92 protein-coding genes and 1 pseudogene (1 of these 93 running past the window's edge) are annotated in these 115,343 nt (G+C 55.8%); 61 read left to right on the top strand and 32 right to left on the bottom strand.

The window, feature by feature from the left end:
- Both etfA and etfB read left to right on the top strand, forming a co-directional pair.
- On the top strand, positions 1-198 hold the final stretch of the coding sequence (gene etfA / locus K7H09_RS08700) for an electron transfer flavoprotein subunit alpha (RefSeq protein WP_027958326.1). It extends 1,110 nt beyond the left edge of the window; 198 of the gene's 1,308 nt are visible here — the last part of the coding sequence; its start codon lies off the left edge, out of view; the stop codon is at positions 196-198.
- Positions 188-1,012 carry an electron transfer flavoprotein subunit beta gene (gene etfB / locus K7H09_RS08695; protein ID WP_027958325.1) on the top strand — a complete coding sequence of 275 codons (825 nt, stop codon included), beginning with the start codon at positions 188-190 and terminating at the stop codon, positions 1,010-1,012. Before etfA ends, etfB begins: the two co-directional genes overlap by 11 nt.
- A 61-nt stretch (positions 1,013-1,073) precedes the next feature.
- Here etfB and K7H09_RS08690 read toward each other — a convergent pair whose 3' ends face one another.
- The 3 genes from K7H09_RS08690 to K7H09_RS08680 all read right to left on the bottom strand — a co-directional run bounded on the left by K7H09_RS08690 (position 1,074) and on the right by K7H09_RS08680 (position 5,569).
- Positions 1,074-1,961 carry a DMT family transporter gene (locus K7H09_RS08690; RefSeq protein ID WP_141440489.1) on the bottom strand — a complete coding sequence of 296 codons (888 nt, stop codon included), beginning with the start codon at positions 1,959-1,961 and terminating at the stop codon, positions 1,074-1,076.
- A 111-nt stretch (positions 1,962-2,072) separates the two neighbouring features.
- Positions 2,073-3,821, bottom strand: coding sequence for a sodium:solute symporter family protein (locus K7H09_RS08685; protein ID WP_141440490.1), 1,749 nt, complete (start codon positions 3,819-3,821; stop codon positions 2,073-2,075).
- A gap of 167 nt (positions 3,822-3,988) precedes the next feature.
- Positions 3,989-5,569 (bottom strand): BCCT family transporter, encoded by a 1,581-nt coding sequence (locus tag K7H09_RS08680; protein ID WP_141440491.1) that lies wholly within the window; start codon positions 5,567-5,569, stop codon positions 3,989-3,991.
- Between the two features lie 386 nt (positions 5,570-5,955).
- On the opposite strand from K7H09_RS08680, the gene fdhA reads away from it, so the two are divergent.
- The 3 genes from fdhA to fdhF all read left to right on the top strand — a co-directional run bounded on the left by fdhA (position 5,956) and on the right by fdhF (position 11,875).
- Positions 5,956-7,146 (top strand): formaldehyde dehydrogenase, glutathione-independent, encoded by a 1,191-nt coding sequence (gene fdhA, locus K7H09_RS08675; protein ID WP_039857462.1) that lies wholly within the window; start codon positions 5,956-5,958, stop codon positions 7,144-7,146.
- Between the two features lie 138 nt (positions 7,147-7,284).
- A complete protein-coding gene (locus tag K7H09_RS08670) occupies positions 7,285-9,003 on the top strand; it encodes an NAD(P)H-dependent oxidoreductase subunit E (RefSeq protein ID WP_230804425.1) in 1,719 nt (572 codons plus the stop codon).
- 16 nt (positions 9,004-9,019) lie between these two features.
- Positions 9,020-11,875 carry a formate dehydrogenase subunit alpha gene (fdhF, locus tag K7H09_RS08665; RefSeq protein WP_230804423.1) on the top strand — a complete coding sequence of 952 codons (2,856 nt, stop codon included), beginning with the start codon at positions 9,020-9,022 and terminating at the stop codon, positions 11,873-11,875.
- A gap of 20 nt (positions 11,876-11,895) precedes the next feature.
- Here fdhF and K7H09_RS08660 read toward each other — a convergent pair whose 3' ends face one another.
- The 3 genes from K7H09_RS08660 to K7H09_RS08650 all read right to left on the bottom strand — a co-directional run bounded on the left by K7H09_RS08660 (position 11,896) and on the right by K7H09_RS08650 (position 16,163).
- Complete coding sequence (locus K7H09_RS08660; RefSeq protein ID WP_230804421.1) at positions 11,896-13,947, bottom strand: NADH:flavin oxidoreductase; 2,052 nt, start codon at positions 13,945-13,947, stop codon at positions 11,896-11,898.
- Between the two features lie 157 nt (positions 13,948-14,104).
- Positions 14,105-14,743 carry a TetR/AcrR family transcriptional regulator gene (locus K7H09_RS08655; RefSeq protein WP_027958318.1) on the bottom strand — a complete coding sequence of 213 codons (639 nt, stop codon included), beginning with the start codon at positions 14,741-14,743 and terminating at the stop codon, positions 14,105-14,107.
- Between the two features lie 133 nt (positions 14,744-14,876).
- Complete coding sequence (locus K7H09_RS08650; RefSeq protein ID WP_141440495.1) at positions 14,877-16,163, bottom strand: aromatic ring-hydroxylating oxygenase subunit alpha; 1,287 nt, start codon at positions 16,161-16,163, stop codon at positions 14,877-14,879.
- Positions 16,164-16,526: 363 nt separating this feature from the next.
- Here K7H09_RS08650 and K7H09_RS08645 point away from each other — a divergent pair, with 363 nt between their 5' ends.
- The 8 genes from K7H09_RS08645 to K7H09_RS08610 all read left to right on the top strand — a co-directional run bounded on the left by K7H09_RS08645 (position 16,527) and on the right by K7H09_RS08610 (position 27,174).
- On the top strand, positions 16,527-17,633 hold the full coding sequence (locus tag K7H09_RS08645; protein ID WP_027958316.1) for a hybrid-cluster NAD(P)-dependent oxidoreductase: 1,107 nt from the start codon (positions 16,527-16,529) through the stop codon (positions 17,631-17,633).
- 282 nt (positions 17,634-17,915) lie between these two features.
- Entirely contained in the window at positions 17,916-19,229 is a 1,314-nt protein-coding gene (gene glyA, locus K7H09_RS08640) for a serine hydroxymethyltransferase (protein WP_230804419.1), read from the top strand.
- Between the two features lie 47 nt (positions 19,230-19,276).
- Positions 19,277-20,527 carry a sarcosine oxidase subunit beta family protein gene (locus K7H09_RS08635; protein ID WP_009286043.1) on the top strand — a complete coding sequence of 417 codons (1,251 nt, stop codon included), beginning with the start codon at positions 19,277-19,279 and terminating at the stop codon, positions 20,525-20,527.
- Positions 20,528-20,551: 24 nt separating this feature from the next.
- Positions 20,552-20,893: a sarcosine oxidase subunit delta gene (locus tag K7H09_RS08630; RefSeq protein WP_022521483.1), complete on the top strand. Its 342-nt coding sequence runs from the start codon at positions 20,552-20,554 to the stop codon at positions 20,891-20,893.
- Positions 20,890-23,940 carry a sarcosine oxidase subunit alpha family protein gene (locus K7H09_RS08625; protein WP_230804417.1) on the top strand — a complete coding sequence of 1,017 codons (3,051 nt, stop codon included), beginning with the start codon at positions 20,890-20,892 and terminating at the stop codon, positions 23,938-23,940. The genes K7H09_RS08630 and K7H09_RS08625 overlap by 4 nt, the downstream gene beginning before the upstream one ends.
- Positions 23,933-24,568: a sarcosine oxidase subunit gamma gene (locus K7H09_RS08620; protein ID WP_230804415.1), complete on the top strand. Its 636-nt coding sequence runs from the start codon at positions 23,933-23,935 to the stop codon at positions 24,566-24,568. The genes K7H09_RS08625 and K7H09_RS08620 overlap by 8 nt, the downstream gene beginning before the upstream one ends.
- Positions 24,569-24,643: 75 nt before the next feature.
- On the top strand, positions 24,644-25,510 hold the full coding sequence (gene purU, locus K7H09_RS08615) for a formyltetrahydrofolate deformylase (protein WP_022521486.1): 867 nt from the start codon (positions 24,644-24,646) through the stop codon (positions 25,508-25,510).
- A 281-nt stretch (positions 25,511-25,791) separates the two neighbouring features.
- Complete coding sequence (locus K7H09_RS08610) at positions 25,792-27,174, top strand: L-serine ammonia-lyase (protein WP_230804413.1); 1,383 nt, start codon at positions 25,792-25,794, stop codon at positions 27,172-27,174.
- A gap of 91 nt (positions 27,175-27,265) precedes the next feature.
- On the opposite strand, the gene K7H09_RS08605 is transcribed toward K7H09_RS08610, so the two are convergent.
- The 4 genes from K7H09_RS08605 to mapR all read right to left on the bottom strand — a co-directional run bounded on the left by K7H09_RS08605 (position 27,266) and on the right by mapR (position 31,434).
- Positions 27,266-27,388: a DUF2474 family protein gene (locus K7H09_RS08605; protein WP_082116842.1), complete on the bottom strand. Its 123-nt coding sequence runs from the start codon at positions 27,386-27,388 to the stop codon at positions 27,266-27,268.
- A 33-nt stretch (positions 27,389-27,421) separates the two neighbouring features.
- Positions 27,422-28,429 (bottom strand): cytochrome d ubiquinol oxidase subunit II, encoded by a 1,008-nt coding sequence (cydB, locus tag K7H09_RS08600; protein WP_141440500.1) that lies wholly within the window; start codon positions 28,427-28,429, stop codon positions 27,422-27,424.
- A gap of 19 nt (positions 28,430-28,448) precedes the next feature.
- Positions 28,449-29,855 (bottom strand): cytochrome ubiquinol oxidase subunit I, encoded by a 1,407-nt coding sequence (locus K7H09_RS08595; RefSeq protein ID WP_141440501.1) that lies wholly within the window; start codon positions 29,853-29,855, stop codon positions 28,449-28,451.
- A gap of 169 nt (positions 29,856-30,024) precedes the next feature.
- Complete coding sequence (mapR, locus tag K7H09_RS08590; RefSeq protein WP_141440502.1) at positions 30,025-31,434, bottom strand: GntR family transcriptional regulator MpaR; 1,410 nt, start codon at positions 31,432-31,434, stop codon at positions 30,025-30,027.
- Between the two features lie 345 nt (positions 31,435-31,779).
- Here mapR and ccoG point away from each other — a divergent pair, with 345 nt between their 5' ends.
- Positions 31,780-33,228 carry a cytochrome c oxidase accessory protein CcoG gene (gene ccoG / locus K7H09_RS08585; protein WP_141440503.1) on the top strand — a complete coding sequence of 483 codons (1,449 nt, stop codon included), beginning with the start codon at positions 31,780-31,782 and terminating at the stop codon, positions 33,226-33,228.
- Positions 33,229-33,399: 171 nt separating this feature from the next.
- On the top strand, positions 33,400-34,044 hold the full coding sequence (locus tag K7H09_RS08580; RefSeq protein ID WP_167522525.1) for a hypothetical protein: 645 nt from the start codon (positions 33,400-33,402) through the stop codon (positions 34,042-34,044).
- Here K7H09_RS08580 and K7H09_RS08575 read toward each other — a convergent pair.
- Positions 34,041-35,087 (bottom strand): zinc ABC transporter substrate-binding protein, encoded by a 1,047-nt coding sequence (locus K7H09_RS08575; protein WP_230804411.1) that lies wholly within the window; start codon positions 35,085-35,087, stop codon positions 34,041-34,043. The two genes, K7H09_RS08580 and K7H09_RS08575, sit on opposite strands and share 4 nt — an antisense overlap.
- A 118-nt stretch (positions 35,088-35,205) precedes the next feature.
- On the opposite strand from K7H09_RS08575, the gene K7H09_RS08570 reads away from it, so the two are divergent.
- From K7H09_RS08570 to folE2, 6 genes are all read left to right on the top strand, one after another.
- Entirely contained in the window at positions 35,206-35,949 is a 744-nt protein-coding gene (locus K7H09_RS08570; protein WP_230804404.1) for a metal ABC transporter ATP-binding protein, read from the top strand.
- Entirely contained in the window at positions 35,939-36,772 is an 834-nt protein-coding gene (locus K7H09_RS08565) for a metal ABC transporter permease (RefSeq protein WP_141440507.1), read from the top strand. The genes K7H09_RS08570 and K7H09_RS08565 overlap by 11 nt, the downstream gene beginning before the upstream one ends.
- A gap of 73 nt (positions 36,773-36,845) precedes the next feature.
- Entirely contained in the window at positions 36,846-37,508 is a 663-nt protein-coding gene (locus K7H09_RS08560; RefSeq protein ID WP_230804401.1) for a DUF1826 domain-containing protein, read from the top strand.
- Between the two features lie 123 nt (positions 37,509-37,631).
- Positions 37,632-38,111, top strand: coding sequence for an RNA polymerase-binding protein DksA (dksA, locus tag K7H09_RS08555; protein WP_141440508.1), 480 nt, complete (start codon positions 37,632-37,634; stop codon positions 38,109-38,111).
- Between the two features lie 6 nt (positions 38,112-38,117).
- Positions 38,118-39,233: a CobW family GTP-binding protein gene (locus K7H09_RS08550; RefSeq protein WP_141440509.1), complete on the top strand. Its 1,116-nt coding sequence runs from the start codon at positions 38,118-38,120 to the stop codon at positions 39,231-39,233.
- Positions 39,230-40,132 (top strand): GTP cyclohydrolase FolE2, encoded by a 903-nt coding sequence (gene folE2, locus K7H09_RS08545; RefSeq protein WP_141440510.1) that lies wholly within the window; start codon positions 39,230-39,232, stop codon positions 40,130-40,132. The genes K7H09_RS08550 and folE2 overlap by 4 nt, the downstream gene beginning before the upstream one ends.
- 26 nt (positions 40,133-40,158) lie before the next feature.
- Here folE2 and K7H09_RS08540 read toward each other — a convergent pair whose 3' ends face one another.
- Positions 40,159-41,046: a LysR substrate-binding domain-containing protein gene (locus K7H09_RS08540; protein ID WP_141440511.1), complete on the bottom strand. Its 888-nt coding sequence runs from the start codon at positions 41,044-41,046 to the stop codon at positions 40,159-40,161.
- A 176-nt stretch (positions 41,047-41,222) separates the two neighbouring features.
- On the opposite strand from K7H09_RS08540, the gene K7H09_RS08535 reads away from it, so the two are divergent.
- From K7H09_RS08535 to K7H09_RS08500, 8 genes are all read left to right on the top strand, one after another.
- Positions 41,223-42,023, top strand: a complete 801-nt coding sequence (locus K7H09_RS08535; RefSeq protein WP_141440512.1) for a citryl-CoA lyase — start codon at positions 41,223-41,225, stop codon at positions 42,021-42,023.
- Between the two features lie 23 nt (positions 42,024-42,046).
- Positions 42,047-43,189, top strand: a complete 1,143-nt coding sequence (locus tag K7H09_RS08530) for a CaiB/BaiF CoA transferase family protein (RefSeq protein ID WP_141440513.1) — start codon at positions 42,047-42,049, stop codon at positions 43,187-43,189.
- A 93-nt stretch (positions 43,190-43,282) separates the two neighbouring features.
- Positions 43,283-44,224 (top strand): dioxygenase family protein, encoded by a 942-nt coding sequence (locus tag K7H09_RS08525; RefSeq protein WP_141440514.1) that lies wholly within the window; start codon positions 43,283-43,285, stop codon positions 44,222-44,224.
- An 80-nt stretch (positions 44,225-44,304) separates the two neighbouring features.
- The gene (locus K7H09_RS08520) at positions 44,305-45,414 is read left to right on the top strand and encodes a C4-dicarboxylate TRAP transporter substrate-binding protein (RefSeq protein WP_141440515.1); all 1,110 of its coding nucleotides are present in this window, start codon (positions 44,305-44,307) and stop codon (positions 45,412-45,414) included.
- 97 nt (positions 45,415-45,511) lie between these two features.
- Complete coding sequence (locus K7H09_RS08515; protein WP_141440516.1) at positions 45,512-46,093, top strand: TRAP transporter small permease subunit; 582 nt, start codon at positions 45,512-45,514, stop codon at positions 46,091-46,093.
- A complete protein-coding gene (locus K7H09_RS08510; RefSeq protein WP_141440517.1) occupies positions 46,090-47,418 on the top strand; it encodes a TRAP transporter large permease in 1,329 nt (442 codons plus the stop codon). The genes K7H09_RS08515 and K7H09_RS08510 overlap by 4 nt, the downstream gene beginning before the upstream one ends.
- Positions 47,419-47,436: 18 nt before the next feature.
- Positions 47,437-48,048: a malonic semialdehyde reductase gene (locus K7H09_RS08505; protein WP_141440518.1), complete on the top strand. Its 612-nt coding sequence runs from the start codon at positions 47,437-47,439 to the stop codon at positions 48,046-48,048.
- A 251-nt stretch (positions 48,049-48,299) separates the two neighbouring features.
- Positions 48,300-49,574 carry an O-acetylhomoserine aminocarboxypropyltransferase/cysteine synthase family protein gene (locus K7H09_RS08500; protein ID WP_141440519.1) on the top strand — a complete coding sequence of 425 codons (1,275 nt, stop codon included), beginning with the start codon at positions 48,300-48,302 and terminating at the stop codon, positions 49,572-49,574.
- A 57-nt stretch (positions 49,575-49,631) separates the two neighbouring features.
- Here the strand turns inward: K7H09_RS08500 and speB are convergent, their stop codons facing one another.
- Positions 49,632-50,549, bottom strand: coding sequence for an agmatinase (speB, locus tag K7H09_RS08495; RefSeq protein WP_269063972.1), 918 nt, complete (start codon positions 50,547-50,549; stop codon positions 49,632-49,634).
- A 173-nt stretch (positions 50,550-50,722) separates the two neighbouring features.
- Here speB and K7H09_RS08490 point away from each other — a divergent pair, with 173 nt between their 5' ends.
- The 3 genes from K7H09_RS08490 (at position 50,723) to K7H09_RS08480 (ending at position 54,867) form a co-directional block, all read left to right on the top strand.
- Positions 50,723-51,646 carry a LysR family transcriptional regulator gene (locus tag K7H09_RS08490; RefSeq protein WP_022521512.1) on the top strand — a complete coding sequence of 308 codons (924 nt, stop codon included), beginning with the start codon at positions 50,723-50,725 and terminating at the stop codon, positions 51,644-51,646.
- A 190-nt stretch (positions 51,647-51,836) separates the two neighbouring features.
- Positions 51,837-53,408, top strand: coding sequence for a Re/Si-specific NAD(P)(+) transhydrogenase subunit alpha (locus K7H09_RS08485; protein ID WP_022521513.1), 1,572 nt, complete (start codon positions 51,837-51,839; stop codon positions 53,406-53,408).
- Positions 53,409-53,424: 16 nt separating this feature from the next.
- Positions 53,425-54,867, top strand: a complete 1,443-nt coding sequence (locus K7H09_RS08480; RefSeq protein WP_009286032.1) for an NAD(P)(+) transhydrogenase (Re/Si-specific) subunit beta — start codon at positions 53,425-53,427, stop codon at positions 54,865-54,867.
- A 213-nt stretch (positions 54,868-55,080) separates the two neighbouring features.
- Here K7H09_RS08480 and K7H09_RS08475 read toward each other — a convergent pair whose 3' ends face one another.
- Positions 55,081-56,583: a sensor histidine kinase gene (locus K7H09_RS08475; protein WP_161575219.1), complete on the bottom strand. Its 1,503-nt coding sequence runs from the start codon at positions 56,581-56,583 to the stop codon at positions 55,081-55,083.
- Positions 56,580-57,296: a response regulator transcription factor gene (locus K7H09_RS08470; protein ID WP_141440521.1), complete on the bottom strand. Its 717-nt coding sequence runs from the start codon at positions 57,294-57,296 to the stop codon at positions 56,580-56,582. The genes K7H09_RS08475 and K7H09_RS08470 overlap by 4 nt, the downstream gene beginning before the upstream one ends.
- A gap of 175 nt (positions 57,297-57,471) precedes the next feature.
- Between K7H09_RS08470 and K7H09_RS08465 the strand changes: the two genes are divergently transcribed.
- The 6 genes from K7H09_RS08465 (at position 57,472) to katG (ending at position 64,981) form a co-directional block, all read left to right on the top strand.
- Positions 57,472-57,846, top strand: a complete 375-nt coding sequence (locus K7H09_RS08465) for a pentapeptide MXKDX repeat protein (RefSeq protein WP_230804400.1) — start codon at positions 57,472-57,474, stop codon at positions 57,844-57,846.
- A gap of 65 nt (positions 57,847-57,911) precedes the next feature.
- On the top strand, positions 57,912-58,793 hold the full coding sequence (locus K7H09_RS08460) for a cytochrome b/b6 domain-containing protein (RefSeq protein ID WP_141440523.1): 882 nt from the start codon (positions 57,912-57,914) through the stop codon (positions 58,791-58,793).
- A 127-nt stretch (positions 58,794-58,920) separates the two neighbouring features.
- Positions 58,921-59,586, top strand: a complete 666-nt coding sequence (locus K7H09_RS08455; protein ID WP_230804398.1) for a molybdopterin-binding protein — start codon at positions 58,921-58,923, stop codon at positions 59,584-59,586.
- Positions 59,587-59,766: 180 nt separating this feature from the next.
- Positions 59,767-61,533 (top strand): ABC transporter transmembrane domain-containing protein, encoded by a 1,767-nt coding sequence (locus tag K7H09_RS08450; RefSeq protein ID WP_230804396.1) that lies wholly within the window; start codon positions 59,767-59,769, stop codon positions 61,531-61,533.
- A gap of 28 nt (positions 61,534-61,561) precedes the next feature.
- Positions 61,562-62,560 carry an aldo/keto reductase gene (locus K7H09_RS08445; RefSeq protein ID WP_230804459.1) on the top strand — a complete coding sequence of 333 codons (999 nt, stop codon included), beginning with the start codon at positions 61,562-61,564 and terminating at the stop codon, positions 62,558-62,560.
- A gap of 267 nt (positions 62,561-62,827) precedes the next feature.
- Positions 62,828-64,981 (top strand): catalase/peroxidase HPI, encoded by a 2,154-nt coding sequence (katG, locus tag K7H09_RS08440; protein ID WP_009286028.1) that lies wholly within the window; start codon positions 62,828-62,830, stop codon positions 64,979-64,981.
- Positions 64,982-65,407: 426 nt separating this feature from the next.
- Here the strand turns inward: katG and K7H09_RS08435 are convergent, their stop codons facing one another.
- Positions 65,408-67,858 carry a DUF3604 domain-containing protein gene (locus K7H09_RS08435; RefSeq protein ID WP_141440526.1) on the bottom strand — a complete coding sequence of 817 codons (2,451 nt, stop codon included), beginning with the start codon at positions 67,856-67,858 and terminating at the stop codon, positions 65,408-65,410.
- A gap of 119 nt (positions 67,859-67,977) precedes the next feature.
- Here K7H09_RS08435 and K7H09_RS08430 point away from each other — a divergent pair, with 119 nt between their 5' ends.
- Genes K7H09_RS08430 through K7H09_RS08415 form a run of 4 tightly spaced genes read left to right on the top strand, consistent with a single transcriptional unit; the run spans position 67,978 to position 71,655 of the window.
- Positions 67,978-68,904, top strand: coding sequence for a tripartite tricarboxylate transporter substrate binding protein (locus K7H09_RS08430; RefSeq protein ID WP_161575218.1), 927 nt, complete (start codon positions 67,978-67,980; stop codon positions 68,902-68,904).
- Positions 68,901-69,377 carry a tripartite tricarboxylate transporter TctB family protein gene (locus tag K7H09_RS08425; RefSeq protein WP_039857435.1) on the top strand — a complete coding sequence of 159 codons (477 nt, stop codon included), beginning with the start codon at positions 68,901-68,903 and terminating at the stop codon, positions 69,375-69,377. The genes K7H09_RS08430 and K7H09_RS08425 overlap by 4 nt, the downstream gene beginning before the upstream one ends.
- 8 nt (positions 69,378-69,385) lie before the next feature.
- The gene (locus K7H09_RS08420; RefSeq protein WP_230804393.1) at positions 69,386-70,891 is read left to right on the top strand and encodes a tripartite tricarboxylate transporter permease; all 1,506 of its coding nucleotides are present in this window, start codon (positions 69,386-69,388) and stop codon (positions 70,889-70,891) included.
- A complete protein-coding gene (locus K7H09_RS08415; protein ID WP_009286024.1) occupies positions 70,888-71,655 on the top strand; it encodes a GntR family transcriptional regulator in 768 nt (255 codons plus the stop codon). Before K7H09_RS08420 ends, K7H09_RS08415 begins: the two co-directional genes overlap by 4 nt.
- A gap of 318 nt (positions 71,656-71,973) precedes the next feature.
- Here the strand turns inward: K7H09_RS08415 and htc1 are convergent, their stop codons facing one another.
- The 4 genes from htc1 to K7H09_RS08395 all read right to left on the bottom strand — a co-directional run bounded on the left by htc1 (position 71,974) and on the right by K7H09_RS08395 (position 78,044).
- Positions 71,974-73,959 (bottom strand): methyl-accepting chemotaxis protein Htc1, encoded by a 1,986-nt coding sequence (gene htc1, locus K7H09_RS08410; protein ID WP_039857430.1) that lies wholly within the window; start codon positions 73,957-73,959, stop codon positions 71,974-71,976.
- 194 nt (positions 73,960-74,153) lie between these two features.
- Entirely contained in the window at positions 74,154-74,816 is a 663-nt protein-coding gene (locus tag K7H09_RS08405) for a nucleotidyltransferase family protein (protein WP_141440528.1), read from the bottom strand.
- Positions 74,806-75,774 (bottom strand): XdhC family protein, encoded by a 969-nt coding sequence (locus K7H09_RS08400; RefSeq protein ID WP_230804391.1) that lies wholly within the window; start codon positions 75,772-75,774, stop codon positions 74,806-74,808. Before K7H09_RS08400 ends, K7H09_RS08405 begins: the two co-directional genes overlap by 11 nt.
- Positions 75,774-78,044 carry a xanthine dehydrogenase family protein molybdopterin-binding subunit gene (locus K7H09_RS08395; protein ID WP_230804389.1) on the bottom strand — a complete coding sequence of 757 codons (2,271 nt, stop codon included), beginning with the start codon at positions 78,042-78,044 and terminating at the stop codon, positions 75,774-75,776. The genes K7H09_RS08400 and K7H09_RS08395 overlap by 1 nt, the downstream gene beginning before the upstream one ends.
- Before the next feature lie 209 nt (positions 78,045-78,253).
- On the opposite strand from K7H09_RS08395, the gene K7H09_RS08390 reads away from it, so the two are divergent.
- Positions 78,254-78,733 carry a MarR family winged helix-turn-helix transcriptional regulator gene (locus tag K7H09_RS08390; RefSeq protein WP_230804387.1) on the top strand — a complete coding sequence of 160 codons (480 nt, stop codon included), beginning with the start codon at positions 78,254-78,256 and terminating at the stop codon, positions 78,731-78,733.
- 44 nt (positions 78,734-78,777) lie between these two features.
- On the opposite strand, the gene K7H09_RS08385 is transcribed toward K7H09_RS08390, so the two are convergent.
- The 4 genes from K7H09_RS08385 to K7H09_RS08370 are packed head-to-tail and all read right to left on the bottom strand — an operon-like array spanning position 78,778 to position 82,261.
- Entirely contained in the window at positions 78,778-79,443 is a 666-nt protein-coding gene (locus K7H09_RS08385; RefSeq protein ID WP_190374453.1) for an N-carbamoylsarcosine amidohydrolase, read from the bottom strand.
- A gap of 50 nt (positions 79,444-79,493) precedes the next feature.
- The gene (locus K7H09_RS08380) at positions 79,494-80,270 is read right to left on the bottom strand and encodes a maleate cis-trans isomerase family protein (protein WP_009286021.1); all 777 of its coding nucleotides are present in this window, start codon (positions 80,268-80,270) and stop codon (positions 79,494-79,496) included.
- A gap of 15 nt (positions 80,271-80,285) precedes the next feature.
- Complete coding sequence (locus tag K7H09_RS08375; RefSeq protein WP_230804385.1) at positions 80,286-81,104, bottom strand: alpha/beta fold hydrolase; 819 nt, start codon at positions 81,102-81,104, stop codon at positions 80,286-80,288.
- Positions 81,101-82,261 carry an FAD-dependent monooxygenase gene (locus K7H09_RS08370; protein ID WP_230804384.1) on the bottom strand — a complete coding sequence of 387 codons (1,161 nt, stop codon included), beginning with the start codon at positions 82,259-82,261 and terminating at the stop codon, positions 81,101-81,103. Before K7H09_RS08370 ends, K7H09_RS08375 begins: the two co-directional genes overlap by 4 nt.
- 463 nt (positions 82,262-82,724) lie before the next feature.
- Between K7H09_RS08370 and K7H09_RS08365 the strand changes: the two genes are divergently transcribed.
- The 5 genes from K7H09_RS08365 to K7H09_RS08345 all read left to right on the top strand — a co-directional run bounded on the left by K7H09_RS08365 (position 82,725) and on the right by K7H09_RS08345 (position 89,089).
- Positions 82,725-83,213: a (2Fe-2S)-binding protein gene (locus K7H09_RS08365; RefSeq protein ID WP_022521538.1), complete on the top strand. Its 489-nt coding sequence runs from the start codon at positions 82,725-82,727 to the stop codon at positions 83,211-83,213.
- Positions 83,206-86,217 carry a c-type cytochrome gene (locus tag K7H09_RS08360; RefSeq protein WP_230804382.1) on the top strand — a complete coding sequence of 1,004 codons (3,012 nt, stop codon included), beginning with the start codon at positions 83,206-83,208 and terminating at the stop codon, positions 86,215-86,217. Before K7H09_RS08365 ends, K7H09_RS08360 begins: the two co-directional genes overlap by 8 nt.
- 21 nt (positions 86,218-86,238) lie before the next feature.
- Positions 86,239-86,427, top strand: a complete 189-nt coding sequence (locus K7H09_RS08355) for a hypothetical protein (protein ID WP_035581314.1) — start codon at positions 86,239-86,241, stop codon at positions 86,425-86,427.
- Positions 86,420-87,928 carry a sodium:solute symporter family protein gene (locus tag K7H09_RS08350; protein WP_052475660.1) on the top strand — a complete coding sequence of 503 codons (1,509 nt, stop codon included), beginning with the start codon at positions 86,420-86,422 and terminating at the stop codon, positions 87,926-87,928. The genes K7H09_RS08355 and K7H09_RS08350 overlap by 8 nt, the downstream gene beginning before the upstream one ends.
- 129 nt (positions 87,929-88,057) lie before the next feature.
- Complete coding sequence (locus K7H09_RS08345) at positions 88,058-89,089, top strand: leucyl aminopeptidase (RefSeq protein WP_039857426.1); 1,032 nt, start codon at positions 88,058-88,060, stop codon at positions 89,087-89,089.
- A gap of 53 nt (positions 89,090-89,142) precedes the next feature.
- Here K7H09_RS08345 and K7H09_RS08340 read toward each other — a convergent pair whose 3' ends face one another.
- Genes K7H09_RS08340 through K7H09_RS08330 form a run of 3 tightly spaced genes read right to left on the bottom strand, consistent with a single transcriptional unit; the run spans position 89,143 to position 91,591 of the window.
- Positions 89,143-90,093 carry a biotin-dependent carboxyltransferase family protein gene (locus K7H09_RS08340; protein WP_230804380.1) on the bottom strand — a complete coding sequence of 317 codons (951 nt, stop codon included), beginning with the start codon at positions 90,091-90,093 and terminating at the stop codon, positions 89,143-89,145.
- Entirely contained in the window at positions 90,090-90,794 is a 705-nt protein-coding gene (gene pxpB / locus K7H09_RS08335) for a 5-oxoprolinase subunit PxpB (protein WP_230804457.1), read from the bottom strand. The genes K7H09_RS08340 and pxpB overlap by 4 nt, the downstream gene beginning before the upstream one ends.
- Before the next feature lie 44 nt (positions 90,795-90,838).
- Positions 90,839-91,591: a 5-oxoprolinase subunit PxpA gene (locus tag K7H09_RS08330; protein WP_230804378.1), complete on the bottom strand. Its 753-nt coding sequence runs from the start codon at positions 91,589-91,591 to the stop codon at positions 90,839-90,841.
- 392 nt (positions 91,592-91,983) lie between these two features.
- Here K7H09_RS08330 and K7H09_RS08325 point away from each other — a divergent pair, with 392 nt between their 5' ends.
- The 4 genes from K7H09_RS08325 to K7H09_RS08310 all read left to right on the top strand — a co-directional run bounded on the left by K7H09_RS08325 (position 91,984) and on the right by K7H09_RS08310 (position 96,134).
- A complete protein-coding gene (locus tag K7H09_RS08325) occupies positions 91,984-92,967 on the top strand; it encodes a LysR family transcriptional regulator (protein WP_009286012.1) in 984 nt (327 codons plus the stop codon).
- 36 nt (positions 92,968-93,003) lie between these two features.
- A complete protein-coding gene (locus K7H09_RS08320; RefSeq protein ID WP_027957166.1) occupies positions 93,004-93,987 on the top strand; it encodes a TRAP transporter substrate-binding protein in 984 nt (327 codons plus the stop codon).
- Positions 93,988-94,155: 168 nt separating this feature from the next.
- Positions 94,156-94,719 carry a TRAP transporter small permease gene (locus tag K7H09_RS08315; protein WP_041158785.1) on the top strand — a complete coding sequence of 188 codons (564 nt, stop codon included), beginning with the start codon at positions 94,156-94,158 and terminating at the stop codon, positions 94,717-94,719.
- A gap of 110 nt (positions 94,720-94,829) precedes the next feature.
- Entirely contained in the window at positions 94,830-96,134 is a 1,305-nt protein-coding gene (locus tag K7H09_RS08310) for a TRAP transporter large permease (RefSeq protein WP_009286009.1), read from the top strand.
- 89 nt (positions 96,135-96,223) lie between these two features.
- Here K7H09_RS08310 and K7H09_RS08305 read toward each other — a convergent pair whose 3' ends face one another.
- Positions 96,224-97,306: an HDOD domain-containing protein gene (locus K7H09_RS08305; RefSeq protein ID WP_230804376.1), complete on the bottom strand. Its 1,083-nt coding sequence runs from the start codon at positions 97,304-97,306 to the stop codon at positions 96,224-96,226.
- 196 nt (positions 97,307-97,502) lie between these two features.
- Between K7H09_RS08305 and K7H09_RS08300 the strand changes: the two genes are divergently transcribed.
- The 9 genes from K7H09_RS08300 to K7H09_RS08260 all read left to right on the top strand — a co-directional run bounded on the left by K7H09_RS08300 (position 97,503) and on the right by K7H09_RS08260 (position 108,657).
- Positions 97,503-100,178, top strand: a complete 2,676-nt coding sequence (locus K7H09_RS08300; protein ID WP_039857934.1) for a bifunctional diguanylate cyclase/phosphodiesterase — start codon at positions 97,503-97,505, stop codon at positions 100,176-100,178.
- Between the two features lie 102 nt (positions 100,179-100,280).
- The gene (locus K7H09_RS08295) at positions 100,281-101,006 is read left to right on the top strand and encodes an HAD family hydrolase (RefSeq protein ID WP_022521550.1); all 726 of its coding nucleotides are present in this window, start codon (positions 100,281-100,283) and stop codon (positions 101,004-101,006) included.
- Complete coding sequence (locus K7H09_RS08290; protein ID WP_022521551.1) at positions 100,999-101,709, top strand: UTRA domain-containing protein; 711 nt, start codon at positions 100,999-101,001, stop codon at positions 101,707-101,709. The genes K7H09_RS08295 and K7H09_RS08290 overlap by 8 nt, the downstream gene beginning before the upstream one ends.
- Before the next feature lie 119 nt (positions 101,710-101,828).
- A complete protein-coding gene (locus tag K7H09_RS08285) occupies positions 101,829-102,863 on the top strand; it encodes a putative 2-aminoethylphosphonate ABC transporter substrate-binding protein (RefSeq protein WP_230804374.1) in 1,035 nt (344 codons plus the stop codon).
- A gap of 46 nt (positions 102,864-102,909) precedes the next feature.
- Positions 102,910-104,034 carry a putative 2-aminoethylphosphonate ABC transporter ATP-binding protein gene (locus tag K7H09_RS08280; protein WP_161462876.1) on the top strand — a complete coding sequence of 375 codons (1,125 nt, stop codon included), beginning with the start codon at positions 102,910-102,912 and terminating at the stop codon, positions 104,032-104,034.
- The gene (locus K7H09_RS08275) at positions 104,031-105,725 is read left to right on the top strand and encodes a putative 2-aminoethylphosphonate ABC transporter permease subunit (RefSeq protein WP_161462875.1); all 1,695 of its coding nucleotides are present in this window, start codon (positions 104,031-104,033) and stop codon (positions 105,723-105,725) included. Before K7H09_RS08280 ends, K7H09_RS08275 begins: the two co-directional genes overlap by 4 nt.
- Positions 105,726-105,788: 63 nt before the next feature.
- On the top strand, positions 105,789-106,949 hold the full coding sequence (locus tag K7H09_RS08270) for a 2-aminoethylphosphonate--pyruvate transaminase (protein ID WP_161462874.1): 1,161 nt from the start codon (positions 105,789-105,791) through the stop codon (positions 106,947-106,949).
- Positions 106,949-107,767: a phosphonoacetaldehyde hydrolase gene (gene phnX / locus K7H09_RS08265; RefSeq protein WP_027957158.1), complete on the top strand. Its 819-nt coding sequence runs from the start codon at positions 106,949-106,951 to the stop codon at positions 107,765-107,767. Before K7H09_RS08270 ends, phnX begins: the two co-directional genes overlap by 1 nt.
- Positions 107,764-108,657, top strand: a complete 894-nt coding sequence (locus K7H09_RS08260; protein ID WP_230804372.1) for an EamA family transporter — start codon at positions 107,764-107,766, stop codon at positions 108,655-108,657. Before phnX ends, K7H09_RS08260 begins: the two co-directional genes overlap by 4 nt.
- A gap of 100 nt (positions 108,658-108,757) precedes the next feature.
- Here the strand turns inward: K7H09_RS08260 and K7H09_RS08255 are convergent, their stop codons facing one another.
- The 4 genes and pseudogenes from K7H09_RS08255 to K7H09_RS08240 form a co-directional block, all read right to left on the bottom strand.
- Positions 108,758-109,519 carry a hypothetical protein gene (locus K7H09_RS08255; RefSeq protein WP_141440539.1) on the bottom strand — a complete coding sequence of 254 codons (762 nt, stop codon included), beginning with the start codon at positions 109,517-109,519 and terminating at the stop codon, positions 108,758-108,760.
- An 869-nt stretch (positions 109,520-110,388) separates the two neighbouring features.
- A complete protein-coding gene (locus tag K7H09_RS08250) occupies positions 110,389-110,655 on the bottom strand; it encodes a hypothetical protein (protein ID WP_141440540.1) in 267 nt (88 codons plus the stop codon).
- A gap of 9 nt (positions 110,656-110,664) precedes the next feature.
- A complete protein-coding gene (locus K7H09_RS08245) occupies positions 110,665-114,243 on the bottom strand; it encodes an RHS repeat-associated core domain-containing protein (protein WP_230804455.1) in 3,579 nt (1,192 codons plus the stop codon).
- Between the two features lie 75 nt (positions 114,244-114,318).
- Positions 114,319-115,343, bottom strand: a pseudogene (locus tag K7H09_RS08240) (type VI secretion system Vgr family protein); the annotation flags it as partial.

The following is a 115,343-nucleotide window of genomic DNA, read 5'->3' as shown; positions in this document are numbered from 1 at the left end:
GCGGTGGGTATTTCAGGCGCTATCCAGCACCTGCAGGGCATTCAGCGCTGCGACAAGGTGGTGGCGATCAATCTCGATCCGGGGTGCGACATCATCAAGCGCGCCGACCTGGCGGTGATTGGCGACAGCACGCAAATTCTGGCCGCGCTAGTGGCCATGGTGGAACAGCAGCGGGGAGGGCAGCGCGATGCAGCCTGATCTACACCAGAAGCAACAACAACAGGGAATCGACGTGGCGGTGCTGGTCTCCATCGGCCGTCACCCTACCACCGGCCGTGCGAGGCGCGCAGAGCAGGATGCCCGGGGCCTGGAGCTTGCGCTGGCCATAGAGGCCGAGCTGCCGGGCACCCGGATCAGCATGCTCCACGCGGGTTCCCAGGACGATGGCAGCGAAGCAGCTCTGCGCGGCTACCTGGGCATGGGGCTCGAGTCCATGACATTGCTAGAGCAGCCCGAGGGCAGCGACGCCATTCCTGCCTTGGCGGAACACCTGGCCGCTACCTCGCCTCAGCTAGTGATTACCGGTGCCCGGGCCGAGCGCGGTGAAGGCTCTGGGCTTTTGCCCTATGCGTTGGCAGAACATCTCGGCTGGCCATTGGTTAATAGTTTGGCGTCGGTAGAAAAGGTGGAAAATGGCGTGGTAACGCTGCTTCAGGCGTTGCCAAGGGGCCAGCGTCGCCGTCTCAAGGTGCGCTTACCCGCCATCATCAGCGTGGATGAAGCAGCGCCGGCGGCGCGTCAAAGCGCCTTCGGCCCGGCGCGTCGCGCCACCTTTGCGATCACGCCGACTACCCCTGAAGCCGACAGCGAGTTAGCTCAGTGGCATCTGGCCCCAGCGCGTAAACGGCCTAAGCGTCTGAAAATCGTTAAAGCTGCGTCGGCCAGGGATCGTTTCAAGGCGGCAGCTTCCAAGTCGGAGGGCAAAGGCGGGCAGGTGCTCACCGATGTGTCCCCCGAACAGGGCGCCGAGGCGATCTACAAGCTGCTCAAGGAGGAGGATGTGCTGCGCTGAACTAGCCTGCGCATCACGCCGCTAATCATCACTCAAGCCCACCTTTGTCAGGTGGGTTTTTCTATTGACCGGTAAAGCCCGGATAAAGCCGCAGGCGCTGTCTTTCCAGACGCAAGCCTATCCAGGCATGCACTACCAACACCAAAATAACCACGCCACCGCCGACCAGCGTCGAGGTCGTAGGGGTTTCTCCCAATAACCACCACACCCACAGCGTGCCCAATGCCGTTTCAACCAGATAAAACAGCGCCACTTCCGTTGACGACAGATAGCGGGTGGCGCTGTTGATCAGCACCGTGGCCAAGGGCATCTGTACCAGCCCCATCAGTGCCAGTACGCCATAGCGTTGGGCATCCAGATCCAGCGGTGAGGCCATGGGCAGGGCAACCGACGCAGAGAGCAGCCCACCACCGGCAACCACCGTCATAGGGTCAATCGCTGGGTAGCGTCGCAGCAGAGTCAGGTTACCGCCGATAGCTGCCGCGGCCGCCAAGGCATAAAGATTACCTACCAGCATTCCCATGGCCCCTTCGCCCATGAACACCAGGCCCATGCCCAGCATGCAGATGGCAATGGCCACCAGCGTTCGCAGCGCGACTTTTTCACCCAGGAAAATCCTTGAAAACAGCGCAGCAAACAGCGGCGCGGTGCTCAGGATTACCACCACGTTGGCCACGTTAGCGTTCATGACCGCCAGCACAAAAAGGCTGGAGATCAGACCCAGCAGTATGGCGGAGGCTAGCGAGGAAAAGGGGTTGCTCCTCAGCGTCGCCAATCGCTTGCCAACACTACACAGCACCCCGAGCACGCAGAACATTAATATTCCGCGCCAGAATACGATGGTCCAGCCATCCGTATCGGACAAGCGTATCAACAGACCGTCGAAGCTGAGGCATACCACACCGAGTATCACGATAAGCAGGCCGCGCTGGTACGAACTTAGCTGCATGATCCTGTCTCCTGGTCAGCAAAAAAACTAACCGCCCGCCGGGTAGGCGAGCGGTTGAGTGGTTAGTAGCAGGCCAATGATCGTTGGCCCACTCGGGTTGGGTCTCGGCGCTTAACGATTGTCCGCCATGACCGTGCTCGCCGTGGCGGCTTGCTGATGAGGACGAACCAGCCAGTAGCCTACGGCCCCGGCGATAAACAGCATGCTGCCGCAACCTATCGCCAGCAGGTAAGCTCCTTGAACCGCACCGGATGAGAGCGCGAAGCGCTCGGCAAATCCGGCTAACGTCGCCGCGTACTGTTGCCACAAAAACAGCCCGATGGCGGCCCCAGAGAGCATGGTGCATATCGCGATCCAACGGGTGCCAGATACCCAACCGCTTACCGCGCTGGTATCAAACTCATGCAGGAAAGCTCGGTACGCTGTCTCGGCCTGACTCACGAGTGTCATTTTTGATGCCAAGACGATCGCCGCCAGCGCCATCAGCGTACTCAGCAGCACCGGGTGCAGATAAACGGGCAGACTGAGCCACTCGGCCTGCACCATCAACGAGAGAGCGACATTGCCGACAAAGCCTACGGCCAAGCCCCAGCTAGCGCCCGCGGCGGTGATCCGCCGACTCCAGATGCTCATTAATGCAACCGGACCCCAGGAGGAGGCAAACAGGGTGGCAGCAAACCACACCACCGACATCACCGCCGGTGGTTGGAATAGCGCGAGCAGCAGTGCTATCAGGCCCGCGCCGAGCACCGCCATACGGCTTTTGCGCATGGCTGATTTCTCGTCGGTTGAGGCGGGCAGGATATCGTTGGAGAGGCTAAAGCCAATGATCGACAGAAACGTCGAGCAGGACGAGAGCCCAGCGGCGAACACGCCAGTGAGAATGACCACCCCAAGCCAGGTAGGCAGCACGTTGAGGGCCACCCATATCATGGAGCGTTCAGGGTCGAGCTGCGGGTCATAAAGGTTGATCGCCGCGCCAGTCATCATCATTAGAGCGTAGAAAACGGCAAGTGCCACGGCGGTCAGCATGGCCGAGCGCATCACGACATGCTCGTTGCGGGCCATCAGGTAGCGGCTGGATTGCCAGGGGCTCGCCGCCAGCACCGCCGCCCAGACTAGGCCCAGCGTCAGGCCCCAGATCAGCGCCTCGCCGGGGGAGGAGAAGCTGGCCTCCGGCCCTTCGATCACCCCATGCCACAGCGCGATGCCGGGCTTGTCGGTCTGGCTTAACAGGCCTTCAACGACCCCGCTCCAGCCGCCCAAATCCTGGATCACGTAGAGCGACCCACCTACCGCCGCCAGCGAGAAGATCACAAACATGATGGTGTCGGTCAGCATGACCCCCGGTGAGCCGGAGTAGAGGATGAAACCGGTATAGGTCGCCCACACCAGCACGAGGCCCACCCAGTAGGGCATGCCGGTCAATTCCGAAAACATGATGCCCGCGCCCTGCATTACGCCCAGCAGGTAAGCGCCCAGACCGATGATCGTGGTGAGTCCGGCAATGGCCTGCACCCGACGCGAGGCAAAGCGTTTGCCGAAAAACTCCGGCACGGTACGCGCCCCGCTGCGGCGCAGGTAGCGGCCGAACACCAGCGCGCCCAGCAGGCAGCCTGAGGTGCTCACCGCCGCAAAGATCAACATGACAAACGGATAGCCCTGATAGGCAAAACCCGTCTCGCCGAGAAAGGCGCTGGTGCTTAAGTAGCTGGCCACCAGCGTGCCCAGGATAAAGAAGGTGGGCGCATTGCGACCGGCGACCAGATAGTCATCCAGGCCCTTGACGCGCCGCCCAGCCAGATGCCCGATAACAAAATAGCCGACCAGACTCAGCAGTATTGCGATGGTGTAGATCATTGAAATAGCCGTGGAGTTGTTGATGTTGTTTAGCTATGGTGCAGCGCTTAGCCTGCTTGCTCATTGCCATTAGCGGCATCCAGTGCCGGAATCACGACACAATATCCGCAAACCAAAAGGGGCGCCATGGCAATGGCGCCCCCGAAAGCAACAGATGCTTGATTTGGTTAACTGGCGATTTTTGGCACCGCGTTGATCTGCTGCCACTCCTTGTGAAGCCCTTTGTAGAGGCTGAAACACATCAGCAAGAGAACCAACGTAAAGGGCAGCCCCGTAGCCACTGCGCCCGCCTGCAGTGCGCTAAGTGCGGTGCTTCCGCCGCCATACAGCAGCACGCCGGCAATCACGCCTTCAAGCGTTGCCCAGAATACCCGCTGACCCTTGGGGGCATCGGTCTTGCCACCTGCGGTGATATTGTCGATGACTAGCGAGCCGGAGTCTGACGAGGTAATAAAGAACACCAGCACCAGAATAATCGCCAGCGTTGACGTGATGCTGGTCAGGGGGAGCTGTTCCAGCATATGGAACATGGCAAGCGAAACGTCGCCAATGCCGTTAGCCAGTTCTCCTACGCCGTTTGCAGCCTGGAAAAGTGCCGTGCCGCCAAAGGCGCTCATCCAGACCAGTGTGACCAGCGTGGGTATCAGCAGTACGGCGATCAGGAACTCACGAACCGTGCGACCCCGCGATACACGAGCGATGAACATGCCGACGAACGGAGACCAGGAGATCCACCAAGCCCAATAGAAGACGGTCCAGCCGTGGTACCAAGTGTCATCATCGCGGCCAATCCAGTTCGACAACGGCAGTAGGTGGCTCACGTAGTCCAGCGCCGTGGTGCCAATCCCCGTCAGAATCATCAGTGTCGGCCCCGCCACAATCACAAACAGCAGCAGCACCGCCGCGATGACCATGTTGATATTCGAGAACAGCTTAACGCCACCGTCGATACCCCGCCATACCGAGATCAGCGCAATTACCGTGACTACCACGATAATTGCCAGCTGGGTACCGATGGTATTAGGAACATCGAACAGATAGGCGAGGCCGCCAGCTGCCTGGGTAGCGCCAAACCCAAGTGAGGTAGCCAAGCCAAAGATGGTGGCCAGCACGGCAAGAATATCGATGATATGACCTGCCCAGCCACGCGTTCGCTCGCCTAAGATGGGGTAGAAAGCGGAGCGCAGCGTCAGCGGCAAGCCCTTGTTATAGGAAAAGAATGCCAGCGAGAGTGCCACCACGCCATAAATGGCCCAGGGGTGCAGTCCCCAGTGGAACATCGTCGCCCCCATGGCGGCGCTGGCGCCCTCCGGCGTCCCCGCCGGTGCATTCAAGGGCGTCCCATACCAGTCGGTGTAGTAGGCTACGGGCTCAGCAACGCTCCAGAACATCAGACCGATGCCCATGCCCGCCGCAAACAGCATGGCGAACCAGGAGGTGCGCGAGTATTCCGGTTTTGCATCCTTGCCGCCTAGCCGAATCCGCCCGAGTGGCAGGCAGATCAGTACAAGGCAAAACACCACAAAAATATTGCCAGCAATCATAAACAGCCAGTCGAAGTGTTCGATCGACCAGTTTTTGGCAAGCCCTAAGTGAGTATTAGCAGCATCTGGATAGACCAGCGCGTAGATAATAAACAGTAGGATGGCTAGAGCAGAAAGCGGAAAAACGGGGTTATGAAAGTCCAACCCCAATATCTGGGTATTGTCCTGTCCAGGCGACAGAACCGGGTCGTCGTTGTTTTTCATTGGGTTTCCTTGGTGGCTCTTATTAGACGTCGGGTATGCATCACATCGCCGACTCTAGGCTTTGTACGAAAACTGCTTGCGCTCGCCCATACGTTGTTAAAAGTCGGCTCAAAATACTCATTTACACTCCGTAAACTCCGTTTTTTCGCCGATTTTTGCCTAGTCTGGCCTTCGCTCAGCGACTTTTCGTGCAAACCCTAGGAATTGTTGAGCCTGTTGCAAAGGAGGAGTGTCGTGAAAGCGACCTCTATCTATCCATCTTGGTTAGGATGTCTTGAATAGATACGTGAGTGCCTTTTTGGGGTAAGTCTCCAGGCGCGGAGGGGATAGGGTGGGATAGCGCAATCAACCATCATGAACAGAACAATAAGCCACAGGAGCCAGCCATGAATGCAGCCAACCGCGGAGTGGTCTACAAGGGGCCGGGAGAGGTCGCCGTTGAGTCCATTGCCTATCCTGAACTCGCCATCGGCAATCGCAAGTGCGATCACGGCGTGATTCTCAAGGTAGTTACTACCAACATCTGTGGCAGCGACCAGCATATGGTACGCGGCCGCACCACCGCACCATCGGGCCTGGTGCTTGGTCACGAAATCACCGGCCTGGTCGTCGAGTGCGGTCGCGACGTCGAATTTATTCAGCCCGGCGACCTGGTTTCTGTGCCGTTCAACATTGCCTGTGGTCGCTGCCGCAACTGTAAAGAAGGCCGCACCGGTATCTGCCTCAACGTCAATCCAGCCCGTCCTGGCGCCGCTTACGGCTACGTGGATATGGGCGGCTGGGTCGGCGGCCAGACAGAATATGTCATGGTTCCCTATGCCGACTTTAACCTGCTGAAGTTCCCGGATGCCGATCAGGCCATGGAGAAGATCAAGGATCTGACCCTGCTCTCCGATATCTTCCCCACTGGGTTCCACGGCTGCGTTACTGCCGGTGTCGGCCCTGGCAGCACTGTCTATATTGCCGGTGCTGGGCCCGTAGGTCTGGCGGCCGCGGTTTCCGCTCAGTTGCTGGGGGCGGCCTGCGTGATCGTTGGCGATATGGTCGAAGAGCGTCTTGCCCAGGCACGCAGCTTTGGTTGCGAGACCATCGACCTGACCCAGGACGGCGACATGGCCGACAAGATCGAGGTGATCCTCGGCGAGCGTGAGGTCGATGCCTTTGTCGACTGTGTCGGCTTCGAAGCTCACGCCTGTGGCTGCAATCACGGCAAAGAAGCGCCCGCGACCGTGCTGAATTCGGCGATGTCGTTGACCCGTGCAGGTGGTCAGATCGGTATTCCGGGCCTCTATGTGACCGAAGACCCGGGTGCGGAGGACGAGGCCGCCAAGCAGGGGGCTCTGAGCATGCGCTTTGGTCTTGGTTGGGCCAAGTCTCACAGTTTCCATACTGGACAGTGCCCGGTGATGAAGTACCATCGACCACTGATGCAGGCTATTCTGTTTGGCAAGGTCAATATTGCCGATGCGGTGAATGTCCAGATGATCACTCTGGATCAGGCACCCCAGGGCTACGCCGACTTCGATGGCGGCGCTGCTAAGAAATTCGTTATTGACCCCCATGGCAGCGTAGCTTAATAGCTTATTTAAGAAGTACTGAGCAACAAGACCTGATCCCTGCCTGAAGGCAGGTTAGTGCGACCCTAGACGGCGCCCCGCGGGGTGCCGTTTTTGTTCATCCGGTATAAAACCGATCAAGATAATAATGAGTACCCCATGACCGTCCAGACCGTGACCCCCAAGCGCCGCTTCCGCGGCAAGCCCCGCGGCCGTGATCTCGATCCCAGTCTTCTTGAGGGGTTGCGTGAACTGCTGGGTGACGAACGCCAGAACGCCACGCTGCGCCGCCGCGACCTACTCATTGAACATTTACACAACATTCAGGACACCCGGGGCCATCTACTGCTGGCGGATTTGCGTGCCCTGGCTGCTTACATGAACCTGCCCATGGCGGCCGTTTACGAAACGGCCACTTTCTATGCCCACTTTGACGTCATCCACGACGATCAACTGCCGCCGCCAGCAGTCACCATTCGCGTTTGCGATTCCCTCACCTGCCAGTTGGCCGGTGCTGAGGCGCTTAAGGCACAGCTTGAAGCGAACGTGGATATTGAGCAGGTACGGGTGCTGCGGGCGCCCTGCATGGGACGCTGCGACACGGCGCCGGTAGTCGAAGTAGGCCACCACCATGTGCCGTTCGCCACCCAGGCGCGGATCGCGTCGGTGATCGAAAAGGGCCACTTTCACCCCGATCCCGTCGACTGGCAGCGATTGGACAACTATCGCCGCGAGGGCGGTATGGCGTTGCTCCAGGCCTGTCACGACGGCAGCGTTACAGTAGAAGCGCTCATGGAGGCGATGCAGCAGGCCAATCTGCGTGGCTTGGGTGGCGCGGGTTTCCCTACCTTCAAAAAATGGACTTTCGTGCGCCAGGAGGCCGGCCCCCGGTACTGCGCTATCAACGCCGACGAAGGCGAGCCCGGTACCTTCAAGGATCGCTACTACCTGGAGCGCTCGCCCCACCAGTTTCTTGAAGGGGCCTTGGTCAGTGCCTGGGCGGTAGACGCCGAGGCGCTGTATATCTATCTTCGCGATGAGTACCCAGCGTTACATAGCGTGGTGCGCGAGGCGATTGGCGAGCTTGAGGCTGCTGGCCTGGTGGCACCGGGTTACATTGTGCTGCGCCGCGGCGCGGGCGCCTATATCTGCGGCGAAGAGTCGGCGATGATCGAATCTTTGGAAGGCAAACCGGGCAAACCCAGGCACCGCCCACCGTTTGTGGCTCAGAAGGGGCTCTTTGATCGGCCGACGCTGGTCAATAACGTCGAGACCGTCTACTGGATCCCCATGATCTGGCAGCGAGGCGCTGAGGCTTTCTCCAGCCAGGGTCGCCATGGCCGCGTAGGGTTACGCAGTTTCTCTGTCTCGGGTCGGGTCAAGCAGCCCGGTGTGTATTTGGCGCCCGCGGGGATAACCCTTCAGGAATTAATTGACGAGTATTGCGACGGCATGGCCGACGGCCACCGCTTGGCGGCCTACCTGCCTGGCGGCGCCTCCGGCGGCATTCTGCCCGCTGCCAAGGCCGATATTCCCCTCGATTTCGACACCCTTCAGGAGCACGGCTGTTTTATCGGTTCCGCAGCGGTGATCGTACTTTCCGATCAGGACGATCTGCGCGGGGTGGCTACCAACCTATTGGCCTTCTTTGCCGATGAGTCCTGTGGCCAATGCACGCCCTGCCGGGTGGGCACGGAAAAAATGCTCACGCTGCTCGAGCGCAACGAATGGGATGCCGGGCTGATGACGCAGCTCTCCCAGGTGATGATAGATGCCTCCATTTGTGGGCTTGGTCAGGCGGCACCTAACCCGGTGCTGGGGCTGCTCAAGGATTTTCGCGGCGAGCTGGCCGCCCAGAACGTAATCGTCAAGGGGTAGGGGGATGAACATGAGCATGAGCGAACAAAACCCAGTCACAAGCTTTACCCTGACGCTGGATGGTGTTGAGGTGAGTGCCCAGCCAGGTGAAAGCCTCTGGCAGGTGGCCAAACGCGCCGGCGAGACCATTCCCCACCTGTGTTTCAAGGACGCCAGCGGCTACCGCGCCGACGGCAACTGCCGCGCCTGTATGGTGGAAATCGAGGGCGAGCGGACGCTGGCCGCCAGCTGTCTGCGCGAAGCAGCCCCCGGTATGGTGGTCAAGAGCGCCAACTCTGAACGCGCGCACACGGCCCGCAAGATGGTCATGGAAATGCTGCTGGTCGACCAGCCTGAGCGGGAAGAGAGCCCCGACAGCTCAAGCCATTTCTGGGCCATGGCTGACCAGCTGGCCATTGATGCCACGGCGGTGCGCCGTAAGCTGCCCAGGCGCGAAGAGCGCGAGATGCCCACCGTGCATCATGTGGCTTCCCGGACGGATAGTTTGGCGCAGGACAGCAGCCACTCCGCCATGCGCGTCAATCTTGACGCCTGCATCGAGTGCAACCTGTGTGTGCGTGCCTGTCGCGAAGTACAGGTCAACGACGTTATCGGTCTGGCTCATCGTGGGGCGGCATCCAAGATCGTGTTTGATTTCGACGACCCCATGGGCGATAGCACCTGCGTGGCCTGCGGCGAGTGCGTTCAAGCCTGCCCCACCGGCGCCCTGATGCCCGCTACCCTGGTCGATCAGGCGGGCCACGGCGATTCTGCCGTCACCGACCGTAAGGTCGACTCGGTGTGCCCCTACTGCGGGGTGGGTTGCCAGCTCACCTACCATATCAAGGACGATGAGATCCTTTATGTGGAGGGGCGCGACGGCCCCTCTAACGAGAACCGGCTATGTGTTAAAGGGCGCTTCGGCTATGACTATCCGCGCCATCCATCCCGGCTTGTTACCCCGCTGATTCGTCGCGAGGGTGTCGCAAAGGGAATCGACCCGGACTTCGACCCCGCCAAACCTCTGACGCATTTCCGCGAGGCGAGCTGGGATGAAGCCCTGGAGGCTGCCGCCGGCGGGCTTGTGAACCTTAAAGCGGCCCATGGCCCTGATGCCCTGGCGGGGTTCGGCAGCGCCAAGTGTTCCAACGAAGAGGCGTGGCTGTTCCAGAAGTTGGTGCGTACCGGCTTTGGCTCCAACCATGTGGATCACTGTACCCGCTTGTGCCACGCAAGCTCAGTGGCGGCACTCATGGAGTGTATTGGTTCAGGCTCGGTAACCGCCTCCTTTATGCAGGCCAGCCAGGCCGACGTGGTGATTCTTACCGGCTGTAATCCCGCGGTAAACCATCCGGTGGCGGCCACCTTCTTTAAACAGGCCGCCAAGCGCGGTACCAAGATAGTGATAATCGACCCCCGTGGTCAGTCGCTGGATGCCTACGCCCACCTGAGCGTGCGCTTTTCACCGGGCGCCGACGTGGCCCTCTTTAATGCCATGCTGAATGTGGTCATCAGTGAAGAACTTTATGATACGGCTTATATCGCCGAGCATACCGAGGGCTTCGAGGCCCTGAAAATTCATACCGTCGACATGACCCCCGAAGCGATGAGCGGCCTGTGCGGCGTTGAGCCCGAGACCATTCGCGAGGTGGCTAGGCTCTATGCCAACGCCGAGCGGGCAATGATTTTCTGGGGCATGGGCATTTCCCAGCACACCCACGGTACCGATAACGCCCGGTGCCTGATTTCGCTGGCGTTGGCCTGCGGCCAGACCGGTCGCCCTGGCACCGGCCTGCATCCTTTGCGGGGGCAGAACAACGTTCAGGGGGCTTCTGATGCCGGGCTGATTCCCATGGTCATGCCCGACTACCAGCCGGTCAATGATGATCAGGTTCGTGCGGCGTTCGAAGAACTGTGGAATACCAAACTGGATCCCACGCCGGGTCTCACCGTGGTGGAAATTATGGACGCTATCACCGCGGGCACCATTCGCGGCATGTATATCCAGGGCGAAAACCCGGCGATGTCCGACCCGGATCTGGCCCATGCCCGGGCCGCACTGGCCAAGCTGGAACATCTGGTGGTACAGGATCTGTTTGTCACTGAGACTGCCCAGTTTGCCGATGTCATCCTGCCTGCCTCCGCCTGGCCTGAGAAAAACGGCACCGTCACCAACACCAATCGGCAGGTGCAGATGGGGCGTGCGGCGTTGCCGCTACCGGGCCAGGCCAAGCCGGACTGGTGGATTATCCAGGAAATCGCCAAACGCTTTGGCCTGGACTGGGATTACCAGCATCCGCGGGACGTCTTCGCCGAGATGAAGCAAGGCATGCCCTCACTCGACCATATCTCCTGGGAGCGTCTGGAGCGCGAGCAGTCGGTGACCTATCCCTGCCCAGCAGAGGACGCGCCGGGGCAAGACGTAGTCTTCAGTGATGCCTTCCCCACTGTCAGCGGCCGGGCGAAGTTCGCGCCAACGCGCCCGCTACCACCTGATGAGCCGGTAGATAACGACTACCCAACGGTACTGACTACCGGGCGCCAATTAGAGCACTGGCATACGGGTTCCATGACCCGCCGTGCCAAAGTGCTCGATGATCTGGAGCCGGAAGCCGTGGCGAGCTTGGCGCCCGCTGAGCTTATCCGGCTTGGGATGGTGCCAGGCGATGACCTGACGATCACCACCCGGCGAGGAGCCATCACCCTCAAAGTGAGGACGGATCCGGGCATGCCAGAGGGTATGGTCTTCGTACCCTTCTGCTACGGAGAAGCGGCGGCCAACCTGTTGACCAACCCGGCGTTGGATCCTTATGGCAAGATTCCGGAGTTCAAATATGCGGCCTGCAGCCTTGCCTCTGCCGGAAAGTTGCCCGCTGATGGTGGAACTATATAGATAGTGGATCGGCGCTTGTATTAAAGGTCTTTAACCAACCTGAGCGCGTCGTAGATGGCCGCGTGGGTGTTCCGAGACTCGACGGCATCGCCGATCCGAAAGAGCTGGAAGCGGCCATCCGGGTTGCTAGTCACGCTCTGGGGGGCGCCCACGATCAGGTCATCGTAATTCACCTCGCCGCGGTTGCTGGCGTGCGGTTTTAGCTCGAAATAGACATCGGCCATCGGTGTGATGCCGTAGTTGACGACCACTTGGTCGATACGCCGCTCATGATCCATATCCTGCTGGCCATGAATGGCATAATCGCTGGTGATTTCGGCGAGCAGTTCACTGCCGTCGCGCTGCACGGACTTCAGCCGGTAAGTCGGCGTGAAGGTGACGTTGGCACGCTGCAGGGAACGCATGTAGGGCACCAGGTTCATGGCCATAATCTCTGCGGAGAAGGTGCGATCCGGCGTCATAATCTCGAGCTCGGCCCCCGCGGCGGCAATGATCTCAGCCGCCTGCAGGGCTGCATGGTCGCCTGCATCGTCGAACAGCAATACCCGTTTGCCCGGCGGCACGTGCCCAGACAGAATGTCCCAGGTGTTGACGACTAAGTCGCTACCCATCGCGGGCTGATCTTCCAAGGGATAGCCGCCGGTGGCTACGATCACCACATCGGGTTTTTCGGTGAGCACGTCCTCGGCTTCGGCCCAGACGTTGTAGCGGATCTCGACGCCGAGTGCTTCGCAGCGCGCCAGGCGCCAATCGATGATGCCCAGCATCTCGCGACGTCGCTCACTCTGCGCCGTGAGACGTATCTGCCCTCCAGCATCGCTGGCGGCTTCGAACACCACCACCGAATGGCCACGCTCACCGGCAACACGAGCGGCTTCCAACCCTGCTGGCCCTGCGCCGATAATCACGACTCGCCGTTGCTGTGCCGCCTTGGGAATGGTGTGGGGCATGGTGGTTTCGCGCCCGGTGGCGGCGTTATGGATGCAGTAGGCGGCACCGCCTTGATAGATGCGATCAAGGCAGTAGTTGGCGCCAACGCAGGGGCGGATCTCTTCCTCCCGCCCTTCGGCGATCTTGCGCACGATGTGCGGGTCGGCCATGTGGGCACGGGTCATGCCGATCATGTCGACCTTGCCTGAGGCGATGGCATAACGGGCAGTGGCGACATCCTGGATTTTGGCGCCATGGAAGGTGGGGAAGTCGATCTCGCGACGTATTTCGCCGGCAAAATCCAGGTGCGGGGCGCTGGGCATGCCCTGGATGGGAATCACGTCGGTGAGCCCTGCATCGGTGTCGATGTGGCCGCGAACCACGTTGAGGAAGTCGACCAAGCCGCTACTCTTCAAGCGTCGCGATATCTCCATCCCATCGCCGGAGGTCAGCCCGCCCGGCAGCATCTCGTCGCCGGTGTAGCGCACGCCTACGATAAACGCTTCACCCACCCGCTGGCGAATAGCGCGCAGCACGTCGAAGGTGAAACGTAGTCGGTTATCGAGATCGCCGCCATAAGGTTCCTCAAGGGTATTGGTCAGCGGCGACCAGAACTGATCCATCAGGTGACCATAGGCCTGTAGCTCGATGCCATCGAGACCGGCGGCGTGCATACGCTCGGCGGCATCGGCGTAGTCACGGATCAGGCGCTCAATATCCCAATCCTCTACCTGCTTGGGAAAAGCGCGGTGGGACGCCTCACGACGATGCGAAGGCGACACCGCTGGCAGCCAGTCGCCCTTATCCCAACGGGTGCGCCGGCCCAGGTGGGTGAGCTGGATCATCACTGCGGTGCCGTGCTCGTGACAGGCGTCGGTCAGCTCACGCATCCAGGGCACTACTTCATCCTTATAGGCGAGAATGTTGTTGAACACGGGTGGGCTGTCCTTGGCTACCGCCGCGGATCCGGCAGTCATGGTCAGACCAAGGCCTGCCTTGGCGCGCTCGACGTGATAGGCCCGGTAGAGTGCCTTGGGCATCCCATCCTCAGGGTAAGCGGGCTCATGGGCTGTCATCATAAGCCTGTTTTTCAGGGTGAGATGCTTGAGCTGGAAGGGCTGCAGCAGCGGATCGTTAACCATGGGTAGCGCTCTATTTTATTGTGTATTTAATAAATCTAGGCGCTAATGTTCATTGTTGTCAATTAAATGTTCAATGATGTACATTTCGAGGCGAACATGTTTAACCGCTGGCACGGCTGGGAGGTAGGTGGTGTTAGCCGATCAGGCTTGCTGTGGGCTAGTAAGTACCGGTTGGAGAATAATAACCATGGCGGGCATGGAAGCGTTGCAATTCCCTGGACCCAGGCGGCTGGCCGGTGAAGATTTCGACATAGGCGGGGATGCGCTGCATGCGCACCTCGAGCGGTTCCTGGGTCTTCATCGAGATATAGCCGATCTGGGTTAGATATATGGTGCGGCCACGAACGTTGGCCGCCAGCGGATCATAGCCGTAGCGCTGGAACATTCGCGCCAGTGCTTCGATACGGGTGGCATCAGCTGCATCGATTTCACTCACTACTGACGCTGACTGTAGCGCCCAACTGCGCATGGCGAACTCTAGTGGGGAGTCGAACAGTTTAGGATCCAGCCAGCAGTCGAAGACATTGAGCATCGCCTCGACGATATTCTCGGCATAGGCTTCGGTTTGATGTACTAGTCCTTGGGTATTCTTTTCACGCCAGCGTGCGATCAGTGCCTCCAGCAGTGCCTCGCGATCCTTGAAGAACCAGTAGAAACTGGTTCGAGAAAGCTTTAGTCGCTTGGCCAGGGAAAGAATGCGCACGCTATCGACGCCTGATTCCAGTAGTAGCTCAAACGCCGCATCAAGCCAGACGTCTTGAGAACCCTTGGCAGCGGGAATATCGGTGGATGGCATTGAGCAGGTCTCTAAGAATAGTCTAGGAGTAGTGTGGCAAAGTGTACACAGGTGTCTCTTATGTGTACACGTTGTCAGCTACTCTGGCTAAGTCCTAGTGACGGTAAACGTCGCTGCCTTGATCCTTCAAGTTTTAACCTTGGGCTAAGTGTAACGTCGGCGCATCATATCCTAGGTTCTCGAGCATGCGGGCGGCGTACCAGTCGATAAAGTCGATAACGCCGAACTCATAGGTCTCGGAGTAAGGGCCGGGTTGGTAAGCCTTGGAGTTAATGCCACGCTGGTTCTCTTCGGCGAGTTGGCGATCCTGGTCGTTGGTCGCATCCCATACTCGGCGGAGCTGCTCGGGGTCGTAGTCAACGCCTTCCACGGCATCTTTATGAACCAGCCACTTAGTGGTCACCACGGTTTGCTGCGGGCCAAGCGGTAGCACGCGAAATACCACCGCGTGATCGCCCATGAAGTGATTCCATGAATTGGGCAGATGCAGAATGCGCAGTGAGCCCATATCAGGGCTTGTTAATCGGCCCATTAGTTTCTTACAGCCGGGTTTACCGTCCATTGTCATGGAGACAATGCCATCCAGCAGCGGCGTGCGGGTCAGTCGATTGCGTTTGCCAAGGCGCTTCAACTGATAGGGAACTTGTTCCTCATCCCAATCTGCTTGTTTGCATGCCACCAGTTCCTTATAGGCAGGCGTTGCACGCGGATCCTCGGTGTCATCAAACTCTTGCAATGAGTTCAGCAGCTCAGGATGAGCGCCGTTGCAGTGATAGCACTCGCGGTTGTTTTCGATGACGAGCTTCCAGTTGGCTTGCTCGACGATACTGGACTCGACGGCAACCTTGACGTTGTCCATTTGGTACGGCTCAAGGTAATGCTCAAGCGTTTGCAGAAAATCATCAATCGCAGGCGGTTCATCGCTCAGGTTGATAAAGATGAAGCCTCCGGCTGTATGCACGTTGACCGGTTTGAGGCCAAATTGATCGAGATTGAAGTTAGTGCCCATATCGCTACCGGCAAACAACAAGCGGCCATCAAGTTCATAGGTCCACTGGTGATACGGACAGACGAGCTTTGCAACTTTACCCTTATCCTTTACACAAAGGCGCGAACCGCGGTGGCGGCAAACATTGTGAAACGCATGAATAGCGCCTTCACTGCCGCGCACGATGACGATGGGATTATTACCAATATCCAATGTCATGAAGTTGCCCTTGGTAGGGATCTCGCATGTCATGCCGGCAAACAGCCATTCCTTTTCGAAGACCTCCTGCATATCAAGCGCGAACAGGCGGGCATCGTTGTAAAACGGCTGTGGAAGCGAAAAGGTACGTCCTCTTTCTTGCAGCATCTGAACCGTTGAGTCACGAGCTGCAGCGAGTGGATCATCCATCCGATTAGAAACATTTTTTTCCATTACCAGTATCCTCGTAAACCTCCGCTCCCCCCTCAAGGGCTGCGAATCGGCCGATAGTCAATATTGCGTATCTTGTTGTTCTGTTGCGTAACCTGGCGTTTGATTCAAATGTGGCCTGACGTCAGGCTCCGATTGTGTTGCAGGCGCTGGCCTGCCAATTGTCTGCCCGCGACATTAGATGGCGTAGTGGCGACGAAAAAAGAGGTTTCTAAGCGATAAAGAGTGGCACGAGGTAAGTGCGAGTCGCTGTCAGGTAAGTCGGTCGGCAGGCGCGTCCCCAAAATGCAGCTCAAAGGTGCTGACCGTATCGCAAATACGGTTCGGCGATGCATGGTGATGAAGGCTGGTCAGGCAGAGGCGACAATGACAACTAATTTTTTCAATCCGGTCACGACCCAAACCTGGACCAACGGCCGCCACCAGGTGCGTTGCGTCAAGGTGATTCAAGAAACCCAGGATGTGCGCACGTTCTGCTTCATGGCCGAGCAGCCTGTACTGTTCTTCTTCAAGCCCGGTCAGTTCGTGACCCTCGAGCTTGAAATTGATAATCAGCCGATCATGCGCTCCTATACCATTTCCAGCTCTCCCTCCATCCCTTACAGCTTTTCCATCACCGTTAAACAAGTGCCGGGCGGTAAAGTATCTAATTGGCTACACGCCAATCTGAAGGTGGGCGACGAGCTGGTGGTGCACGGGCCGGTAGGTAATTTTAACTCTATCGATTTCCCTGCCGAAAAAGTGCTGTTTCTCTCGGGCGGTGTGGGCATTACCCCTTTGATGTCCATGACACGCTGGCTTTTTGATACCAACGCCGCTGTTGACGTTGAGTTCATACACAGCGCTAGAGCCCCCCGTGATGTGATTTATCACCGCGAGCTGGTGCATATGTTTTCGCGTATTCCCGAGTTCAAGCTGCATATTATTTGCGAGAACAAAGAGGATATCGGCGAGGCCTGGGCCGGCTACCGTGGCTACCTTACCCAGCCGCTGTTCGAACTCATTGTGCCGGACTTTATGGAGCGGGAGATATTCTGCTGCGGCCCGACCCCTTACATGAACGCCATCAAAAATATTCTTCGTGCCAACAACTTCAACATGGATCACTACCATGAGGAGTCGTTTGGCGCTACGCCGGTTGAGGTACGTGAAGATGTCCTTGAGCTGGCCGAACAGGCAGAGGTCGATGCCGAAAATGTCGACACCAGCGACTTGTTTAGTATCGAGTTTGCCTCTTCAGGGAAAAGTGTGCGTATTCAGCCGGGGGAGACGGTTCATGCGGCGGCGGCCAAGCTGGGTCTGCATATCCCCAAAGCTTGTGGCATGGGGATTTGCGGTACTTGCCGAGTGGAGCTCAAGTCGGGAGAAGTGGAAATGGAGCATAACGGCGGCATTACCGATGAGGATGTCGAAGAAGGCTATATCCTGTCGTGCTGCAGTCGGCCGAAGGGGGATTTAATCGTCGATTTTTAGCCCCGGCAAGCACCTTGCTGCCTAGTTTTAAGCGCCCTAAACGGTTACTTCCCGTCTAGGGCGCTTTGCTTTTTGGGCGGCGTCAGCCGTGTTATTGGCTAAATCTTGCCGATGTCGCAAATACATCGCGTGGTGACGTCGGCAAGCATCTTGGGCCCGGACTCCAACGATAGTATCGCGGTAAGAACGCGTTGATAGGGACTTTGGTTAGCGGCCGGGGTTTATCAGCATTAAAGAGTATATCCAGCACTTAATAAAAAAGTGACTAATGAGGAGGCGGTAATGCTTCAGAATAATTTTTCCCCCAATGCACGTTTGGCCAGTTACGACACGTTGCTTGCTGAAGCAATTGCTGAAGAAACGGTTCGCCAAGAAGCGCATATTGAATTAATCGCCTCCGAAAATTATACCAGCAAACTTGTCATGGAAGCGCAAGGTACACAGCTGACCAACAAGTATGCAGAAGGCTATCCAGGTCGCCGTTACTACGGTGGCTGTGAGTTCGTTGACAAGGTTGAAGCCTTGGCCATTGAGCGGGCTTGCCACCTTTTTAGTGCCAATTATGCCAATGTGCAGCCGCACTCCGGGGCCCAGGCCAATGCCGCTGTGTTTATGGCACTGGTATCGCCGGGCGATACGGTATTGGGTATGAGTCTGGCCCACGGCGGCCACTTAACCCATGGTGCTGCACCCAACTTTTCGGGTAAGCATTACAACGCCGTGCAGTATGGCCTCAAGCCGGAAACCGGCGAGATCGATTACGAAGAAGTCGAGCGCTTAGCTCGCGAGCACCAACCGAAGATGATCATCGCGGGCTTCTCCGCTTACTCTCGTGTGGTGGACTGGCGACGTTTTCGCGCTATTGCCGATGAGGTAGGCGCCTGGTTGATGGTCGATATGGCCCACGTCGCTGGCTTAGTGGCCGCTGGCCTCTATCCAAGCCCGCTTCCCTTCGCTCATGTGGTCACCACCACCACCCATAAAACGCTGCGTGGCCCGCGGGGTGGTTTGATTCTCTCCGCCCATGGCGACGAGGCTCTGTACAAGAAGCTCAATGGGGCGGTATTTCCGGGGCAGCAGGGCGGCCCGCTGATGCATGTTATTGCTGCCAAAGCGGTAGCGTTCAAGGAGGCCATGAACCAGGAGTTTGTGCGCTACCAGCAGCAGGTGATCGATAACGCCCAGGCCATGGCCAAAGTGTTTATGGAGCGCGGCTACGATGTGGTGTCCGGCGGTACCGACGACCACCTCTTTTTGGTTTCGCTTATCCGCCAGGGCATTACCGGTAAAGATGCGGATGCTGCACTTGGCCGCGCGCATATTACGGTGAATAAAAACACGGTGCCCAACGACCCACAAAGCCCCTTTGTGACGTCTGGCCTGCGTATTGGCACCCCAGCGGTCACCACGCGCGGCTTCGATGCTGAGGAGTGTAGCGAGCTGGCTGGCTGGATCTGCGACATCTTGGACGAATTGGCTGCAGGCAAAGACACGGCTTCCATTGAAGCCGAGGTGCAGGCCAAAGTGACCGACGTGTGTGCCCAGCACCCTGTCTACGCTGAGTCCGCCGCTGAAGCCGTCGAATCCATTGCTTGAATCGGCTTGCCGGCAGGGCCCGGCGCGGCTGAACTGAGGAGACCACTATGCAACGCTATTCCGGCTTCGGCCTGGTCAAGCACGCGCTGAGCCACCACGAGAACTGGGAGCGCCAGTGGCGCAACCCCACACCCAAGAAGCAGTACGATGTAATCATCGTCGGTGGTGGCGGTCACGGCTTGGCCACGGCCTACTACTTGGCGAAAGAGTTCGGCGTCAAGAACGTGGCGGTGATTGAGAAAGGCTGGCTGGGCGGTGGTAATACCGCCCGTAATACCACCATTGTGCGTTCCAACTACTTATGGGACGAATCCGCTGCGCTTTACGAACACGCCATGAAACTGTGGGAAGGGCTTTCCCAAGACCTTAACTACAACGTCATGTTCTCCCAACGGGGGGTGCTCAACCTGGGGCATACCCTGCAGGACATGCGCGATATCCAGCGTCGGGTGAATGCCAATCGGCTGAACGGTATCGACGGTGAAGTTTTAGACGCCAAAGGAGTGCAGGAGCTAGTGCCGATTATGGACTGCTCCAAAAACGCGCGTTACCCGGTAATGGGTGCCTCCTGGCAGCCGCGCGCGGGGGTGGCCCGCCACGATGCCGTGGCCTGGGGCTATGCCCGCGGTGCCGATGCCCACGGCGTGGATATTCTCCAGCAGACCGAAGTCACCGGCTTCAAGATTCGTGATGGCCAGATCTACGGTGTACACACCAACCGTGGCGATATTGAAGCCAAAACCGTCGGCTGTGTGACTGCCGGTAACTCCTCCGTGCTGGCCAAGATGGGCGGCTTTAACTTGCCGTTGGAGTCCCATCCGCTGCAAGCCTTAGTCTCTGAGCCGATCAAGCCTATTCTCGATACGGTGGTGATGTCGAACCAGGTGCATGGCTACATCAGCCAGTCCGACAAGGGCGACCTGGTGATCGGCGCGGGCATCGACGGCTATAACGGCTATGGTCAACGCGGCAGTTATCCCACCGTGGAGCACACGCTCCAGGCGATCGTTGAAATGTTCCCGATCTTCTCTCGGGTACGCATGAACCGTCAGTGGGGCGGTATCGTCGATACCTGCCCGGATGCCTGTCCGATTATCTCGAAAACGCCGGTGAAGGGTCTGTACTTCAACTGCGGTTGGGGTACCGGCGGCTTCAAAGCCACACCAGGGTCGGGGCATGTATTCGCTGCCAGCCTGGCCAAGGGGGAAATGCACCCCATCGCCGAGCCGTTCTCCATGTTCCGCTTCCATAGCGGCGCACTGATCGACGAACACGGCGCTGCCGGTGTTGCCCACTAGGGTTCATACGAGAGGAGTATTCGCATGTTCTATATCTACTGCCCCTACTGCGGCGAACACCGTGAGGAAGAGGAATTCCACCCCAAGGGCCAGGCGCATATCGAGCGCCCCAAGGAGCCCGAGGCGTGTAGTGACGAAGAGTGGGGGGATTACCTGTTCTTCCGTGACAACCCCCGTGGCGTTCACCATGAAATGTGGGTGCATGCGGTGGGTTGCCGCAAGTTTTTCAACGTGACGCGCCACACCGTGAGCTACGAGATTCTCGAAACTTACAAAATGGGCGAGCAGCCGTCGATTACTGCCGACAGCCAAAGCCAGGCTCGCGAGGGCGCTGCGGTAAGCCAACAAGAAGGAGTGCGGGCATGAGCCAGTCCAAGCAACAAGTGTACCGCCTTAACACGGGCGGCCGTATCGATCGCTCCCGCACGTTGAGCTTTACCTTTAACGGCCAGCGTTATCAAGGGCACCCCGGGGATACCCTGGCTTCGGCGCTGCTAGCTAACGGTGTGGATATCGTTAACCGCAGCTTCAAATACTCTCGGCCCCGCGGCATTGTCGCTGCGGGCGCCGAGGAGCCCAATGCCATTGTGCAGCTAGGCAGCAGTGAAGCGGCCCAGGTGCCCAATGTACGCGCCACCCAGCAGGCGCTATATGAAGGCTTGGCCGCCAGCAGCACCAATGGCTGGCCGAACGTACAGCGCGACCTGATGGGCCTGTTCGGCAAGCTGGGCGGGCAGTTTATGCCACCGGGGTTCTACTACAAGACCTTCATGGCGCCGGCCTCGATGTGGCTGACCTACGAGAAGTACATCCGCAAGGCGGCGGGGCTGGGTCGCAGCCCCATGGAAGCCGATCCGGATAACTATGATCACTTCAATCAGCACTGCGATGTGCTGGTCGTCGGCGCAGGCGCCGCGGGTCTGGCGGCAGCGCTGGCCGCCGCGCGCAGCGGCGCTCGGGTGATGGTGGCCGATGAGCAGGAAGAGATGGGCGGCTCGCTGCTGGCCAGCCGCGAAACCCTAGAAGGCAAGCCGGCGGATCAGTGGGTGGCCCGGGTGCTGGACGAGTTGGCGAGCTGCGAGAACGTCACGCTGCTGCCGCGTACTACGGCCAACGGCTATCACGATCACAATTTCGTTACCCTACATGAGCGGCGCACTGAACACCTGGGCGATACGGCACCGGTGGAAAATGGCCACCGTCAGGTACGCGCACGCCTGCACCGGGTACGCGCTGGTCAGGTGATCCTGTCCACGGGCGCCCACGAGCGTCCGCTGGTCTACGCGGGCAATGACGTGCCGGGCAACCTGCTGGCTGGCGCTGTGTCGACCTACATCCGCCGCTATGGCGTGGCACCGGGCCGCAAGCTGGTGCTCTCCACCAGCAACGACTACGGCTACCGCGCTGCCCTGGACTGGAAAGAGGCTGGCTGTGAGGTCGTCGCTATCGTGGACGCCCGCGAGGCGCCGGCGGGCGATTGGGTCGATGCCGCTCGCGGCCAGGGCATCAAGATTATTACGGGCAGCGCCGTTATCGAGGCGAAGGGCAGCAATAGGGTTACTGCAGCGCGGGTCGCCAAGATTGATATTGGCGCTTTCAAAGTCAGCGGCCCGGTTCAGGAGTTGGCCTGCGACACCATCGCCAGCTCCGGCGGCTACAGCCCGGTGATTCACTTGGCGTCTCACACCGGCGCGCGGCCTACCTGGCGCGACGATATTCTCGGCTTCGTGCCGGGGCTGGTGAAGGGCGTTCAGGCGTGTGGCGGTGCCAACGGCTGCTATGCCCTGGGTGACGTGCTGGCGGAAGGTGTCGAGGCGGGCATCAAGGCAGCGGCCGCCATGGGCCATGCCGTTCAGACGGTCACTCTGCCGAGCGCTGAACGTCTGCAGCAAGGGCCTGCGGTGGCGCTCTTCCAGGTGCCTCACGAGAAGCCCACGCTGCGCGGCCCCAAGCAGTTCGTCGACCTGCAGAACGACGTCACTGCGGCGGGCATCGAGCTTGCGACCCGGGAAGGCTTCGAGTCCATCGAGCACATCAAGCGCTATACCGCGATGGGCTTCGGTACGGATCAGGGCAAGCTGGGCAACATCAACGGCATGGCGATTGCCGCCCGTTGCTTGAATCGCTCCATTCCCGAGGTGGGCACCACGGTGTTTCGCCCCAACTATACCCCGGTGACCTTCGGCGCCATCGTCGGTCGCCACTGCCGTGATTTGTTCGATCCCGAACGCTACACCGCGCTTCACCAGTGGCACGTGGAGCGCGGCGCTGAGTTCGAGGACGTCGGTCAGTGGAAGCGTCCCTGGTACTACCCACAGAAGGTGAATGGCAAGACCGAGACGATGCACGAGGCAGTGGCTCGTGAGTGTCTGGCAGTGCGCGAGAAGGTCGGTATCCTCGATGCCTCGACGCTTGGCAAGATCGATATTCAAGGGCCAGATGCGCGTGAGTTTCTGGCGCGGATTTATACCAACAAGTGGGAGAAACTGGCAGTCGGCAAGTGCCGCTACGGCCTGATGTGCAAAGACGATGGCATGGTCACCGATGACGGCGTGACCAGCTGTCTGGCTGAAAATCACTTTTTGATGACCACCACCACCGGTGGCGCGGCGGCCATCCTCGAGTGGCTGGAGTTGTGGCATCAGACCGAATGGCCGGAACTGGATGTCTACTTCTCTTCAGTGACTGACCACTGGGCCACCATGACGATCACCGGCCCGGAAGCGCGCAAGCTGCTCGCTGAGATCAGTGATCTCGATCTTGACCGCGATAGCTTTAAGTTTATGGATTGGCGATCCGGGAAAGTGGCGGGGGTGCCTGCACGGGTCTTTCGCATCTCCTTTACCGGCGAGCTGACCTTCGAGATCAACGTTCAGGCAAACTACGCCATGCATGTGTGGCAGACCCTGTTCAAGCATGGCGAGAAGTACGGCTTGACGCCCTATGGCACCGAAACCATGCACGTTCTGCGCGCTGAAAAGGGCTTCATCATCGTGGGTCAGGAAACCGACGGCTCGGTCACGCCGGAAGACCTGGGCATGCAGTGGTGCGTTGGCTACGACAAGCCCTACTCATGGATTGGTAAGCGGGCCCTTACGCGCAGTGATACCAAACGTGAGAACCGCAAGCAGCTGGTGGGGCTCCGGCCCAAGGATCCGAAGGTGATCCTCGAAGAGGGCGCTCAGATCGTGCTTGATCCCAAGCATGCGATTCCTATGCCCATGGTGGGGCATGTTACCTCCAGCTACTACAGCCCGATTCTGGATTCAGGGTTTGCGCTAGCGGTGGTTAAGGGTGGCCATCAGAAGTTGGGTGAAACGGTTTACCTGCCCATGGCGGATGGGCAAACCCATGAGGCTGAAATCGTCAGCACCATTTTCTACGACCCCAAGGGAGAGCGCCAGCATGTCTAACGCGGCCACTTTCGACACCCGTACTGATACCGCTATCCCGGTAGAATCCCCGTTAGCCTATAGCTATCGTCGCAGCGGTGCGCCCCAGGCCGGCGGCCCAAGCCGGCTTCAGCTACGCGAGCGGGCAATGCTTGGGCATTTGATCCTACGGGGTGGTGCCATCGTGCTCGACGAGGCGGTGCGCGACGTGCTGGGAATCAGCTTGCCTGGACAACCCCAGTCGTTGGTACAAGATGCCAGCGGTGAACGTTCTGTCCAGTGGCTCTCCCCGGACGAGTGGCTGGTCATCGTGCCAGGTGGCGAAGAGTTTCCACTGGAGACCAAGCTGCGCGAGCAATTGGGCAGTGCCCACTTCGCGATTAGCGACGTCAGCGGCGGCCAGACTCTATTAGAGCTTTCCGGCGAAGCAGCCCGAGAGCTGTTGATGAAAACGGTGATCTACGATGTTCATCCCAGCAATTTCCCGGTGGGGAAAGGTGTCACTACCGTCTTCGCTAAGGCGACCACTATTCTTCGTCGTCCCAGTGAAGAGCGCTGGGAGTTAGTGGTGCGGCGCAGCTTTGCCGACTACTGCTACCGCTGGTTGCTGGATGCCGGGGCAGAATTCGGCATTAACGTACAACAATAAGCGGGCAGGCCGGAGCGCTGTTCCGGCCGCTATGATCTTCCGCAACGGTCTGCCGCTAACTGAGAAGCATGCACTATGAGCCGAATGAGCGATACCTGGATACTGGCCGCCCAATGCCCTAGTCGCTTGGGAACGGTGGACGTCGTCACCCGCTTTCTAAAAGAGCAGCAGTGCTACATCACTGAACTCAACTCTTTCGATGATCGGCTCGGCGGGCGCTTTTTCATTCGCGCCGAGTTTCGCCCAGAGCAAGATGAGTTTCATGAAGAGCGCTTTCACACCGATTTTTCAGCGCGGGCAAGCGAATTCGATATGCAGTTCGAGTTGACGGCGCCGGGCAAACGCACCGGCACCGTGATTATGGTCTCCAAGGCCGATCACTGCTTGAATGATCTGCTCTACCGTTATCGGACAGGGCAGCTTCCGCTGGATATCAAAGCGGTGATTTCCAATCATCCTGATCTGGAGCCATTGGCAGCATGGCACGATTTGCCCTACCACTACCTGCCGATCACGCCCGAGACGAAATTGCAGCAGGAGGCCCAGGTACGCGAAATCATCGCGGATACCGACGCTGAATTGGTGGTGCTAGCAAGGTATATGCAAGTGCTTTCCCCCTCTATGTGTGAACTATTAGCCGGACGGGCGATCAATATTCACCACTCGCTCCTGCCCGGTTTTAAAGGCGCCAAGCCTTATCATCAGGCATATGAGAAAGGGGTTAAGCTGGTCGGCGCAACGGCGCACTACATTAATAATGACCTTGATGAAGGGCCGATTATTGCCCAAGGTGTCGAGCCTGTGGATCACACCCACTACCCGGAGGATCTGGTTGCCAAGGGGCGTGATATCGAGTGCCTCACCCTGGCTAGAGCGATTAGCTATCACTTAGAACGCCGCGTGTTCTTTTATTCAGGGCGCACAGTCGTTTTTGGCAACTAGTTTTTTGGTAACCAATGCTTTTGCCTAATGCTGTTGTTAATAAACGAAAACAGTTTGAGCGTGCTTTTATAACTGGGTTGCTGTCGTTGCTAAGCTTTTGCCAGAGCGATACGTAACCCTTTGTTATTTTTGATAAAACGTGCCTAAAGGTATCATTTTATAAATATAAAAATATCATCAATAAAAGATAGATTAGTTTTATTTATCATCACGTCAATAACTTATTGAAATTGTCAGGCACCGCCTGATTTTCCCCTGTTTATACGTCAAGAGGTGCTCCAATGCCTATCAGTGTTTTCGACCTTTTTAAGATTGGAGTAGGCCCCTCCAGTTCCCATACCGTCGGGCCCATGCAGGCGGCTTTTAAGTATGTCACAACCCTGCGCGAAAACAGCCAGCTCGATGAGGTAGGGCATCTTGAAGTCCATCTTTATGGCTCGTTATCTGCCACGGGTATCGGACATGCCACCGATAACGCAATTATTATGGGATTGATGGGTGAACGCCCTAGCACAATAGATCCCTCGATTATTGAGCCAGCCATTCAGGCGCTTAAAGAGAGTCAGTCATTACAGCTTGGTCGACAAAAAGAAGTGAAGTTTGTTTGGGAGAGTGACCTCTATTTTCATGAAGAGAGCTTGCCTCATCACCCTAATGCCATGAAGCTGGCGGCTTTTACGCATCAGGGCGACTTGGTGTATGAAAATACCTATTACTCAGTGGGCGGCGGCTTCGTGGTTGAACAGGCCCAGGTGGATATGCCGCTGGACGATTTGGGTGGCGTTACCATTCCTTACAACTTCGATACGGCAGATGAGCTCTTGGCGCTATGTAAAAAAGAGCAGCTAAGTGTCAGCCGGCTGATGCTGGAAAATGAGAAAGTATGGCGGACGGAGGAGGAGGTCAGAAACGAACTGTGGCGTATCTGGCAAGTGATGTGTGAATGCATCGACAATGGATTAACCCACGAAGGGGTACTGCCGGGGGGGTTAAACGTTAAGCGCAGGGCTAAGCTGCTTCACCAGCATCTTCAAGCGGCAGAGCAGAATGATTGCCTGATCGCCTCAACGTTTTCAGCGATGGAGTGGGTGAATATTTTTGCCCTCGCCGTTAACGAAGAGAATGCCGCAGGGGGGCGCATGGTCACGGCGCCCACCAACGGCGCCGCAGGCATCATCCCCGCCGTCTTGCACTACTATATGAAGTTTCAGCCCAATGCCTGTGAGAAAAACGTGGTGGATTTTTTGCTGGCGGCAGGCGCCATTGGCATTCTGTGTAAGAAAAATGCTTCGATCTCCGGCGCCGAAGTAGGCTGCCAAGGGGAGGTCGGATCGGCTTGTGCCATGGCAGCAGCTGGCTTGGCTGATGTGATGGGGGGAACGCCCGAACAAGTCGAGCATGCGGCCGAAATCGGCTTGGAGCACAATTTAGGATTAACCTGTGACCCTGTGGGTGGGTTAGTTCAGATTCCCTGTATCGAGCGCAATGCCATCGCAACGGTAAAGGCGATCAATGCCGCTCAGATGGCATTACGCGGCGATGGCACTCACTTTATATCGTTAGATAAAGTGATTCGTACCATGCGGGATACCGGCAGGGACATGCTGGATAAGTACAAAGAGACATCCAAAGGTGGATTAGCGGTAAATGCCATTGAGTGCTAAACAGCGTCGGCTGAAGTAGATGTAAATGCTGGATCCTTGCTGAGAAAGGGTTCAGCATTCTCTTTTTGAGCTATGGGTGCAAAAGAGGTCGTTAGCTGGTCAATCCCGCCATTCCCATCACAAACTTAAGTCCCAATGAAATCAGCAAGAGAACACCCACACTCGAAAGCCAGATGGTGACTAACCAGCCCAGGCGCTTGGCGAGAGGCTTCATTGTCTTACTCCTCAATACACAGGGGATAGGGGGTTAATGATAAGCGTCGCCAGGTTTTACCTTGCCGCGAAAGACGTAGTAACTCCAGGCGGTGTACATCAAGATAATCGGCAGAATAAACAGCGTGCCTACTAAGGCAAAGCCTTGGCTTTGGGCGGGGGCGGCGACCTGCCAGATAGACGCATCGGGCGGTATAATCGTTGGCCACAGGCTAATGCCCAGACCGCTGTAGCCTAAAAATACCAGCGCCAAGACCAACACAAAGGGCAGGGCGGTGTCTTGAAAGGTGATAGCACGCCATAGCCACCAACCTACCAGCATGACTAACAGCGGTACCGGTAAAAACCACAGCAGGTTGGGTAGCGAAAACCAGCGGGCGGCAATATTCGGGTAAGCCAGCGGTGTCCATACACTGACCAGGGCGATCATCACCAGCAGCCCGAGCATCAACGGTTTGGTGATCCGATACATCCGCTGTTGCAGGGCGCCTTCGGTTTTCATAATCAGCCAGGTGCTGCCCAGTAGCGCATAGGCAAACAGCAGGCCGATGCCGCAAAACAGCGAAAAAGGCGTGAGCCAGTCCAACGCGCCACCGCTGAAGTGAACGCCATCGAAGGCGATACCCTGAATATAGCCACCCAAGGCAACCCCTTGTGCAACGGTCGCCAGCAGCGAGCCGCCAATAAAGGCTTTGTCCCACACATGGCGCCGCTCGGGGGATGCTTTGAAGCGAAACTCAAAGGCGACGCCACGAAAGATCAGCCCCAACAGCATCACGATCAGCGGAATTGCCAGCGCTTCCAGAACCACCGCATAGGCGAGGGGGAAGGCGGCGAATAGCCCCGCACCGCCAAGCACCAGCCAGGTTTCGTTGCCGTCCCACACCGGGGCAACCGTATTCATCATAATGTCGCGCTCCGGCTCGTCATGCACGCGCAGAAAAAGCAGGCCAATACCTAAGTCAAAACCATCCATGACTACATACATCATCAAACCAAACAGGATGATAATGGCCCAGGTGAGCGATAGATCGATTCCCATAATGCACCCCTCATATCTATTAGTGAGTCGTCTGCGTTTCGTTAGCCGCCGAGAGAGGCCGGGCGGGTGTGCGGTGATGGCCTGGGCCACCTAAGGCGGGCGCAGAGGGATCGCCAAGGCCTTTATTCACCAGGTGCATCATGTAAATAACACCGGTACCGAAGACGGCCAGATAAACCACCACAAAGGCGGTTAAGCTAATGCTGAGGTGGACGGCGCTGTGCGCTGAAGCCGCATCGGCGGTTCTTAATAACCCATAAACCACCCAGGGCTGGCGGCCCACTTCGGTGGTAAACCAGCCCGCCAGCAGTGCCACTAGCCCTGCTGGCCCCATGCATAACGTGAAGAGTAGAAAGCGGCGAGACTCAAATAGCCGCCTTTTGACGCGCAGAGTATTGCCCACGATGGCAAGCACAATCATCAACACCCCCAGCCCCACCATCAGTCGGAAGCTCCAGAACACGATGGTCGAGTTGGGGCGATCTTCTGGGGCGAACTCCTTAAGCGCGGGAATTTGTTCGGTCAGGCTGTGCTGTAATAGCAAGCTGCCCAGCACGGGGATTTCCAACTTGAAACGGGTCTCTTCACCCGCCATATCGGGCCAGCCGAACAGAATGAGCGGAGTGGGTTCGCCGCTGCTGTTATCCCAATGCCCTTCGATGGCGGCAATCTTGGCGGGCTGGTGCTCCAGGGTGTTGAGGCCGTGCAAGTCACCCACCACGGCCTGCAGTGGAGCAGTGATCGCCAGCATGAGCAGTGCCATGGAGAGCATGGTGCGCGCTTCAGGGGACGGTCTACCTTTTAGCAACAGCCAGGCAGCAGAGGCCGCGACAAACAGCGCCGTGCTTAAAAAAGCTGCTAGCGCCATATGGGCCAGGCGGTATGGGAAAGACGGATTGAAGACAATCTTCATCCAATCAACGGGGATCACCACACCGTTGACGATGTCGTGGCCTTGCGGGGTTTGCATCCAGCTATTGGAAGAGAGAATCCAAAACATCGACACGAGGGTGCCGAGTGCGACCATGCAAGTCGCAAAAAAGTGCAGGCCTCGGCCGACCCGCTCCCAGCCAAAGAGCATGACGCCCAGAAAACCGGCTTCCAAAAAGAAGGCCGTGAGCACTTCGTAGGTGAGCAGAGGCCCCGTGACGCTGCCCGCAAAGGCGGAAAAGCCGCTCCAGTGAGTACCGAACTGGTACGCCATCACAATGCCCGAGACCACGCCCATGGCAAAATTGACGGCAAATATTTTTGACCAGAAGTGGTAAAGGTGACGATAGGTATCCCGCTGGGTCTTTAACCATAGCCCTTCCAACACGGCCAGGTAGCTGGCTAAACCGATGGTGATGGCGGGAAAAATAATATGAAAGGAGATGGTAAAGGCAAACTGCACCCTGGCCAGATCAATGGCCTCAATTCCGAGCATGGCGCTTCCTCCGATGACAGCCACTTGTGCGCTTTAACGCTTTTGCGGGCTGGTATAGCCGCTGTGTGGCTTCATCGGAATAGTTTAGCGATTGCTGTGCTGCATAACAGGCTCAGTTTTTAACTAAAAAACCGGATCAGTCGAAAGGAGATGGCGTTTGGAATACCCGCTAAAAGAGGCTTAATAACCTGCCTAGTGTTTCCATGCCGCGCTCACTGCTAGGTGTCCAGGGGTGGCCGTAACTCAGGCGCACGCAGTGTCGAAACTGCTGGGTCGCGGAAAAGATCGGGCCCGGCGCTAAGCTAACGCCATGGTCGAGCGCCGTATTGAATAGCCGCAGCGAATCTACCTGCTCGGGAAACTCCACCCATAAAAAGTAGCCGCCCGCAGGACGGGTGATGCGAGTATTGGCAGGAAAGTAGCGATCCGCCGCTGCCAGCATGTTGCCTTGTTGGGCTTCCAGAGCATGGCGGAGCTTACGCAAATGACGGTCATAACCGCCATGCTGCAAATAGTCAGCGATGGCCGCCTGAGCGGGCACGGAAGGCGAGATCGTCGTCATTAGTTTTAGCCGCGAGATGGCCTGAGCATAGCGACCGCCCGCTACCCAGCCCACCCGGTAGCCCGGCGCTAAGCACTTTGAGAAAGAGCTGCAGTGGATGACCAGACCCTCATCATCGAAGGCTTTTACGGGCACGGGCGGCGTGCTGCCAAAATACAGCTCGGCATACACATCATCCTCTAGCATCGGCACTTGGTGCTGTTTTAGCAGCTGATAAAGCGCTTGTTTGCGCCCTTTACTCAGGCTGGCGCCGATTGGGTTTTGCAGATGGCTCATAAACCAGCAGGCTTTGATCGGAAGCGTCCCTAGTCGCTCTGCCAGTACCTCCAGGTCGATACCCTCCCGTGGGTGAACGGGTATCTCCACCGCGCGCAGTTTCAAGCGCTCCAACACTTGCAGGCTGGCATAAAACGCTGGGGACTCGATCGCCACCAGGTCGCCTGGCTCGGTAACGCACTGCAGGGCTAGATTAAGGCCCTCCATCGCGCCGTTGGTAATCACCAGCTCTTCCATCGGCAGTTGAATGCCGCCCAGCATGTAGCGCAGGGCAATCTGCCGACACAGATCGGTATGCCCGGTGGTCATGTCAGCCACCACCTGTTGGGGCGAAAGCGCCCGTAACCCCCGCGTCATACTGATACTCAAGCGCGAAAGCGGAAACAGCTCAGGACTGGGAAAGGCCGATCCAAAGGGCACCGTTCGGTCATCTTGAAGCGAGCCAAGCACCGAGAACACCAACTCGCTGACTTCTACCTCTGCTGGGTCGGTGGGCTGCAGCGTTACACGCGGTTCGTCCAGCAGGCGCCGGGCGTGTTCACGCACAAAATACCCCGAGCGTGCCCTTGCAGTGATAAGCCCACGGTTCTCAAGTAAATAGTAAGCCTGGAACACCGTAGAAGGGCTAATGCCGTGATGGCGGCTAGCCTGGCGCACCGAGGGGATTCGTTCCCCTGGGCCAAGCACACCTTGGCGAATCAGCGTCGCTATCTCATCGGCAAACTGTTCGTAGCGTTTCATGGGATAAACCGTCGGTGTATTGATTAAAACGCCCGAATGCTCCATCACAGTGTTAGCTGGCACAGCGCGGATCTCTGCTTATAGAAAGCACCACTGTGCCGCATGTGCGAAGCGTAAAACAGACTCAAATATAGTAATAAACAGCATATCAGAAAGCAGCGGTGTGAGAGGCTAGTGCTAACTGATACGCCTTATTTCTCTAAAACTGCATCTGTTTGTGCCATCCCTGTATGAGCATAGTAGCGGCTAACTTAAAAGTCGCGCCTTCTAACAAATGCTTAATCATCTACCCCGCGACGCCCCTCGACCGCATAAACCTCCATTCTTTCTTTTTTGGGTATCGGTATGACGCAACGCATTCCACTGCAAGACATGACTAACGAGGCGGCGGTTGAACACCATACGCCTCCGTCTAAGTCGCCCAATTCTCAGTCTCCCAGTAGCAAGCCACCGAAGCTCGGACATATTTATGTGCGAGAAATAAGCGGTTTTTTTCAGCGTATCCGGCGCTTTTCTAACTGGCTGTTGATGGCGCTCTATTTCGGCTTGCCGTGGATCAATTGGGGTGATCGGCCGCTGGTGTGGTTTGACCTCTCTGCCCAAGAGTTCCACCTGTTTGCGGCGACGTTTTATCCACAGGACTTTATCTTGCTCACCTGGATTCTGGTGCTGTGCGCTTTTGGGTTGTTTTTGATCACGGTAGTGGCTGGGCGAGTGTGGTGTGGCTACAGTTGCCCGCAAAGCGTGTGGACGTTTCTGTTTATCTGGTTCGAGCATCGCCTGGAGGGGCCGCGGCACCGGCGCATTCGGCGTGATAAAGCGACAGGTAGACTGGATACGCTATGGCGCAAAACCGCCAAACATGCGGCTTGGCTGCTGATTGCGTTGGCAACGGGAATAGCCTTCGTTGGTTACTTCACGCCGATAAGAGCGTTAATAGTGGATATGTTTACTCTGGATATGCACCCTTTGGCTCTGTTCTGGATCGGTTTCTTTACCCTGTTTACCTACTTGAATGCTGGTTGGCTCCGCCATCAGGTATGCCTGCATATGTGTCCCTATGCGCGCTTTCAGTCAGCGATGTTCGATGCTAATACGCTGATTGTTTCCTACGACGCTGCCCGTGGTGAGCCGCGCCGTCACCATTCTCAAAAGGGTGTTGAGGCAACTCGAATCGGCGACTGTATCGACTGTGAACTCTGCGTTCAGGTATGCCCCACCGGTATCGATATTCGCGATGGGCTGCAATACGAGTGTATTGGCTGCGCGGCGTGTATCGATGCCTGCGACAGCGTTATGGCGCGGATCGATAAACCGCTTGGCCTGATTCGTTACACCACCGAGCGTGCTCTGGAAGGTAAAACGACCCGTTTCTGGCGCCCCCAGCTGTTGGCTTATACGGCGGCGTTATTCTCCATGGTGGTACTGTTAGTCGGTTTCTTGAACGCCCGGGTGCCCATGGATGTAGAGATTGCCCGCGACCGTCAGGCATTGTTTGAAAGCACGGCAGAGGGTCGCATTATCAATTACTACAACGTGACGCTGCGCAATCAAGATGGCCAAACCCATCATTACGCGGTATCAGCCGCGGGGTTGCCAGGGCTTCGTCTGCAGGGAGTGGATACCTTAGAGGTGGCGGCGTTTGAAACACGCAGCCTGCGTCTAGCACTCACCGCCGATGCGGATGACCTAACGCAGCCTAGCCATCCTATCGAACTGCACTTTATCGCCTTAGATGACCCTTCAATAACGAAGGTCAGTGAAACACGTTTCCTGGGGCCTTCAGGGGAGTAGTGGGTACGGATAGCTGATTTTTGCGATCCGTAGTCTGATCCGGCTTTTTTGAGGCTTTCTGAGCCTGTACTTGTCAGCTGTGCGCAGGCATAGTCTTTAAGTTAGTTTGAACGCTAACAAAGCTGTTTTTCGCCTAGCAGGTTCGGTTTTGTTTAGGAGGTGTCTGTTAATATGTTGATATACATTGTCTTTTTTATGATTTTTGTGGGTGTGACCGTTGCTTTATATCAGGTATACGAAATTCATTACAATATAAACGTCGGCAATGATAAGAAGTTGTCGAAGGCCGATAAAAGCCGCTTAAAAACGCTTTCTGACCAAGCTAAAACCGCTCAACAAAACCATGCATGGGGAGATTTCGATCAAGTGGCGGCCAATGCCTTGGGCCCTGAGTTCAATCGGGATATCGCCTTGGCAGTGTTTTCTGAAGAGGAGGCAGGCAGCTATGCAATCCCTTTACTGCGGCGTAAAAACAGATTGAGTTTTAACGGCGTTAGAGAAGGTGCAGAGCGACAGCGCATAGAAGTACGCCACTTGCCGTTTTGGAAAACAACGCTGCCACATATCAATATACGAGCAGCGTTGATTACCCTGGTGATTGTTAATTGTTTTCTGGTTCAGCTATTAGCGGCCATGACTGTCTACACGATTAGCTATCCGATATCGACTCCTTTTCTGGCCTGGCTTAACGACCCCCTGATCATCATGCTGGTTATTTATGCCTTTATCTTTATGTCGCTGCTTGTTTCAAAGTTTGATAGGTATATGCACGACCTTTATCAACTTGGAAAGCTGTTTAAGAAAAAAGCTGTTTAGGCATCGGTGCAGCGCGCAATCTCATTAGCCAGTTGTTCCAGTAGCGCATCGTAAAGGCCAGCATCCAGCGTCAGACCCACGCCCAAGGGATCCATGACGCCGATATAAGCCGACGTATCTCCAAACACGTTATTGACCATCTGCGGATTGAACTGGGGTTCACTGAAAACGCACTGGATATTTTCGTCATTCACCAGCGTTTGCAGTTCCTCAATACGAGCCGGGCTGGGTGACGATGCGTCGCCGATGGAAATAGCCCCGGCCGCTTGGACGTTAAAGGCCTCCTCGAAATACTGGTAAGCATCATGGAAAACAATAAAGCGTGTGTTGGCTAAACGATCCTGAATATGTTCCTGAAGGCTGGTTAAGTCCTCTTTCCCCTGGGCGGCGTTTTCGCGATAGTACGCTGCGTTATCAGGGTCGATCTCACTTAACTGCTCGGCGATGGCATCGAGCCAACGGCGGGCATTGACAGGATCCAGCCAGGCATGGGGGTTCATGCCGGTATGGCTGTGATTATGACCGTGGTGGTCATGATCGTGCCCACTTTCGTCATGGCTGTCTTCATGATGGTGGTGTTCATGATCGCCATGATCATGCTCATGATGGTCGTGGTCGTGGTCGTGGTCGTGGTCATGATCATGGTGCCCGTGACCGTGTTCATCCCCATCGTTGAGCGCAAAGGTCGCGCCTTCGCGGTATTCCAATGTGGTGATGCCAGGCACATCCATTAGCTCAAGGTGGTGTGCATCACCCGCTAGGTTGTCAATGGGGCCTGATAGCCAGGGCGTCAGCGCGTCGCTTACCCATACCACCAGATCTGCATCATCGAGGGATTGTGCTTCGGAAGGCCGTAGCGAATAACCATGCGGCGAGGCACCGGGCTGAATAAACAGCTCAGGATCGCCGCGCTCCCCCATCACCTTGGCGACCAGCGAATACACGGGTGGAATATCCACCGCCACACGCGGCGCGTCTGCGGCGGCAACCAGCGGGAAAGCAGCTAATAGCGGCCAAGACAAACGAGCTAAACGGTTATTCATTAAGGTTGTCCTCATCATCAAATATGACCTTTCTCGGTTCGACCATCGGCATCGACGTTCGCCTATGCTTGTATCATATGTTATAACATAACAAATGCAAAAAAGACGACCTTCGATTATGCGGCTTGCTCAGTTCCCTGATAGCGATGCGATTCTGAACGTTCGCCACTTGAACGTGCGCTTTGGCGGGCAGCATATCCTTGAGAATATCAGTCTCGATTTATATCGCGAGCAGGTGGTGACCCTGATTGGCCCCAATGGCTCGGGGAAATCCACGCTGGTGAAAACGCTGATCGGGGCGGTAAGGCCCACGTCGGGCCAGGTGACTATCGCCCCGCAGCAGCGTATCGGTTATGTGCCCCAGCGGCTTCACCTGGATCCTACCCTGCCCATGACGGTTAAGCGCTTTATCAACTTACCGCGTCGCCATCCCCATCGCAGTGTACAAAAAGCGCTGGAAGATGCTGGTGCCGAGGCTTTGATCAATGCGGCGATGAGCCAGCTATCGGGCGGCCAGTTTCAGCGCGTGCTGCTGGCCCGGGCGCTGCTGACAAGGCCTGACATTCTGATTCTTGATGAGGCGACACAAGGGCTCGACCACCGAGGCACCGCAGAATTCTACCAGCATATCGAAACCGTGCGCCGCACCTATGGCTGCGCCGTGTTGATGGTCAGCCACGACCTCCACGTCGTTATGCGTACCGCTGACCACGTGCTGTGCCTAAATCGCGTTATCTGTTGTGAGGGCAAGCCTGAGCAAGTGGCCTCATCGCCGGACTATCAGGCGCTGTTTGGTGATCAGACCGCCCAAACCTTAGCCCTCTATCGCCACCATCATCAGGAGGCAGCCAATGTTGGATGATTTTATGTGGCGGGCGATGATTGCCGGTGTTTTGGTGGCCATGGCCGCCGCCCCGCTGGGGTGTTTCGTGGTGTGGCGGCGCATGGCCTACTTCGGCGATGCGACCGCCCACGCCGCCATTCTGGGCGTGGCGTTAGCGCTGTTATTGGACGTCTCCATCTTCTTAGGCGTACTGACGGTCGCCCTGGTGATGGCAAGCTGTGTGTCGATGCTCAGTGGGCGGGGCTATGCCATGGATACCTTGCTCGGGGTCATGGCGCACTCGGCCCTGGCCATCGGCCTGGTCGCCGTGTCGTTTCTTGCCGGGGTGCGCATCGACCTGAGTGCCTATCTGTTTGGCGATATTCTGGCCGTTGGGAAAACGGATATCTGGATTATCGGCGGCGGAGTGGCGCTGGTGCTGACGCTGCTTTTCTGGCGCTGGTCATCGTTATTGACCGCCACGTTGAGCGACGAGCTTGCTTATGCCAGCGGTATCCAGCCCCGGCGCGAACAGCTGGTGCTCACCCTGGCACTCGCGGTGGTCGTCGCCGTGGCGCTGAAAGTAGTGGGCGTGCTGCTGATAGCGGCCTTGTTGATCATCCCGGCGGCCACCGCCCGGCCTTTTTGCCGCACGCCAGAAGCTATGGCGATTCTGGCCGCAGGGATCGCCATGCTGGCGGTGACGGCAGGGCTGAGAACCGCTTATGTGATGGATACGCCGACCGGCCCGACGATTGTCACGCTAGCCGCTGTGCTGTTCACCCTGGCCACGGTCGTGACCCAAAGCTGGCGCTTGTTGCGTCAGCGTCTCCAGCCTGCGTCCTGTCATTCAGGTAAATAGCGCGATGGAAGCAGTGGCAACCTCTTTTGCCGTATACCCCGTTAGTTCATTAACATCGCTTATGGAGTCATTTATGTCTTCGCTTATGTCTGCAGTACCTGCCGCTCAATTGGCGTTGCCAGACCATGCCGCCAGGGATCACGACATCAGCGTGTTGCCGCGTATCTTTGAAGACGCCATTAACATCGCGATCTTCCAGCGCCCGTTGCCCGCCGATATTGCCTGTAGCGCCCAGGCGCAGTGCCAAACGGATCGTGCCTGGCAATATAGCTGGCTTGGTCACCCCGATGAAGCCTTCATCGCCGACCTGCGCCGTCACATGCCCGCCCCGGACGCGGCTTCCCCGCTGGTTGAGGATATGGCGACGATTGCCGAAGCCATCGCCTTTCTGTTTGACACCCAAACCGTCGGCATTCGCCTGCGCCTGCTCACTAGCGCCATGTGCCCGCGCTTTCACTGCGATAATCTCCCCGTGCGCATGGTGACTACCTATGTCGGCCCGGGCAGCGAATGGCTGCCCGAGCACGCCATTAACCGCGAGGGCCTGGGCGCGCCGCATCCCGAGCGACCCGATATCGCAACCGATACCAGCGCTATTCAACGCCTTTCGCCGGGGGACATAGCGTTAATCAAAGGAAGCGGCTGGGTAGGCTGCGAAGAGCGGAGCCTGGTGCATAGAAGCCCTGCGCTGGAAAACGGTAGCAAACGACTACTCATGACCATTGAGCCTGCTTAATAGCCGCTATCTCAGCAGCTATCTCGACCACTGGGAACGATCACCGACGAGTGCGGTTATGTCTTGATCAGGTCAATATCGCGAGAACAATGAATGGGTAACCAAAGTATGAATGTGCAACATATGAGTAACCAAAGTACGGATGAAAAGGCGGTCAACGTTGACTGGGAGAATGAGTCATCTGAAAAAGCATGGGAAGCCAAGCTATTAGCCATGCCCAACAGTGACTATATGAACGATGAACAGCTGCAGTTCTTTCGTCATCTCCTACTCGCCGAGCGAAGTGAACTTGAGGTGCACTTAAAAGAGATCAAGACCGCAATTGCCTCCCATGAGCGAGATAGCGATGAAGCGGATCAAGCCTCGTTTGAAGAGGAGTTGCGTCTAGCTCTTCGCCAAGCCGATCGGGAAAGCCGCTTGCTTAGCAACATTGAGGCGGCATTAAAAAGAATTGAGAACGGCGAGTACGGTTACTGCGAAGAGACCGGCGAACCTATCGGGCTCCCAAGGCTGTTTTTTAGGCCCACAGCGAAACTATGCATTGAGGCCAAAGAGCGTCAGGAGAGTAAAGAACACCACTATCGTAAAGCCAGGTGGGAGTGAGCCGTTATGCGGGAGCCACCATTAATCCCTATCAATGTACTGACCGGTTTCCTCGGCAGTGGAAAAACCACGCTACTCAACCGTTGGGTACACCAAACCTCCATGGCCAATACCCTGATGGTGATTAACGAGTTTGGCGCCATCGGGTTGGATCATCAATTGATTACCCAAAGCGATGAGCAGGCGGTGATCGAAATGAGCAGCGGATGCTTGTGCTGCACGCTACGGGGCGACCTTAGTCGCACGCTACAACAAGCATTGGAAGATCTGGAGGCCCAAGACAAAGCCCTACCGTCTCGGGTAGTGATCGAGACCACCGGGCTGGCGTCGCCTACCTCGCTGCTGCAACTATTGATGACGGATCACTGGCTGGCGCACCGCTTTAAGCTGGATAGTGTGGTTTGCTGCGTCGATGCGGCGAACGGCATGGGGACTCTTGATGCACACCGGGAGTCGCAGCAGCAGGTGGCGGTGGCCGAAAAGCTATTAATCACCAAAACTGACCTGGCCAGCGAGGAGACGGTTTCCCAGTTGGCTAATCGACTGGCTCGACTCAACCCAGCGGCTGAGCAGTGGCAGGTAATCAACGGCGAACTTTCGGCGGACTTGTTAGTGGGGGCAGGGCTGGCCCGCCATGCCCCTTATGCCGGCACGGACAACGACGCTCACAAGGACTCCCAGGAGTATCAGGTCGAGAAGTGGCTCAAAGCCGGCAGTTACGCCGTGCATCAAGCCGCTCCTTTAACGCCCAGGCTGCTCACCGGCGCGCCGCTCGGTTCTTATCAGCCCGAAGGCTCCCCCCACAGCGACAACATTAAATCGTTCTGCTTTATTGTTAACGAGCTTATTGAGCCTGAGGTGCTGGAGAATTGGCTGGATATTTTGATGTCGCTAATGGGCGATAAAATGCTGCGCATTAAAGCCATTGTTCATCTTACTGACCGGGATACGCCACTCGCACTGCACGGTGTGCAACATATTTTTCATCCATCCGCGCCGCTGCCCAAGAACAGCGTGGGAGACCGTGTATCTCGCTTTGTATTTATTACCCAAAACGTGACGCCGGAAACAGTGGCTGAGTTGTACCGCTTTTTTCACGCATCCCAAGAGGTAGCCCAATGACTGTTTTAACCCTGCCTGATGTAGCCAGCCAAACCGCCCGCTCTCCGGCCGCTTTGACCTGGGTGGGCATGGAGGGCATCGCACTCCCCATCCGTCTAGGCAGCCGCAGTGTGACGGCCAAACTCAATGCAGGGGTTAGCCTGGAGGACGCTGATGCACGGGGAATTCATATGTCCCGGCTGTATTTGGCGCTGGCACCGCTTGAAGAAGCACCGCTGACACTTCCAGTGGTTAAGGGCGTATTGAATGCATTTTTAACCAGCCAAGATGGCTTATCGCAGCATGCTTATCTAAGCATCGAAGGCGAGTTTCCGCTTAAGCGGCAAGCCTTGATCAGCCCTTTAGCCGGGTGGAAAAGTTACCCCTTCACCTTGCGCTGCCAATTAACGCCCGCTGGCTTTCAGGCTGAACTCGACCTTACAGTGGGGTATTCGTCCACCTGCCCCTGCTCGGCGGCGCTGGCAAGGCAGCTGATTCAGCAGGCCTTTGAGGAAGATTTTGCGGAAATCCCGTTAACCAAATCTGCGGTATCTGCGTGGCTAGGTAGCGAAGAAGGGATACTCGCAACGCCCCATAGTCAGCGCAGCAGTGTCGAATGCAGTTTGCGTTTATCTGAAAGCGAAAACGGAGAATTGCCCCTCGCGGATTCGATAGAAGATTCGATTGACCGTATCGAGCGAGCACTCGGTACCGCGCTGCAAACCGCGGTAAAACGTATCGATGAACAGGCCTTTGCCCTCGCCAATGGACAAAACCTGATGTTCTGTGAAGACGCGGCAAGGCGGCTGGATAAAGCACTACGGCAAGCGCCGGAGGTGTCAGGGTTTCAACTCAAGGTTGTGCATGCTGAAAGCCTGCATGCCCATGATGCGGTGGCGCGCAGTGAGTGGAATTGGTGAGCTAATAAAGAAACCTGGAGCTAATTTTACGCGCTTCCTTGTCTAACAACGTCGCGAATTATTTCAGCCATAAAGCGGCTAGCAGCGGGACGCTCAGACTGCGGCGGCCATAACAAACCGGGGGTACGCACTGGCGTTGGGCTTTCGAGCGGAATTGCCTTAACGCCTGGTTCGTTTGCTAAGGCATTTTCTGACACGATACTGCACAGATCCGTGCGCCTGACGAGCTCAATCATAGGTGAGATAGCGTTAAGCTCGGCAACAATTTGGGGTCGAGCTCCAGCCGCTTCGAAACACTCGTCCAGCATTTGACGCGTTGAGAAATGCGGCGACAATAACGTCATGCGTTGGCCATTGAGCTCGACCATGCGCAGCCTCTTACGCTTTGCAAGCGGGTGATTGCTAGCCACAATAAGTTTGAGCTCCTCATTGTAAAGCGGTTCAAAGCGTAAACCACGGGGTATTGCCGGACGATAGGAAATACCCATGTCTAAATCGCCACTCATTAAACGCTCACTGATTTGATCTCCAGCGAGCTCTTCCACAGCCACTTTTAAATTTGGCAGCCGTTGTAAAAATATTGAGAGGCACAGCGGGATAAGCTGAACATTAAAGCTATGGGTCGCCGCAATATGCAGTTCTCCATATAAATCATCCGGTGTTGCCTTCATTGCCCCAATGGCTTGATCAACCTGCCTAAGAATGGGTACTACGTGCTCAAGTAAGCTCCGTCCAGCTTCGGTGAGTATCACTTTTTTGCCCACTCGTTCAAATAGCCGCTGGCCTAACTCCTCTTCTAATTGGCGAATTTGATGCGATAGCGTCGATTGGGTGACGTGTACGCGCTGGGCGGCGCGGGTGAAGTTAAGCGTTTCAACAATGGCAACAAAGTAGCGCATATGGCGCAGTTCCATGGCATGACCTCCCTGAAAAATGGCTATTACGATCGATGTCATCGATTGTTTTTATGTTAATTAATCATTTCTATTCATTATTTATCGCTTCTATATTCATTGTCAGCAAGTAATTTTCCCGATGAGTGTGACCGTCACCCTGACGTTCTCCTCTCTCCTGACTAGCGGAGCGGCATATGAAGATAGGGCGCGAAACAATACCAAAAACAGCCATCAGCACGTCGGATGCCGACGCTATCGTGGTGAGAGGCAAGGATCTTTGCCAGGATCTGATTGGGCAAACCTCCTTCTCCGACTACTTTTTGCTGCTACTTACCGGTCAACCTGCCAATGAGACCCGCCGCAGGGTGTTGGACGCCACTCTGGTAGCCATTGCTGAGCACGGTTTAGTACCTAGCGTGCAGGCATCGCGTATGACCTACGCTGCTGCCCCTGAAGCCCTGCAAGGTGCAGTGGCGGCAGGCATCTTAGGGTGTGGCTCGGTCATCTTGGGGGCGTCTCAAAACGCCGGGGTGTTATTTGATGATATTGCCCGTCAGGTCGATGAAGGCAAGTCCGTCAAGCAGGCCGCTTTTGATGCAGTTACGGCCATGCGTCATGAGCGCAAGCCGATTCCAGGGTACGGCCATCCGTTGCACAAAGCGCGTGACCCGCGCGTCGAAGCGCTGTTCAGGGTTGCACGTGAAGCCGGTGCCGATCTGCGCTTCGTGGAAATTGCCGATGCGGTTGAAGCCGTCATTCCCGAGATCATTGGTAAAGACCTGAAACTCAATGTGTCTGCCGCCATCCCCGCGGTATTGCTTGGTGCAGGGTTCCCGTTAAATGCGCTGAGGGGCATACCAATTCTGGCGCGTACGGCCAGCCTGATCGCACACATGCTTGAAGAGTCCGAACAGCCTTGCGGATTTGCTCTCTCTTACCAAGCCACACAGCACCTGGAATACACCGGCGACTTTCCGCCCGGTTACAAGCGTTAAGTCAGCGATCAGAGGCAACGACAATGATAAAGGTTTTGGAAGGTATTACGGTGATCGAGCAGGGCACCTTCATCACGGGCCCGGCAGCTGGCATGATGCTGGCCGACCTGGGCGCTAACGTGATTAAGGTGGAGCTGCCGGGTAAAGGCGATCCGTTCCGCGCCTTCAAGGGCGGACTTTATAGCCCGCATTATCAAACCTATAACCGCAACAAACGCAGCATTGCGCTGAATACTAAAGAAGCCAATGATCGAGCGATCTTTCATGACTTGATCAGCGATGCTGACGTATACATTCAAAACTTCCGCCCTGGTACGGCGGAGCGCTTGGGGGCGGGCGAGGAAGAGCTTCGTGCTATCAACCCCCAGCTGATTTATTGCGCTATAAGCGGCTTTGGCAACGACGGTCCATACGCTAATCGTCCCAGCTATGACACGGTCGCTCAAGCCGCAAGCGGCTTTCTTAAGCTATTGATCAATCCGGAAAACCCGCGTGTGGTAGGCCCGGCCATGGCCGACGCTCTGTCAGGTTTTTATGCTGCCTACGGCATTTTAGGCGCGCTTTACGAGCGTAGCCATACCGGTAAAGGGCGTCGTGTGGATGTGTCGATGATGGAAGCCATGTGCCACTTCAATCTGGACGCCTTCACGCATTATCTCTCGGAAGGCGAAATCATGGGCCCCTACAGTCGGCCGCAGGTATCTCAGTCATACGTGATGGAATGCGCTGATGGGCACTGGGTGGCGCTACATATGTCGTCCCCAGAAAAGTTCTGGCAGGGACTGGCGAATGCTATCGACTACCCGGAACTACTTCAGGATGCACGGTTCTCGACCCGTGAAGGCCGCATCGATAATCAGGAAGCCATGATTGGCGTGCTGCGTAAGGTGTTCGTCCGAGAGCCTCGCACGTACTGGCTAGCGCGACTTGAGGCTGAAGACGTGCCGCATGCGCCGATGTACGACGCCAGCGAGGTACTGGAAGACCCACAGGCCAAGCATTTGCAGCTACGGATCAGCACTCAGCATCCGCAAGTCGGCAAGTGGGAAACGGTGCGTTCACCTGTGTCTTTCGATGGCGTTAAGCCACTAGAGGTGAGCGCACCACCGATATTGAACGAGCATCATGATGAGATCATTGAGGAGTTGAAGCAGCGCCAGCGCTGAATGATCCCAATTGTACGATGCAAGACATCATTAATAACAAGTAATAACGGGTGGCGTGTCCGGTGGACACAATACTCCCTAGGAGCGTGAATCATGTTTGAGTTGCCCCGAAAGGAAGATATCGTCAATCACGGCATCCCCTCAACGCCGGACGATATTACCGATATTGTGATCAAGGCGTTCAGCCATACTCAGGATGATCGCTTGAGGGAAATACTCACCGGTCTGGTCAAGCATCTACATGCCTTTGGTCGTGAAGTAAAACTGAGCGAGGAGGAGTTTACCGCGGCGATCAATGCCGTGACGCAGTTAGGTCATCTAACCAAGGATCGCCATAACGAGACCATGGTGATGTCGGATGCCCTGGGCTTCTCCACGCTAGTCATGATCATGAACCAGGATCGCACCGACGAGCAAATTTCGCCGGCCTTGCTGGGCCCGTTTTATACGCGCAAAGATCCGGAATATCCGCCGGGAACCAACATTGCCCGTAACGAACCCTATGACGGTGATATTCCGCTATTCGTCTCCGGACAGGTCAAGAGCCGCGCAGGTCAGCCGTTGGCTAATGCGCTGGTGGAAGTGTGGCAGGCGTCACCCGAAGGGCTGTACGAAAACCAGGATGAACGCCAGCCGCACATGAACTTGCGCGGCAAGTTTCGTACCGATGAAAACGGTCGCTACCGATTCCGTACGCTGCGGCCTGCCAGCTATCCCATCCCGACCCATGGTTTGGTCGGTGACATGCTGCGAGCACAGGGGCGCCACCCGTTCCGTGCTGCGCATATACATTTCTGTATTTCCGCACCGGGCCACCAGACGCTAGTTACCCAGATTTTTCCGCATGATGACCTGTTCATCGAATCTGACTGTGTGTTTGGGGTAACCAGTGCCGACTTGGCCATGGAGTTCCCTCTGTATAACGATGGTAATGCGCCCGACCCTGACGTCACCGGGGAGTACAGCACCGTCGCTATCGATTTTGATCTCTCGCCAGGGGAGTCACGCTTGCCTGAATCACCTATTGGTTCCTGAAGCAACGCCATGTTGGGTCGACAACATGGACACAAAACCAAATAGATTTACAACAATAACGCTAATTTACGAGCCATCACATGAAAATAAACAATGGTATTGCCAAGCCTCGCCCAATAATGACATTAACCGCGCTAGCCTTAGCCGTGACTGTCGCTCCTTCGCCCGCGAACGCCCAGGAAGTGATAAACCTGACGGTTGGCTCAAGCCATCCCACGACAATTCCCTGGGTTGGCATGATCCCTGATGTGTTCATCACCACCGTCAATGAGATTCTAGCTGAAGAAGGTGAGTACGAAATCAACTGGACAGAAGCCTATGCTGGCCAGCTTTACGGCGCCAACGCGACTCTCACATCTGTCCGGGACGGTATTGCCGATATTGGCTGGGTGTTCAGCTACCTTGAACCATCGCGTATGCCGCTGGCGCAAATGAGTGCCTACACGCCCTTCACCACCAGTGACCCTGAACTGATGCTCGACGTCTGGAACGATATGATTCGCAATGTTCCTGAGTTCAAGGCCGAATGGGAGGAGCATGACCTGGTATTCCTGGGCGCAACGGCCTCCGATAGTTACGACATTTACTCGGATTTTCCAGTGGATACGCTTGAGGATCTGGACGGTGCGCGGCTCTCTGCGCCCGGCGTGCTGGGGGTATGGCTGGATCCAGTAGGCGCCGTTCCGGTCGATGGCACTCTCGCTAGCTACTACACCGATATTCAGACCGGGGTATCCCAGGGTGTTGTCGGCCTGGCGACCGGCAACCTGCCAGCGCGTATCTACGAGGTCGCGCCCTACATTACCCAAGTCAACATGGGGGTGGTCTTCTCCGGCGGGTTAGCCATCAACCAGTGGAGTTGGGATGGTTTGCCTGAGCCCGTGCAGGAGGCCCTGATGACGGCCGGTGAAACCTACTCCGAAGCCCATGGCAAGGATCTCGCTGAACGCTATGAAACGTCAATTGAGCGCATGATCGAGCTAGGCGAGAGCCAGAATCCGCCGGTTCAGGTCAGCCAACTGTCTGAAGAAGACCGACAGGCCTGGATCGATGGCATGCCGGATCTCGCCCGCCAGTGGGTGGAGCGCAATGAAGAGCGCGGTTATCCAGCACAGGCACTGTTGAATAGCTACATGAATGCCATGCGCGAGCGCGGCCACGAGCCGGAGCGTGCCTGGGATCAGGAGTGATCTGATCGCCTGACTGACCTATATCCAGCTTTTGATTCCCCTCAGCGTTACGATTCTGTCCGCCACTTGGCGGACAGGACTCCAGGAGTAGCGGGCAATGTCTTTCTCTTTAAAGACCCTGATTTTGGGGCGCAGGTTGGGCAATGCACAGCACAACAGCCTGTTTGGCTATCTGGTTGATGGCCTGAATGCAATCGGTTCCCTGCTCATTTTTATCATCATGGCGATGATCGTCATAGACGTGCTGTCGCGCAACCTGTTCAACCAGCCGATTGCCGGGGTAGCTGAGCTAGTAGCGGCATCAATCGTCATGATCGTCTTTCTGCAGTTGCCGGGCACGTTGCGACACAACCGCATGGCCCAGGCGGATATCTTTATTGTCGGCTTTACCGATAAGCATCCACGTCTGGGTAACCTTTTGATGTGTATGTTCTTTCTGGCAGGAGCTTATATGCTTTATATCGTTTATACCGGTACGCTGCCAACCTTTATACGTGCCTGGGAGCGTCAGCAGTTTATGGGGGTGGAAGGGGTGTTTACCTTCCCCGTATGGCCTATCCGTTTCATCGTTATCAGCTGTGCGGCTATCACTGTTGTGCAATATCTGCTGCTGGCAATTCAGTCCTTGTGGCTGGCTTGGCATGGTCAGGTATGCCTGACTGAGGAGGCCGAACAATGACAGGTCTTGAAATCGGTACTATCGCCGTCGTGCTCATGCTAGTGCTGATCTATCTAGGCATGCACATCAGCATCGCCTTGATGCTGGTCTCGCTGATCTCCATAGCCACACTACGCAATTCGGAACTAGCCACTCGTATGGTCGCCGCTGCCGCGAACGATTCGCTGAGCAGCTATCTCTATGGGGTGGTGCCGCTGTTCGTGCTGATGGGGTTATTGGTGGTGGTCTCTGGCGTGGGGCGAGATACCTTCGATGTGTTTCAGTGGCTGCTACGCAAAATACGCGGTGGGCTGGGCATTGCTACCGTAGGAGCCAACGGCATTTTTGCCTCTATCACGGGCATTAGCGTGGCGTCAGCGGCGGTATTCACCAAAGTGGCAGTGCCTGAAATGCGGCGCCATGGGTACACAGCCAAGTTTTCAGTGGGCGTGGTGGCGAGCAGTTCGGTTCTGGGTATGCTAATACCGCCGTCTCTGCTGATGATTGTTTATGGCGTATTGGCGGAACAGTCAGTCGGGCGCATGTTCATCGCTGGGATTATCCCAGGAATTATTTTGGCCTTAGCTTTCTGTGTTGTCATTATGCTGCTTGCTTGGCTGCGTCCCGGTTTCATGATGCAAAGCCAAACCGATACGGGCGAGGTACTTGAGGATCCGATTGAGGAAACGCCGCTAACACTGGTGTCTAAGCTAATCCCTATTCTGCTGCTGATGATGCTGGTGCTGGGTGGTCTTTACAGCGGCTTTTTCACACCAACTGAGGCAGGCGGAGTGGGAGCCTTCGGGGCGCTGCTGTTGGCGCTCGCTAAGCAACGGCTGACGCCAGGGAAGTTCTACGAAGTATTGGGAGAAACCGGGTATGTCGCGGTTTCCATCCTTTTTTTGATCCTGGCCGCTTCACTCTATAGCCGCATGCTGGCATTGACGGGCTTACCGATGTCGATTGCCCAGGCAGTTACGACGATGGATCTGACTATCTATCATTTCCTGGCTCTGTATCTGTTCATCATTATCTTGATGGGCTGCATCATCGATTCAGTCTCCATCATGCTGATTGTGCTGCCCATTGTGCTCCCTATCGCGCAGCATTTTGGCATGGATCTGATTTGGTTCGGGGTAATTACCGTTGTTGCGGTTGAAATCGGGCTAATTACTCCGCCCTTTGGTATATCGGTTTACACGGTCAAAGCAGCGCTGAACGACAAAACGGTGCCCGTCAAAGAAATCTTCAAGGGGGTAGTGCCGTTTTTCATCACCATGGTGGTGGTGCTGGTTATCTTAAGTGCATTTCCTATTTTATCTACCTACTTGGCCTATCGCTATTAACGTTAAAGAGGGTAATTCATGAGCTTAATACTTCCTCAGGGGGCTTTACCCAACGATGCACTGGGGCAACTGTTTACTGAAGCACGCACCTATGCCTATTGGCAGGACAAACCGGTTGAAGATGAGACACTGCGCAATCTGTATGAGCTGATGAAATTTGCGCCTACCAGCGTTAACTGCAGTCCGCTACGCATTAAGTTTTTGCGCACTGACGATGCAAAGGCAAAGCTCGATCCTGCCTTGAGCGAAGGCAATCGACATAAAGTTCATGCCGCACCGGTAACCGCTATCCTTGCGTATGATCGAGGCTTTCATCGCCACTTGCCGGAGCTGTTCCCACATGCCGATGCGAAGTCGTGGTTTGTGGGTGACGAGCCCTACCGGGAAGAAACAGCTTTTCGTAACAGTAGCCTACAAGGTGGCTATTTTATCCTCGCCGCGCGAGCCCTGGGTTTGGATGCCGGGCCGCTGTCGGGATTTGATAACGACATGGTGGACGGGCTCTTCTTTGCTGAGGGCGACCCTCATTACCGCAGCAATTTTTTGTGCAACCTGGGTTACGGCGATAGCAGCAAGCTCTACTCTCGCAGCCCTAGGCTGGCGTTTGAGCAGGTATGCGAGTTTTTATAAATAATTATGTTAGCTTCCTGATTTCAATCAGTAAGTGCAGCACCTGCGGTTGTTAGCGTTAATGTGCTTTTAGCCTCTTAAAATCAGTGGACGTTCAGCACTTGGTTGATCTGCTATTTTGGATGTAGCTGCACTGCGCAAGGTGATCTTTGCGAGCTTAGCGCAGCGGAGGGCGAACGATTGTTGGCCTTCCCGTCAGCGCTTGTTTAGGATCAATAGCGGATCTCAACAAAAAATAGCGAGCCGTTCTCATGAAGCCAGAAACCATTGCTCTTCACCATGGCTATTCGCCTGATTCACAAAACGCCGTGGCGGTGCCGATTCACCAAACCACGTCGTTTTCATTCGATAACGCGCAGCACGCGGCGGATCTGTTTGACCTGAAAGTTGAAGGAAACATTTACTCGCGCATTATGAACCCGACCTGTGCCGTGTTGGAGCAGCGGGTAGCCGCACTGGAAGGCGGTATTGCCGGGCTAGCGGTGGCATCGGGAATGGCGGCGATCACCTATGCGATCCAGACCATTGCCGAAGCAGGCGATAACATTGTCTCGATCAGCGAGCTGTATGGCGGTACCTACAATCTGTTTGCCCACACCTTGCCGCGCCAAGGCATTCAGGTGCGTTTTGCCGATAAAGACGATATGGATGGCATCGAAGCGCTGATCGATGAGCGTACCAAAGCGGTTTTCTGCGAAAGCATTGGCAACCCTTCGGGTGGCGTGGTCGACCTAGCAAAGCTTGCTGAGGCGGCGCATCGTCATGGAGTGCCGGTAATAGTCGATAACACCACGGCGACGCCGTTCCTATGTCGGCCGATTGAGCACGGGGCGGATATCGTTGTCCACTCGGCGACCAAATATATCGGCGGCCACGGCACCACGGTGGGCGGTGTGATTGTTGATTCGGGCACCTTTCTCTGGGCCGAGAATGCCAGCCGTTTTCCGCTGCTCAACGAGCCTGATGTCTCCTATCACGGTGTGAGCTATACCCGTGATGTGGGCGATGCGGCCTTTATTGCCCGCGCCCGGGTGGTGCCACTACGTAATATGGGCGCGGCGCTTTCTGCTCAAGCGGCCTGGAACCTGCTCCAGGGATTGGAAACGCTGTCACTACGGATTGAGCGTATCTGTGCCAATGCCTTAGCGGTTGCCAAGCATCTGGAAAGTCATCCGTTGGTCACCTGGGTGCATTATGCTGGCTTGGAAAACCATCCCGATCATGCGCTGGCCCAGCGGTATATGAACGGTCATGCCTCGGGGATTCTTAGTTTTGGCATTGAAGGTGGGCAGGCTGCTGGTGAGCGCTTCTACGATGCGCTGGCGCTGATTCTTCGCCTGGTGAATATCGGCGATGCCAAAAGCTGTTCTTCCATTCCCGCCTCTACCACGCACCGCCAACTCAACGAGCAGGAGCTAAAAGCCGCTGGCGTCACGCCGGATATGGTGCGCCTATCGATCGGCATTGAGCATATCGACGATCTGCTGGCGGATATTGATCAAGCGCTGGCGGCCTCTCAAGGATAGTCTGTTCCGCCCCCGCCATCTCAATACCATCAGCCTAGAGATGGCGGAGGCTAACTGTTAAACGCCCTTAGATGCCGCCAGGGTATACAAAAACTCAAGCCCCAGCGTCGCGGCGGCAAGCGAGGTAATGTCGCCGTGGTCGTAGGCGGGGTTTACTTCCACCACGTCCATACCGACCAGCTCCATGCCTACCATACCGCGAATTACTTTCAGCATCAGGTCGGTGGACATGCCGCCGCAGACCGGCGTGCCTGTGCCGGGGGCGTAGGCGGGGTCGAGGCCGTCGATGTCCAGGGTTACGTAGGCGGGGTGATAACCCACGCGGGCACGAATGCGCTCCAGCACAGCCGCTGCTCCGTGGTCATTGACCCAGTCCGCATCCAATACCTCGTAAGGGTGGTTGTGGCGGTCGTAGCTTGTGCGAATACCTATTTGCAGCGAGTGCTCAGGCACCACCAAGCCTTCTTTTAAAGCGTGGTGAAAAATAGTGCCGTGGTCAAAGCGCGTGCCTTGCTCGTAGGTGTCTGTGTGGGCGTCAAAATGGATCAGCGCCAGCGGGCCGTGCTCTCGGGCGTGGGCGCGCAGCAGCGGCAGGCTGATGTAGTGGTCGCCGCCCAGAGTGAGCATCTTTTTACCCGCGCTTAACCAACGGTTGGCGTGAGTTTCCAGGTTATCCACCAGGCTTTCGGGCTCGCCATATGCGTAATCAACGTTGCCCGCATCGCACACCTTGAGGCGCTCTTCCAATGCGAAGTCCCAGGGCCAACGCTTGCCTTCCCAGATCAAATTAGCGGTACTTTGTCGAATAGCGTTCGGCCCCATGCGGGTGCCTGCACGGCCCGAGCAGGCCAAGTCAAAGGGAACGCCACTCACCACAACGTCGGCGTCGGTTGCCTTAGGATCCGTTGCTTTTGCTACGCCCATAAAGGTAGAAATCACATCGCCATACAGGCTGGGCATGGTTTGTGCGGACATAGCTTGTGCAGACATAGCTTGTGGGTGGGTCACCGGTGTGCTTCTCCTTGAGTGCTGGATTATCGCTGATAGTCGCTGGTGGGCGAATGAGAGGCAGACAATAAGCAATTCCTGGTGATAAATTAAATGAATGTTTAGAATTTAATCATTCGTGATATGAATAATGAGAAGCTATGCGCTCGCTACGCCATTTCGACCTGAACTTGCTGCTGGTATTTGAGGCGCTGATGCGCGAGCGTCACGTCACTCGCGCGGCAGAAACGCTGCATTTAAGCCAACCCGCCTTGAGCCATGCCTTAAAACGGCTGCGTGAATCGCTGGATGATCCGCTGCTAGTGCGCACCGAAAACGGTATGCAGCCGACACCCCGGGCACTCGCGCTGCTACCCGTGGTGCAACAGGCGCTAGCGATGCTTCGACAAGGTCTTGCGCCCCCCGCGATGTTTACGCCTGCCAACAGCACGCGACGCTTTACGCTCGCCACCACGGATTACTTTGAAGAGGTCATGTACCCGCTCTTTTTAAGTCAGTTGCTGGCCTATGCACCGGGCATTAGCTTTTCCATTGAGCTGATTACCCCAGATGTGCTGAGTGAGGGGCTGGAACAGCGCCAAATTGATATGGTGGTAGGGCTGGATAGCCAAAGCGCGCTGCCCAGCGGCGTGATTCAGACTCCCTGGATGGATGAGGAACTGGTCTGCCTGGCTGCTACCCATAATGTTCGCGTGGGCGATGTACTGAATATTGGTCAGTTTGCGGATGCGCTCCATGTGGAGCTGGCGGATATTAGCGGTCTGCGCCCCAGTAATATCGACAGCTGTCTTGTTCAACACGGCTTAACCCGCCGGGTCATCTCTAAAAACCTCAACTATATCGCCGCGGCACGGGTGGTGGCGCTGACGGAAGCGATCATGACGCTCCCACGTCAAATGGCTGAACGGTTCGTTGCTATGCTGCCGGTGCGTTTGGTGGAGCCGCCTAAAGAGCTCCCCGCACTAAAAATGACGTTGATTCAGCATGGGCTCTATGCCAATGATCCTGCTAACAGGTGGCTCTACCAGGTGCTTACTGAGTTTGCTAACGACTTTAGACGTTAAGGGAACCATCATGCACACTAGTGGATGTTGTAATTAAACAACCCTGTTGTATCAAAGGTTGAATAGTATCTGGCAGCCACCCCGTTAGATCCTAGACTGCTATTAAGGCGTTATCACGGACGCCGTTAAAGGTGCAGGGCCCATTGAGCAACTGCGGCACTGCAATAAGGTTAAGCAAGGGAGAACAAGAGTGAAAATAGGCGCACCGAAAGAGAGTGCCCGGGGGGAAGCGCGCGTCGCGCTGACCCCTGAGAGCGCGAAGCAGATCCAAAAACTGGGCCACGAGTGCTTGGTAGAAACCGGCGCTGGCTTGGCAGCGGGCTTTAATGACGACACTTATCGTGATGCAGGCGTTACCGTCGTGGACGGGGCTGATGCGCTCTGGAACGACGCTGAGGTGGTCATTAAAGTCCGAGAGCCCTCTGATGAAGAGGCCGAGCGGCTGCGGGAAGGCCAAACCTTGATTGCCTTCTTCTGGCCAGCGCAAAACGAAGCGCTGCTTGAAAAGTGCAAGTCCCAGGGCGCCACCGTTATTGCTATGGATATGGTGCCGCGTATTTCACGGGCGCAGAAAATGGACGCGCTCTCCTCCATGGCCAATATCGCCGGCTACCGGGCGGTGATAGAGGCGGGCAACAACTTTGGCCGCTTCTTCACTGGCCAGGTAACGGCGGCAGGTAAAGTGCCCCCGGCCAAGGTGTTGGTCATTGGCGCTGGCGTGGCGGGATTGGCGGCGATCGGCACGGCCACCAGCCTGGGCGCCGTAGTGCGCGCCTTTGACGTACGCCCCGAGGTCTCTGAACAAATCGAATCCATGGGCGCGGAGTTTCTGTTCCTTGATTTCGAAGATAGCCAGGACGGTTCCGAAAGCGGTGGCTACGCCTCGCCCTCAAGCCCGGAGTTCCGCGAAAAGCAGCTTGAGTGTTTCCGCGAGCAGGCGGCCGATGTGGACATCGTGATTACCACCGCGCTGATTCCCGGCAAGCCCGCACCTAAGCTGTGGTTGGAAGATATGGTCGAGGCCATGAAGCCGGGCTCGGTGGTGATCGACTTAGCGGCTGAGAAAGGCGGCAATTGCGATCTCACCAAGCCAGACGAGCGGGTGGTGTCGGATAATGGCGTGGTGGTGATCGGCTACACCGACTTCCCCTCGCGCATGGCAACGCAATCATCGCTTCTCTACGCCACCAATATCCGCCATATGTTGACCGATCTGACGCCCGAGAAAGACGGCGTGATCAATCATAATATGGAAGATGACGTGATTCGTGGCGCCACCGTGACGCACCAGGGTGAGGTCACCTTCCCACCGCCGCCGCCCAAGGTGAAAGCGATTGGCGCGGCCAAGCCGAAGAAGAAAGAAAAAGAGCCCACGCCGGAAGAGAAAAAAGCCGCCGAACATGCGGCGTTCAAGGCGCAAACCAAGCGTCAAATCGGATTGCTGGCTGTCGGCGGTGCGCTCATGCTGCTGCTTGGCCAGGTGGCGCCGACCTCATTTATGCAGCACTTTATTGTCTTTGTGCTGGCCTGCTTTATCGGCTTCCAGGTGATTTGGAACGTGAGTCATTCGCTGCATACGCCTTTAATGGCGGTGACTAACGCGATCTCGGGCATCATTATTCTCGGTGCTATTTTGCAGATTGGCACGAGTAGCGTGATCGTGGGCATATTAGCGGCGATTTCGGTGCTGATCGCGTCAATCAATATTGTGGGTGGCTTCCTGGTGACACGCCGGATGCTGGCCATGTTCCAAAAATCTTAAGCGGCGGAGAGACGATATGTTAGGACAAGGATTCGTATCTGCCGCGGCAATCGCGGCGAGTGTGCTGTTTATTCTGTCGCTGGGCGGCCTGAGTAACCAAGAAAAAGCCAAACGAGCCGTGTGGTACGGCATTGTGGGCATGGCGGTGGCGGTGTTCTTTACCGCTTTAGGCCCGGGTATTGGCGGCTATTGGTGGCTGATTCCGATGATGGTGATTGGGGCAGGCATCGGCGTGTACGTAGCGGGCAAGGTCGAGATGACCGAAATGCCCCAGCTAGTGGCGGCGCTGCACAGCTTTGTCGGTTTAGCCGCGGTGTTTGTGGCCTGGAGCGCGGACTTAGAGCGCCGCCGAGTCATGGCGGCGCAGGCAGTGGATGGCGCCGCACAGGAGTTTTCCGCTTTTGCCGCGCTGGTGGCCACCAAGGCCCCAGACGAACTTACCTTTCTGCAAATTGAGGTGGTTTTCGCCATCTTTATCGGCGCGGTGACCTTCACCGGCTCGGTAATAGCGTTTGGCAAGCTGGCAGGTAAAGTCGACGGTAAACCACGCCAACTGCCTGGCGGCCATTTGCTCAACGCCGGGGCGGCCGTGCTATCACTGCTATTGGCGATTTTGTACCTCAACGGCGCAGGCTTCTGGACGCTGCTAGTGCTCGCAGCGCTGGCGTTCTTTATTGGCTATCATCTGATTATGGGTATTGGCGGGGCCGATATGCCGGTGGTGGTCTCAATGCTTAACAGCTACTCCGGCTGGGCGGCGGCGGCGGTCGGCTTTACGCTCTCCAACGACCTGCTGATTGTCACCGGTGCGCTGGTGGGCTCCTCCGGTGCGATTCTTTCTTACATTATGTGTAAGGCGATGAACCGCAACTTCGTCAATGTGATCCTAGGCGGCTTTGGCGGAAGCACTGGGCCAGCGGCGGAGATCGAAGGCGAGCAGGTGGCGATTGACGCTGGTGGTGTAGCTAGCGCCCTGAACGATGCCGATAGCGTGATTATCGTGCCGGGCTACGGCATGGCAGTGGCCCAGGCGCAAAGCGCAGTGAGCGACCTAGTGCGTAAGCTGCGTGCAGCGGGCAAGACCGTGCGCTTCGGTATCCACCCGGTCGCGGGTCGCTTGCCAGGGCATATGAACGTACTGCTGGCAGAAGCCAAGGTGCCTTACGATATCGTGTTGGAAATGGATGAAATCAACGACGATTTCCCCACCACCGACGTGGTGATCGTAATTGGCTCCAACGACATCGTTAACCCGGCGGCCGAGGAAGACCCCAATAGCCCCATCGCTGGTATGCCGGTATTGAAGGTATGGGAAGCCAAGCAGGTGTTCGTCAGCAAACGCGGCCAGGGCACCGGCTACTCCGGTATCGAAAACCCGCTGTTCTTCAAAGAGAACACGCGGATGTTTTATGGCGATGCCCGGGATAGCCTGAATACACTGCTGCCGTTGATTGATTAGGCCTTTGCAACTTTTAGCTACCCATGCAACTTGGCTACCCATGCAACTTAGCTAGACGCTAGGTTACTAAGAGCCATTAAGTACTGAGCCCGCGAGCAATCGCGGGCTTTTTAGTTGCGCGACTGCCCATGGGGCGATGTCGATCAGTTCAGCGTCCATGTCGCGTTTCTCCAGCGTATTGACCGCATAGCGGGCGAGTCGAATGTCAACTCGTCAGCCCGGGCGGATCGCCCTCTCATCGAGTACCGTCCTCGGCAGCGTGAACCAGATACAGGTGCCTTTTCCCGGTTTGCTCTCGATGACGAGTTGGGACTCGTGGCGCTTCAGCACTTCGGAGACGATGGCGAGCCCCAGCCCGGTACCTTCACCCCGCTCACGTCCAACCGTGGTGCGATAGAAGCGCTGTGAGATGAGGGGGATTTCTTTTTCGGGGATGCCGACACCGGTATCTCTGACCCCGATCTTGAGCCGGGTATCGTCGAACTCGAGAATCCGGATCGAGACCGTGCCGCCGGTGTTGGTGGCGGTGATGGCATTGTCGACCATATTGGTCAGCGCGTGATCGATCAGTTCGATGTCGGCGGAGACCTCGGCTATCGCCGCCTGGTTCTCCACACGAAGCTCGATGCCTTTCTCCAGCGCGCGAGGGTGAAATTTACCTAGAATGTCGTTGGCCAATTCGGCGAAGGAGAACGTGCTTGGGCATAGCGGTCGGCCAGCGATATTGGCGCGAGACATCTGAGAGAGCTGGTCGGCCAGCTGGGCCAGTCGTTCCACGTTGGCGCGAATGGCGTCCAGACCGCTGCGTGTTTCATCGTCGAGAGGCCTGCGATCCAACTGCTTGGCATAGCCTAACAGGGAGGTCATCGGCGTGCGGAATTCGTGGGACAGGTTGGCGATGAGTTCCCGACGCTGGCGGTCGGTATCGTGCAGCGCCTCGACCTGGGCTTCGATGGTGGCCGCCATGTCGTTGAAGGCACGCCCGAGCCGGCCGATTTCGTCGTCGATTGACTCGGGACTGCGCTGCCGGTAATCGCCCTCGGCAAAGTGTTGGACGGTGCGGGTCAGACGGGAAAAGCGTCGCGTCAGAAAAGCGAAGAGGGCCAGCCCCACCGCCAGCGTCAATGCCAACGCCACGCAGCCTGCGATGAGCAGCGTGCGCGAGATGCTGCTCGTTTGCCAGATGTTGGCCATCGAGACGTCTGTGTTCGCCTCCAGTTGCACCATCAGATAGCCCGATTGCTGCTGTGGGCCGTAGGTGATCGGGGCAACCGAAAAAACGCCCTCGTCGCCCCGGCAGGGCATGTCTGCGTAGACCGGCAGCATGGGCATGTCGGAAAGCAGTTCGTCGATAGCACCCCGGTCGATCCGGCGGCCGAGTCCACAGCGGTCGGGGTCGTAAGCGCCAACCACCGTTCCGTCGGTGTCGAGCGCGTAGAGCGAGAGCGCCGGATTGATGGTCATGACCTGCTCTACGGCCGCTCGAGTCGAGGGGGCGTCGACGCCGTCGTCGAGCGAATCCTGCAGTACGCGGGTCAGGTGATGGGCCATGTCGATCTCATTGCGCTGCAGCCATTCGCGTCCCAACTGGTTGAACTGATCGACTGCCACCAGCGTGGTCGTGGTGGAGAGTGCGATCATGCTCACCAGATAGACGAACACGATGCGCGCGAACAGGCTGCGGTAGGTTCTGCGCAGCGATTGGCCGAGGCTCATGGGGCGTTCTCGTCGGAGGCTGATGCCGGGGCGTCGGTGAACCGGTAACCGGTGCCCCATACGGTGAGAATGTACTCGGGCCGCGCCGGGTCTGGCTCTATCTTGCTGCGCAACCGATTGATGTGCGTATTGACGGTGTGATCAAAGCCGTCGAATTCCGGGCCCCATACGGCATCGAGCAACTCGCTGCGGGAAAATCCCTTACCAGGGTGGCGGGCAAAGAACACCAGTAGGGCGAACTCCCGGGTCGTGAGTTGAATCATGTTTCCGTCGAATTTGACGCTGTAGCCGTCGATGTCGATCTCCAGCGCTTTTATCTTCATAAGCGTCGACGACGTACGCGCCTCCATCGCCTTTCGACGACGCAGAAGCGCTTGGATTCTCGCCAATAGGATGTCGGTGTCGAATGGCTTGGTGATGTAGTCGTCGGCACCGATTTCCAGACCGACGACCACGTCCCGCGTGCCGGCGAGCGCCGTCAGCATGATGATCGGAATGGTGGCGTCGTGAGTGCGAATGTCTCGACACACGGCGAGACCGTCGATGCCCGGTAACATCAGATCAAGAACGACGAGCGAGGCATTCTGCCATCGATGCAAGGCTTCTTCCCCGGTCGAAACCCAGGTCGGCTGATGGCCCGCCTGTACGAGAATGCTCGTTAATAGCCGACCGATATCGGGATCGTCCTCGACGCAAAGTATCGGGCACGACATATCGGTTCTCCTCTAAGTGAGCTGTGAATCCTAGCCCAATGTACCTCGTCAATCATCACGGAAACGTTATCACCGAACGTTATGATTCCGTGATGATTGAGCTGAATTTCCTGTTTATCTTGGGCAAACCGTGTCGGACCGGACACGGTTTGCCTAGATAAATCAGGAGAGCATCATGACCCGCACGACACCCAAATATCTACTCGCCTTGAGTGCTGTACTGCTGAGCGGCGGCCTTGCCTTCACCACGCTCGCCAGTGCCCAGACCGACAATATGTCCCAGGACTCGATGAGTCAGGACGGCATGAGCCACGATGATGGCATGAGCCACGACGACGGCATGAGCCACGACGATGGCATGAGCCATGACGATGGCATGAGCCACGACGATGGCATGAGCCACGACGACGGCATGAGCCACGACGATGGCATGAGCCATGACGATGGCATGAGCCACGACGATGGCATGAGCCACGACGACGGCATGAGCCACGACGATAGCATGAGCCATGACGAAATGAGCAGCGACTCCATGGAGCATGCCAACTAAAAGTTGCGGTCCGGCAACCAGGCGCTGTTTGGTTTGCCGGACGCCTTCGTTTCGAGGTCAATATCATGTCTGAGTCTGTCAAAACTACGATCGATAGTGACTCGACCGGTAATGTGCCCGGTGCGCCGGCCACACGAGTGATCAAACGACATACGTTGGCGACTCGTCTGTGGCATTGGACGAATCTCGTCTGCCTGATCGTGTTGCTGATGAGCGGTTTGCAGATATTCAATGCACACCCCGCGCTCTATTGGGGGGAGCAATCCGATTTCGCCAACCCTTTCATCGCGATCCATGCGCGCACCGCTGAGGACGGCGAGCGCATGGGCGTGGTTCGCATCGCGGGGCAGGCGTTCGACACCACCGGTGTACTGGGGCTCTCCGATGACAACGGCCAACTACGCGAACGGGCCTTCCCCCGCTGGGCGACGCTGCCGGGGGACAAGTGGCTGACGATGGGGCGCAACTGGCATTTTCTGGCTGCGTGGATCTTCGTGCCGCTGGTTGTCGCGTATCTGCTCTATATCCTGCTGGTGCCCCAACGACGACGGGCGCTGTTTCCAACGTGGGTGCAGTTGAAGAACATTCCGCGGACGCTACTTGATCATGCGCGGCTGCGTTTTCATCACGAAGCTGACTACAACGGTATCCAGAAGCTGACCTATCTTCTGGTGCTGTTCGGGTTGCTACCAGTAATGATTCTGTCGGGGCTGACTATGGCACCCAGTGTCAACGCCGCCTGGCCGTGGCTCACCGAACTTTTCGGCGGACGACAGAGTGCTCGCACTTTTCATTTTCTCTGTGCAACGGCCCTCATTGGCTTTTTCGTCGTGCACATCGCGCTGGTGCTGGTATCCGGCGTTTTCAACAACCTGCGCTCGATGGTAAGCGGTCGCTACCGCATCCAGGTAGAAGCGCATGACGGATCGGAGCCGAGGCATGACTGACTCGAACACCAGACTCTCGACATCACCAGCGCCTGACCGCGCTCGACGGCGACTACTGGGTGGCCTGTGCGCGTTGGGGGCTGGCACTTTCCTCACCGGTTGCGATCGACTGTCGGAAAGTGCACCCGTGCGTGCGGCGCTGAGCAACGTCGAGCAACTCTCTTACAAGGCCCAGCGTCTGATCGCCTCGCGCCAGGCACTCGCCAAGGAGTTCGACGAGAGTCAGATCGCGCCGGTGTTTCGTCCCAATGGCACCACCAACCCGCAGGAGGATTACTATCGTGCCTGGGTCGAGAATGGATTCGCCGACTGGCGTCTGACCATCGACGGGCTGGTCGAAGAGCCGATGACGCTGTCGTTGCCGGCGCTTCGGGAGATGGCCTCGCGAACCCAGATCACTCGTCACGATTGCGTCGAGGGTTGGAGCTGTATCGGGCAGTGGACCGGCGTTCCTCTGGCGGATCTGCTTGATCGGGTGCGCCCGGCAGATACCGCGCGCTTCGTGGTTTTTCACTGTGCAGATCACACCTACGGTGGGTCGGATCTGTATTACGGGAGCCTCGACATGATCGAGGCGTATCATCCGCAGACGCTGCTTGCCTACGATCTCAACGGCGAACCGCTACCGGTGGCCAATGGGGCGCCGATCCGTCTGCGCGCCGAGCGTCAGTTGGGTTACAAGCAGGCCAAGTACGTGATGCGCGTCGAACTGGTGGAAAGCTTCAAACAGCTCCACGGCGGCAAGGGAGGATATTGGGAGGATAGGGGCTATGACTGGTGGGCGGGCATCTAGGCGATGACCGCCGAGCGCGTGAGGGCTTCACTTTAGGCTCGTCGTACAATCTTTAACGTGCTATCTGTTGCCTGAGGTCCCGATACTTCCGCTCGACGGCTGGGCCGACTAGATTCTGTGCAGGGTACTGCTACTCCTGCTATGGTCGAATACCCCCTTATGTATTGAGCAATCGCAACTATGAATCAACGCCCCAATCCCCGAGTACTGCTGCGTTTGTTGGGTCTACTGCGCCCCTACCGCACGCGGTTGGCTCTGGCTGGCCTAGCGCTACTCATGGCATCGGGAAGCGTGCTACTGCTGGGGAATGGGCTGCGCTTAATCATCGACCGCGGTTTTCTGGACGCGGATGCGCAGGCGCTAGCGCAAACACTGGCCCTGATGCTGGTGGTAGTGGCCGTGCTGGCGTTTGCCTCCGCACTGCGCTACTACCAAGTGACCTGGATTGGCGAGCGCTTGGCTGCCGACCTTCGCCAGCGAGTGTTTGATCATTTACTCACTTTAGAACCCAGCTTTTTCGAGAGCGCAAGCGACGGCCGCGCCGCGGGGGAAATTGCCTCACGGCTGACGGCGGACACCAGCGTACTGCAGAGCCTGTTTGGCTCCTCGGTATCGCTGGCGCTGCGTAATCTGGTCATGCTGGTGGGCGCCGTGGTGCTAATGCTGGTCACTCAACCGTGGCTCTCGGCAATGGTGCTGATAGGTATCCCCGCCACTCTGCTGCCCATCGTGTGGTACGGCCGCCGGGTGCGGCGGCTTTCGCGCACCAGTCAGGATCGCGTGGCCGAACTAGGTCGCTATGCTGAGGAGGCGCTGAGCGGTATTAAAACGCTTCAGGCATTTACCCACGAGGCGATGGATAAAAGCCACTACGGCCAGCGGGTTGAACAGGCCTTTGGCAGCGCTGTAGAGCGCACCCAGCAGCGCGCCTGGTTAACCGGTGTCGCTATGCTGGTGGTGTTTACGGCGGTTGGCTTAATGCTCTGGCAGGGCGGTCAGGCGGTGCTAAACGGTACCATGAGTGCGGGCGAGCTATCGGCGTTTATCTTTTACGCCGTGCTGGCAGCAGGGGCCATTGCCACCCTGGCCGAGGTAGCAGGGGATGTGCAGCGCGCGGCAGGGGCGGCGGAGCGCTTATTGGAGCTGCTCGATACCCAGCCCGCTATTCAGTCGCCCGTGAATCCGCAGAGCCTGCCAAGCCCTTCGCGTGGTGAAATTACACTGGAGAACGTCACCTTTACCTACCCCGGTCGGGAAACCCCAGCGCTTGAAGGGTTTGATCTGCATATTAAGCCGGGAGAACGAGTAGCGGTGGTGGGGCCTTCCGGGGCAGGTAAAAGCACGCTGTTGGCGCTGCTGCTACGCTTTTATGACCCCAGCCAGGGGCGCATTACCTTGGATGATAGGGATGTCCGTACGCTAGATCTTGCCGCCTTACGCAGTGCCATGGGGTTAGTGGCGCAGGAACCGGTGCTGTTTAGCGGCTCGGTGGCCGAGAATCTTCGCTACGGAGACCCCGAGGCTGATATCGATAGATTGCGCCTTGCCGCTCAGGATGCCAGCGCCCTCGACTTTATCGATGCGCTGCCCCAAGGTTTTGACACGCCCCTAGGCCCCGGTGGTGTGCAGCTCTCCGGAGGCCAGCGTCAGCGGCTCGCTATTGCTCGGGCGCTGCTCAAAAATCCTGCGGTACTGCTGTTGGATGAAGCCACCAGCGCCTTGGATGCGGAGAGTGAGCGGCTGGTGCAGCAGGCGCTGGATCGACTGATGGTGGGGCGCACCAGCATCGTGATCGCCCACCGGTTGGCGACTGTCATCGCCGCTGACCGCTTGCTGGTGCTTGATGGTGGGAAACTGGTAGCGGCGGGTACCCACGCTGAATTAATCACCACCAGCGCGCTCTATCGTCATTTAGCCGCGTTGCAGTTTGGCGGTGAAACGTTATAAAACGATTCTTTTAATGATGGGAATACCGATGTCGAGCTTCTTTCAGCGCCTTAGTGCCGTAAATGCCCCCTCGATTGGTCTGGGCTGTATGAATCTCTCCCACGGTTACGGCAGCATCGTGCCGGAAAGCGCAGCCCTACGGGCGCTGGATGAGGCCTTTGATATGGGCTATCGCCACTTCGATACCGCCACGCTGTATGGCGCCACGGCCAATGAGAAAGTGGTCGGGCGCGCCCTGGAGGGCAAGCGGCATCAGCTCTTTCTGGCCAGTAAATGCGGCATGGCGATGGATCCTGAATCAGGCAAGCGGGTCATTGATGGCCGCCCGGAAACCCTGCGAAAACAGTGCGAAGCGAGCCTTGCGCGCCTGCGTACCGACCATTTAGATCTCTACTACCTGCACCGCTTGGATCGCCAAGTCCCCATTGAAGAGAGCGTGGGTGCGCTGGGGCGCCTGGTGGAAGAAGGCAAGATTGGTGGCGTGGGGTTATCTGAAGTCTCTGCGCTAACGCTGCGGGGCGCGGTCACCGAATATCCCATTGCCGCGGTGCAGTCGGAATACTCGCTGTGGACGCGCAACCCGGAAATCGCCCTGATCGATGCGTGCCGCGAGGTGGGAGCAGCCCTGGTGGCGTTTAGCCCGTTGGGAAGAGGCTTCTTAACCGGTGCCATTCAGGATCCAGCGCGCCTAGAGGAGGGCGATATACGCCGTCACATGCCGCGCTTCAGCGCCGACAACTACCCGCATAATCTAAAACTATTTGAACATCTTGCGTCGCTGGCGCGGGCCTTAAACGTCACGCCGGGGCAGCTGGCACTGGCGTGGCTGAAGGCCAAAGGCGACGATATTATCCCCATTCCCGGCACTCGCTCCGCTGACCACATGCGCGAAAATTTAGCCGCGGAAATGCTGCACCTGGATGTCACCAGCTTGTCTCAGTTGAATGCCATGATGATGCCAGACCAAGTGGCAGGCGCCCGCTACAACGAGGCCCAGCAGGCAGATATCGACACCGAAGAATTTTAACCACTGTAGCGCCAGCAGACTGCCGATGTATAAAAGCTATTAGATCGGTCACAAAAAGCAAATTGTGCCTATGAGGGATCTGCTTTAAAACAGTACCAAGTGAGTGAAGCGCCCTTCCCCTGCACAGCAGGCAGAGCGATAGCACTATCGTAAGCGTTAGGGGGCTCACCGTCAGTCGACTTGGTAGCCGCTCTTTTCAACATACCCAAGACGAACGCAACCAAGACAAAAGCCGTTAAGACACACTGAAGTTAGAGGGAGAGAGCTATGAGTGGTAAATGTCCTGTAATGCATGGTGGTAATACCTCCACAGGCACGTCTAACAAAGACTGGTGGCCGGAAGGGATTAACCTGGATATCTTGCACCAGCATGACCGCAAAACGAACCCGATGGATGCTGATTTTGACTATCGGGAAGAGGTCAGAAAGCTCGATTTTGACGCGCTCAAGCAAGATGTTCACGCGCTGATGACAGATAGCCAATCCTGGTGGCCTGCCGATTGGGGCCACTACGGTGGTCTAATGATCCGCATGGCGTGGCACTCTGCGGGTACTTATCGTCTGGCCGACGGCCGCGGTGGCGGCGGTACCGGTAGTCAGCGTTTTGCACCACTCAACTCCTGGCCGGATAACGTTAGTCTTGATAAAGCGCGCCGTCTGCTGTGGCCGATCAAGAAAAAGTATGGCAACAAGATCAGTTGGGCCGACCTGATGATTCTAGCCGGTACTGTTGCCTACGAATCAATGGGACTGCCTGCTTACGGCTTCTCGTTTGGTCGTGAAGACATCTGGCACCCGGAGAAAGACATCTACTGGGGCGATGAGAAAGAGTGGCTGGCACCTTCCGATGAGCGCTACGCGGACGTTGAAAAGCCGGAAACCATGGAAAATCCGCTAGCTGCGGTTCAGATGGGTCTTATTTACGTTAACCCTGAAGGTGTTAATGGTGTGCCCGACCCGCTGAAGACCGGCCAGCAGATACGCGAAACCTTCGCTCGTATGGCGATGAACGACGAAGAGACCGCAGCCCTGACTGCCGGTGGCCACACCGTGGGTAAGTGCCACGGTAACGGCGACGCGGCAGCACTGAGTGCTGAGCCCGAAGCGTCGGACGTTGAAAATCAGGGGTTGGGCTGGGGCAACCCAACCATGGGTGGCAAAGCGAGTAATGCTGTAACGTCTGGCATTGAAGGCGCCTGGACCACTCACCCCACCAAGTTCGACATGGGCTATTTCGACCTGTTGTTTGGACACGAGTGGGAGCTACGCAAGAGCCCAGCAGGCGCTCACCAGTGGGAACCGGTGAACATTAAGGAAGAGGACAAGCCGGTTGATGCCAGCGACCCCTCTATCCGTCACAATCCGATCATGACCGATGCGGATATGGCCATGAAAATGGATCCGACCTACCGCGCCATTTGTGAAAAATTCATGGCGGATCCGGAGTACTTCAAGCAAACGTTCGCTAAAGCATGGTTCAAACTGACCCACCGTGACCTAGGCCCGAAATCGCGCTACATCGGCCCGGAAGTGCCCGCTGAAGACTTGATCTGGCAGGATCCTATTCCGGCTGGTAGCACCGACTACAGCGAAGAAGTGGTTAAGCAGAAAATCGCCGAAGCCGGCCTGAGCATCAGTGACATGGTCAGCACCGCCTGGGACAGTGCTCGCACTTACCGCGGCTCTGACATGCGTGGCGGCGCCAACGGTGCCCGCATTCGTTTAGCGCCTCAGAAAGACTGGGAAGGCAACGAGCCTGCGCGTCTCGCCAGCGTATTAGCAGTTTACGAGAAGATTTCTGCCGACACCGGCGCAAGCCTTGCCGACGTGATCGTTCTGGCCGGTAGTTTCGCCATTGAGAAAGCCGCCAAAGCCGCAGGCTACGACGTTCGCGTACCCTTCCTGAAAGGGCGTGGCGATGCTTCTGCCGAGATGACCGACGGTGAATCGTTTGAGCCGCTAGAGCCGCTGGCTGACGGTTTCCGTAACTGGCAGAAGAAAGACTATGTAGTGAAGCCGGAAGAGCTGTTGCTGGATCGCGCTCAACTGATGGGGCTGACAGGGCCGGAAATGGTCGTGCTACTGGGCGGTATGCGTGTACTCGGCACCAACTATGGTGGCACCAAGCATGGCGTGTTCACCGACCGTGAAGGCCAACTGACCAACGACTTCTTCGTCAACCTGACCGACATGGGCAACACTTGGAAGCCGGTGGACAAAAATGCCTATGAGATCCGCGACCGTCAAACAGATGCTGTGAAGTGGACGGCTACCCGCGTTGACCTGGTGTTCGGTTCTAACTCGCTGCTGCGCTCCTACGCGGAAGTCTACGCCCAGGATGATAACGACGAGAAGTTTGTCAAAGACTTCGTCGCCGCCTGGACGAAAGTGATGAACGCGGATCGCTTTGACATCGCTTAAATATATCGAAATGTATTGAAAGCAAGCAAACCCCGCATCCTCGGATGCGGGGTTTTTTGCGAATAATAGTGGTGTTTTGAATTAACAATAGCCCTTTTATGCCGGGTTTAAGCTAACTCAGAATTTCTGATGCAACAAAAAGGAAAAGGCGTTTTTACAAACAAAGTAGCCAGGGTAATTCCCCATTTTTAGAGGGCAAGCATCGTTACGCGATCATAGCCTTACCGATAACGGGCCGGATTCTATGCGCTTCCATCTCACGTGGCATGCCTGTGTAAAACTCCATTATGCTGACCTTGGTTGCCATTTTTTAGCTAAGCCCGCTGATACAACTTCTCCTACCATCCCTCAGGATAGCCGCCTACAGAGGGGGAGATGCTGACATAAATGCATAAGCCGCGCCTGGTTTCGACGCAGCCATGGCAATTATTTTTGGAACAAATATATAGGGGAAGTCCAAGCCTGGTTACCGTCCTCCAAGTTAACGCAAAGCCAAACTGGGGTATCACCGTCTTCTTCGATCTCTATTTCTTTTTGAAAGTGCGCTGAAGTAGCTAATCCGCCTGCAGGTAGCCGCTGGGCTATTAATTTCCGCTCAAGCCCTCCTGCACTCATTACCACCGGTTTGCCATCCATCTCTTTAAGTGTAAGTGAAAGCTCACCATGATTGGTTGTCACCTCAACTTCAGAGCTCTCTTCTTTAAGCCAAATATCACATCCCATCCGATTGCCAGTGGTAATCGTATTGAAAATCACACTTTTTGACCCGACTTGTTCTAAGGTTTGCTCAGGGTTTAAGCGATTTACTGGTGAAAACCTTTCTATACAACCACCATTGATTAATATTCGCCCCTGCCAGCGAGTATTACGGCCACGGCCACGATATTCTGCGCCTGACCACATGAGACGCAAACGATTACCAAGGTTTTTGTCTTCGTAACCACGCCATAGGGCAACCGTGCTTGTGCCTCGACGCAATTCAATGCTTTCAATACCGACGGGGGCGTCCACTGATACTGAAACTTTCACCTTTTTGTCCGTTATTTGCACAATATCACCCATAGTGCAGACAAAGACTTTTTCGGTTGCACAATCAGGCTCAGCGATAGGGTTGCGGTGAAACAGTGTTCCACCAGCGGTCAGCTCTGCCTTAATGTCTATGGCTACACGCGGGCCCGAGGTGCCGTAGGTATGGCGACGGCGAATCGCTTCAAAGACAGCATCACGTGTATTTTCTTTCATCAGAAAGCAAGTCAAGCCGCCATAGGCACCGAAAAATGAAGCGCCTGGATAAGAGGCACCGGGGCGACCTTTATGTCCATCAGAATTCGCAACGACCCCAACTCGACGACGCATAGGGAAGCCATCGGTTAATATCCATTCGAAACTACCCCACGCAGAGTGTACCTCCACCGCTGCTTCTAACCGGGGATCGTGATCGAAATGAATATTGGCATAGCGGCCTCCAACATGGGCATACATGACGGAGTCCACTGGCTCGTCATGAAGCCTGTTATAAAGGTCAGTCAGTGTATGTGCATCAGTGTCAAGGTCATCATGCTCCGCAACCAATGCGTGAGAACAGCGATATATTCTCGCTCCTTCCTTTCTAAAAAAGACGTTATGATCGCCACCCACTGCTGTATTGCCAGACCACTCGTAACCTGGTAACACAGTAAAAACACCGGGTTCATTCAATGTTTCTGTCAAATGATTGAGCTTTTTCCAGAAAGCCGGTTTAATTTGGAAATCATTAGCCTGGTGGGCTGTCACGTCCAGAAACGACTTGTTTCGAGCGAAATCAAAATAGTGCTCTATGGAGTTGGTGCCGACGGTCTCACCGGTCTGCCCGTGTAGATCCCCCCAGAAATGTGCTGGCCCATCAGTAAGAACCTGCATCGGCCCAGCTTCTACAACGGTTCCGTCTTCAGCAGTAAGCCAAATCCTCAATATCCCCTCTTCTGCGGCTACTCGCAGAGGTTCAATGCGCATCGCTCCACTGGCTGAAGCGAAATCAATGACACTCGGAAGGCCTTCGACGGGTAACGAGCTTTCAATAGCAAAGCGTGTACTGCCTTTTGATGTCGGGTTGCCCCAAAGGTCCTCGGCTTTTAATCCAAGGCAGAAGATGTCGTTTAAGCGTCGGCGCGTCGGCAAAATTGCTAAATACCGATGCGCTGGTCCTGCTCCAACCGTGAACGCCAAATGAGTATCAGGCAACGGAATAAAATTGCCCGTAGCCTGCACGTCTGCCATTACGCGGATAACCCTTGCGCCTTCATAGAAGGTCGACATTAAGAGACCAGGAGAACCTTCAGTCGTGTCGCCCAGCACAATCTCAATCGTCTCACCAGGTTTGAGGTAGCCGCCTCGCTGGTAAATCGTAAGGGTTTCATTCCATGGACGCTGTCCCCCGTTACGGTCATATTTTAGAAACAGCTGTCCATCACCGGATGAGCGCGCCGTAACGTAATTTGGAGCGGTTGGGTCGGTCGTCTGTAGTGACCCAGCGTCTGAGATTAACCTAAGGGCCAAGCGTATCGCGCCTGTATCGTCCAGGCCCAGCTTGCCAGTCGTGTATTGAATACGAAAAGTTTGGTAGCTACGCACTTCAACATGTTCAGGCCCACTCATCACCGCGGTGCCAAACAAGGCAGGATCAGTGCCCGGTGTCGTTAGGAGCTTAGATTCACCTATCATTTCAGGGTCTATATCGAGTCTTCTTGGCATGGGGAACCTTTGATGAGTTGTTTTGAGTCCAATTAAAACTACATAGTAATATAGGGATAAAAAAGTCAGAATAGCAAATTTTTGTTGACATATGCCCGCAAAGCCTTCTATTACTGTGAAGTAATAACAATAAGTCAGCACACTCACGCCAACTCCGCGTAGCAAAAAATGCCCATTCGGCGTCAATTTATGCTTCACCGGCTATGAGGTTGGTTAAAATTCGCACAAAACTTCATAGTAATAACACGATAAACAGGAGTACTGAGATGCATAAGCTTGTTAAAACAATTTTCATTCTCACTATGATGTCTCTGCCCTTTGCTGCTCTGGCCGACTATCCAGAAAAACCGATCACGCTCATTGTTCCCTATCAGGCAGGGGGATCTATGGAGACCATGGCGCGTGTTTTTGCCGAAGAACTGGGTAATGAATTGAATATAAATGTGCTTGTCAGGACCCAGCCTGGCGCAGGCGGAAAGATCGGCACGACCGCTGCATCTCGTGCTATAGCGGATGGCTATACATTATTATTTGCGCCAGAGTCTACCGTCCTGTGGCCCCCTATTGCTGAAAACGTGAACTATTCGCTGAGTAGTTTTGACCCCATAATTAGGGTTACAGACCTTCCCCAGGCAATCGTTACGTCTAAGAGCTCAGGCATTGAAACGTTCGAAGACTTGCTTGCACTCTCTGCTGCACAAAGCATGAGTTATGCTGATCAGAACTCAATCTCGCGCGCCTTTGTTGATTACATTGCCATGCGTGAACAGGTTGTTTGGGTAGCAGTGCCAACTAAAGGCGGCGGTGAAATGGTTCCCTTTTTGTTAGGGAATAAGGTGAATTTTGCATGGTCTGGCGGGGCCCATAACCGTTACTTAGATCAAATGAATGTTGTTCTCTCCATGACAGCAGCCCCTCAGGAAACGATGCCCGAAGTGCCAACCATGCAAGAAAGATATGGTGTTTCCATGCCTGGAGGCGCGACTATATGGGCTCCAGCCGGATTGTCAGAAGAATTGCGCGCCAAGTTAACAGAGGCTGCTATTACCGCCGCTCATTCCGAAGCCTTCAATGACTTAATGATGAACACGCTCGGTTTTCCTTTAGCGGATCTAACTGGAAGCCAATTAACGGCAGAACTAATGACCATTAATGAAGATTTGGCAGCCATTTATGAGGAGACTGCGCCATGATAGATCAGAAAACTTGTACACAAGATGCTTCTGATCGTTTCGATTTTTTAATAGGTGCAATTACCGTCAGCTTCGCGCTGTTTGTTATTTTCTTGCTGATTCCAGTCGGTGTGGAAACGACCACGTATCACAGCCAGCTTTCTCCTGGTTTTTTTCCTAAACTGGCTTGCATTTTCATTGGGCTATTTGGCGCGATGCTAATGTTTAAGAATCGCCACTGGGCGCTCCGACGAATTCCTCATAACGGCTCCCGTATATTGCTAGAAACTCTCGCTTGGCTTGCGTGGGCCATTGCCACAATGTTGTTACTCATGTATGTAGGATTCGTCGTCACCGCCGCCGTATCATGTTTTACGGGCATCGTATTAGCTGGCCAGCGCCGCTATTTAATCCGATGCGCACTAGGCTCAATATTACTGCCGCTGGCCCTTCAGCAACTCGCATGGCATGCCTTTTATATTCAACTGCCCTGAGGTCATCCATGTTAGATATTATCTTACAGGCATTCGCAGCAGCGTTAGAGCCGATGAATTTACTGTTCATCGCTTTAGGAATTGCCTTAGGCATTGTGATTGGTGTTTTGCCTGGACTCGGCAGCGTAACCGCCATGGCGGTACTGATACCGATAACCTTTTACATGTCCCCGTTAGCTGCCATTGCTTTCCTAGTAGGAGTCAATAAAGGAGGGACATCCGGTGGGGCCATTCCGGCTATTCTGTTAAATTCTCCCGGCTCACCCGAGGCAGCAGCAACGGCCTGGGATGGCTACCCTATGGCTAAGCGCGGAGAAGCTTTTCGTGCAATGAAATTCTCGCTTTTTTCATCGGTTACCGGCGATACGATTTCTGATTTACTACTCATCGTCCTTGTTGTGCCTTTTGCCGCCTTCGCATTGCAGTTTGGGCCAGTAGAATATACAGCTGTATTGTTATTCTCATTTGCATTAATTGCTGGAATTGCAGGAGATTCACCCTTAAAAAGTGGAATAGGTATCTTCTTTGGTATTCTACTCTCAACGATAGGCCTTGACCCCGTTGCCTCCACTTCTCGCTTCACATTTGGTCAACTTAAATTAGAAGATGGCCTCTCACTGTCAGCTTTGGCAATCGGCGCGCTTGCACTCTCATCTGTGGTTATTCAGCTTTCTGATCTCATCACCCGGCGTGAAAAAGATGACTTCGCCTTGAATCAAGCTGATACGAAAGCAGGCCGATCTGTTTCTGCACGTGAATTTTTCTCTTACTGGCGCACGCTAATCCGAGGGGCATTGACTGGCTCTCTTGTTGGGATGCTACCAGGGCTAGGCGTAACCTTAGCCTCTTTTCTATCTTACTCAGCCGCTAAACGTGCTTCCAAAAACGGCGATAACTTTGGTAAAGGAGAGCCCGAGGGTATCATTGCTACAGAAAGCGCCAATAGCGCTGTGGTTGGTTCTAACCTGATTCCAACAATCGCACTTGGCATTCCTGGCAATATCGCGGCAGCATTACTTGTTGGCGCCCTAGTTATGCATGGTGTTGTACCGGGGCCTTTCATGCTGAGCATGCATGGGGAGCTTATTTATGGACTCTTCGCCTCCATGATTTTGGCGAATATTTTCCACCTTATAATTGGCCGGGCGGGTTTATCACTATGGGTGCAGTTTGCTCGTTATCCACGTCGCCTGATTTTGCCGCCAGTGCTCATGTTTTGTATCTTTGGTATTTACCTTCCGACCCAATCGCTTTGGGACGTCGGTGTAATGTTAGCTTTTGCGGGTCTAGGTATTCTTTTTACTCGTGCGCGAATTTCAATTGTGTGCACTGTCATCGGTTTTCTATTAGGAGGAATGTTTGAAACTTCTTTACGCCAAGCTCTCTTGCTTCATCAAGTAGAAGGGATCTCAATTCTGGCGAGCCCATTAGCACTAGTATTCTTGCTACTTACAATCGCCGTTCTTTCACGTGCAATATGGCGAAGCCAAAAGGAGAGTAACAAATCGGCATGACTAAAAAAAATCAGGATGCTGCCCTGTGCTCTTTATTAATACAGAAACTAAAAGAAGAGCGTCACCGCAATCCACAAGAAACCAAGCGTACTGCACTGCGGCTAGCTTTAATGGCAGCTATACGGGAAGGAAAGGTCAAGCCTGGAGAACGGTTACCATCAGAAAGCGAGCTGGCGAGAAGCCTTGAGCTTTCACTCGGCACAGTGCAAAGCGCACTGGGTCAGTTGCAGGATCTGGGGTTAATCGTGCGTCGACGCGGAGACGGCACTCGCATAGCGGATGCAGAACCGCTAGGCCCTAATATTTGGCATTTCCGCTTCCGTGTTGCCGCCACAAATCGTCCACTACGCCTGACACAGGTCAAGGTCGAGGTACTCCGCACCAATGAACGTGGCCCCTGGAGCGAACACTTGGGCCCCGGGCCTTACGTTGTCATTCGTCGACGTCTTACTGGTGATAACATCAACCTTGGTGCAGAAATGTACTTACCGCAGAGACTGATAAATATAGATGATATTGAATTGAGTGAATTAGAAGGTGTTAATCTTCGCATCTGCCTTGAAGCATTTTTGGGGCAACGCTCTCATCAAGCAAATACGCTCATTGCAATAAACCACCTCTCTCTCCGCCATGCTGCTTTGTTTGAAATGCGGCCTGATAACGCGACATTCTGTGTAACAGCCTGTACATCACTAGGCGATGGTAGCCCGTTCTACTATCAGGATATCTATGCACCTTCTGACTTGTTAATATTAGAAATTTAAAAGCACTGAATAGCCCCAACTTGTGGGCGCCACACTTAAGAGTTCAATCATGCTCACAAAGGGGTTGAACATCATGAACAGGCTTTTCAGCGAAGAGCAGATCATAGGTTTCTTGGGCGAAACAGAGCAGGGGCTTCATTAAGGAGCTATGGCATGAGCAGCGTGATCTTTTACAGGGAGGTGAACTAAGTTCGGCGGTATGAATGCTATGCCAGTGAAACTCTCTATATACTTTTGCATATTGGTCACGAAAGTTTACGAACTTTAAGCTAAAAGGCACCCAAGCGGGTGCCTTTTAGCCTTATTAATGATGAGAAATTAGAACTCTTCCCATTCCGCCACTTCATGCTTTTGCTGAGTGGCCTGGGGAGGGCGGCTAGGTGCTTGAGGTAGTGCAGTGCCTGTCCGCGCTTTATGTGCTGCCGTATAGGGTAGCGCAGAGTTCTCAGCGCCGCCTTCACTGAGCACAAACTCGCTCATCAGTTGATCCAGCCGTTGCGCATTATCGCGCATATTGGTGGCAAGCGTGGCGCTCTGGCTGACCATGGCAGCATTCTGCTGGGTCATCATATCCATCTCTGCCACTGCGGTATTGACCTGTTGGATGCCAGTGGTTTGTTCCCGGGCGCCGGCAGCAATCTCGGCGATCACATCCGACACTTGAGTAACGCTGTGGCGAATCTCCTTCATGCGATCAGCCGCCGCCTTGACAATATCACCGCCTTCTTTTGAATGACTCACGGACATATCAATCAGTGCACGAATATCATGTGCCGCAGATGCCGAGCGACTGGCGAGTGTGCGGACTTCGCTCGCTACAACAGCAAAACCACGGCCCTGCTCGCCAGCGCGGGCAGCCTCCACCGATGCGTTCAGTGCCAATATATTGGTTTGAAATGCAATCGAGTCAATCAAGCCAATAATGTCGCTTATTTTATTGGCCGAATCACTAATCGCGGCCATCTTGGCTTCCATTTGATTCATCGAATCGGTGCCACGTTCTGAGGCATTGGCGGCTTCTAGCGCGAGGCTATTCGCCTGTTCGGAGGCCTGGGAAGTATGCGCTACCGTGGAGTGAATTTGCTCCATTGAGGCAGACGTTTCCTGGAGGTTAGCCGCCGCTTGTTCGGTACGCGATGAAAGCTCATGAGTACCATCCGCCATATCGCTGGCATCGGATAATACCGTGCGAGCGTTTTGGCGCACTTCCTGAAGGGTAGACTGCATACGCTCGACAAAGGCATTAAAGCCGTGGGCGAGGTCGCCAATTTCATCCTGGGTTTTGGCTTCTAAACGGCGCGTTAAATCACCTTTTCCTTTGGCAATATCAGCCATGGCACTGGCGGTATGCTTGATGGGGGCAAGTGAGCGCCGCGCCGCATAGGCAACCACCACCAACAGCAATGCCAATAGCAGTCCTCCCGCCAGCAGCAGCGACTGCAGCAGGCTGTTAGTCACGGTCGTAAAGGCGGTGATGGGTACGGTGACCCCGACCACCCAGGAAGTGCCTTCCACCGGGCTCCACATGAGCACGGTCTGCTCACCGCTGGGCATGGTTATTTCACCGGAGCCTGCCGTGCCGCTGAGTATTTGCTGACTCAATGCATCCAGGCCTTGGTAGCCCTGCTGGTCGGCATCGGTGTAATTGAGCGACATGCGATACTCTTCAACCGGATGAGCAATGACTTGCCCTTGGCTGTCGATTAGCCAGCCGTAGCTGCCATCGCCAACATTAATATCGGAGGTAATATCAGATACGGCGGCCATGGAAACGGTCATGCCCAGCAGTCCCGCTCGATTGCCACGCTCATCGAATACAGTATCAGCGACAATAGCCGTTGGCAGGCCACTCACCATGGAGATAACCGGATCGCTTAGCAGACTATCCTGAGTGCCGTCAGTCACTAAGGCTTTGAAATAAGGACGTTCGGCTATCTGCAAGTTGACGCCTGCGTGAGTTAGGGTCGCTCCGGATGCGTCAGCAAAGAACAGTGACTCGATGGTGCCCCCTGGCGGGTAGCGCTTTTCGAGCCAAGCGCGGTGAGACGCAAGCGGCACGTCTTCCACCAAACGCTCATCCTGAGCAAGTACGGAGATCCAATTACGGTACCCGGTAATCCAGCGGCTGATTTCATCTGCCCGTGCTTCTACCTGCCGCTTACCGGCATTATCGATTAACGCTGGAATAGCCTGGTTAAGCTGTTGATTGACGACAAAGCCTAAAATGACGGCTACCACTAAGAGAGGTATAGCGACAGCGACCAGCAGTTTCTGCGTCAGTGAAAGACGAGAAATTTTTTTCATTTGTTGCCTCGATATGTTGGCCAGAAGCAAAGCACGAGGATGTTGATGAGTGCCATGCTTTGACTGTTTAATGGTTCCCTGGGTGTTATTCTTACTACCGCTAATCATTAACGGTCGATCCTGCACTTGCTCAAATATTTGATTTTTTTAATATCTTTTTGGCTAATATAATAATGTTAAACTAAAAGTCTGTTTCAGCTTTTAATGTAATTTTTGTTGTGGTTTTTGTTGTAGTCTTGTATGCATTTGCGCGCTTCTTGTATTTTTTGTGATTTTGTTAAATCATCGGGGTAGTCGACGTCAGTGCACACGCCTGGGTCGTTGAGAGAGACATAAATAACACGCTTGCTATGCTTTTTGATGACAGGACTTGCACCTCTGTCGTTTTCTAAAAGTGCCAGTTCGTGCCAGAATTCTCTTCCAAAAACAACAGGGTGCCCAGGGTTTTCTTGGTGTATTGGCTGTACGATACTCCCTGGGGTGGCCATTTTTGTTAATACACCGCATGTCTCTTCACTTACCCAAGGGAGGTCGGCTAACCATACTGCGGCAGCACGATAATGATGTATGCTTTCATCGCTGCAGAGTTGTCTAAAAGCATCGCTAATACTGTAACCAAGGCCTAAATGACTGCGCTGACTAATAATAATGTGATTCGTTGGTGTAAGGCCGAGTGACTGGGCGTTATCTTCGGGTTTGATAACAACGCGGCTATTAGAAAAAGTTTTCTGAATAGTTCGTAAAGTGGAGCTAAGCAGCGTTTCCCCATTGCCTAACTTGGCGACTCTTTTATCGCTGCCAAAGCGGCTTGATTGCCCTGCCGCCATCACGATGACTATGATATCGCTACAAGGCATGGCGTTCTTTTCCGCGAGAGAGGCGAGCAATATCGGCCATCACGGCTAGCGCAATTTCAGCCGGTGTTTTGCTACCCAGATTAAGCCCAATGGGCATGGCAATTCTTGCTACTTGGCTTTCCGTCAGGCCGCCAGAACGTAGCAGTCGTTCGGCACGCTGCTGTGATGTCTGCTGAGAGCCCATAACGCCAATGTAAAAGGCTTCCGTTCGGACGGCTTCGATCATCGCTAAATCATCGATACGCGGGTCATGGGTCAAGGCCACAACGGCGGTATTGGCATGGCAACCGCCAGAGGCAATAAACACTGAGGGCAGTACCGCCTGCACCTCCACTCCGGCGACAGCAAAATTTTGCCTAGGCTCGTCTCTGGGGTCGCAGACAATCACTTCAAAACCAAGCGTTTGGGCAAACAGCGCACAGGGCGCAGAGACTGAAGAGATCCCCGCGATAATCAGCCGTAGCGCAGGGCCTATGCGAATATTGACGCTATCTGTATCGAAAGTAACGGTGGGCTCGGTGTTATTCGATAGGTTAAAGCGCTTGCCGCTGCCATCCAGTGTGATACAGCGGGTTAGCGGTTGGCGACCCAGTAGCGTGGCATGCATCACTTCTAGGTGAGTGAGGTTTTCGGTGTTGGGCGCTAGCCGTTCAACCAACACTTCAAGGCGACCACCGCAGGGTAAACGAATATTCGCTGAACCAGCGTCACCGCCATAGCGCACCCGTTGAACCGGTTCGTTAAACTCACCCTTTTGAAGCCTTGCGATAAAGTCTTCTTCGACACAGCCACCTGACAGTGACCCCAGATAGTCGCCTGTCGAACATGCGACCAGCATGGCACCCGGCTCCCGGGGGGCCGAGCCAAAAGTTTTCAGAACTGTGCATAGCCAAACGGTCAGCCCCTGGTTGGCCCATTTCAACGCACGTTCGATAACCTGTAGATCAAGATGGTGCATTAAATCGCCGCCTCCATGGGGAGTCGAAGAGCGGCTTTCAGTGCATCGCGAATGGTGTCAGGGGTAAAAGGGGGATGGGTAAAGCGTACCCCCGTGGCATCAAAAAGCGCGTTGGCAATCGCGGGAGCGCCGGGCAGTGAGGCGGACTCCCCAACACCGAGTGGGGGCAGTTCAGGGCGATCAAGCAGCATGACGTCGATGGGAGGCAGCTCCGAGAAACGCAGAATAGGGTAGCCGCCCCACTCTCTGCTGGTTGGTAAACCATCCTCAAAGGTTACCCGCTCCTTTAAAGTGCGGCTGAGCATCTGGATCACATTACCATGCACCTGATGGCGAACGCCGGCGGGGTTCACCATCAGGCCCGCATCCTGACCTACATATAGGTTCTCGACGACAACCCGTCCACTCTTCACATTGACTTTAAGCTCAATCACCCAGGCGGCGAGCGCGGCACCAAAGCCGGGAAATTTACTATGTACGTACTGGGCGTAAGCGAATCCTCGGCCGTAGCGCCACTCGCCATCGCTACTCGGATTGGTGTTAGCGGTGCAGGGTTTCCAGTTCGCACGTTCGGCTAACGCTTCGACAAGCTCGCAGGCGCGGTTATCGGCTAAGTAGCGCAACCGATAGGCGACAGGATCTTCACCCGCCAAGTAGGCGAGTTCATCAATATAGCTTTCGTGGGCGAAAGTGCTGGGCAGCGCCGAGACACCACGCAGCCAGGAGGCGCGCACCAGGGTCGGGACGTCGTCGCACACTATTTGGCGATGAGGGTAGCGGTAGGGCGGCACCGATGTTCGATCCCCCATTTCAAAGGGGATATCAATCGGTGGGGCAGCACCGGTCAGCAGTAGTGCCAGGGTGGGCGCACTGTTAGAGGGGTAGCGCGTATTAAAGCGATAGCCTGCTGGGCTGCCATCTGCGTTTAAGCCGCCCTGAATGGCCATATACTGAGCAGCCCCTTTAGGCTCCCAGGTGTGCTCCTGCTCACGGGTTAGTTGTACACGAACAGGTCGACCCACCGCCTGAGAGAGTAGCACTGCATCCGCGCCAACGTCGTCGGCGCAGTTGCGGCCATAGCAGCCTGATGTTTCCATGCGGGTAATGGTGATAACGCCTTCGTCCAAACCGGTAAGGCGGGCGAGGTCGGCGCGCAGGCTGTGTGGATTTTGGGTGCCCGACCATACGTGAAGGCCATCTTCGTTGGCATCGGCGACAGAGCACGAAGGGCCGATGGAGCCATGCAGCTGGAATGGCCACACATAATGACGATTGAGCGGATGCTGTGCGGCAGCCAGAGCGTTATCGAGATCACCCTCTTCGAGGAGTATGCGCTGCTTGCTGGGCAGGTCGAGCAGTGCTTGCTCTATGTTGTCCAACTGAGGCAAGCCTTCGATTGGGCGCCACTGGATCTTTAGCTGTTTGGCTGCGGCAGCAGCCTGCTCTTCACGCTCGGCCACCACGCCAACAAAGTCACCGACCACCACGACACTTACCACACCTGGCAAATGAGCCACAGAGCTTTCATCTACCGCGATTAAACTGTTGCCAATAAAGTCGCCGCTATCATGGCCTACATAAGGCGGACGAATCACTCGCCCATGCAGCATGTTGGGCAGGCGTAGGTCGTGGATAAAAGTCAATTGCCCGGTGGCCTTGGCGGGTATATCCACGCGGGAGGTCGATTGGCCGACCAGGGTATAATGGCTGACCGGCTTAAGCGGCACCTCATCGGCAAGCTTTAATGCATGACGGGTGCCCCGCAGCAACTCCCCAAAGCTAACGGGTGAGCGGTTATTATCACTTGGCGTAATAGCGCCGTTCTGGCAGCTAAGTAGTGAGCGCTCAGTGTCAAAGTGCTTTGCTGCCAGGGTTAATAGGTACTCCCGCGCCTGTGCCGCAGCTCGGCGTAAAGGCTCGGCAGTGATCTGAATCGATGCACTGGCTATGGTGGGGCCTTGGTTGGGGGCTTCAACGGAGTTGCCCAGCACCATGGTGACGCTGTCGAACGCGACGCTGAGCTCTTCTGCAACAATTTGAGCGAGCGCCGTGCGTATGCCCGTGCCCAGGTCTACGTGGCCGTTGAAAGCCACGATATGACTATCGCTCAGTACGGCAATGAATATCTCAGGCTCATGTGGGGTGAAGTTTGAGTGTGTACCTGGCTGTCCAGGCGCGGGCTTGGGGGGCGTAACCGGGTCGCGATAGATCACCAGAACATCAGACCCATACAGCAGTGACTCTCTTGTATAGTCTGATTTATCAGCCATGTCTGCCTCCCACGCTCGCGTTTACGATGATCAGTGCGGATGAATTTTAGGTGATGAAAGAGCGATAACTAAGGTAAGATTATAGCGTGTACGCCATAAAAGCATGATGAATTGATCCAGCGCAAGGAGTATTTCATACGTTGATGCATCATTTTGTTAACCAGTGCCATACTCGATACACGACGTCGCCAATAGATTAAGGATATGGAATGACAACGGATAGTGCGTTCAAACACTCGTCTTCCGGCGAGCACTCTACGCCTTCAGAGCAAGGGTATGATTTTTCTGAGCAAGTAGGGCATCTACTGCGTAAAGCCTACCAGCGGCATACGGCTATTTTTCAGCGCCACAGCAGCGATAAACAGCTCACGGCCATTCAATTTGTAACGCTGTGCACGGTGATGGAGCGCGGCCCTAGCTCGTTAACCGATATCGTCAATGCCACGGCGATTGATCCAGCCACCATCCGTGGCGTCATTAAACGTCTTAGAGCGCGGGGGTGGATCTCGCTAACCACCGACCCCAATGATCAACGCAAAGTCATGGTCGTGATCACTGAGGCCGGGGAGACATTAGTCGAGGCTATGGTGCCCAGTGCCAAGCAAATTAGCGATCAGACCATGAAAAATCTCAACCCGGCAGAGCGGGTTGCCTTAATGCATCTGCTGGAAAAAATGAACGCGGACTGATGACTCAACAGAGACGTCCGCTTCACCTGCGTTTTCGGATACTCCTAACGCTTCATTAAGTATCCCAGTGTTTCATCCAGTCCAATCACATCGCCATATTTGCTATCGATATCAAACAGGTTAGCTTCATGGGGCGCGGGGTGACGGTCACCCACGCAGTCACGCACGACCATCACCCGAAAGCCGTGCTGTACTCCATCAACGGCGGTGGCGCGAATGCAGCCACTGGTGGAGCAGCCGGTAATGATGAGTGTATCGATACCCATGGCGACCAGTGTGGAGGCAAGCGAAGTTCCAAAGAACGCGCTGGCATACTGCTTGGTCATTACCAGCTCATCTTCACGGGGGGCCACCTCGGGGCAGAACTCGGCGTAAGGGTTGCCCGCCACCATCGCCCGCATGACCGGCGCCTTCTTGACCCAAATGCCACCGTCGATTTGATCTGGGGCGTGATACAGGATGTTGGTGTGGATAACAGGCGTGCCAGTGCGCCGTGCGGTATTGAGTAGCGGCGGCATATTGGCCACCGCATCCACCACGCCCTGGGCAAATAGCGGCGAACCTGGTGTGGTGTAGCCTTGCATAAAATCAACCACCAGCAGCGCAGGCGTTTTGCCAAAACCGATGCGCCCATCCCACACGCCTCGGTAGTTGTCCGTGGCAGTGTTATCGCTAACGCCATCGCTGTTATCAGTCGTGTGTGGCGACATGGTCGTCTCCTTAATCAGCACTCTATATCGTCAATAAGTACCTGATTTTGTTAGTAAGCCCCTGACAAGAGGGCGCCCGCGCCCGGTACGATGGGCTCCAGGTCGAGTGCCTTGAGCATGGCATAGGTGGTCGCGATAGCTGCGGTAACCACCGGCTTGCCGGTCAGGGCTTCGACCTTGGCGACGGCCGGTAGTGATGGCATTTGCACACAGGCTGACAAGACGATAGCGTCCACGTTACTTAAATCGAGACTGGCGACGATCTCGGGAAGATTGGCGGGATCGTGGCGAGCGACATCCAGGTTATTGGGGATCTCAAGCGCTCGGTAGTCGAGCACGTCAATGCCTTCCTGACGGATGTAGTCCACCACCATTTCGGTCAGCGGCTTCATGTAGGGGGCCACTACCACCACGCGCTTGGCTTTCATCACACCCAGGGCATCAACCAGAGCACCGGCGCTGGTGACCACCGGCGTGTCGCAACCGTTCTCTTCGGTGCGGCTGCGCAAACGCTTTTGCGACTCTCGGTGGTAGCCGGGCCCCATCGCCATAATGGCAACCAGGCAGGCATACCCCATCACATCCACCGCTGCATCAGAAAGCTCCAGGGCGCAGCGATCCGACTCCGCATCCATGGCAGCCAGTTCGTCCTTGCTGACGTTCTTCATGCGCATGCGGCTGGAGTGAAAGGTAAAGCGTTCCGGGCGGATTAACTGCCGCGCCGTAAGCATGGCGGGTATTTCGGTCTCCATGGTGATATTGGAGCTGGGGACGATCTGGCCGATACGGTAGCTTTTGATCTCGTTCTTTATATAGTTGCTGGTCATGGTATTTGGCCTCTCTTAGAGCTCGCTGCCCAGGAAGTCTTCAAACGCGGCAAAAAAACCGTCGAAGTCATCCCAGGGAATCATGTGACCCGCTTTTTCCGCGGTAGAAATACGAACCGTCGGTAGAAGGGCGCGTATTTCGGCGCGATCTTCATCCTGGATAACACCGCCTTTGCCTGCACACATCAGCAGCGTGGGCACTTTGATAGCGGGGAAATCCTGGTGGATATCGACGCTGTGGAACTCTTCAAACGCCTGAACAATGGCGGGCTCAAAGCAAGTATGTAACCACTCGGCGCGTAACCGCAGCTGCTCGTCGCTCCAGGTGGGGCAGTAGTGGCGCATGGTCTCGATATCGGCACCACGTGTGCAGTCGCGAATCGAATCCACGTACCAGGGCAGCTTGCTGGGGTACTCACGGCGTCCTGGCCCTGAAACCGGTGGGTCGATAAGTACCAGTTTGTCGATTCCCTTGGCGCCGCGACTCATGGCGCGTAGCGCAAAGCGCGCACCCATGGAGTGGCCCGCCAGAATGACATTGCTCAGACCCAGCGCATCAATAAAGGCGATCACATCGTCGGCGCAAGTGTCAGTGTCATAATCGAGCTCGGGCCCGGTAGACGACAAGCCGCGTCCACGGACATCCAGCACATAAGTGTCGAAATGCTGACCGAGCCGCTCGGCCACAAAACGCCAGGTGATGGCTGGGCTGGTAATGCCCGGTATCAGTACCAGCGGCTGGCGCGAAGTCTCGGCGCTGTCGGCAAAGCGCAGGTAGTGCTGACGAATACCATTGGCGTGCACGTTGGCGCCATAGAGATAGGTGCTGTTCATGCTGGGCTCCCTTGACTGGTTGGTTGCTTCAGCGGTACTTCAAAGGGGTCATAGGCGAATACCCAGGCCGGGTCTTCGTCTTCCCGTAACCAGGTATTGTCGTGGGAAACCTGCTGAACCCGCGAGGCGCGTTCAAAACGGTTGGTGCGGAAAAGTTCGAATGCCTGCTGGTAGTTCTCGGCGCCCACTTCCTCCAGGCAGCGTACCAGCATGGCGGCATCCTCGATGGCCATGGCAGCGCCCTGGGCCATATGAGGCTTCATCGGGTGGCAGGCATCGCCCAGCAGCACTAGCCGGTTTTCATGCCACAGTGGCAGTGGGTTGCGTTCCAGCAAGGGCCATTTGGTGACGGTTTCAGTGCAGTCAATCAGCGCTTGTACGGTGGGGTGGTAACCCTCGAATGCTTTGCGCATCTCTTCCCGTGAGCTGTCGACGAAGGAAGTGCCGTGGTTCCAATCGGGTTCAGGCACGCCGGTCACGTAGTAATACTCCTTCTCGTCGCCGGTCACGAAGTACACCATCATGTGCCGGTCTTCCGACCACCACTTCACGCAGGCTTCGAAATCCAGGTCATATGCCTTGAGTTTTTCGGCAGAGATAATTGCCCGGTGAGCGACCCAGCCGCTATAGATCGGAGCCTCTGGGCCCAGTAGCTTCTCGCGCAGCCGCGAATTGACACCGTCTGCGCCGATTACCAGGTCGGCCTCTTCCGTCGAACCGTCAGCGAAGGTCATGACGACCTTGTTGCCGCTGTCGTCGACATCGACCAGGCGCTTATCGAAATAGAGGTTGTCCTGGTCGAGCGTGCTGACCATCAATTCGTGCAGATCACCACGGTGTACGGTGATGTAGGCCGCCCCATAGTTTTCGCGAGCAAACTCGCCTAGCGGGATGCGAGACTGATACTCGCCGGTCATGCCGTTGCGGCTGAACCAGTAATCGGGGTGTGAGCCCATGGCATTGAGCTTCTCTTCAATACCAATGCGGCGCATCACTTTCATCACGTTGGGGCCAAGGTGAATGCCTGCCCCAAGGCGCGCAAACGCTGGTGCCTGTTCGTACACCTTGGTGGGGTAACCCGCTTTCTGCAGTAGTGCGCCTGCAGCGGCGCCGCCAAGGCCCGCGCCAATAACGGCTATGGTGGGTTTATTGTTCATATCCTGGTTTCCTCGCTGTTTTATTCGCCTATCACTCGTTTCCGAATGCGTTCGTGAATGCTATAAAACAACGTATACACCATTTATTTTTTGGTCAAGAATTAGTTTCGAAATTATTTTTTAACGAAAACAAGGCGGTATTTTTAAATAAATACATGAATTTAATGGATTTATTGCTGTTTTTTTGGTTTTATGCAAAAACTTGAACAACGTGTACATTGAGTGCTATACGTTTATTAGGCTTATTTTTATAGCGTACGCACCTTTAATGCTCGATGGGTATTAGCTCTGCACTCAGCTGGTGCAAGTCGATTGGCCGTATGTGAAAGGTAGATGAAAATAGGCTGGTTTAAGGTGCTACGAAGCGTGTTTGGCAGGCAGTATTTATTAGTAATATCTAAGTCATATCCAAGCCCTATTCAGAGCAAGAGGGCGGGCTTAACAATAACGATGATGATCCCCTATGACGCTAAAGCTAACTATCAATGGGCAAGAACGCGAGCTGGCCGTGCCGCCGCAGACACCATTGCTCAATGTGTTGCGTAACGACCTGGCGCTCAATGGACCCAAGTATGGCTGTGGTTTGGGCGAGTGTGGGGCATGCAGCGTATTGATTGATGGCATGGCCGCACGCACCTGCGTGCTGCCCGTGTCCGCTGCCGTTGGCCATGAGGTAACCACCCTTGATGGTCTTTCCCAGGGCGGTGAGCTTGACCCTGTACAACAAGCCTTTATCGATGCTCAGGCAGCCCAGTGTGGCTACTGTTTGAACGGCATGATCATCACTATTCGTGCGCTGCTAAATCATAATACCCAACCCTCTACGCAGCAGATTCGCACCGCTTTAGAGCATAACCTCTGCCGATGTGGCACCCATGTTGAAATTCTCCAGGCAGCGGAGCGTGCCGTGGTCATTAACGCGGCCGCGTTGCAGGAGGCTTCTCATGAGTGAAGGGTCGATGCTCCATGGCCAGCAAAAACAGGCCGGCATCCCCGCGCTGCTAGCGCAGGCACGTTTTGGTGTCGTCGTGCGTCCACCTTACTACCGGTGGAATGGTGAGCGTTTTGAGAGTGATCGCTTAGTTGGCGTCGATAGCAGCCGCATTGCCTCACTATCTGGATCTATTGAAGTCGTGGTGGAAGGGAATTTTGTGGGGGTGGTTGCCGATAGTTTGGCCTTGGCGACCGATGCCGCTAAACAACTGAAGGTTGAGTGGCAGGCCGTTCACCAGACGCTCGAAAAAGCGCCTGAAAGCGATCAAGCGCCCCCTAATTCGCCTCTTGTTATGCCTAGCCAGTCGTACATGCATTCGAACCATGGGTATGGCTGGCCGAGTCGCATGCGCTGGGGCAGTCACCCCAGCTGGGTAATTGCCGATTGTTGCGACCAACAATTGAGTGTGTGGGGGAAAACCGTCACCCCAGCGGCGCTTAAACAGGATCTAAGCCGGTTAACCGCGCTGAATATTAGCCAGATTGAGCTTTATAGCGCCGATGGTAAACACGCATCAAATCAGGACTCAGGGCTGGGTCGCCATTGCGGTGACGATGCCGCCGTGGATGCGGCGTTGATGTCGCGGGCGGTGGGCGGCCCGGTAGCCGTCTGGCTTGATGCCCGCTACGCCAAAGATGTTCAGGCATTGGGTCAAGCGCAGCGAATTACCTTAAACGCGGATATTGCCAGTAGTGGTGAGATAGCCCGTTATCACTATCAGCAGGCCAATCTCACTGGTGAGGTGGCTGCCGTAGGGTTGTTGTTAAGTGGTAGGGCCGCGATAACACCGTCTAGCGCTGAGGCCTCCACCGGCGAGCAAGACACAACGCCGTTCTCACCCTATGTATTTCGCGACCAATACCTTGCCGCACGCTCCCAGCCAGACTCGCTCTCCACCAATTCCACCTTGATGGGTATACAGCAGACGTTCGCTCGAGAATCTTTTTTAGATGAGGTTGCCCGCGAGAGTGACCAAGACCCTGTCGCGCTGCGACTTCGACATCTTGACGATGCGCGTGGTATTGAGCTGATTGAGTCCGTTGCTAAACGGGCCGAGTGGCAAAGGGCGTTCAATCCATCAGCGGACTCTTTACCCCAGGATCTATTGCGCGGGCGGGGTTTTGCCTACTCTCAACTACCTGACCGTGAACAACGCGTGGAATCGGGAGTGCGCTCTGCCTGGATTGCCGATGTGGAGGTCAATCGCGTTACCGGCGATGTTCAGCTTACCCGTTTGGTAGTTGGTCAGGACGTCGGCTCTGATGTGGATACTGATCGCCTTCAGCAAACGCTACAGGCCCGGGTCTTGGGTGAAGCGCGCCCCCTTTTGGGGCAGGCACCCAGTTTCGACGAGTGGGGTGACGGCAGTCGTACACTGACTAAAAGTGAATATTCAGCAGGATTACCAACCACCCCTTCTTCGCCGAGCCCTGTTGAGGAAGGTGTTAATCAAACCGTCGGTGAAGACGTATTAACCGGTGCGGAGCTATCGCCGGGTGTTGCGGTAATAGCCAATGCGCTTTTTGATGCCACCGGCCTGCGTTTTCGCCAACCACCGTTTACCGCCAAGCGCGTGCGCCAGGCACTCGAAGCTTCGTCCACCGAGGAGGCAGGGAGCCCATCTAAATTGAAACCGCCGCGGTCAACGAAACGGCGCTGGTTAGCCGCCGCAGCGTTTACCACCATTGCGGGCACTGCGGCCATGGCATGGCCGTGGAAAGGGGCCATTGCGCCTGTCTCTCGGCCAGCCGCCAATCTCTATTCTGCCGAGACCATTGAGCGCGGGCGACTCGTTGCGGCTGCAGGTGACTGCGCGGCGTGTCATACCACCGAAGGTGGCGTGACCAATGCCGGTGGGCGTGGGTTTGAGACACCTTTCGGGACGCTCTACAGCACTAACATTACACCGGATGAGGCGACGGGGATTGGTCAGTGGTCTTACGCAGCCTTTGAGCGCGCCATGCGCCACGGTATTAGCCGTGATGGCAGCCACCTTTATCCCGCGTTCCCCTATACGGCGTTTGCTAAGACCAGTGATGCCGATTTACAGGCGCTTTACGCATACTTAATGGCTCAGCCCCCCGTGTCGACTGAAAAAAAAGCCAATGCGCTCACTTTCCCCTTCAGTGTGCGTAGCTTAATGGCAGGCTGGAATACGCTTTATCATGACGCAACTCCTTTCCAGCCTGACCCCATGCAGAGCGAACTGTATAACCGGGGCGCCTACCTTGCCGAAGGATTAGGCCACTGCAGCGCTTGCCATAGTCCCCGTAATGCCATGGGCGCTGAGAAAAGCGGCGAGGCGTACTTTGCCGGTGCCTTTGTAGATGGTTGGGAAGCACCACCGCTTAATACGCTGTCGCGTGCGCCCATCCCGTGGAGTGAAACATCGCTTTACGACTATCTGCGCCACGGTGAATCTGAGCTTCACGGCGTTGCCTCTGGCCCTATGGCCCCGGTGGTAGCGGGGCTGGCTGAGCTGCCTGAATACGATGTGCGGGCTATTGCCCACTATGTGGCCGCCCAGATGCAGGCGCCCACAAGTAATAGCGATGCGGCCGTGGCAGACGCTACGCAGCGCGTGACCAGTGCAGCTGTTAGCTCAACAGAAATGGAGGCAGGGGAGCGGCTCTTCGAGGGCGCCTGTGCGGCGTGCCATGTCGATTCTGGCGTTCCTACCTTTTCGAGGGCGGGCACTAATCTGGCGCTGAATACCAATTTACACAGCGATCATCCCGATAACGTTATTCAGTCAATTTTGGGGGGTGTCCACGCCGAACACGTTCCCGGTATTGGTAGCATGCCAGGCTTTGCCGACAGCTTTAGTAATACCCAGGTCGCTGATTTGACGACCTATCTCCAAGCGCGTTTTGCCCCAGAGAAAGCGCCTTGGCAAAAAGTAAAACAACGTATCGCAGATATACGCCAGCCTCACCACAACAACACTCACTCTACTCCCTGACGTAATAAAACGAGGTGGATTATGAAACGCAGTAAATGGATATGGCTAGTATGGGCAGTGGTCCTGCTGAGCTACTTGGTGCCTTACACCCTCTTGAGCGGGGTCGCGTTTTGGTACGGCAGCTTCCTGTTCTGGATGTTGGCAGGGCTGGTCATCATTGCGCTGAATGTGTTTATCACTAAAGACTTTGAGGAGCACAGCAATGACTGAGTCACTCATCTGGTGGTCCATTGCCATCTACTTATTGATCGCTATTGGCATTGCGATTATGTCTCGCCAAGGTCCTTCCGAAAGTATGTCGGGATACTTCCTGGGTAACCGACAAATGAACGGCTTTGTCTCGGCGCTGAGCTACAGTGCCACGACGTATAGCGCATTTATGATGGTGGGCTTGGCAGGTCTTACCTATGCCGGCGGCGTTGGCGCGCTCGGTTTTGAAATCATCTATTTCGCCGGTGTCTCTCTGGTGGCTGTTTTCGGTCCCAAATTCTGGGCTGTCGGCAAGAAGTTCGGCTATGTGACGCCCAGCGAGATGTTGGGCCACCGCTACAACAGCAAACATGTGGCCATGGCTGTCTCGATTGCCAGTTGTATCTTCCTGATTCCCTACTCGGCCGTTCAGCTCGCGGGTGTTGGTTACCTGTTGCAGGGGATTACTGATGGCGCGATTACCTTTACTACCGGGGTGGTGCTGGCCACTGTCATCGCCATCTTCTTCTCCTATATCGCGGGGATTCGTTCGGTGATGTGGACCGACTCGCTCCAGGCCATCATGATGATTGTTGCCTCAACCCTGGTGGCCTTCCTGGTGATCCAGGGCTTGGGTGGTTTCGGCGCACTATTCGATACGCTGGCAACGGAACATCCGCAGTCACTCACGGTGCCTGGCCCTGGCCTGTTCAGCTTTGTCACTTTCCTGGGGCTCACCATTCCCTGGTTCTTCTTTAGTATCTCCAACCCTCAGGTCAGTCAACGCCTGTTTATGCCCTCCTCGCTGCGCTCCATGCGCCACATGCTGATTGGCTTCCTGGTGTTTGGTTTTATCTACACCATGGTCTCCGTACTGTGGGGTTTCTCTGCCTTAGCTGCTTTCCCAAGTCTTGCAAGTGCAGATTTAGCCACGCCCACGCTGCTGGCCTCGGAGTTTGTTCCGCCAGTATTAGGGGTGATCGTGATGATCGGCATCATGGCGGCCGCGGTCTCTACTATCGATTCGATCATGCTGACGCTGGCGTCCATGGTTTCCCGAGACGTCTATGCGAACGTTAAACCGAACGTCAGTGAAAAGCGCCAACTGCTGGTGGGCAAGTTCGTGGTGCCGGTGATTGCACTGATGGCGCTGGCCTTTGCCGAGCTGCAGCTTGACCTTATTGCGGTGCTGTCGGTGGCGGCCTCTTCGGGGCTGGTTGCCATGGTGCCCGCCCTTATCGGTGCCTTCTATTGGAAGCGCGGTACTGGCGTCGGTGCACTGGTAAGCGTGGTGGGTACCAGCGCCTTTGTACTGCTGATGTATGCCACTGGTAATTCACTGCTGGGCCTGCCCGCCGGTGTATGGGGCATTGTGGTCGCTAGTGTGCTGTTTGTTGGCGTTAGCCTTATGACCAAGCCTCATCAAGCCTCTTCGGACGCCTTCTTTACCGCCATCGCGGAAGAGCTGGGTAAAAAGCGCCGTACGACCACCGATCAAGCGACGAAAGAGGCGGCTGCCTAATTGACGTTCAGCTTTGACCCGATAACACCATAGAGCGCTTGGTGTGCCCAAAGGCGAGCACGAGCGCTCTCAGCTAACACTTCCCAGTACGCTATAGCTGTGCTTTCGCCTGGGGAGTTAGGAGACTTTATGGATCACGCAAGCTTTGCCGAAATTTGCCTCCATCAGCTAAAAATGTCCGGCGTACATGAAGGCGAAAAACTCGTCGTACTGACCCAGGGCAGCGAACGCCTTGATTATGCGGATGCCTTTATGGCGGCGGGGCAGCGTTTAGGTGCCAATATGTACCACATGCGGTTACCCGCGCCGTTACCTACCGGTGGCTGGGCCGTGGGAGCAACGGGGCTTGCTAGCATGCCCGATGCGGTGGAAGCGCTTAAAAACTGCGACATGTTGATCGATTGTATTTTCCTGCTGTTCTCTCCCGAACAAATGGCGATCCAAGCCGCGGGCACGCGCATATTGACGGCGGTTGAACCGCCAGAACTGCTGGCCAGAATGTTGCCCACCAAGGAGCTAAGGGAAAAGGTCGAACTGGCCGCCGCGCTGCTGGAAAAAGCCAAAGTGATGCGCATCACCTCGCCCCACGGCACGGATGTCACCTACCAACTGAATACTTATGAGACGGTTGCTGAATATGCCTGTACCGACGAACCGGGGCGTTGGGATCACTGGCCCTCTGGCTTTGTGTTCACCGGCGGTGATGACGATGGCGTTGATGGCACCATTGTGGTGGCGCCGGGCGATATTCTGCTTCCTCAAAACATGTATGTTCGAGAGCCTATTACCTACACCATTGAAAAGGGCTGGATTACCGATATACGTGGTGGGCTCGATGCGGAGCTAGTGAAATCCTATATGGATAGCTTTAACGACCCGCGCGGAATGGGCATGAGCCACGTAGGTTGGGGCATGAACCCTAATGCCAAATGGCACCGCATGGTGCCGGGAGAGTTCCCGGGTGGCATGGGGATGGAACCACGCAGCTTCTATGGCAATGTGATGTTCTCCACCGGCCCGAACAGCGAGCTTGGCGGGTCTAACGATACTGCCTGCCATCTGGATATTCCCATGCGCAACTGCTCGCTCTTCCTGGACGATGAGCCCATCGTCATTGATGGCGATATCGTCGTTAAGGAATTGCAAATGGCTAGAAACTAACGCGCTTGAGACAAGAGATACTGATAAAGCCCCTGGTTCGGGGCTTTTTTACTTTAGTGCCAAACCGTTAGCTGATGTCGGTAATCATCTTGCGCTTGGCTGGCGCTGGCAGGGGTTAACCAAACCTGGGTGCCGGGCAAACACTGGGCCAGCGTAGCGCAGGCGATGGGGGTGAGAGCGCCTAGGCGCGGGTAGCCGCCAATGGTTTGGCGGTCGTTCATCAGCACGATAGGCTGGCCGTCCGGCGGTACTTGAACTGCTCCCAGCGGAATGCCTTCGGAAATAATGCCCTTGAGTGAGCTGTGTAGGGCTGGGCCGGTGAGGCGCACGCCCATACGATCGGCACGATTATCCACTGTCCAGGGTTGGTTGAACGCTTGGAAAAGCGCACGGCCACTGAAAGAGGCGATTTGCGAGCCAAGCACAATAGGCAAACGACAGCCTGAAACCGGCATGCGCGTGCCTTGGCTTTCAGGAATGCGGCGCACCGCTGGAGCGGTGCCTTTCCAGGTCAAACGGTCGCCCACTTTTAGTGGTTTGCCATCTTCATGTAAGCCCCCTAACTGCTCGCGGGCAGTGCAAGCGCGGCTGCCCAGCACCTCAGGCGCATTTAGTCCGCCGGGAAAGGCGAGATAGGCGCGCAAACCCTGGCGTGGTTGGCGAAATTCCAGACGCTGGCCCGGCAGTAGCTTGAAGCTGGTATTGGGTGCTAGCGGTTTGCCATCCAACTGGGCGTCTAGATCGGCGCCGGTCAACGCCAGGCGCACCTCGCGTTCGGTTTCAAAGCTCAAGCCGCCGCCCATGACGATTTCCAGCGCAGCGCTGTTTAAAGCGTTGCCCAGCAACCAATTGGCCCAGCGAAACGAGATCCAGTCGGCAGCGCCGCCCTGAGTAACGCCTAAGTGGCCGACGCCAAATCGTCCGGCATCTTGAATCAGCGTTAGTGGTCCCGCTTGCTTAACCACCAGCCCCTTGTGTGCTTCATTCATGGTGACGTGACTCATGGGCGCTCCTCCATGGGCGTGGTATCGCCACCATCTGCTTCAAACTCTTCCCGGGAGATCGCTCTAAAGCGCACCTTGTCGCCGGGGCGAAACAGTGGATCGCCACGTTTGGCATGCTCGAATAGCGGCACGTTGGTGCGCCCTAGAATATTCCAGCCGCCCGGCGAGAGCAGTGGGTAGATCGCGGTTTGACGATCGGCAATCCCCACGCTACCTGCTGCGACTTTACGGCGCGGCGTTTTCAAGCGCGGCGTAGCGAGAGATTCGTCTACCAAACCCATAAAACCGTAGCCGGGGGCAAACCCCAGCGCGAACACGCAGTAGTCGTGGTTGCAGTGCTGCTCGATAAGCTCGTCGACGCTCAAACCAGCGCGTTTGGCGACCAGTGGTAACTCGGGGCCCACGCTTTCGTCGTACCACACCGGGATATCGTGCAGCTCACCGGCTTGAGTATCCACAGGGGTAAGACCAGAAAGCGCCTTGTGAATAAGTTGAATCGCCTCGCTATGGGTTAACTGCTGGCAGTCGTAATGCAGCAACAGCGTGGTGTAAGAGGGCACTAGATCAATTAACGCTGAACCAAAGGTGCTACGCAACTTTTGGTCGGCAGCGATGACCCAGGCCATATTGGCCTCATCGATGGTGTCGAACAATCGCACCATCAGGGCGTCCATGGCAGCGGTTTCAACACGCATTTCAATACGTCTTTCAGCTCTTCTTTCAGTTCTTTTTTCAGTAATGGGATTCACGCCTGCTCCAACGCCTGAAAGGCCTCGCGAATAGCGCGTACGGCGGCCACTGACTCCGGGTTGTCGCCATGAACGCAGAGCGTATCGCAGGCTAACTGCAGCGGCGTACCATCAAGTGCGGTGAGCGGCTCGCCTTTGGCCAGCATTACCGCTTGATTGACGATAGTGTTTTGGTCGTGGTGCACAGCGTTAGGCAGGCGACGTGAGGCCAAGTGGCCGTTGCCATCATAAGCGCGGTCGGCAAAGGTCTCGAACCAGAGGGTAATGCCTATTTGGGCAGCCAGCTCGCGATGTGGTTCGGGGTCTGCGGTGGACATAATCATTAACGGCAGGCTGGCGTCATACGCACGTACCGCGCGCATGACGCCTTCGAGCAGCGCCGGGTTGGCGGCCATATCGTTGTACAGCGCACCATGGGGTTTGATATAGCGCAGTTGGGTGCCTTCCGCTTGGCAGATGCCCGCCAAAGCCCCTACTTGGTAGAGCACCATATCTTCCGCTTCTTCCGGCGAGCAGGCCATTGAGCGGCGGCCAAAGCCCATCAAATCCGGGTAACCCGGGTGCGCGCCAATGCGCACGCCATTTTGAACCGCTAGTTTGACGGTGCGGCGCATGACATGGGGGTCGGAGGCATGGAAGCCGCAGGCGATGTTGGCGCAGTCGACGAAAGGCATCGCATCGGCATCCAGGCCGAGGTGCCAGTTGCCGAAACTCTCGCCCATATCGCAATTAAGCAGGGGGATGGCCATAGCGACTCCTATGTCGATGCAGTGGGTGCGCTTGATTGATTAGCGCTGAATTGTAGTCCACCACCAATATATGAACATGGCTTGCCCAGTGCCAATCGTTTTTGACGATACTAACTATCGGGTGCTTCTATCATATTGTTATTTATTGGAAAAAGGGTTGACGCTTGGGCACGATACGCTTATCACATTAGGAGCGGGGCGTGATAATAACGTTGGTGACATAGCGCTGCTGGGATTGGTCTTAAAGTTGCATAGTGGTCTTAAAGTTGCGTAGTGGTCTTCAAGTTGCATAGCTATCAGGTCGTCATGAGCCGTAGCACTCCGCCGGTCTCTTTGCGTATCAGCACAGCAGTGTTTTTACTCCAGTAAGTCATATTTGTAGGCGAGTCACTATGCTCGATTTTAAAGAACTTGAGGCGTTCGTATGGGCAGTGAGGCTCGGCTCCTTCCGTAAGGCGGCGACCCGCCTGCACCTTACTCAGCCCTCTGTTTCTGAGCGTATTTCACGCTTGGAAACCACGGTAGGAGAGTTGCTGCTGGAGCGTGCCGCCAGGCCTATTCAGCCTACTATGCGGGGCCGCGAGTTCTTTGTGCACGCTGAGCGGATGCTGCACCAGCGTGATGAAGCGATGAAGCTTTTCGATGACGAAGAGGCGTTTTCTGCACCATTGCGGCTCGGCACGATTGAAACCATCGCCCATAGCTGGTTTCCCGAATTTATGCGCCGTTTAACCGAGCGGTATCCGCGTTTGACCATTGAACTGACGGTCGATTACTCGCCGGTGCTCAATGAGCGGCTACTGGGCAACGAACTGGATATTGTATTGGCGATGAATGGCTATTCACCGCAAAAGCAGATCGAGTACGAGTCCTTGAGCCCTTATGAAATGGGCATGTTTGTCTCTCCGCGGCACGTCAAGCAACTGGGCGAAAGTGCCGACACTTGGGGCAAGCAGTTGCCGTTTATTTCATTTGGTAAGCAGGCTCGTCCCTATGCAGAGTTAGTGAGTTATTTGGCAGAGCAGGGAATCGCTAATCCTCGTATCCATAGCGTCAGCACACTAATGACCATTGTACGAATGACCACCGAAGGGTTGGGGATTGGCGCGCTGCCTGTCGCCACTGTGCTGGATGAGTGGCAGCGAGGGGAGCTCTACCGTCTCTCGCTACCGGTGCCGTTACCGGCCATGCACTATGATGTGATATGGCGCAACGCTAACCACCCGCGCTTTTGTCGTGGCGTGGCACGCTTGGCTCAGCAGTGTGCCTGCAGCTATGCTCAGGCGCGCCGTGCCGATATGACAACAACACTTTTCTCCGGGCGCTGGGTTACTGCCAGTGCCTCCTCTGGTACCACCGAAGCAACACACTATTAGCACCATACTATTAATAGAAATAAGAGGGTTCTTATGATGCGCAAGACAATAACGACTTCATTGCTCCTGGCGACCGCCTGCGGTTTAACGGTGACGGCTCATGCCGCGGAATGGACCATGGCCACGCCTTACGGTGATGCCAGCTTTCATACCCAAAACAACAAGCAGTTCGCTGAGGACGTGGCCGAAGCTACCGATGGCGAGTTAACCATTACCGTACATAGCGGCGGCTCGTTGGTATCGCATGGTGAAATCAAGCCGTCGGTTCGCCGTGGCACGATTGATGCGGGTGAAGTATTCCTCTCCGTTCTTTCCAACGATGATCCCATTTTCGAAGTGGATACACTGCCTGGTGTGGCCGGCAGCTATGACGACGCCTACGCGCTGTGGGAAGCCACCAAGCCGATGATCACCGAGCTGTTTGCCTATGAAGGGTTGATTCCGCTCTACGCCGTCGCTTGGCCTGCGCAAGGTATCTATACCTCTGAACCTCTTACTGACCCTGAGCAGTTTGAAGGCTTGCGCGTTCGTGCACCTAACATCAATACCCAGCGCTTTGTCGATAACCTTGGCGGTAGCCCCACCGAAACCGAAGAGTCTGATATACCCACTGCGTTTAGCACTGGCCGTGTGGATGCCATGATCACCTCAAGCTCTACCGGTAACTCCATGGCGGCGTGGGATTACGTGACTGATTACACCGACGCTAACCTATGGCTGCCAAAAAATATCGTCTTCATTAGCCAACGTAGTTTTGATGGCCTGGATGAAGCGACTCAGGACGCTCTGATGGAAGCCGCCGCTGAGGCTGAAAAACGTGGTTGGGAGATGAGCCGCGAAGATAATCAGGCGAGCTTAGAAGCTCTGCAAGAGAACGGTATCTCTGTTTCAGAGCCTAACGAAGCTGTTTCAGAGGCACTCCAGGCAGCCGGTGACAAACTGTTTGAAGATTGGCAGTCGCGTGCTGACGACGAAGCCAAACAGGCACTGGAATCCTATCGCGAGCAGCGCGACAGCTAAGCGCTATTTAGCCTAAACACGGTTTAAGCTAAATACTTTTTAACTAGGCTCTATCGTGATGGTTTCCGCAGGGGCGGTGATTTTGGCGCTGCCCCTGCTTTTGCTACGCGCTTTTCCTAAGTACGTTTTCTAAGTACGTTTTCCCGCGTGCTTCGTGAGGCTGCGAACATGACGTTTAAATTCGACAAGCTCTATCGCCTGGGTGCTTGGGGTGCGGCGGCCTGCATGGTTGCCATTTGCACGCTGATAGCGCTTCAGGTGGCCTTCCGCCTGGTAGACGCCCTGCTGGTGCTCGTGGGGCTGAGCCGCCTGGGCATGAGTATTACCGGCGTTTCGGAAATCGCTTCTTATCTATTGGTGGGGGCGACCTTTCTGGGGTTGGCCTACACCTTTGTGCATCACGCCCATATTCGCGTGACGCTGTTGATTACCCGGCTACCACCGGCAATTCGTGTGTGGTTTGAAGTGTTTTGCCTCATCATCGCCCTGGCGATCAGCCTAATGCTCAGTTACGGCCTCATTGGGTTGGCGAGGGAGAGCGTGCAATACAACGATGTCTCTTCAGGCTTTGTGTCGATTCCGCTCTGGATCCCCCAGCTTGTGCTCGCGACCAGCGTAGGGCTGCTCTGTTTGGCGCTGGCTGAAGCCCTGTTTATGGCGCTACGGATTGCCATTCGCGATCCTGCGAGTTTTCGTGAAGCGACTGCCCCAGATGAAAGCGAGGGCCACTAAATGGTGACGATAGCTATGTCTTGGTTGAGTACGTCGTCTGTGTTGAGTACGCAGCGGTTAACGGGACCACTGTTAACACTGCTTCTGCCGTTTAAATTGGAGAGATCCTTGTGCTGCTACTAAGTCTCGCCACCATTTTCACCCTCGTGGTTCTGCTAGGGAGCGGGGTGTGGATCGCCTTTGCGCTAATCGGCACTGCCTGGATAGCGCTAGAGTTCTTCAGCTCTTTCTCGCCGGGCGCTATTTTAGCCTCCGATTTTTGGGGCGCCAGCTACGGTTGGGATCTCACCGCGCTACCGATGTTTATCTGGATGGGGGAAATTCTGTTTCGCTCTGGGCTTGCGGACAATATGTTTCGTGGCCTGTCGCCCTGGCTGAACCGCCTGCCGGGACGTTTACTGCATACCAATATTATTGGTAGCGGCATGTTTGCGGCGGTGTGCGGCTCTTCGGCGGCCACCTGTGCCACGGTGGGTAAAATGACCCTGCCAGAGCTCGAGCGGCGGGGTTACGACAGCAATATGGCGATTGGCACCTTGGCCAGCGCCTCCACTTTGGGACTTTTGATTCCACCCTCCATTGTGCTCATCGTTTACGGTGTGGTCACCGAACAGTCGATCTCCAGGCTGTTTATGGCCGGTATTGGCCCGGGACTGATGATCCTGGCCATGTTTATGAGCTACCTCATTTTGTGGGCGTTGCTCAAGGGCAACCGTGAAGGGCTTACCGGCGAAGATGAATCCGGTATGAGCTTTGCTGAAAAGCTGCGCAATACCTGGTCGCTGGTACCTATTCTGCTGTTGATCGGCGGGATTATCTTTTCGATCTATGGCGGGTTAGCGTCGCCTACTGAGGCCGCGGCAGTCGGTGTGGTATTGTCAATCGTGATTGCGCGCTTTAACGGTCACTTTGATCGCGACATTTTTAAAAGCTCGCTGTTTGCCGCCGTGCGTACCGCCTGCATGATCGCTTTTATTATTGCCGGTGCGTCGTTTTTAACCTCGGCCATGGGCTTTACCCAGGTGCCCATGAAGCTGGCGCAGGCGATTGGTGAGATGGGGCTTTCACCTACCATGCTGCTGATTGCGCTTACCTTGCTGCTGCTGGTGATGGGCTGTTTTCTCGACGGTATCTCGCTGATCCTGCTAGTCACCGCGATTATCATGCCGCTGGTGAGCGCCGCTGGGTTCGACCTGATCTGGTTCGGTATTTATCTGGTCGTGGTGGTCGAGATGTCCCAGATTACCCCACCGGTGGGCTTCAACCTGTTCGTGATTCAGGGGCTAACCGGTAAAGATATTCTGACCATTACCAAAGCCACGCTGCCGTTCTTTCTTCTCATGCTGTTGGCGATTGCCTTAATGCACATCTTTCCGGGTATCGCTCTCTATCTACCTGAGGCAATGACTCGGTGAGGTGCTTATAAAAGAAAGACGGTTAAGCATGAAGTAGAGAAAACGCCCTGGCCGGAACGCCTGATGGCATGCATGTTCTGGCCAGAGGTTTAAGATTTAGCGCGGGATTGGGGGTTAAGTTTTTTGAAAGCAATGTTTTTGTTGAATCCATCCGGGTCGCTGTACCCTTTACGCAACATCGTTAATGCTTTGTGTTGGGCTTCTCTACGGCTATTGAGTATAAGCGTATGATTTAGCAAGAGCTGCTGAGCATTTTCAAGCAGCTCTTTGGGATCAATAGCCGCGGGGGTGTCAATCATCAGCGTTTTAGCGATCAACTCCATTTTGGGCTGAACTTCTTGTAGAACGCTTTTAAATGAGAGAGAGGGCACATCCGCTGTCGTGCTTATATCGGCTATCAGGGCGGCCAGCTGTTCTTCAGGAGCTTTTGATAGGCAGGCATCCGCCGTGGGGCCGGATAGACGAACACACATATCCATTAAGCTATCGCTTTGATAGCAGGCGTGACTAAAACGTATGGTGTTGACCATCGCCGATGGGAGCCCCCATTTGGCTGCCAGCCATGCCCCAATAACGGTGTGGTCACCACCAAAGTAACGCTGCTCCTCCTCAATAAGCTGGGTATGGGAGATAGCACTATCACTATAGAGTTCGTCTGCTTGCTCGGGGTAAGTCGCACTCAGTGCCAATATGCCAATATCCTGTAGCAGCGCTGCTGTAAACGCATTACCTGCCTGTTTAGGGCACGCTTGTTCAGCAAGTTGGCGCGCTATCAGCGCAGACATGATAGACCGTCGCCAAATATGAGTATGCTGCGGCCCTTTACTGGGGTGCTGAAAAAGGTTAAAGCTCAACACGACCGTTAACGTTGCATCTAGCCCTAGTCGCTGGATAGCCTCCAGGCATGTTTGTGTCGGATTGGCGGAGCGGGTGTGGTGGACGCTATTGGCGAGAGATATTAACCGAGTGGTCAATGCTGGATCGTGTTCAATGGTGTCTGCAACATCGTTGATAGTCGCTTTTGACGATTGCGTTAATCTGAGGATGCGTAATGCGATTGAGGGAAGCGAAGGTAAGCGTTGGCACTTGAGGAAATCGCTGATCAGAAAACCAGGCAGTGCTTCAGTTAGCATTCCATACAGTGCTTCATCCTTGGTCGATGTATTAGTCACGTTATCTCCTGCGCACTTTGTAGCGTAGCCGCCAGCCATTATGAGGCGATACCTAATTTTACCATATATCCAGCTACTGTTGACGTTGTTATAGTTGGAAAAGAGCGGTTTGTGCTTTGTAGGCCGCTATATATACTTTATGAGGTTAGTGGCAGGCGCCCAAGCCGCTTCAGAATTAAAAAAAGTGAGTGCAACAATGCACACAAAGAACGACGCGGCCGATATATTCCGCCAATTGGCAGAAGGCGTAGGGCACAGTGGGAGCCCGCGTTTTTATGCAACGTTGGTGGAACGTTTAGCGACGATACTAGGCGTTGATCATGTGTTAGTCGCCGATGTAACTCAATTGCATCGGGCTGAGACGTTGGCCGTTTGGTCAAATGGCAACTTGCTGAGCAATGTTACTTACACGCTGACCGGTACCCCTTGCGAGACTGTGTTAGGACGCGAAATCTGCCTTTATGACCATGATGTTCAGTCACGCTTTCCTGACGATAAACTGCTTTGTGAACTGGGTGCCGAGAGTTATTTGGGGCGGGCGCTCTATGCGGCGGATGGTTCGCTAGTTGGTTTGTTAGCGGTACTCAAAAACGCCCCCATGCAGTTGGACGATCTAGCCAATGAGATATTGCAAATCGCCGCCGCCCAGGCGGGTGCAGAGCTGTGCCGACAAAAAGCAGAGCAGGCATTAAGAAAGAGCGAAGAGGTCGCGCGGGAAAGTGAACGCCGTTTGGATACGCTGCTCAACCATCTGCCGGGCATGGCCTATCGCTGCCTGAATGACCGCAATTGGACTATGCAACTGGTGAGCCAAGGGGCCGAAACGCTGACCGGGTACCGGCCTGACGAATTACAGGGTAATCGGCTGATCAGTTTTGCTGCCCTGATTCATCCTGATGACCAGGACAAGGTCTTCCATGAGGTACAGTCGGCCATTGCCAACAGATGCCCTTACCGTGTGATCTACCAGCTGCGCCATCGCGACGGTGGTTATCGGTGGATGTGGGAGCAAGGCCAGGCCGTCATAGATGAGGCGGGCGAAATCGTATGCTTGGAAGGGTTTATCTCGGATGTGACCGACCAGCAAGAGTCGCAGCGGGTGCAAAACGCTGTGGTTCAAGTGGCTTCTACGGTCACGACCCAAGTCGGGGATGGTTATTTTCAGCAGTTGATTGTGACCTTGGTCAAGGTGCTGGAAGCCGATGCAGGCTTTATTGCGTTGCTGCATACTTCACCCCAGGGCGATGAAAATGTCTATGGGCAGGCGACGACTGTCAGCATGGTGGTTGATGGGGCTCAGCGAGAACAGCACACCTTTGCGCTGCGAGGCTCGCCCAGCGAGCAGGTAGTGTTGGAGCGTGAAGCAGTCATGCATGATGGTTCGCCGCTGTTATTACCAGGCACACTGCTACCCACAAGAGCATGGATTGGGCGGCGTTTGGATAATGCCAACGGCGAGGCCATTGGCGTGATGATGGTATTTTATCGACAGCCGCTGACCACCAATGCGTTCGCCACCTCTGTGCTGCAAATTCTTTCGACCGGTGCTGCAGCAGAGCTTGAGCGTCGGCGCGACCATCGGCACATGCACCAGTTAGCCTATACCGACAGTACCACCGGTTTACCTAACCGCGTCCGTTTTATGGAGTTGCTAGCGCAAATGTGGCAAGAAGCCCAGCAAGGCGAGCATGGGCTTTCACTGCTGTTATTGGATATCCGCCGTTTTAAAGAGGTCAACGATCTGCACGGTCACCAAGTGGGCGATCAACTGCTGGTGACAGTGGCTGATCGTTTAGCGAAGATCAGCCACTCATACGGCTCGTTGGCGCGTTTGTCAGGGGATGAATTTGCCCTGCTGGTGGCCGATACCACCCCTCGTGACATTGGCAGCCTTGTGGAGCAGCTTCGCTTAGTGGTTAAGCCGCCGCTTCATCTGGAGCGGCGTGTCTTTCACCTCGATGTCAGCATCGGTTTTGCTCATTATCCGCAGCATGTGAGCGAGGCGGGCGAACTATTTAACGCTGCCAGCATTGCTCTCCACCACGCCAAGCGGCGCGAAAATAGTATCTGCCCCTACTCCCAAACGATGCGCCACGCGCTACATCGACGCCAACAGATGACCGAGCGACTCAGCGCGGCAATTACTGAACACAAGTTAGAACTCTACTTTCAGCCCCAGGTGAACCTTACCAGTGGTCAGTTGACTGGTGCAGAAGCCCTGTGCCGCTGGCACGATGCCGAGTGGGGCTGGGTGAGCCCCGGCGAGTTTATTCCCCTGGCTGAAGAGCGCGGTTTGATTCGTGCCTTGGGAGACTGGGTGCTGGAAGAGTCCGCAAGGCAGCTACTGGCATGGCGTGAACAGCCTGAGGGTGGGCTGCCAGGGAGGCTATCGATCAATATTTCCGCCCAACAGTTTGCCGATCCTGAGCTTACCCACCACATTGCGCAACTCACCGCCGGCGTTTCGTCGAGCGCTATCGCCCTGGAGCTCACTGAAAGTGATTTTATGCGCGACCCAGATCAGGCCGTTGAGATCACCCACGCCATGCGACAAGCGGGCTATGCTCTCTCTATCGATGATTTCGGCACCGGCTATTCTTCGCTTTCCTACCTACGGCGCTTCGCTGCCGACGCACTGAAAATTGATATTTCCTTTGTGCGTGAAATGCTCGAAAACAAAAATGACCGCACCATTGTTCAGGCCATCATCGCCATGGCAAAAGCGCTAGAGATGAAAACCGTGGCGGAAGGCGTTGAAACGCGCGACCAAGCGAATTTGCTTGCCGCAATGGGTTGCAATGAGGCACAAGGGTACTGGTTTGGCCGCCCGCTGCCTGCCGATGAGTTTGCGACGCAGTGGTTAACTACTTAGTCTTCTAGTTTGCTCATCGTCGTCTTCTATTAGCGTCATCGTCCTGTCATCACCTTTGGCATACCCTACGCGCCGCCAACCCGCGATGAAAGGAGTGCTCCCATGCGCCTGGCCCTGTTTGATCTTGACGACACCCTCCTGGACGGAGACTGCAGCGACCGCTGGAATTTATGGATGATAGAGCAAGGCTGGATCAGCGATGCCGAAGCGTTTATGGCGCGGGCGGAGAAAATGCACCAGGCCTATCACGCGGGGAAGCTAAAGCTTGAAGAGTATTTGGCCATGACCCTAGCACCGCTGCGAGGGCGCAGAGTGAGAGATGTGCAAAAAGAAGTCGAGCGCTTTGTTGCCACGCACCTGCAACCGCGTATTTTTGAACAAGCTTGGGCCTGTCTGGAAGCGCACCGCCAGGCAGGCGATACCCTGGTACTGATTTCCGCCTCGTCACGGCATCTGGTCGAGCCGATAGCGACCACTCTGGGTATTGAACACGTGCTGGCGGTAGAGCTAAGCGTGGAGCACGGCATCAATGAAGACGCGCGCTATACTGGCGGCAGCGAGGGTATTTTTTCTTATCGTGGCGGTAAGGTGCTGCGCTTAAAACAGTGGTTGGCCGAGCAGCAGTTCACCCCTAGCCACACTACTTTCTACTCAGACTCCCGCAACGACCTCCCGCTGTTGCAGTACGTGGATTGCCCTGTAGCGGTCAATCCCGATCCAGTACTCGCTGAGGTGGCTAGCGTTGAAGGTTGGCGGCGCTTAGACTGGCGGGCGCCCTCAAGCGCTTCGTCACCTAATGCTCTGCCAGGAAAATCGGCGCATGTCTGATGCCTACTATCTAAAGTTAACCGAACAGCTTCGTACCTTGATCGACCAAAATGCTGCCCTGTGGGAAGGCAAGCTTCCCGCAGAGCGGTCATTGGCCGAGCGTTTTGCCACCACTCGTGTGACCCTGCGCCAAGCGCTTTCACAGTTGGAAATGGAGGGCTTAATCCACCGCAGCAACCGGCGCGGCTGGTTTATTTCTCCTGCCCGTTTAGTTTACGACCCCACCCGTGACGCGGGCTTTAACGACTATGTACGTGCACAGGGGCGGCAGCCACGCACGGCAGTATTGAAGCTGGAAACCCGTGCCCATCTGCCTGCCGCGCGGGCACTGAATCTGCCGGATGACCAGCCGTTTCAGCATATTCGCCGCCGCCGCTACGTGGATGACCGCGCGGTGCTGGTGGAGTCGCTGTGGGTGGTGCCCGAGCGTGCCCCAGAGTTGCTAGATATCTATAGTGGGCAATCGCTTTGGGGGCTGTTGCGCGAGCGCTGGGGGCACTACCTGGCCAATCGCTCTATTCGCATGGTCTCAGAAGCGCTTTCGCCAATGGATGCCGAAGAGCTATTCGTTGCGCCCGGCACTGCCGGGTTAAATATTAACCGTGCCATTTTAGACGACCAGCAGCGCCCTATTGAGTTTGATGAAGAGCACTGGCTGCACGATTCGCTGTGTATCAGTGTGGAGCTATCCGGTCAGCGCTAGCGGAAACGACCTAGTCGTGGTCATCATCAGTTAAAAAAACGGTCAAACAAGCGTCATCGCAGTGTCATTTAAAGCCTGCAGACTTCTGGTCTATACCAATTAGCCAGGAGCCCACCATCATGATGTCACGCCGTTTATTCCCCTCCACCTTGCTTGCAGGTGCCGCAGCCGTTGCACTTGCTTCAAACGCCCAGGCCACTGAATTAACCGTGTATACCGCCGTTGAGTCAGATGACCTGCAAAAATACGCCGAACGCTTCAGCGCGGCGCACCCGGATATCGAGATTAACTGGGTGCGCGACTCCACCGGCGTGATTACCGCCCGCCTGCTGGCCGAGAAAGACAATCCCCAGGCTGACGTGATCTGGGGCCTGGCCGCTACCAGCCTGCTGGTGTTGGAAGAGGAGGGCATGCTGGAGCGCTACGCTCCCGCTGGCGTTGAGAATCTCGACCCCAAATTTGTCGATGTGGCCTATCGTGATGGTGAAGACCCAGCTTGGGTGGGTATGGACGCCTGGGTCGCTGCTATTTGCTACAACACCATTGAGGGCGAGCGCCAGGGCGTGCCGATGCCGACCTCTTGGGAAGACCTTACCCAGCCTGAGTTTGAAGGCCATGTGATCATGCCTAACCCCAACTCGTCGGGTACCGGCTACCTGGATGTAGCCAGCTGGCTGCAGCTATGGGAAGAGGATCAGGGTTGGGATTATATGGATCGCCTACATAACAACATTGCCCGTTACACCCATTCGGGCTCCGCCCCTTGTAGCCTGGCGGCTACCGGTGAAACTGTAGTGGGTGTGTCATTTGCCTTCCGCGGTGCGCGCTTGAAATCCCAGGGTGCGCCTATTGAAGTTATCTTCCCTGAAGAAGGGCTGGGCTGGGATATGGAAGCCGCCGCTATTGTGGCCGGTACCGACAAGCAGGAAGCCGCGCAAACGCTGATGGATTGGGCAATCTCCCGTGAAGCCAACGAACTGTATAACGAAGGCTATGCGGTGGTGGCTTACCCAGGTGTGGCACAGCCGATTGAAAACTACCCTTCCGATATTACTGATCGAATGATCGACGCCGATTTCCAGTGGGCTGCCGTCAATCGTGAACGCGTGCTAGCCGAATGGCAGCGTCGCTACGATGGTAAAACCGAACAATAAGCCGCGATCAGTTGCCCCGGCCGGTTTGCCGGGGCTTGGAGAGGTTATGCACACGACAATGACATCGCTGCTGGCGGCCGACACACCAACGGTGATGACTCCCACTACTCCCCATTTAACCATTGAAGCAGTCACTAAGAGTTTTGGTAGTTTTACCGCGCTGGATGGTATTTCCCTAACCATAAACGAGGGCGAATTTGTCTGCTTTTTGGGCCCCTCCGGATGCGGCAAAACCACCCTGTTACGCACGATTGCAGGGCTGACCCAGCAAACGACGGGCACGCTTATTCAGCGTGACAAGGATATCTCCACGCTGCCCACCCAGGCGCGGGATTTCGGCATTGTGTTCCAGTCCTATGCGCTGTTTCCCAACCTCACGGTGTTCAACAACGTGGCCTATGGGTTGCGCAACCGGCGGGTAGAGCGGTCACGCATCCAAGCACGGGTGGGTGAGCTGCTCGCGCTGGTGAACTTGACGGGCAGCGAAAACAAGTACCCGGCGGCGCTTTCCGGCGGGCAGCAACAGCGCGTGGCGCTGGCGCGGGCATTGGCCACCGAGCCTGGCCTGCTGCTGCTGGACGAGCCGCTTTCGGCGTTGGACGCCCGGGTGCGGGGCCACCTGCGCAGCCAGATTAAAGCCCTGCAGGCGCGCCTAGGGGTGACGACCATCATGGTGACCCACGATCAGGAAGAGGCGCTCACCATGGCCGACCGCATCGTGGTGATGAACCACGGCGTGATCGAGCAAGTGGGCACCCCAGCCGAGATCTACCACCAGCCTGCCAGCGCCTTTGTGGCCTCGTTTATCGGCAGCATGAACTTCCTGGAAGTGACCGCCCAGGGCGATAACCAAGCGCTGCTGGGCACCACGCCCTGCGCCTGCCTGCCGCACTCATTGGAAATGGGCCAAGCCGCCCAACTGGCCATTCGGCCCGAAGCAGTGGCACTTAGCCGTCAAGCGGGAGCGCTGAATGGTGAGGTGATAGGCATCGAATTTTTAGGGCCCTTTCAGCGGGTCACACTGCGCCTAACGGACGCTAACCAAACGCTAATTACCGATGTGCCTAGTCGCGATAGTACCGACCTAAACCTTTACCAGGGGCAGGTTCTAGGCATTCACCTGCCCACCGAAGCCGCCCGTCTTTACCCCGCCGGGAGTAGCCAGCAATGATGGCCGAGAGCTTTGTAAAATCGGCGACCAAGCCATCGCTAGAGTCGCTGATCCGCTTGTTGGCGTTACTCGCTGGCGTTGCACTGCTGGTGGTGGGGCTGCTGTTCCCACTCGTGACTATGCTGATCAAGAGCCTGCAAGACCGCGCCGGCGACTTTATCGGCCTGGCCAACTTTGCCCACTACTTTCAAACCCCGGCGCTGGTCAATTCGATTGCCAACTCATTGCGGGTGGCGCTGATGACCACCATTGTTGTGGTTGGATTAGCGTTTTTATGCGCCTACGGGATTACCCGAACCTGCATGCCGGGCAAGCGGCTGTTTCGCATGTTGGCGATTCTGCCCATTCTGGCGCCATCGCTACTGCCCGCGATTAGCTTGGTCTATCTGTTTGGCAATCAGGGGTTTCTGCGCGATTTACTGGCAGGCCACTCGATTTATGGGCCAATTGGCATTGTCATGGGCATGTGCTTTTGGATATTTCCCCATGCGCTAATGCTGCTGACCACCGCGCTGACCAATAGCGATGCGCGGCTCTACGAAGCGGCCGAAGCGCTGGGAACCCCTAAGTGGCGTACGTTTTTGACTATTACGTTGCCCGGTGTGCGCTACGGGCTGATTTCTTGCCTTTTTGTGGTGTTTACCCTGGCGATTACTGACTTCGGCGTGCCTAAAATTATCGGTGGTCAGTTCAGCGTATTGGCCACCGACGTCTACCGCCAAGTGGTAGGGCAGCAGAACTTTCAGATGGGCGCGGTAGTCAGCGTGATTCTGCTGCTGCCCGCGGTGCTCTCGTTTATCGTTGACCGCTGGATACAGCGGCGCCAAGTGGCGCAACTCTCGGCACGGGCCGTGCCGTGGCAGCCTAGCCCCAGCCCGCTGCGGGATTGGATATTTACACTGCTGTGCTACGCGGTGGCGGGGGCCATTGTGCTGGTGATCGGCACAGCGGTGTATGCGTCGCTGGTGCAGTTCTGGCCCTACAACTTATCGATAACCTTTGAGCATTATACCTTCCAAGGCATGGCCGATGGTGGTTGGGGGGCGTGGTTTAACTCGCTCAAGTTAGCGTTTAGCGTGGCCTTGGTGGGCACGTTAGTGATCTTCTTTAACGCCTGGCTAATCGAAAAGAGTGAAGGCTTTCGTCCGCTGCGCCAAGGGCTGCACTTTATGGCCATGCTGCCCATGGCGGTGCCTGGCATGGTGCTGGGGCTTGCCTATATCTTCTTTTTCAATCAGGCGGGCAACCCGTTTAACTGGCTGTACGGCACTTTGATGATTCTGGTGCTCAACACGTTGGTGCACTTTTATACGGTGTGTCACCTCACCTCGGTAACCGCGCTTAAACAGCTCGACCCTGAGTTTGAAGCCGTCGGGGCCTCACTGAAAGTACCGTTTTGGACAACCTTCTGCCGGGTAACGCTGCCGGTGTCGCTGCCCGCGGTACTGGATATATCGGTTTACCTGTTCGTCAATGCGATGACCACGGTATCGGCAGTTGTGTTCCTCTATAACAGTGACACGCGGCTGGCCTCGGTGGCGGTGCTGCACCTGGATGAAGCGGGCTACTTCGCCAGCGCTGCGGCCATGGCGGTGCTGATTTTCCTTACCTCGCTGGTGGTGAAGCTGCTCCACACCGCACTCACCCATGTTTTATTAAATAACGCCCAGCGCTGGCGCCATGCGTGCTAGCTGACACCTAGACAGCCGCTGTGCTTACTATTAAAGTGTTTTAAAAATCTGGTATATACCAAAATGACCGATAACGTGAGCAAGGACATAAAAGACCCCTATTTACTAACCCCCGGGCCGCTGACTACTTCCCATGCGACCAAAGCCGCCATGCTGCGTGATTGGGGCTCCTGGGATGACGACTTTAACCAAGTGACTGCCGGCATTCGCACCCAGCTGCTTGCCATGGCCGAGGCAGCAAGCGACGAGTACGCCTGCGTGCCTATGCAGGGCAGCGGCACCTTTGCTGTTGAGAGTGCGCTGGCTTGCGCCACTGATCCCAACGGTAAAGTACTGGTGCTGATGAATGGTGCTTACGGCAAGCGAGCCGGCCAACTGCTGGATACCATAGGGCGCGTCTATATCACCTTGGATAAAGGCGACTATCTGCCACCCCAGCCCAATGAGGTGGCGGCGCTGCTGGAGCAATATCCTGATATTACAGCGGTATTTTTAGTGCACTGTGAAACCAGCTCGGGCATTTTGAACCCGTTAGAGGCGATTGCAGAGGTGGTGAACGCTCATGGTAAAACGCTCATCGTCGATGCGATGAGTTCCTTTGGCGGCGTACCCATCAGCCTCGCGAAAACACCCATCAATGTGCTGGTTTCCTCTGCCAACAAGTGCATCGAGGGCGTGCCTGGATTTGGTTTTGTGATTATTCGCAAAGCGCTGCTTGAAGCAGGAAAGGGGCGCGCCCACTCACTGAGCCTGGATCTGCACGACCAGTGGTCGTATATGGAACGCACTGGTCAGTGGCGCTTTACGCCGCCCACTCACACCGTGGTGGCCTTTCAGGCCGCACTTGCCCAGCACCGGGAAGAAGGCGGTGTGCCAGGGCGCTGCGCGCGCTATACCCGCAATCGTGATGCGCTGGTAAAAGGCATGCGAGCGCTAGGCTTCAGCACGCTGTTAGAAGACGAATGGCTATCGCCGATCATCACTACCTTCTTAAGCCCAACCGATCCAGCGTTTGAGTTTAACGCTTTCTACGCGGCGCTAAAGGCGCGCGGGTTTTTGATCTATCCCGGCAAGTTGACTGAAGTGGAGAGTTTTCGTATCGGCTGCATTGGTCAGCTAGGCACCACGGTGATCGCGGAACTGCTAAGCGCCATTCAAAACACACTTGCCGAGATGGGCGTTAGCCTTTTTCCAGGCCTATCTCCACAATCAGGGAGCGCCTAATGCAGTATCAATCTCCCCAATGCTTGCAAGCGGTTATCTGTGACTGGGCAGGCACGCTGGTCGACTTTGGCTCCTTTGCGCCTACCCAGATCTTCGTCGAAGCGTTTGCTGAGCTGGGCGTGGCGATTAGCCTGGAAGAAGCTCGCGGCCCCATGGGTATGGGTAAGTGGGATCATATTCGGACACTCTGCAACCATCCGGACATCGCCGAACGCTTTGTTCAGGCGGTAGGCCACGCGCCTTCTGATGACGATGTAACGGCGCTTTATGAGCGCTTTATGCCGCTGCAGATTGCCAAAATTGCCGACCACTCGGCGGTGATTCCCGGCGCGCTCGACACCTTAACTACGCTGCGCGCCCAGGGGCTGAAAATCGGTTCCTGCTCTGGCTACCCGGCGGTGGTGATGGAAAAAGTCGTCGCTTTGGCTGCGGATAACGGCCTGCAAGTCGATCACGTAGTGGCGACGGATGAGGTGCCCAATGGCCGTCCGTATCCTGCTCAGGCGCTGGCCAATGTGATTGCGTTAGGCATCAGCGATGTGGCAGCGTGTATTAAAGTGGACGACACCACGCCGGGCATTCTTGAAGGGCGCAGCGCGGGGATGTGGACAGTGGCGCTTACCTGCTCGGGCAATGCGCTGGGGCTAACCTATGCGCAATATCAAGCGTTGAGTGATGCCGAGCGCCACGCCGCCCACGAGCGGGTGGCCGCGCAGTTTGCCCCCTCAGCACCGCACTATTGCATTGAGACTATTGCCGAGCTACCCAGCGTTGTCGAAGCCATCAATGCCCGCCTTCGCCGTGGAGAGCGTCCTTGAGCCCAGCCGCGCTTGCTCTAGTGCTGGTCTCGGTATGTATGCACGCCGGATGGAATGTGTTGGGCAAACGCAATGCGCCGTCGTTAGCCTCTTTTACCCTGGCTTACGGCGCGGGTGGCGCGGTGATGCTGCCGCTGGTGTTGATTGGGCCGTCACTCACTGCATTACCAAGTGCATTCTGGGGCTGGCTGGCGCTTTCGGGATTATGCCAAATGCTCTACATGGGCGGCTTAGCCTGGGCCTACGCGAGAGGGGACGTTAGCGTACTCTACCCCATTGCCCGGGCATTGCCGGTAGTGTTAGTGCCGCTGGTATCCATTGTGCTGTTGGGTAGTCGGGTGCTGGATCGCTGGGACAGCCTTGGCATGGTGCTAGTCGTGGCAGGCGCACTCTGCCTGCCGCTTAGCCATCCGCAGGCGCGCAGGGTATCCACCTATCTCACCCCGGCCATGGGGTTTGCGCTACTAGCGGCAGCAGGCACCGTTGGCTACTCGCTGATCGACAAGCAGGCCCTCGGGCTAATGCAGGGGGCAGGGCACAGCGGGTTAACCGCCGGGGCGGTGTTTATGGTGCTGCAAGCGCTGATGACACTAACCTGGTCGGTACCGCTACTGGCATTGCTACCGGCAGAGCGCCGCCGCCTGCCTGCACTCCGCCAGCAGGGGCTGACCATGCTGGTCGTTACCGGGCTGATGATGACTTGCACCTATGGCCTGGTATTAATCGCCATGGCGCTTACCGACGAGGTGAGTTATGTGGTGGCGCTGCGCCAGCTCTCCATTCCAGTGGGGGTGCTAATGGGTGTGCTATGGCTGAAGGAGCCCGCATCCAGGGCAAAAGCCATCGGTACGCTGGTGATGTTGGCGGGGCTGGTGCTGGTGGCGCTTTAGGCCATTACGCTGGCGGCGCTATTGGCACTGCCAGCGTGAGGTGATCTAGCCGGCCATCGTCGTTGTTTTCGGCTGCCAGCGGATTGTCAGGTCTTCGATGCTATTGGGCATCCCCAGCCGATTCCGCTTGGGGGCTGACAGTTGGTTGATAAGCATTGGAATATAAGATGGTTAGAATAATCGCAGTGAATACATATATAAACGTGTTCACTAGTGGGGTTATCAAAGCAAAAGATATCAGGCTAAAGAATTGACCGCCAATCAAGCTGGAAAAAAGTCCAATGCAATATTCAAAAATAAATAGCAGAGCGATTAATAAGGCAAGTGAAAAGAATAGTGGCCATTGGCAATTTTTAGTCATGCTCAAAGATTCTCTCAATGATATGCTTCTGTCAATTGCTACACCTACAAAAATAAGCGAGAGCCTTAATGTAAAAAATAAAGTCACTAAGAAGAAAGTCAAGGGAATAACGCCCATTAAGACGTTATACATGATTAGAGTTAAAGAAGCTCCGATAAACATGCTTGGTATTATCCATAAAGCCAAGAATCCAATGCTGTACAAAAGATATTTTATTTCGCGCTTTTTGAATTTCAATTTAAAAGGCTCTGGCTGTTCGTCGAGTAAAATTGTCCGTGTTGTATTTATTGAGATGATCGTCAGAATGGCCATGTCAGCAACAAAGAAAAGTATATATAAAAGTGAGCTGGCACTGCCATATGAAAATCCTGTATAAGCTGATCCGTAGCGTACCAATTGAAGCAAGATATACAAAATTAAAGGCAAGATGACGCCTTTTGATATAGCGCTACGATATTGGTTAATAAGATACAGTGAGCCGAGGGTGAATTTTGCAAACATGCAATTTCCTTAGTGTTTAAGATGTTGTCTAAAAGATAAGTCCCGAAAAATCAAGGCCACACTGTCGATAAAGGTTGTCACGAGAGATTTTTCTTTTCGGTCAACAGATGTTTTGAATGTTTTATGAAAATAAGTGATTGATTTTACTATCGTTGATGCTTTGGATGCTGTGCTTATTAGTTGAATTAAGGCGTTGAAGATTTTTGCTCATATCCTTCGCCACAAGTCCTTATCCGAAAAATAAGCGAACCCTAGTGTCAATGATATGAATATTTTTTGGATTTCAGAGAATGCAGTTACCAATGGTGTTGCTACGAAATAACCCCCTACTAAGCCTTCTATAACCCATAGTATCATGCTAATAAGAAGCACATTACGGAAAAAACGTGGCTTAAAACACATTCCTAGAATGCCTATGATCTCAACTATCATAATTATTATATTTAAGTTTCTCAAGCTTTCATAATCAATAATTGAAAAATAACCTTGCCAGTCAAGTAGTCGGATATGCTCATCTGGCATGAGTTCAGCCATCTTCCAGCCAAAGTAATTCAGAGTAAGAGTGCTGAGAAATGAGGCAGCTATCAACGATCTGAAAAGAGAGCTTCTAATCATGTAAACCTAACCTTTAGTTATGATGTCACAGATATTTGCGTCATCGTTAGAGTTTTGCGTCTCATGTCTGTCAATTTCTCTGAGAGCTCTCTGAAGGTCAATAATTAATGTGTTATCCACATCATCCTCATGCTCTAATAGTCTATCGAGTGTTTCATAATAGAACATATTGTCTAAATACCTTCCTGAGAGAGCAAAGGATGAAACAAAAAACAATAAAAAAACAAGAGATGTTACTGTTATTCTAATGATTATCATTCTTGCCACCGTATAACTTTTCTTTTGCCTAGCTCATCTATTTCATTTTGTATTAATTCAATAGCAAACGCTGGGTTGTCAGGAAGAAGTTTTTCGATTTCACTGCATACTTTCTCACGTTTATTTTTAGCATTTTCTTCAATTTGCGCTTTGTGCACTTTAAATGACTCCTGTGCTTGGGAGGATGTCGTCAAATATGATGCCGCCAGACCTAATAGCAAAGCTATTAATGCCGGGATTAGTATGACTTTAGTTATTGTCACGATTTTCTCCTACTTAACCCTTGATCTATGAAGGGTGTAGCGATGAGGGCGAACTACACTCTCAGTACATTCTAATCCTTCAGGCATATCATCAGGTACCGGTGGATAGGGCTCTTGATCCAAAGGAATCAATTGCGGGTAACTATCATCTAAGTACTCAATTTCCCCTTCCCCTGCGTCATTGTCATAGGTGGCTTTAGTGCACATCATATGGTCATCCGGTAAACAGTCACCATAGGTTGCACATTTTAATTCTTCTAAAAAACCTCCCAAATAACCCCAATGCGTTTCTTTATCAGCAGTATCAGGCATCCTCTGTGAGCTATTAGGGGAAGGTTGCGTACTTGAGAGTCTCCCTCTCAACCCCCACGGATCCACCATCCCCGTCGGATTCGTCACATACCCATACAAATTCGTGCCGCCGTTAAGACCAATCGGATCCTGGCTAATATACCGCCCCTGCTGCGGGTCATAATAACGGTGGCGGTTGTAGTAGAGGCCACTTTCTTCGTCGTGCCATTGGCCCTGGAACCGGATCGGCTGGGTGAGGTTGCGCACGGCGCGTTGGTTTTTGACTGCCGCCCAGTCGTCCGGTTCGGCGAGCCAGCGGGGGTGGCCGTTGGGGGTAACTAACTGCATGGGCGTACCCAATGCGTCGGTGATATAGGCGCTGAGTATTTGGCCTTGTTCAGTATCATCAATACGCAGCATGGGCACAAAACTGCCCGGCTCGTAGACCACCGTAGTGCGCTGGTTGTCCGTTTCTTCGCGGACGATGCGATCACCGTCCCAGCCGTAGTAGGTGGTGGCGGTGGTGCCGTTGGGGTGGCGCACGTTTTTGCTGATGCGTCTTCCCAGGCCGTCGTAGCGGTAGGTGACTTCGCGGGTCGCCCCCAGCTCACTGGCGTGGATCAGGTGCACTAAGCGGTTGGCGCCGTCGTAGCCAAGCGTTAGGCGTTCGCCGTTGGGCTGTTGGCGTTCGACCAGGTTACCGGCACCGTCGTAGCGGTAGCGGGTACCGTTTAACTGCCCCAGGCGATTATCAGAAAGGGCCTGTTGGCCTTCTAACCGGTTACCGGCCGCGTCCACGCTATAGCGGTGGGCGTGGTCGCCGTGCTGGCTGCCGATCAAGCGCCCGGCAGCGTCGTAACTGTAGGCGATGACTTTTTCTGCTGGATCACCTTGCAGGCTGCGGAAGCTCATACGGCCCAGGGCGTCGTATTGGTAGCTCTGCTGGCTGGTGGTGTCCGGGCTGCGTAGGGTGAGGTGATCCAGCTGGCCCAGGTTCGTATACCCGCGCTCCAGCACCAGCGGTTGATTGTGCGCATTGGCACCGGTGCTGAGTCGGCGCTGGGTTTCCCGGTGCAGGGCATCGGGTTCCAGGGCGATCTCAAGATCCAGGCCGGGGGCGCTCATGCCGTGCAGGTGGCCGCTGCCATAGGTATGCCAGTTTAGTGCGGGGAGATCCCCAAACTGGCTGGCCTGGGGCGCGCCGGTAGCCGTGAGGCTGTGCTGGTGCTGCCACTGCCAGCCGCTATCGGCATGTTGCTGCTGTTCGCCGATTAAGCGTTGGGCGTGGTCGTAGTTAAAACTGACCTCACCGTGGTCGTTGGTGACGCTGAGTAGCTGGCCATTCGTACCCCACTGGTACTGCTCCGTGCTGGCCGGGGCGTGCTCGGTCGCGGGTAGATGGCGGGCGGTGAGGCGACCGGCTTGGTCATAGTCGTAGCGGGTAACCAGCGGCTGGCCGTCGGGGCCAGGGCGGTTGGCTTCGACACGTTCGATCAAGCGCCCGGCGTCATCGTAGCGATACTGCTGCTCCCGGCCATCGGGGCCGGTCTCGCTGGCGAGGCGATCCATCTCGTCGTAAGTAAAGCGGTACATCGCGCCGTTGCCCAGAGTCAGCTCGCTGAGGCGGCCCACGTCGTCATAGGCGGTGAACTGCTGGCTGCCGTCGGCCTCGATGCGTTGCACCGGGCGGCCGTGGTCATCAAAGAAGAACTGCTGACGAAACCCTTGCGGGCCTTCCAGCTCCACCTGCCGCCCAAGAGCATCCACATGGTGGTGCCAGTGGGTGCCGTCCGGCAGTTGCGTGGCGAGTCGTCGACCCATCTCGTCGTGCTGGGTGCGGGTGGTCTCGTTCAGCGCATTGGTGACGCTGGCCAGGTAGCCGTGGCAGTCATAGCTATACGTGGTGCGCTTCTGTGAGCAGTCGATCTGGGCGGTGATCTGGCCCAGGGCGTTCCACTCGCGCTGGTGGGTGGCCCTGCCTGCATCGGTAATTGTCGTAGGGCGATCAGGCAAAGCATCGTGTTCGTAGGCGAAGGCGATAGTGCCTTCCGGCCCGGTGACTTCCACTGGAAGCCCCTGTTCGTTGCGCGTTATTTGCCACGTTTGATCCTCAGGCCCTTCGATACTCACCGGCTGGCCCAGGGGATCGCGCTCAATCGCCCAGCGGGTGCCGTCCGGGCCGGTCTGTGCAATCACTTGCCCATGCTCATCCCGTTCGATCAGCGTCTCGTGGCCCAGCGGATCCACCGTCGCTACCTTGAGACCGGCACGGTCGTAACGAAACTCGATGCGCGAACCGTCGGCGCGGGTATGGGCTGTCCAGCGGCGGCCGGGGCCACTGCCCACAAAGTGGTAGCGCTCCTCCCGACCCAGGCTGTCGGTGACCAGGGTGTGATCTACTTGGTAGCTGTACGTCCGCGCTAAACCTCCGGCTTCCTGCTGGCCGACCACCCGGCCATCCGGGGCGTGGCGATCCCAGGTGTAGTGGGCTTCCATGCCCCCGGGTACCCGGTGGGCGGTGAGCATATGGTCTTGCCACTCAAACTCGCGCACCACCTCGCCGTGGCGGTGGCGCACCGCAATCAAATCCCCGACGGGGCTATAGGAGTAGCGTACCAGCCACTCGTCCGCTGACTCACCGTCGTGCTCTTGCACCAGCTTAACGCCGGTTAGGCGCTGCCCGGCATCGTCGGGCTGGGCAGGAAGCAGGCTGTCGTAAACGAATTGATAGTGACGCTGGGCGCTGTCGATCACCGTGACCAGCAGACCACCTTCCCAGTGGTACTGGGTGGCATAGCCGTTGCGGTCGCGCTCTTCGATTAAGGGCCAGCGAGCAGCGTTATCTTTTGAGCTATCACCTGAAGGCGTATCCGAGGTTGCCGCCACGTCTGCTGGATGGGCAAACACATAGTAAAGCCCGCTGGCATCGCTAAGAACAATACGTTCGGGATCCTGGCGCAGCGCCTCATCCAACACTTGCCAGCGAGGCGCGTTACTTTCTTCATCGGCTGAAGCACCCCCACGGCGTATCCATAGCTGCTCGGTGGGCGAGAAGCGTGCTTGGCCGGGGGCCAGTGCGCCAAAGGTAATCGCACGGCCCTGGGCATCGTGGACAATACAGGCGTCATCGTTAAGGGTGAGGGCGAGACTTTCGCCGGGTACCGACCAGCCCTGACCGAGTACCCCAATCCGCCCGTTGCTGGAGAGATAGCCACGGCTAAACACAAACGGCCGTGGCGCGGGTAGCGCAAAATCGGTCTCGGCGGGCAGCAGCTTGGCGCCCAGCAGCGGGTTCACCGGGCTACCCACCGCGGGTTGGCAGGCACTGCAGTCGTCGGCCAGGCCATCGGTGATGTCGATATCGTCTAACGCTAGCGGGGTCGCGGCGGCAATCTCACTGCTCAGCAGCGGTGCCTGGTGCGGCTCGAGGGTGACGTCCTCGCTCTCCTCAGGCTCGGCTTCCCCGGGTAAGCGGGGCAGTACAATGGCGTGGCCCTGGCCGCGCCCGGGGCTACCGCCGGAGTTGATCTTGACCTGGGGGCCGACAATGGTCACCCCGCCGGGGTCGAGCTTGATAAAGCTGCCGCCCGCCTTCAGGGTGATCTCGCTGCCTGCTTCCAGGACGATCTGGCTGCCCGCTTTGTGGTGCAGCTCGCGGCCGGTCTCGACCAGTTGGGCTTCACCGTACACCTCATGGCGGGTCTGATCGACCTGGAGGTGGTCATCGCCCTTGATCTGGGTGTAGCGCTTGCCGTGTACGGTGAGATGATCGTCGTTATGGATTTCGCTCAAGCGGTTGCGGTGCAGCTTAAGGTGGCTGTCCCGGCGGATCTCCTCGGTGCGGTCGTTAAGCGTCAGTAGCTCCAGGTCTTTTTGGGCATGCAGCCAGATCTGCTCCTGGTCGGTGGCGTCCTCGAAGCGCAGTTCGTTAAAGCCTTCCGACTTATGGCTCTGGGTACGGATCACCGTGCGGGTCTTGTTGGCCGGGAGCGGATAAGGCGGGGTATTCACCGCATGATAGGTGCGCCCGGTGACCAGCGGTTGATCGGGATCGCCCTCTAAAAACGAGACAATGACCTCATGGCCGATACGAGGGATCGCCATGCTGCCGTAGCCACCCCCGGCCCAACCCTGGGCCACCCGTATCCAACAGCTGGCGGTCTCATCAGGATCAGCATAACGATCCCAGGGGAACTGTACCTTGACCCGGCCGTGCTCGTCGCAGTAGATCTCTTCGCCTTCCGGCCCCACCACAAAGGCGACCTGGGGGCCATCGACCCGCGGCTTGGGGTTGGGCACCGGGCGGAAGGTCTGACCCTTCGGCATTATCACCACGTCATTGTGGTAACGGGTCATCAGCTCGCCCGACTGGGCACTGCTCCCGTTATTTCCCCGGG

Source organism: Halomonas sp. IOP_14 (assembly GCF_021021315.1).
Taxonomy (GTDB): domain Bacteria; phylum Pseudomonadota; class Gammaproteobacteria; order Pseudomonadales; family Halomonadaceae; genus Vreelandella; species Vreelandella titanicae.
Note: the sequence above shows the minus strand (reverse complement) of the source record. Positions and strands in the feature narration are given on the sequence as shown.

Bases quoted from the DNA above. Each gene is read 5' to 3' on its own strand.
- K7H09_RS08255 (WP_141440539.1), bottom strand. From the start codon at position 109,519: ATGTTTGCAAAATTCACCCTCGGCTCACTGTATCTTATTAACCAATAT.
- K7H09_RS08315 (WP_041158785.1), top strand. From the start codon at position 94,156: ATGACGTTTAAATTCGACAAGCTCTATCGCCTGGGTGCTTGGGGTGCG.
- K7H09_RS08270 (WP_161462874.1), top strand. From the start codon at position 105,789: ATGACCGATAACGTGAGCAAGGACATAAAAGACCCCTATTTACTAACC.
- K7H09_RS08375 (WP_230804385.1), bottom strand. From the start codon at position 81,104: ATGAACAGCACCTATCTCTATGGCGCCAACGTGCACGCCAATGGTATT.
- K7H09_RS08430 (WP_161575218.1), top strand. From the start codon at position 67,978: ATGCATAAGCTTGTTAAAACAATTTTCATTCTCACTATGATGTCTCTG.
- K7H09_RS08530 (WP_141440513.1), top strand. From the start codon at position 42,047: ATGATAAAGGTTTTGGAAGGTATTACGGTGATCGAGCAGGGCACCTTC.
- K7H09_RS08560 (WP_230804401.1), top strand. From the start codon at position 36,846: ATGTCTTCGCTTATGTCTGCAGTACCTGCCGCTCAATTGGCGTTGCCA.
- glyA (WP_230804419.1), top strand. From the start codon at position 17,916: ATGCTTCAGAATAATTTTTCCCCCAATGCACGTTTGGCCAGTTACGAC.
- katG (WP_009286028.1), top strand. From the start codon at position 62,828: ATGAGTGGTAAATGTCCTGTAATGCATGGTGGTAATACCTCCACAGGC.
- K7H09_RS08340 (WP_230804380.1), bottom strand. From the start codon at position 90,093: ATGAGTCACGTCACCATGAATGAAGCACACAAGGGGCTGGTGGTTAAG.
- K7H09_RS08685 (WP_141440490.1), bottom strand. From the start codon at position 3,821: ATGATCTACACCATCGCAATACTGCTGAGTCTGGTCGGCTATTTTGTT.
- K7H09_RS08425 (WP_039857435.1), top strand. From the start codon at position 68,901: ATGATAGATCAGAAAACTTGTACACAAGATGCTTCTGATCGTTTCGAT.
- K7H09_RS08275 (WP_161462875.1), top strand. From the start codon at position 104,031: ATGATGGCCGAGAGCTTTGTAAAATCGGCGACCAAGCCATCGCTAGAG.
- K7H09_RS08330 (WP_230804378.1), bottom strand. From the start codon at position 91,591: ATGGCCATCCCCCTGCTTAATTGCGATATGGGCGAGAGTTTCGGCAAC.
- ccoG (WP_141440503.1), top strand. From the start codon at position 31,780: ATGACGCAACGCATTCCACTGCAAGACATGACTAACGAGGCGGCGGTT.
- K7H09_RS08535 (WP_141440512.1), top strand. From the start codon at position 41,223: ATGAAGATAGGGCGCGAAACAATACCAAAAACAGCCATCAGCACGTCG.
- K7H09_RS08345 (WP_039857426.1), top strand. From the start codon at position 88,058: ATGGATCACGCAAGCTTTGCCGAAATTTGCCTCCATCAGCTAAAAATG.
- K7H09_RS08480 (WP_009286032.1), top strand. From the start codon at position 53,425: ATGTTAGGACAAGGATTCGTATCTGCCGCGGCAATCGCGGCGAGTGTG.
- K7H09_RS08355 (WP_035581314.1), top strand. From the start codon at position 86,239: ATGAAACGCAGTAAATGGATATGGCTAGTATGGGCAGTGGTCCTGCTG.
- K7H09_RS08505 (WP_141440518.1), top strand. From the start codon at position 47,437: ATGAGCTTAATACTTCCTCAGGGGGCTTTACCCAACGATGCACTGGGG.
- K7H09_RS08460 (WP_141440523.1), top strand. From the start codon at position 57,912: ATGTCTGAGTCTGTCAAAACTACGATCGATAGTGACTCGACCGGTAAT.
- K7H09_RS08390 (WP_230804387.1), top strand. From the start codon at position 78,254: ATGACAACGGATAGTGCGTTCAAACACTCGTCTTCCGGCGAGCACTCT.
- K7H09_RS08325 (WP_009286012.1), top strand. From the start codon at position 91,984: ATGCTCGATTTTAAAGAACTTGAGGCGTTCGTATGGGCAGTGAGGCTC.
- K7H09_RS08565 (WP_141440507.1), top strand. From the start codon at position 35,939: ATGTTGGATGATTTTATGTGGCGGGCGATGATTGCCGGTGTTTTGGTG.
- fdhA (WP_039857462.1), top strand. From the start codon at position 5,956: ATGAATGCAGCCAACCGCGGAGTGGTCTACAAGGGGCCGGGAGAGGTC.
- speB (WP_269063972.1), bottom strand. From the start codon at position 50,549: ATGTCCGCACAAACCATGCCCAGCCTGTATGGCGATGTGATTTCTACC.
- cydB (WP_141440500.1), bottom strand. From the start codon at position 28,429: ATGGGAATCGATCTATCGCTCACCTGGGCCATTATCATCCTGTTTGGT.
- K7H09_RS08320 (WP_027957166.1), top strand. From the start codon at position 93,004: ATGCGCAAGACAATAACGACTTCATTGCTCCTGGCGACCGCCTGCGGT.
- folE2 (WP_141440510.1), top strand. From the start codon at position 39,230: ATGACTGTTTTAACCCTGCCTGATGTAGCCAGCCAAACCGCCCGCTCT.
- K7H09_RS08395 (WP_230804389.1), bottom strand. From the start codon at position 78,044: ATGGCTGATAAATCAGACTATACAAGAGAGTCACTGCTGTATGGGTCT.
- phnX (WP_027957158.1), top strand. From the start codon at position 106,949: ATGCAGTATCAATCTCCCCAATGCTTGCAAGCGGTTATCTGTGACTGG.
- K7H09_RS08540 (WP_141440511.1), bottom strand. From the start codon at position 41,046: ATGGAACTGCGCCATATGCGCTACTTTGTTGCCATTGTTGAAACGCTT.
- K7H09_RS08420 (WP_230804393.1), top strand. From the start codon at position 69,386: ATGTTAGATATTATCTTACAGGCATTCGCAGCAGCGTTAGAGCCGATG.
- K7H09_RS08595 (WP_141440501.1), bottom strand. From the start codon at position 29,855: ATGCTCGGAATTGAGGCCATTGATCTGGCCAGGGTGCAGTTTGCCTTT.
- K7H09_RS08660 (WP_230804421.1), bottom strand. From the start codon at position 13,947: ATGGTTAACGATCCGCTGCTGCAGCCCTTCCAGCTCAAGCATCTCACC.
- K7H09_RS08525 (WP_141440514.1), top strand. From the start codon at position 43,283: ATGTTTGAGTTGCCCCGAAAGGAAGATATCGTCAATCACGGCATCCCC.
- K7H09_RS08690 (WP_141440489.1), bottom strand. From the start codon at position 1,961: ATGCAGCTAAGTTCGTACCAGCGCGGCCTGCTTATCGTGATACTCGGT.
- K7H09_RS08515 (WP_141440516.1), top strand. From the start codon at position 45,512: ATGTCTTTCTCTTTAAAGACCCTGATTTTGGGGCGCAGGTTGGGCAAT.
- K7H09_RS08300 (WP_039857934.1), top strand. From the start codon at position 97,503: ATGCACACAAAGAACGACGCGGCCGATATATTCCGCCAATTGGCAGAA.
- K7H09_RS08470 (WP_141440521.1), bottom strand. From the start codon at position 57,296: ATGTCGTGCCCGATACTTTGCGTCGAGGACGATCCCGATATCGGTCGG.
- K7H09_RS08290 (WP_022521551.1), top strand. From the start codon at position 100,999: ATGTCTGATGCCTACTATCTAAAGTTAACCGAACAGCTTCGTACCTTG.
- K7H09_RS08285 (WP_230804374.1), top strand. From the start codon at position 101,829: ATGATGTCACGCCGTTTATTCCCCTCCACCTTGCTTGCAGGTGCCGCA.
- K7H09_RS08670 (WP_230804425.1), top strand. From the start codon at position 7,285: ATGACCGTCCAGACCGTGACCCCCAAGCGCCGCTTCCGCGGCAAGCCC.
- K7H09_RS08635 (WP_009286043.1), top strand. From the start codon at position 19,277: ATGCAACGCTATTCCGGCTTCGGCCTGGTCAAGCACGCGCTGAGCCAC.
- K7H09_RS08365 (WP_022521538.1), top strand. From the start codon at position 82,725: ATGACGCTAAAGCTAACTATCAATGGGCAAGAACGCGAGCTGGCCGTG.
- K7H09_RS08680 (WP_141440491.1), bottom strand. From the start codon at position 5,569: ATGAAAAACAACGACGACCCGGTTCTGTCGCCTGGACAGGACAATACC.
- K7H09_RS08605 (WP_082116842.1), bottom strand. From the start codon at position 27,388: ATGAAGCCTCTCGCCAAGCGCCTGGGCTGGTTAGTCACCATCTGGCTT.
- K7H09_RS08465 (WP_230804400.1), top strand. From the start codon at position 57,472: ATGACCCGCACGACACCCAAATATCTACTCGCCTTGAGTGCTGTACTG.
- K7H09_RS08475 (WP_161575219.1), bottom strand. From the start codon at position 56,583: ATGAGCCTCGGCCAATCGCTGCGCAGAACCTACCGCAGCCTGTTCGCG.
- K7H09_RS08510 (WP_141440517.1), top strand. From the start codon at position 46,090: ATGACAGGTCTTGAAATCGGTACTATCGCCGTCGTGCTCATGCTAGTG.
- K7H09_RS08500 (WP_141440519.1), top strand. From the start codon at position 48,300: ATGAAGCCAGAAACCATTGCTCTTCACCATGGCTATTCGCCTGATTCA.
- K7H09_RS08550 (WP_141440509.1), top strand. From the start codon at position 38,118: ATGCGGGAGCCACCATTAATCCCTATCAATGTACTGACCGGTTTCCTC.
- K7H09_RS08520 (WP_141440515.1), top strand. From the start codon at position 44,305: ATGAAAATAAACAATGGTATTGCCAAGCCTCGCCCAATAATGACATTA.
- K7H09_RS08645 (WP_027958316.1), top strand. From the start codon at position 16,527: ATGACAACTAATTTTTTCAATCCGGTCACGACCCAAACCTGGACCAAC.
- K7H09_RS08380 (WP_009286021.1), bottom strand. From the start codon at position 80,270: ATGACCAGCAACTATATAAAGAACGAGATCAAAAGCTACCGTATCGGC.
- K7H09_RS08630 (WP_022521483.1), top strand. From the start codon at position 20,552: ATGTTCTATATCTACTGCCCCTACTGCGGCGAACACCGTGAGGAAGAG.
- htc1 (WP_039857430.1), bottom strand. From the start codon at position 73,959: ATGAAAAAAATTTCTCGTCTTTCACTGACGCAGAAACTGCTGGTCGCT.
- fdhF (WP_230804423.1), top strand. From the start codon at position 9,020: ATGAGCGAACAAAACCCAGTCACAAGCTTTACCCTGACGCTGGATGGT.
- K7H09_RS08415 (WP_009286024.1), top strand. From the start codon at position 70,888: ATGACTAAAAAAAATCAGGATGCTGCCCTGTGCTCTTTATTAATACAG.
- K7H09_RS08405 (WP_141440528.1), bottom strand. From the start codon at position 74,816: ATGCCTTGTAGCGATATCATAGTCATCGTGATGGCGGCAGGGCAATCA.
- mapR (WP_141440502.1), bottom strand. From the start codon at position 31,434: ATGAAACGCTACGAACAGTTTGCCGATGAGATAGCGACGCTGATTCGC.
- K7H09_RS08450 (WP_230804396.1), top strand. From the start codon at position 59,767: ATGAATCAACGCCCCAATCCCCGAGTACTGCTGCGTTTGTTGGGTCTA.
- K7H09_RS08570 (WP_230804404.1), top strand. From the start codon at position 35,206: ATGCGGCTTGCTCAGTTCCCTGATAGCGATGCGATTCTGAACGTTCGC.
- K7H09_RS08350 (WP_052475660.1), top strand. From the start codon at position 86,420: ATGACTGAGTCACTCATCTGGTGGTCCATTGCCATCTACTTATTGATC.
- K7H09_RS08280 (WP_161462876.1), top strand. From the start codon at position 102,910: ATGCACACGACAATGACATCGCTGCTGGCGGCCGACACACCAACGGTG.
- K7H09_RS08445 (WP_230804459.1), top strand. From the start codon at position 61,562: ATGTCGAGCTTCTTTCAGCGCCTTAGTGCCGTAAATGCCCCCTCGATT.
- K7H09_RS08620 (WP_230804415.1), top strand. From the start codon at position 23,933: ATGTCTAACGCGGCCACTTTCGACACCCGTACTGATACCGCTATCCCG.
- K7H09_RS08385 (WP_190374453.1), bottom strand. From the start codon at position 79,443: ATGTCGCCACACACGACTGATAACAGCGATGGCGTTAGCGATAACACT.
- K7H09_RS08625 (WP_230804417.1), top strand. From the start codon at position 20,890: ATGAGCCAGTCCAAGCAACAAGTGTACCGCCTTAACACGGGCGGCCGT.
- etfB (WP_027958325.1), top strand. From the start codon at position 188: ATGCAGCCTGATCTACACCAGAAGCAACAACAACAGGGAATCGACGTG.
- K7H09_RS08400 (WP_230804391.1), bottom strand. From the start codon at position 75,774: ATGCACCATCTTGATCTACAGGTTATCGAACGTGCGTTGAAATGGGCC.
- dksA (WP_141440508.1), top strand. From the start codon at position 37,632: ATGAGTAACCAAAGTACGGATGAAAAGGCGGTCAACGTTGACTGGGAG.
- K7H09_RS08610 (WP_230804413.1), top strand. From the start codon at position 25,792: ATGCCTATCAGTGTTTTCGACCTTTTTAAGATTGGAGTAGGCCCCTCC.
- K7H09_RS08575 (WP_230804411.1), bottom strand. From the start codon at position 35,087: ATGAATAACCGTTTAGCTCGTTTGTCTTGGCCGCTATTAGCTGCTTTC.
- K7H09_RS08490 (WP_022521512.1), top strand. From the start codon at position 50,723: ATGCGCTCGCTACGCCATTTCGACCTGAACTTGCTGCTGGTATTTGAG.
- K7H09_RS08370 (WP_230804384.1), bottom strand. From the start codon at position 82,261: ATGAACAATAAACCCACCATAGCCGTTATTGGCGCGGGCCTTGGCGGC.
- K7H09_RS08580 (WP_167522525.1), top strand. From the start codon at position 33,400: ATGTTGATATACATTGTCTTTTTTATGATTTTTGTGGGTGTGACCGTT.
- K7H09_RS08650 (WP_141440495.1), bottom strand. From the start codon at position 16,163: ATGGAAAAAAATGTTTCTAATCGGATGGATGATCCACTCGCTGCAGCT.
- K7H09_RS08360 (WP_230804382.1), top strand. From the start codon at position 83,206: ATGAGTGAAGGGTCGATGCTCCATGGCCAGCAAAAACAGGCCGGCATC.
- K7H09_RS08655 (WP_027958318.1), bottom strand. From the start codon at position 14,743: ATGCCATCCACCGATATTCCCGCTGCCAAGGGTTCTCAAGACGTCTGG.
- purU (WP_022521486.1), top strand. From the start codon at position 24,644: ATGAGCCGAATGAGCGATACCTGGATACTGGCCGCCCAATGCCCTAGT.
- K7H09_RS08295 (WP_022521550.1), top strand. From the start codon at position 100,281: ATGCGCCTGGCCCTGTTTGATCTTGACGACACCCTCCTGGACGGAGAC.